The 115,343-nt window shown below is 35.6% G+C and carries 103 protein-coding genes and 2 pseudogenes (1 of these 105 running past the window's edge); 57 read left to right on the top strand and 48 right to left on the bottom strand.

What is annotated here, in order from left to right; genetic code table 11:
• Positions 1-49, top strand: partial view of a T9SS C-terminal target domain-containing protein gene (locus EA412_08820; GenBank protein ID TVR78527.1) — the end only. 1,859 nt of this gene lie to the left of the window's left edge; the window shows 49 of its 1,908 coding nt (coding positions 1,860-1,908); the start codon falls outside the window, past its left edge; the stop codon is at positions 47-49.
• A 132-nt stretch (positions 50-181) separates the two neighbouring features.
• Here EA412_08820 and bshA read toward each other — a convergent pair whose 3' ends face one another.
• Both bshA and EA412_08810 read right to left on the bottom strand, forming a co-directional pair.
• Positions 182-1,330, bottom strand: a complete 1,149-nt coding sequence (gene bshA / locus EA412_08815) for an N-acetyl-alpha-D-glucosaminyl L-malate synthase BshA (protein ID TVR78526.1) — start codon at positions 1,328-1,330, stop codon at positions 182-184.
• Between the two features lie 130 nt (positions 1,331-1,460).
• Positions 1,461-4,418 (bottom strand): glycosyl hydrolase, encoded by a 2,958-nt coding sequence (locus tag EA412_08810; GenBank protein TVR78525.1) that lies wholly within the window; start codon positions 4,416-4,418, stop codon positions 1,461-1,463.
• A gap of 259 nt (positions 4,419-4,677) precedes the next feature.
• On the opposite strand from EA412_08810, the gene EA412_08805 reads away from it, so the two are divergent.
• Positions 4,678-5,880, top strand: coding sequence for an alanine dehydrogenase (locus EA412_08805; protein ID TVR78524.1), 1,203 nt, complete (start codon positions 4,678-4,680; stop codon positions 5,878-5,880).
• A gap of 32 nt (positions 5,881-5,912) precedes the next feature.
• Positions 5,913-6,758: a hypothetical protein gene (locus EA412_08800; GenBank protein TVR78523.1), complete on the top strand. Its 846-nt coding sequence runs from the start codon at positions 5,913-5,915 to the stop codon at positions 6,756-6,758.
• Positions 6,759-6,772: 14 nt separating this feature from the next.
• Here EA412_08800 and EA412_08795 read toward each other — a convergent pair whose 3' ends face one another.
• Positions 6,773-6,964, bottom strand: coding sequence for a hypothetical protein (locus EA412_08795; GenBank protein TVR78522.1), 192 nt, complete (start codon positions 6,962-6,964; stop codon positions 6,773-6,775).
• A 389-nt stretch (positions 6,965-7,353) separates the two neighbouring features.
• Here EA412_08795 and argB point away from each other — a divergent pair, with 389 nt between their 5' ends.
• From argB to argJ, 4 genes are read left to right on the top strand one after another with little or no spacing between them, the layout of a single operon-like run.
• Entirely contained in the window at positions 7,354-8,178 is an 825-nt protein-coding gene (gene argB / locus EA412_08790) for an acetylglutamate kinase (protein TVR78521.1), read from the top strand.
• A gap of 6 nt (positions 8,179-8,184) precedes the next feature.
• Complete coding sequence (locus EA412_08785) at positions 8,185-9,384, top strand: aspartate aminotransferase family protein (protein TVR78520.1); 1,200 nt, start codon at positions 8,185-8,187, stop codon at positions 9,382-9,384.
• A gap of 57 nt (positions 9,385-9,441) precedes the next feature.
• Entirely contained in the window at positions 9,442-10,479 is a 1,038-nt protein-coding gene (locus EA412_08780; protein TVR78519.1) for an N-acetyl-gamma-glutamyl-phosphate reductase, read from the top strand.
• 2 nt (positions 10,480-10,481) lie between these two features.
• Entirely contained in the window at positions 10,482-11,693 is a 1,212-nt protein-coding gene (gene argJ / locus EA412_08775) for a bifunctional glutamate N-acetyltransferase/amino-acid acetyltransferase ArgJ (protein TVR78518.1), read from the top strand.
• Between the two features lie 7 nt (positions 11,694-11,700).
• On the opposite strand, the gene EA412_08770 is transcribed toward argJ, so the two are convergent.
• The 6 genes from EA412_08770 to EA412_08745 all read right to left on the bottom strand — a co-directional run bounded on the left by EA412_08770 (position 11,701) and on the right by EA412_08745 (position 19,040).
• On the bottom strand, positions 11,701-12,372 hold the full coding sequence (locus EA412_08770) for a DUF4159 domain-containing protein (GenBank protein TVR78517.1): 672 nt from the start codon (positions 12,370-12,372) through the stop codon (positions 11,701-11,703).
• 9 nt (positions 12,373-12,381) lie between these two features.
• Positions 12,382-13,098: a 16S rRNA (uracil(1498)-N(3))-methyltransferase gene (locus tag EA412_08765; GenBank protein TVR78516.1), complete on the bottom strand. Its 717-nt coding sequence runs from the start codon at positions 13,096-13,098 to the stop codon at positions 12,382-12,384.
• On the bottom strand, positions 13,091-14,341 hold the full coding sequence (locus EA412_08760) for a 3-deoxy-D-manno-octulosonic acid transferase (protein ID TVR78515.1): 1,251 nt from the start codon (positions 14,339-14,341) through the stop codon (positions 13,091-13,093). Before EA412_08760 ends, EA412_08765 begins: the two co-directional genes overlap by 8 nt.
• Before the next feature lie 15 nt (positions 14,342-14,356).
• Positions 14,357-15,145 (bottom strand): hypothetical protein, encoded by a 789-nt coding sequence (locus tag EA412_08755; GenBank protein TVR78514.1) that lies wholly within the window; start codon positions 15,143-15,145, stop codon positions 14,357-14,359.
• A gap of 247 nt (positions 15,146-15,392) precedes the next feature.
• Entirely contained in the window at positions 15,393-17,660 is a 2,268-nt protein-coding gene (locus EA412_08750) for an aconitate hydratase (GenBank protein ID TVR78513.1), read from the bottom strand.
• 81 nt (positions 17,661-17,741) lie between these two features.
• The gene (locus EA412_08745) at positions 17,742-19,040 is read right to left on the bottom strand and encodes an MFS transporter (GenBank protein ID TVR78512.1); all 1,299 of its coding nucleotides are present in this window, start codon (positions 19,038-19,040) and stop codon (positions 17,742-17,744) included.
• 28 nt (positions 19,041-19,068) lie between these two features.
• Here EA412_08745 and EA412_08740 point away from each other — a divergent pair, with 28 nt between their 5' ends.
• Together EA412_08740 and EA412_08735 are read left to right on the top strand one after the other, a co-directional pair.
• Positions 19,069-19,554, top strand: coding sequence for a RecX family transcriptional regulator (locus tag EA412_08740; protein ID TVR78511.1), 486 nt, complete (start codon positions 19,069-19,071; stop codon positions 19,552-19,554).
• The gene (locus EA412_08735; protein TVR78510.1) at positions 19,551-21,332 is read left to right on the top strand and encodes a hypothetical protein; all 1,782 of its coding nucleotides are present in this window, start codon (positions 19,551-19,553) and stop codon (positions 21,330-21,332) included. The genes EA412_08740 and EA412_08735 overlap by 4 nt, the downstream gene beginning before the upstream one ends.
• Here EA412_08735 and cls read toward each other — a convergent pair.
• Positions 21,324-22,799, bottom strand: a complete 1,476-nt coding sequence (gene cls / locus EA412_08730; GenBank protein ID TVR78566.1) for a cardiolipin synthase — start codon at positions 22,797-22,799, stop codon at positions 21,324-21,326. The two genes, EA412_08735 and cls, sit on opposite strands and share 9 nt — an antisense overlap.
• A 7-nt stretch (positions 22,800-22,806) precedes the next feature.
• Positions 22,807-23,937, bottom strand: a complete 1,131-nt coding sequence (locus tag EA412_08725) for a hypothetical protein (GenBank protein ID TVR78509.1) — start codon at positions 23,935-23,937, stop codon at positions 22,807-22,809.
• A gap of 79 nt (positions 23,938-24,016) precedes the next feature.
• Between EA412_08725 and EA412_08720 the strand changes: the two genes are divergently transcribed.
• The 4 genes and pseudogenes from EA412_08720 (at position 24,017) to EA412_08705 (ending at position 26,451) form a co-directional block, all read left to right on the top strand.
• A complete protein-coding gene (locus EA412_08720) occupies positions 24,017-24,673 on the top strand; it encodes a DUF502 domain-containing protein (GenBank protein ID TVR78508.1) in 657 nt (218 codons plus the stop codon).
• Positions 24,630-25,574: pseudogene (locus EA412_08715) on the top strand (hypothetical protein). Before EA412_08720 ends, EA412_08715 begins: the two are co-directional and overlap by 44 nt.
• A 74-nt stretch (positions 25,575-25,648) precedes the next feature.
• A complete protein-coding gene (locus EA412_08710) occupies positions 25,649-25,870 on the top strand; it encodes a hypothetical protein (GenBank protein ID TVR78507.1) in 222 nt (73 codons plus the stop codon).
• Positions 25,870-26,451, top strand: a complete 582-nt coding sequence (locus EA412_08705) for an HAD-IIIA family hydrolase (protein ID TVR78506.1) — start codon at positions 25,870-25,872, stop codon at positions 26,449-26,451. The genes EA412_08710 and EA412_08705 overlap by 1 nt, the downstream gene beginning before the upstream one ends.
• A 3-nt stretch (positions 26,452-26,454) precedes the next feature.
• Here the strand turns inward: EA412_08705 and EA412_08700 are convergent, their stop codons facing one another.
• The 4 genes from EA412_08700 to EA412_08685 form a co-directional block, all read right to left on the bottom strand.
• Entirely contained in the window at positions 26,455-27,255 is an 801-nt protein-coding gene (locus tag EA412_08700) for a hypothetical protein (GenBank protein TVR78505.1), read from the bottom strand.
• Positions 27,256-27,264: 9 nt separating this feature from the next.
• A complete protein-coding gene (locus EA412_08695; GenBank protein TVR78504.1) occupies positions 27,265-27,771 on the bottom strand; it encodes a DUF4870 domain-containing protein in 507 nt (168 codons plus the stop codon).
• A gap of 8 nt (positions 27,772-27,779) precedes the next feature.
• Positions 27,780-28,364 carry a DUF4389 domain-containing protein gene (locus EA412_08690; GenBank protein ID TVR78503.1) on the bottom strand — a complete coding sequence of 195 codons (585 nt, stop codon included), beginning with the start codon at positions 28,362-28,364 and terminating at the stop codon, positions 27,780-27,782.
• Positions 28,365-28,962: 598 nt separating this feature from the next.
• The gene (locus tag EA412_08685; protein TVR78502.1) at positions 28,963-30,006 is read right to left on the bottom strand and encodes a M42 family peptidase; all 1,044 of its coding nucleotides are present in this window, start codon (positions 30,004-30,006) and stop codon (positions 28,963-28,965) included.
• Between the two features lie 248 nt (positions 30,007-30,254).
• Between EA412_08685 and EA412_08680 the strand changes: the two genes are divergently transcribed.
• Positions 30,255-31,694 (top strand): response regulator, encoded by a 1,440-nt coding sequence (locus EA412_08680; GenBank protein ID TVR78501.1) that lies wholly within the window; start codon positions 30,255-30,257, stop codon positions 31,692-31,694.
• On the opposite strand, the gene EA412_08675 is transcribed toward EA412_08680, so the two are convergent.
• Positions 31,669-32,880 (bottom strand): hypothetical protein, encoded by a 1,212-nt coding sequence (locus EA412_08675; protein TVR78500.1) that lies wholly within the window; start codon positions 32,878-32,880, stop codon positions 31,669-31,671. The two genes, EA412_08680 and EA412_08675, sit on opposite strands and share 26 nt — an antisense overlap.
• A gap of 211 nt (positions 32,881-33,091) precedes the next feature.
• Between EA412_08675 and EA412_08670 the strand changes: the two genes are divergently transcribed.
• From EA412_08670 to EA412_08615, 12 genes are all read left to right on the top strand, one after another.
• Positions 33,092-33,505: a WxcM-like domain-containing protein gene (locus tag EA412_08670; protein ID TVR78499.1), complete on the top strand. Its 414-nt coding sequence runs from the start codon at positions 33,092-33,094 to the stop codon at positions 33,503-33,505.
• Complete coding sequence (locus EA412_08665; protein TVR78498.1) at positions 33,502-33,933, top strand: WxcM-like domain-containing protein; 432 nt, start codon at positions 33,502-33,504, stop codon at positions 33,931-33,933. Before EA412_08670 ends, EA412_08665 begins: the two co-directional genes overlap by 4 nt.
• Positions 33,926-34,600 carry a hypothetical protein gene (locus EA412_08660; protein ID TVR78497.1) on the top strand — a complete coding sequence of 225 codons (675 nt, stop codon included), beginning with the start codon at positions 33,926-33,928 and terminating at the stop codon, positions 34,598-34,600. Before EA412_08665 ends, EA412_08660 begins: the two co-directional genes overlap by 8 nt.
• Positions 34,601-35,722 carry a DegT/DnrJ/EryC1/StrS family aminotransferase gene (locus EA412_08655; protein TVR78496.1) on the top strand — a complete coding sequence of 374 codons (1,122 nt, stop codon included), beginning with the start codon at positions 34,601-34,603 and terminating at the stop codon, positions 35,720-35,722. It abuts the gene before it with no gap.
• Positions 35,719-36,120 (top strand): hypothetical protein, encoded by a 402-nt coding sequence (locus tag EA412_08650; protein TVR78495.1) that lies wholly within the window; start codon positions 35,719-35,721, stop codon positions 36,118-36,120. The genes EA412_08655 and EA412_08650 overlap by 4 nt, the downstream gene beginning before the upstream one ends.
• A complete protein-coding gene (locus tag EA412_08645) occupies positions 36,107-37,051 on the top strand; it encodes a glycosyltransferase (protein TVR78494.1) in 945 nt (314 codons plus the stop codon). The genes EA412_08650 and EA412_08645 overlap by 14 nt, the downstream gene beginning before the upstream one ends.
• A gap of 15 nt (positions 37,052-37,066) precedes the next feature.
• A complete protein-coding gene (locus EA412_08640; protein ID TVR78493.1) occupies positions 37,067-39,058 on the top strand; it encodes a hypothetical protein in 1,992 nt (663 codons plus the stop codon).
• Positions 39,059-39,444: 386 nt separating this feature from the next.
• A complete protein-coding gene (locus tag EA412_08635; protein TVR78492.1) occupies positions 39,445-40,443 on the top strand; it encodes a MoxR family ATPase in 999 nt (332 codons plus the stop codon).
• A gap of 16 nt (positions 40,444-40,459) precedes the next feature.
• On the top strand, positions 40,460-41,335 hold the full coding sequence (locus EA412_08630) for a DUF58 domain-containing protein (protein ID TVR78491.1): 876 nt from the start codon (positions 40,460-40,462) through the stop codon (positions 41,333-41,335).
• A gap of 3 nt (positions 41,336-41,338) precedes the next feature.
• Positions 41,339-42,307, top strand: a complete 969-nt coding sequence (locus EA412_08625) for a hypothetical protein (GenBank protein ID TVR78490.1) — start codon at positions 41,339-41,341, stop codon at positions 42,305-42,307.
• Between the two features lie 24 nt (positions 42,308-42,331).
• Positions 42,332-43,315 (top strand): VWA domain-containing protein, encoded by a 984-nt coding sequence (locus EA412_08620; protein TVR78565.1) that lies wholly within the window; start codon positions 42,332-42,334, stop codon positions 43,313-43,315.
• A 62-nt stretch (positions 43,316-43,377) separates the two neighbouring features.
• Positions 43,378-44,088, top strand: coding sequence for a DUF4197 domain-containing protein (locus EA412_08615; protein ID TVR78489.1), 711 nt, complete (start codon positions 43,378-43,380; stop codon positions 44,086-44,088).
• Between the two features lie 29 nt (positions 44,089-44,117).
• On the opposite strand, the gene EA412_08610 is transcribed toward EA412_08615, so the two are convergent.
• The 3 genes from EA412_08610 to EA412_08600 all read right to left on the bottom strand — a co-directional run bounded on the left by EA412_08610 (position 44,118) and on the right by EA412_08600 (position 46,930).
• A complete protein-coding gene (locus EA412_08610) occupies positions 44,118-45,311 on the bottom strand; it encodes a GTP-binding protein (protein TVR78488.1) in 1,194 nt (397 codons plus the stop codon).
• A gap of 75 nt (positions 45,312-45,386) precedes the next feature.
• Positions 45,387-46,310, bottom strand: a complete 924-nt coding sequence (locus EA412_08605) for a T9SS C-terminal target domain-containing protein (GenBank protein ID TVR78487.1) — start codon at positions 46,308-46,310, stop codon at positions 45,387-45,389.
• Between the two features lie 29 nt (positions 46,311-46,339).
• Complete coding sequence (locus EA412_08600) at positions 46,340-46,930, bottom strand: DUF1826 domain-containing protein (protein TVR78486.1); 591 nt, start codon at positions 46,928-46,930, stop codon at positions 46,340-46,342.
• A gap of 124 nt (positions 46,931-47,054) precedes the next feature.
• On the opposite strand from EA412_08600, the gene EA412_08595 reads away from it, so the two are divergent.
• Both EA412_08595 and EA412_08590 read left to right on the top strand, forming a co-directional pair.
• Entirely contained in the window at positions 47,055-48,125 is a 1,071-nt protein-coding gene (locus EA412_08595; protein ID TVR78485.1) for a DUF368 domain-containing protein, read from the top strand.
• Positions 48,126-48,129: 4 nt separating this feature from the next.
• Positions 48,130-48,885, top strand: coding sequence for a shikimate dehydrogenase (locus EA412_08590; GenBank protein ID TVR78484.1), 756 nt, complete (start codon positions 48,130-48,132; stop codon positions 48,883-48,885).
• On the opposite strand, the gene EA412_08585 is transcribed toward EA412_08590, so the two are convergent.
• Positions 48,880-49,629, bottom strand: coding sequence for a 3-oxo-5-alpha-steroid 4-dehydrogenase (locus tag EA412_08585; protein TVR78483.1), 750 nt, complete (start codon positions 49,627-49,629; stop codon positions 48,880-48,882). The genes EA412_08590 and EA412_08585 overlap by 6 nt on opposite strands.
• A gap of 191 nt (positions 49,630-49,820) precedes the next feature.
• On the opposite strand from EA412_08585, the gene EA412_08580 reads away from it, so the two are divergent.
• Positions 49,821-53,108, top strand: a complete 3,288-nt coding sequence (locus EA412_08580; GenBank protein TVR78482.1) for a hypothetical protein — start codon at positions 49,821-49,823, stop codon at positions 53,106-53,108.
• 59 nt (positions 53,109-53,167) lie between these two features.
• On the opposite strand, the gene EA412_08575 is transcribed toward EA412_08580, so the two are convergent.
• Positions 53,168-54,637, bottom strand: coding sequence for a hypothetical protein (locus EA412_08575; protein ID TVR78481.1), 1,470 nt, complete (start codon positions 54,635-54,637; stop codon positions 53,168-53,170).
• 265 nt (positions 54,638-54,902) lie between these two features.
• Positions 54,903-55,718, bottom strand: a complete 816-nt coding sequence (locus EA412_08570; protein ID TVR78480.1) for a PhzF family phenazine biosynthesis protein — start codon at positions 55,716-55,718, stop codon at positions 54,903-54,905.
• A 156-nt stretch (positions 55,719-55,874) separates the two neighbouring features.
• On the opposite strand from EA412_08570, the gene hisE reads away from it, so the two are divergent.
• Positions 55,875-56,480, top strand: a complete 606-nt coding sequence (hisE, locus tag EA412_08565; GenBank protein TVR78479.1) for a phosphoribosyl-ATP diphosphatase — start codon at positions 55,875-55,877, stop codon at positions 56,478-56,480.
• Here the strand turns inward: hisE and EA412_08560 are convergent.
• The 7 genes from EA412_08560 to EA412_08530 form a co-directional block, all read right to left on the bottom strand.
• Positions 56,477-57,445, bottom strand: coding sequence for a rhomboid family intramembrane serine protease (locus EA412_08560; protein ID TVR78478.1), 969 nt, complete (start codon positions 57,443-57,445; stop codon positions 56,477-56,479). The two genes, hisE and EA412_08560, sit on opposite strands and share 4 nt — an antisense overlap.
• Positions 57,445-58,275, bottom strand: a complete 831-nt coding sequence (locus EA412_08555; GenBank protein TVR78477.1) for a rhomboid family intramembrane serine protease — start codon at positions 58,273-58,275, stop codon at positions 57,445-57,447. The genes EA412_08560 and EA412_08555 overlap by 1 nt, the downstream gene beginning before the upstream one ends.
• A gap of 91 nt (positions 58,276-58,366) precedes the next feature.
• Positions 58,367-60,205, bottom strand: a complete 1,839-nt coding sequence (gene mutL / locus EA412_08550) for a DNA mismatch repair endonuclease MutL (GenBank protein TVR78476.1) — start codon at positions 60,203-60,205, stop codon at positions 58,367-58,369.
• A 15-nt stretch (positions 60,206-60,220) separates the two neighbouring features.
• On the bottom strand, positions 60,221-60,529 hold the full coding sequence (locus EA412_08545; GenBank protein ID TVR78475.1) for a hypothetical protein: 309 nt from the start codon (positions 60,527-60,529) through the stop codon (positions 60,221-60,223).
• A gap of 46 nt (positions 60,530-60,575) precedes the next feature.
• Positions 60,576-62,363 (bottom strand): DUF349 domain-containing protein, encoded by a 1,788-nt coding sequence (locus EA412_08540; GenBank protein ID TVR78474.1) that lies wholly within the window; start codon positions 62,361-62,363, stop codon positions 60,576-60,578.
• 141 nt (positions 62,364-62,504) lie between these two features.
• Positions 62,505-63,308, bottom strand: coding sequence for a phosphosulfolactate synthase (locus EA412_08535; GenBank protein ID TVR78473.1), 804 nt, complete (start codon positions 63,306-63,308; stop codon positions 62,505-62,507).
• Positions 63,309-63,312: 4 nt separating this feature from the next.
• Entirely contained in the window at positions 63,313-64,743 is a 1,431-nt protein-coding gene (locus EA412_08530; protein TVR78472.1) for a tetratricopeptide repeat protein, read from the bottom strand.
• A gap of 224 nt (positions 64,744-64,967) precedes the next feature.
• On the opposite strand from EA412_08530, the gene EA412_08525 reads away from it, so the two are divergent.
• The 5 genes from EA412_08525 (at position 64,968) to uvrA (ending at position 75,497) form a co-directional block, all read left to right on the top strand.
• Positions 64,968-67,955 carry a M1 family peptidase gene (locus EA412_08525; protein TVR78471.1) on the top strand — a complete coding sequence of 996 codons (2,988 nt, stop codon included), beginning with the start codon at positions 64,968-64,970 and terminating at the stop codon, positions 67,953-67,955.
• A gap of 167 nt (positions 67,956-68,122) precedes the next feature.
• The gene (gene guaB / locus EA412_08520) at positions 68,123-69,586 is read left to right on the top strand and encodes an IMP dehydrogenase (protein TVR78470.1); all 1,464 of its coding nucleotides are present in this window, start codon (positions 68,123-68,125) and stop codon (positions 69,584-69,586) included.
• A gap of 12 nt (positions 69,587-69,598) precedes the next feature.
• Entirely contained in the window at positions 69,599-70,633 is a 1,035-nt protein-coding gene (locus EA412_08515; GenBank protein TVR78469.1) for a phenylalanine--tRNA ligase subunit alpha, read from the top strand.
• A 28-nt stretch (positions 70,634-70,661) separates the two neighbouring features.
• Positions 70,662-72,551 carry an amidophosphoribosyltransferase gene (locus tag EA412_08510; GenBank protein ID TVR78468.1) on the top strand — a complete coding sequence of 630 codons (1,890 nt, stop codon included), beginning with the start codon at positions 70,662-70,664 and terminating at the stop codon, positions 72,549-72,551.
• A gap of 156 nt (positions 72,552-72,707) precedes the next feature.
• A complete protein-coding gene (gene uvrA, locus EA412_08505) occupies positions 72,708-75,497 on the top strand; it encodes an excinuclease ABC subunit A (protein ID TVR78467.1) in 2,790 nt (929 codons plus the stop codon).
• 83 nt (positions 75,498-75,580) lie between these two features.
• Here the strand turns inward: uvrA and EA412_08500 are convergent, their stop codons facing one another.
• Positions 75,581-75,766 carry a hypothetical protein gene (locus tag EA412_08500; protein ID TVR78466.1) on the bottom strand — a complete coding sequence of 62 codons (186 nt, stop codon included), beginning with the start codon at positions 75,764-75,766 and terminating at the stop codon, positions 75,581-75,583.
• Positions 75,767-76,230: 464 nt separating this feature from the next.
• On the opposite strand from EA412_08500, the gene EA412_08495 reads away from it, so the two are divergent.
• The 11 genes and pseudogenes from EA412_08495 (at position 76,231) to EA412_08445 (ending at position 84,073) form a co-directional block, all read left to right on the top strand.
• Entirely contained in the window at positions 76,231-76,713 is a 483-nt protein-coding gene (locus tag EA412_08495) for a hypothetical protein (protein TVR78465.1), read from the top strand.
• A 298-nt stretch (positions 76,714-77,011) separates the two neighbouring features.
• Positions 77,012-77,185: pseudogene (locus EA412_08490) on the top strand (DUF4172 domain-containing protein).
• A 62-nt stretch (positions 77,186-77,247) separates the two neighbouring features.
• Complete coding sequence (locus EA412_08485; GenBank protein TVR78464.1) at positions 77,248-77,640, top strand: DUF1428 domain-containing protein; 393 nt, start codon at positions 77,248-77,250, stop codon at positions 77,638-77,640.
• 297 nt (positions 77,641-77,937) lie between these two features.
• On the top strand, positions 77,938-78,537 hold the full coding sequence (locus EA412_08480; protein TVR78463.1) for an alpha/beta hydrolase: 600 nt from the start codon (positions 77,938-77,940) through the stop codon (positions 78,535-78,537).
• A gap of 626 nt (positions 78,538-79,163) precedes the next feature.
• Entirely contained in the window at positions 79,164-79,394 is a 231-nt protein-coding gene (locus tag EA412_08475) for an addiction module component CHP02574 family protein (GenBank protein ID TVR78462.1), read from the top strand.
• Positions 79,395-79,817: 423 nt separating this feature from the next.
• A complete protein-coding gene (locus EA412_08470) occupies positions 79,818-80,051 on the top strand; it encodes a hypothetical protein (GenBank protein TVR78461.1) in 234 nt (77 codons plus the stop codon).
• A 377-nt stretch (positions 80,052-80,428) separates the two neighbouring features.
• On the top strand, positions 80,429-81,241 hold the full coding sequence (locus EA412_08465; protein ID TVR78460.1) for a hypothetical protein: 813 nt from the start codon (positions 80,429-80,431) through the stop codon (positions 81,239-81,241).
• Positions 81,242-81,688: 447 nt separating this feature from the next.
• Positions 81,689-81,916, top strand: a complete 228-nt coding sequence (locus tag EA412_08460) for a hypothetical protein (protein ID TVR78459.1) — start codon at positions 81,689-81,691, stop codon at positions 81,914-81,916.
• Positions 81,903-82,283, top strand: coding sequence for a type II toxin-antitoxin system VapC family toxin (locus EA412_08455; protein TVR78458.1), 381 nt, complete (start codon positions 81,903-81,905; stop codon positions 82,281-82,283). Before EA412_08460 ends, EA412_08455 begins: the two co-directional genes overlap by 14 nt.
• 216 nt (positions 82,284-82,499) lie before the next feature.
• Complete coding sequence (locus EA412_08450; GenBank protein ID TVR78457.1) at positions 82,500-83,099, top strand: HD domain-containing protein; 600 nt, start codon at positions 82,500-82,502, stop codon at positions 83,097-83,099.
• 89 nt (positions 83,100-83,188) lie between these two features.
• Positions 83,189-84,073, top strand: a complete 885-nt coding sequence (locus EA412_08445) for a YitT family protein (GenBank protein TVR78564.1) — start codon at positions 83,189-83,191, stop codon at positions 84,071-84,073.
• Positions 84,074-84,129: 56 nt separating this feature from the next.
• Here the strand turns inward: EA412_08445 and EA412_08440 are convergent, their stop codons facing one another.
• The 4 genes from EA412_08440 to EA412_08425 all read right to left on the bottom strand — a co-directional run bounded on the left by EA412_08440 (position 84,130) and on the right by EA412_08425 (position 88,549).
• Positions 84,130-85,029: a flavin reductase family protein gene (locus EA412_08440; protein TVR78456.1), complete on the bottom strand. Its 900-nt coding sequence runs from the start codon at positions 85,027-85,029 to the stop codon at positions 84,130-84,132.
• A gap of 10 nt (positions 85,030-85,039) precedes the next feature.
• A complete protein-coding gene (locus tag EA412_08435) occupies positions 85,040-86,053 on the bottom strand; it encodes a fumarylacetoacetate hydrolase family protein (GenBank protein TVR78455.1) in 1,014 nt (337 codons plus the stop codon).
• A gap of 60 nt (positions 86,054-86,113) precedes the next feature.
• Positions 86,114-87,301, bottom strand: a complete 1,188-nt coding sequence (gene kbl, locus EA412_08430) for a glycine C-acetyltransferase (protein ID TVR78454.1) — start codon at positions 87,299-87,301, stop codon at positions 86,114-86,116.
• 93 nt (positions 87,302-87,394) lie between these two features.
• Complete coding sequence (locus EA412_08425) at positions 87,395-88,549, bottom strand: DNA polymerase IV (GenBank protein ID TVR78453.1); 1,155 nt, start codon at positions 88,547-88,549, stop codon at positions 87,395-87,397.
• 100 nt (positions 88,550-88,649) lie between these two features.
• Between EA412_08425 and EA412_08420 the strand changes: the two genes are divergently transcribed.
• Positions 88,650-90,299, top strand: coding sequence for a sodium:proton exchanger (locus tag EA412_08420; protein ID TVR78452.1), 1,650 nt, complete (start codon positions 88,650-88,652; stop codon positions 90,297-90,299).
• Between the two features lie 14 nt (positions 90,300-90,313).
• Here the strand turns inward: EA412_08420 and pbpC are convergent, their stop codons facing one another.
• Entirely contained in the window at positions 90,314-92,791 is a 2,478-nt protein-coding gene (pbpC, locus tag EA412_08415) for a penicillin-binding protein 1C (GenBank protein ID TVR78451.1), read from the bottom strand.
• 246 nt (positions 92,792-93,037) lie between these two features.
• On the opposite strand from pbpC, the gene EA412_08410 reads away from it, so the two are divergent.
• The 3 genes from EA412_08410 to EA412_08400 all read left to right on the top strand — a co-directional run bounded on the left by EA412_08410 (position 93,038) and on the right by EA412_08400 (position 94,966).
• A complete protein-coding gene (locus EA412_08410) occupies positions 93,038-93,880 on the top strand; it encodes a hypothetical protein (protein TVR78450.1) in 843 nt (280 codons plus the stop codon).
• Between the two features lies 1 nt (position 93,881).
• Positions 93,882-94,106, top strand: coding sequence for a hypothetical protein (locus EA412_08405; protein ID TVR78449.1), 225 nt, complete (start codon positions 93,882-93,884; stop codon positions 94,104-94,106).
• A gap of 260 nt (positions 94,107-94,366) precedes the next feature.
• Complete coding sequence (locus tag EA412_08400) at positions 94,367-94,966, top strand: hypothetical protein (protein TVR78448.1); 600 nt, start codon at positions 94,367-94,369, stop codon at positions 94,964-94,966.
• 69 nt (positions 94,967-95,035) lie between these two features.
• Here EA412_08400 and rnr read toward each other — a convergent pair whose 3' ends face one another.
• The 13 genes from rnr to EA412_08335 form a co-directional block, all read right to left on the bottom strand.
• Complete coding sequence (gene rnr, locus EA412_08395; GenBank protein TVR78447.1) at positions 95,036-97,225, bottom strand: ribonuclease R; 2,190 nt, start codon at positions 97,223-97,225, stop codon at positions 95,036-95,038.
• Between the two features lie 218 nt (positions 97,226-97,443).
• On the bottom strand, positions 97,444-97,830 hold the full coding sequence (gene apaG, locus EA412_08390) for a Co2+/Mg2+ efflux protein ApaG (protein ID TVR78446.1): 387 nt from the start codon (positions 97,828-97,830) through the stop codon (positions 97,444-97,446).
• 34 nt (positions 97,831-97,864) lie between these two features.
• Complete coding sequence (locus EA412_08385) at positions 97,865-98,440, bottom strand: guanylate kinase (protein ID TVR78445.1); 576 nt, start codon at positions 98,438-98,440, stop codon at positions 97,865-97,867.
• Positions 98,441-98,470: 30 nt separating this feature from the next.
• Positions 98,471-99,757 carry an efflux RND transporter periplasmic adaptor subunit gene (locus EA412_08380; protein TVR78444.1) on the bottom strand — a complete coding sequence of 429 codons (1,287 nt, stop codon included), beginning with the start codon at positions 99,755-99,757 and terminating at the stop codon, positions 98,471-98,473.
• A complete protein-coding gene (locus EA412_08375) occupies positions 99,748-101,193 on the bottom strand; it encodes a TolC family protein (GenBank protein ID TVR78443.1) in 1,446 nt (481 codons plus the stop codon). The genes EA412_08380 and EA412_08375 overlap by 10 nt, the downstream gene beginning before the upstream one ends.
• Positions 101,194-101,334: 141 nt before the next feature.
• Positions 101,335-101,973, bottom strand: coding sequence for an O-methyltransferase (locus EA412_08370; GenBank protein TVR78442.1), 639 nt, complete (start codon positions 101,971-101,973; stop codon positions 101,335-101,337).
• 2 nt (positions 101,974-101,975) lie between these two features.
• The gene (locus EA412_08365) at positions 101,976-102,302 is read right to left on the bottom strand and encodes a pyrophosphatase (protein TVR78441.1); all 327 of its coding nucleotides are present in this window, start codon (positions 102,300-102,302) and stop codon (positions 101,976-101,978) included.
• The gene (locus EA412_08360) at positions 102,302-102,754 is read right to left on the bottom strand and encodes a D-tyrosyl-tRNA(Tyr) deacylase (GenBank protein TVR78440.1); all 453 of its coding nucleotides are present in this window, start codon (positions 102,752-102,754) and stop codon (positions 102,302-102,304) included. Before EA412_08360 ends, EA412_08365 begins: the two co-directional genes overlap by 1 nt.
• Positions 102,755-102,756: 2 nt before the next feature.
• On the bottom strand, positions 102,757-103,680 hold the full coding sequence (gene rsgA, locus EA412_08355; protein TVR78439.1) for a ribosome small subunit-dependent GTPase A: 924 nt from the start codon (positions 103,678-103,680) through the stop codon (positions 102,757-102,759).
• Positions 103,677-104,468 (bottom strand): geranylgeranylglyceryl/heptaprenylglyceryl phosphate synthase, encoded by a 792-nt coding sequence (locus EA412_08350; protein ID TVR78438.1) that lies wholly within the window; start codon positions 104,466-104,468, stop codon positions 103,677-103,679. Before EA412_08350 ends, rsgA begins: the two co-directional genes overlap by 4 nt.
• Positions 104,469-104,625: 157 nt before the next feature.
• On the bottom strand, positions 104,626-105,150 hold the full coding sequence (locus EA412_08345; GenBank protein TVR78437.1) for a hypothetical protein: 525 nt from the start codon (positions 105,148-105,150) through the stop codon (positions 104,626-104,628).
• Between the two features lie 27 nt (positions 105,151-105,177).
• Positions 105,178-105,801 (bottom strand): HAD family phosphatase, encoded by a 624-nt coding sequence (locus tag EA412_08340; protein ID TVR78436.1) that lies wholly within the window; start codon positions 105,799-105,801, stop codon positions 105,178-105,180.
• Between the two features lie 3 nt (positions 105,802-105,804).
• The gene (locus EA412_08335; protein TVR78435.1) at positions 105,805-107,784 is read right to left on the bottom strand and encodes a glycosyltransferase; all 1,980 of its coding nucleotides are present in this window, start codon (positions 107,782-107,784) and stop codon (positions 105,805-105,807) included.
• A 274-nt stretch (positions 107,785-108,058) separates the two neighbouring features.
• Between EA412_08335 and EA412_08330 the strand changes: the two genes are divergently transcribed.
• The 7 genes from EA412_08330 to EA412_08300 form a co-directional block, all read left to right on the top strand.
• Positions 108,059-110,023, top strand: a complete 1,965-nt coding sequence (locus EA412_08330) for a serine/threonine-protein phosphatase (GenBank protein TVR78434.1) — start codon at positions 108,059-108,061, stop codon at positions 110,021-110,023.
• A gap of 46 nt (positions 110,024-110,069) precedes the next feature.
• Positions 110,070-110,414, top strand: a complete 345-nt coding sequence (locus EA412_08325) for an anti-sigma factor antagonist (protein TVR78433.1) — start codon at positions 110,070-110,072, stop codon at positions 110,412-110,414.
• Positions 110,415-110,472: 58 nt separating this feature from the next.
• Positions 110,473-110,910 carry an ATP-binding protein gene (locus EA412_08320; protein TVR78432.1) on the top strand — a complete coding sequence of 146 codons (438 nt, stop codon included), beginning with the start codon at positions 110,473-110,475 and terminating at the stop codon, positions 110,908-110,910.
• Positions 110,911-111,115: 205 nt separating this feature from the next.
• Positions 111,116-112,906 (top strand): SLC13 family permease, encoded by a 1,791-nt coding sequence (locus EA412_08315; GenBank protein TVR78431.1) that lies wholly within the window; start codon positions 111,116-111,118, stop codon positions 112,904-112,906.
• Positions 112,907-112,924: 18 nt separating this feature from the next.
• Positions 112,925-114,292, top strand: a complete 1,368-nt coding sequence (gene mnmE / locus EA412_08310; GenBank protein ID TVR78430.1) for a tRNA uridine-5-carboxymethylaminomethyl(34) synthesis GTPase MnmE — start codon at positions 112,925-112,927, stop codon at positions 114,290-114,292.
• A gap of 236 nt (positions 114,293-114,528) precedes the next feature.
• Positions 114,529-115,083: a DNA-binding protein gene (locus EA412_08305; protein ID TVR78429.1), complete on the top strand. Its 555-nt coding sequence runs from the start codon at positions 114,529-114,531 to the stop codon at positions 115,081-115,083.
• 60 nt (positions 115,084-115,143) lie between these two features.
• A partial coding sequence (locus tag EA412_08300; protein TVR78563.1) for a site-specific integrase occupies positions 115,144-115,343 on the top strand: 200 nt, incomplete at its 3' end.

The raw sequence follows: 115,343 nt of genomic DNA, 5'->3' as shown, positions 1-115,343 counted from the left end.
TAAAGGTGAAGAGTTTAATCATGTAGAAAAAGTGGTGGTAACGCATTAATTCTGGCAGTATCCGTGAACACCACTTCAGGCCACCTCTTTTGAGGTGGCTTTTTTATATCCGTTTGTAAAAGGGTATTTAATTTTCTGATGCTTTTGTCGGATACTTTTAAATATACATGCTTTTAATCGCTTATTTTAAAACTACTTTGGCAGCAGTTTTTTCTATAACTTCTTTATAATAATTTTCATAATGTGGGAGAACTTTTTCAAGACTAAAGTTTTTAGCTCTATCCAGAGCATTTTTTCTAAATTCTAAAAGAAGCTTTTCATCTTTTAACAACTTCAATACTTGTTTTGCCATTGAATCTACATCACCTATAGGACTTAGGAAACCGGTTTCTCCATGAATATTAACCTCAGGGATACCTCCGGCATTAGAAGAAACGACAGGCACATGACACGACATTGCCTCTAAAGCAACCAATCCAAAGCTTTCTTTTTCTGAAGGCAAAAGAAAAACATCACTAATAGCCAATAATTCTTCTATGGCCTCCTGTTTCCCTAAAAACCGAACATGTTCACACGTACCCAGCTCTCTGCATAAGTTTTCAGCTTTACCTCTTTCCGGTCCATCACCGATTAATAATAGTTTTGCAGGTAACTCTTTAGAAACCTGATGGTAAATTCTAATTACATCTAATGTTCTTTTAACTTTTCGAAAATTGGATATATGAATTAATATTTTCTCATTATTAGGGGCAATTGCTTTACGGAAATGATCTTTATTTTCCTTTTTAAATCTGCTAAAATCAATAAAATTCGGGATAACCTTTATTTCATTCTCTATATCAAAAAAACTATGTGTTTCTTCTTTTAAATGTTCAGAAACTGCAGTTACACCATCTGATTTATTTATAGAAAACTCAACAACAGGAGCATAGGTGGCATCTTTCCCGACAAGGGTAATATCAGTGCCGTGTAATGTAGTAATAACCGGAATATTAATCCCGTAAGTAGCTAAAATCTGCTTTGCCATAAAAGCAGCAGAGGCATGAGGTATAGCATAGTGAACATGAAGCAAATCTAACTTTTCAAAACGTACAACATCTACCAATTTACTGGCCAAAACAGTTTCATAAGGCGGATGTTCAAACAATGGATATTCAAGCAACCTTACTTCATGGTAGAAAATATTTGAATGAAAAGTATCAAGTCTTGCCGGCTGTTTATAGGTAATAAAATGCACACTATTTCCTTTATTAGCAAGGGCTTTACCAAGTTCTGTAGCAACAACACCACTACCACCATAAGTTGGATAACATACTATTCCTATTCTCATATATTTTTTTTAGTAAAGACGTAAAGATAAACATTTAAACAGCACGAAAACTAAAGTGTTCAGATTGGCTCAAATTCAACTACCTTTTTGTCTAAATTTTTTTCCTTTTACCATTATTTAAGCTTAGCTTTTATGGTACATTCTGTGAATTTTTTATTGCATCATATGCAACCTGATGAATTCTGGTTCTGATATTTTCTGAAATTAACTTTCGGTTAGTGGCCGATGGATGAATTCTGTTAGAAACAAAAACATAGCTTAAGCCATATTCAGGGTCAGCCCAAACTCCGGTGCCGGTAAAACCGGAATGACCAAAAGTTGAAGGAGAGGCTGATTTAGCTGTTGGCCCGTTGGAAGACGATGTTTCAGGTTTATCAAAACCCAAACCTCTTCTATTACTGCGGCTATGGCGAGAAGTAAAAAACTCTATAGTTTCCTCACTGAGAAACCTTTCGCCACCGTAATGTCCCCCATTTAAGAACATTTGCATAAGTATTGCCAAATCATTTGCCGGTGAAAAAACTCCTGCATGACCACTTACGCCACCAAGCATTGCAGCTCCCTGATCATGCACATTACCATGAATGAGCCCCACCCTGAAGTCTGCACTTACTTCTGTTGGCACAATTTCATTCAAGTCAAAATATCTGAGTGGCTTAAATGCTGTGCGATGCATCCCCATAGGCAGGTAAAAATTCTTTTCAGTAAATTCTTCAAAGGTCATTCCACTGATTTCCTCTACCACATCCTTAAACAGATAAAAACCTAAATCACTATATCTGTATTCCGGCCGTCTGGATAATTCTGATGTATGGATGTTACTATAAATAGTATCCGGAAAGTCATTCCGTAAATATAAATTATTACCCACAGGGATTGTAAAACATCCCATTTGCTCATTACAATAATACTCCTGTAATTTATCCGGTAATGTTTTCTTATAAAAAGGAATCCAGCTTCTCAAACCGGCTTCATGCAAAAGCATTTTACGGACATTTAAGTTTTTTAAATTCGAATTATTCAAATCCGAAAGGTAATCTGAGAGAGAACTTTGCAAAGTAAAAAGTCCTAAATCATATAAATGCATTAGAGACAGTGTGGTAGCAGAAATTTTTGTTATCGACGCCAAATCATAAATATCACTTACTTCTACTTCTTTTGACCCTTCGTCATAAGTATGATTTCCATAAGCTTTATGAAAAAAGACTTTACCATCTTTTGCCAATAAAACCTGACAGCCGGGCATTGCTTTGTTTTTAATAGCTTCCTCCACAATTTTGTCAATTTTCTTAAAATCGGAAGTTCGCAATCCTAAATCTTCAGCTTCTGTATATTTTAAGCGAATTTTTTCTTCCAAAAGAACTCCTGTACCGGCCTTAAAATCATACGATGCTGTGACAGGAAGCAAGCCCGTGGAAGGGATACCCCCGAAAATAACCTGAGGTGCTATATGAAGTGTGACTTCATTTTCTTCATAAAAAACCAGAATATTGGGAATTGACTGAAAATTTTTCAAACTGTAAGGGTTTCCAAAAACAGATAAAATTACACGCGATTTTTCATTCAATTGATTTAAAAAGCGGAGGCTATTCTGACTGATACCAAAATTATTTCTGGAAAAACGACCCATTGACTGCATACTTACCAATACTAAATCATACCCGGATAATTCTTTTAGAACTCCGTCAAATTGAGCCTGAACAGCATTTTTATCTATAGCAAAATGTGTAGCTTTTGAATACAAATCAATCGTCTTCTGATATGGACTTTCCAACTTACCACCTATAGACAAACTCGCAATTTTTAAAGTGTCCAGTTTTCTTACCGGCAACAGATTGTCTTCATTTCTAACTGTTGTTACGGCATGCTCAAAAAGACTTCTTCTCAACCATTTCGCTTCATCAGTATTAAGATCTTCAACCAAATTATTTATTTCAACACGACTGTATTGATTCAGTCCTGCATTGTATTTTGCTTTTAAAATCCTTACTACACTTTCTGTAATATCTGATTCTGATATCTCCCCGGATTTTAATGCCAAGTGAAATTTCTCTACTGCTGCCGGTACATTTTCAGGAAAAAGCAAGATGTCGTTTCCTGCCTGAAAAGCTTTTAAATCCAGTTCACCGGGTTTAAAAAAATCACTTACACCTTTCATATTCAATGCATCTGAAATAATCAGACCTTCGTAACCCAATTCATCCCTTAAAATATCTTTCAATGCATTCTCTGAAAGAGAAACAGCCAGATTGGGTGTTGAATCTATAGCAGGAATATGCATATGAGCACTCATCATTCCGGCGATACCATGATTAGAAAGCAATTGAAATGGATAAAGCTCAATTTCCCTGAGACGTGACATATTATGCCTGATTACGGGCAGTGTATAGTGTGAATCCTTATCCGTATCTCCATGACCCGGAAAATGCTTGGCACAGGCTAAAACACCCTCATTTTGCATACCTGACATATAGGCCAGAGACTTAAGGGCAACATTAAATTTATCTTCTCCAAAAGATCTGTCGTTAATAACCGGATTCAGCGGATTGTTATTTACATCCGCAACCGGGGCCAGATTCATGTGAATGCCTAATCGTCGGCACTGTCTGGCAATCTCTTTCCCCATCTCTCTGATAATTGCCTCATCTTTTATAGCACCTAAAGTAAGTTGACGCGGGAAAACTATAGTAGAGTCAAGCCTCATACTAACACCCCACTCACCATCTATGGCTATCATCAGAGGGTATTTAGACTTCTTTTGAAAATTATTTGTCATCTTGGCCTGCCTCACCGGACCACCCTGAAAAAATAAAACACCACCAATGTGGTAATTTTCAATTAAATGTAAAATTTCATCTTCATGACTTTTAGCACGGTTAGAATATGCCGCAACCATAAACAACTGACCAATTTTTTCGTCAATAGTCATAGATTGCAATACCGAATCAACCCATAGTTTTTTCTTAAGCTCTTCCTGTAGCAGTTTGCTCGGAGTATCTAAATCCGGTCTGTTAACTGTAAATGAATTATTCGAAAATAATATTAAGGTTAATAGAGTTGAAAAAATCAAAATGACTCGCATCTTCATTTAATGTCTGGTTAATGTTTATAGAAAGGTAAAATGCTTACGTGTTAAGTTGTGTATGCATTCTAAACGAAAGTATAAAAAAATGATTGTAAATGAAATAACTTATTCTCAAAATCTAAAAACTGTCTTTAAGCTTCTTTTCCTTAAACTTGAATTTTTTTACAAAACCACAATTCAACTTGTTTATGAAGTTTTTGAAACTCATGTTTTTAAATTGTATTAATTTTGAAGATACTTTAAAATTAATACAAGGTTTAAAATGAAAAAAATTGGAATTCTAAAAGAAGGGAAAATACCACAGGACAGTAGAGTAGCTCTTACACCCAAGCAATGCAAAAGTTTTATTTCAAATTTTCCTGAAACAGAAATTCTGGTTCAATCTTCTGAAACAAGATGTTTTCATGATAACGAATATAGAAAAGAAGGGATAAAAATTGTTGAAGATTTAAGTGATTGTGATATTTTATTAGGGATAAAAGAAGTCCCTCCGGCACAATTAATAGCCGAAAAAACTTATCTTTTTTTTTCTCACACAATTAAAGAGCAAGCTTATAACAGAAAACTATTGCAAACTGTCATAGAAAAAAATATCAGGCTCATAGATTATGAATGTTTGGTAGACAGTAATGGAGAAAGAGTTATCGCTTTTGGTCGTTTTGCCGGTATAGTAGGGGCCCATAACGGATTAATGGCATTTGGCAAAAAAACGAAAAAATTTAACCTCCCAAGAGTTGGCAATTTTAAAGATGAAAAAAAGCTTTTTGAATACTATAAATCCGTAAAAATACCTCCAATCAGGATTGCATTGACGGGAACCGGCAGAGTTGCAAAAGGTGCCGAAGAAGTCTTAAAATCTCTTTCAGTAAAAAATATAAGTCCTCAGGATTTTCTTAATAAGCCCCTGAATGAAGCGGTGTATGCTGTTTTATCAGTTTCTGATTTATACACGCATAAACAAAAAAATATGCTTGAAGAGAAAGATTTCTATAGTAAGCCTGCTGATTATAAATCTACTTTTTTGCCTTACACAAAAAAAACAGACCTGATGATCAATGCAATTTACTGGGATCCTTCAGCCCCTGTATTTTTTACTAAAGAAGATATGCGTAACCGGGACTTTTCAATAAAAGTTATCGCAGACATTACCTGCGACATTGAGGGATCAATACCCGCAACTATAAGGTCATCCACAATTGACGAGCCTGTTTATGGTTACAATCCTTTTTCGGAAAAAGAAACGAAACCCTATCTTGATGACTGTATTGATATAATGGCTGTTGATAATCTTCCCAACGAGTTGCCAAGAGATGCCTCAGAGTCTTTTGGAAAAGTTCTGTCTGAAAAAATATTACCGGCTTTAACCGATGGTGTGAAAAATGAAATAATAGAAAAAGCGGAAATTGCTGTGAATGGAAAACTTACTAACAGATATAATTATCTGGAAAATTTTGTCAAAGGCTAAACTTAAAAACATCATTCACAAGCTTATTTATTATGCAAAACCTACTCAACAACCTCTTTGACTTACTTTTAAGCTATTACCGGGTTTTTTTAGAAAAATTACCTGCATTATTTATCGCAGCTGTGATTTTAGCACTTGCCTACGTATTGGGTGGGATTTTAAAAAGAATTTATGTTAATAGGTTTTCCAATCGTTTTAAAGACTCCTTAGCGGCAAAGTTGGTTGGCCAGGTTTTAAGATGGGTATTCGTTTTTGTAGGTTTGTTTATCTCTTTCCATGTTTTAGGTTTTTCAGGAATTGCATCTAAAATAATAGCAGGTGCCGGTTTAACAGCCATAATTGTTGGCTTTGCCTTTCGGGATATTGCTGAGAATTTTTTGTCCGGAATTTTATTGGCCGGGAGTCGACCTTTTAACATTGGAAACACTATTGAAAGTGCGGGTTTAAGAGGGAAGGTAAGAGGTCTTTCTTTAAGATATACCCACATCAGAACGGCTGACGGGAAAGATATTTACATACCTAATGCTACTATAGTAAAGAATCCTCTAATAAAATTTGCGGGCGACGGATTGATAAGAATTGACAGTCAGATAAGCTTTCATTCAACTGAAAACATCAATGAAATTGTACTAATAATTAGAGGAATTTTGGAAAACCAAAAAGAAGTGTTGAAATTACCGCCTCCTCAAGTACATTTTGATGCCATCGAAGCAAATACTTACAATATTAAGTTTTTTGCATGGATAAATGTTCGAAAAACACCGGTGTCTCCCGCAAGCTTAAAAAGTATTTTGCTTAAAGACATAGCTAAATCCCTTAAGGAAAAGAATATAGATTTACCCGGCTTTTTGATGAAAAATCAAACATCAAAAACTTGAACGTCTTTGGCAAATTACCCTAATCTTAATCTTGAACCCTGATTGAAGGTCTCAACAAGCTGTCTGTGCAACTTTTGTGCTTCACTTAATTTTTGGATGTAATTGCTAATATCGCCTTCCTTCATCAATCTCTTTGCTTCAGTCTTTACTTCCATGTAACGAGACTGTAATTTACTAAACCTTATTTTAATCATTGAATCTAACATAATCAATTTTTTTTAATGGAATTAACAATAGATATTTTCCTATCATAAACAAACCTTGTGCCAAACTGTTTGAAACTATCATTACAAACTTCTAAAGTAATCACTTTTTTTTGATTAAAAAGTTACAATTTACTCATTTACAGCACTTTTCTGTTTTTAGATATAATTATGTGAAAAACTTGTCTTATTTTAACAGCAGTAAAAAAAGAATTTTTAAACTGTCTACTTTATAAAAAATATAGAAAATTATACACTAAACAAACACTATGTTGTTTTTTTGAATACTTCATGACAGCTAAAGTTTTCTAATTTTATTAGCAGTAAATCTTTGTTTCATTTAAAAATATTTATTATTATTCGCTCATATCAATTACAATCAATTTTTCAAAATGGCTGAAAGACAAAGAATACTAATAAAATATGGCGGAAATGCTATGCTGAATGAGGAATTAAAGAGTGAAATAATTGCTAAAATATCACAACTGCAAAATGAAAACTTCGAAATTATTTTAGTGCACGGCGGAGGACCTTTTATAGAAGACATTCTAAAAAGAACAGCTATTGAGTCTGAATTTATAGACGGTCACAGAAAAACTACTAAAGAGGCTTTAAAGTATATTGAGATGGCTTTAAAAGGTGAAGTAAATAGTAGTCTGGTCAACACTTTAAATAAAGCGGGGATTAAGGCGGTAGGCCTGTCCGGTAAAGACGGATCCAGTGTGATTGCCAAAAAACGAATGCATATCAGAGAAGTAGACGGAAAGAAAGAAGAAATCGATTTGGGTCAGGTAGGAGATGTAAGTATAATAAATACCGACTTGATAACATTACTGCTGAAAAACAACTATTTACCGGTTATAACCTGCATAGCCAGTGATGAAGATGGTGTTGATTATAATATTAATGCTGACATGTTTGCCGGCCATTTAGCCGGAGCACTAAAAGCAACAAACTATGTAGTATTAACAGATGTTGAAGGATTAATGGAATCTTTAGATAAACCGGAAAGCCTCATTAAAGAAATTAACTTAGCTGAAATAGAAGGTTTATACGGTAGTATAATTAAAGGAGGAATGATACCAAAAATTGAGTCCTGCAGCATTGCTCTTAAAAGCGGTGCAAAAGAAGCCTGTATATTAAATGGTACTCGTCCGGCAGCGCTTTCAGAAAAGTTTTTGGAAAAAAAATCTATCGGAACCCGTATTTTAAATTAAACACAAATGAACACAAATAACAATAAAAAAATATCCGAAAGAGATGTTAAAAACTATTTACCTACTTTTAAAAGATACCCTTTAGCATTTAAAAAAGGGCTTGGCTCCAGGCTTTGGGATGTAAATGGTAAAGAATATATTGATGCTCTGGCAGGAATAGCTGTGAATAATGTAGGTCATTGTCACCCTCATGTTGTGGAAGCCATCAGAAAACAAGCCGGAGAGTTGATGCATATTTCAAACTTTTTCGTGAGTGAGCCTCAGGTGAATCTGGCTGATAAGTTAATTGCTTTATCGGGAATGGACAGAGCGTTTTTTACTAATAGTGGAGCAGAGTCAGTTGAAGGGGCCATAAAAATTGCCCGTAAATATGCGCATAATAAAGGTCGTGGCGGTCATATTATTTCAATGCAAAACTCATTTCACGGCAGAACATTAGCAACCATAGCTACCGGAAAAAAGCAATATCAAAAAGGATTTGAACCCATACCTGAAGGTTTTGGAATGGTACCCTTTAATGATTTTGAAGCTGTAAAAACAGCGATTACGAAAGAAACAGCAGCCGTATTACTGGAGCCTATACAGGGAGAGGGTGGAATACATCCGGTGCAAAAAGAGTATTTACAAAAACTTCACAAGCTCTGTAGTGAGAATGATGTACTGTTGATTTTTGACGAAATCCAGTGTGGTATTGGACGGACAGGAAAAATGTTTGCTAAGGATTTGTATGGGATTGAGCCGGACATTATAACTTTGGCCAAAGGTTTAGGTGGCGGTTTCCCGATTGGCGCTTTTTTATGTAATGAAAAGGTAGCCTCGGAAATAGATTTTGGCGACCACGGAACAACTTTTGGTGGCAATCCACTTGCTTGTAGTGCTGCATTAGCTACTTTAGAGGTTATTGAAAAAGAAAAACTGCTAAATTCTGCCACTGAAAAAGGAAAACTAATAACAGATTCTTTTAAAAAAATGCAACAGCAATTCCCGGAAATCAAAGAAATAAGAGGTCGCGGCCTTATGATAGGGGTTGAATTTACCTTCGAAACAAAAGAACTGATTAGCGATTTACTGCATGAAGGTATTATTGCAAATGCAACCAGCGGGAATGTACTTAGGTTAGTTCCTCCACTAAACATTTCTAATGAAGATATTCACCAAATAGTAAATACCATTGAAAAACTATTAGCTGAAAAAAAATACCAATAATCAGTTTAAATTTTTAATTTCAATTTTTTCAATAAAAATCAATAAAAAGTTATAGAAATGGAAAAAATAAAAGCTGCAATTATAGGAGCTACAGGATATACCGGCTCTGAATTGGCCCGATTATTATTATTTCACCCGAATGTAGAAATAGTCGCAATCACCTCAGAGAGTCACAGTGGGAAAAAGTTTTCAGATATACATGCACAGTTTACAAACATGCTGGACATGCCTTTGTGCAGTGTTAATGATATTGATGAGCAGAATATTGATGTAGCTTTTTTAGCATTACCGCATGGCGTTTCAATGGACTATGTTAAAAAATTTCGAAACAGTTCCTTTAAAATAATTGATTTTTCGGGAGATTTTCGATTAGAAAATAAATTAGTATTTGAATCCTGGTATAATATGGAGCATAAGTACGAGGTGGGTTTTGAAAGGTTTGTTTACGGATTGCCCGAATTATATAAGGAGGTAATTCAAAAAGCTGACTACGTAGCTAATCCGGGTTGTTTCCCAACAGGCAGTTTATTAGCCCTGTACCCTTTATTAAAAAATAATTTATGTGAAGAAAAAGGGGTAATTATAGATGCAAAAACCGGAACAACAGGTGCGGGAATAAAACCCTCAGCAACTACACTTTTTTCAAATGTAAATGATAATTTTGCAGCTTACGGTCTAAAAAAACACAGACATACTATTGAAATTGAATATCATTTATCAAATTTGACTAACTTAAATATTAATTTACAGTTTACACCACATATTTTACCGGTAGACAGAGGTATTTTAACAAGTTGTTATATTAAAAATGCTCAAAAGGTAACTGAACAAAATTTAAAAGATTTGTACAAAAGTCACTATAAAGAAGATCCCTTTATCCGCATGAGAGAAAACCCTCCCTCATTAAAGGATGTAAGAGGTACAAATTTTTGTGACATTTACCTGACAACTGATGAGCGTACCGGTAATATTATCATCGTTTCTGCAATAGATAATTTAGTAAAAGGTGCTTCAGGTCAGGCTGTTCATAACATGAATATAATGTACGGATTAGAAGAAACAAAAGGCTTAAATCAAATAGCTTTAAAACCATAAAAATGAATCAGAATTTAACAAATGTAAGAGGAATCAAGTGTTGGGGAGCCCATAGCGGGGTAAAATCTATGAGAAGAGATTTGGCAATTATCTATTCTGATGTTCCATGCAATGCTGTTGGAACTTTCACACTAAACAAAGTACAGGCAGAACCCGTAAAACTTTCAATAAGTCATTTAAAAGATAAAAGGGCTCAGGTAATTGTTTGTAATGCAGGCAATGCTAATGCATGTACCGGCAGACAGGGTAAAGAAGGCGCTGAGGCAATGGCATTAGTTACTGCTGAAGCTTTGGGCATAAAAAAGGAAATGGTTATAGTGGCCTCTACAGGACTTATTGGAGAGCCTTTCCCTACAGAAGATATTACCGGAGGAATAAAAGAGATTATTCCGAAACTATCAAATGAATCTAAAGCCGGTTCTTTTGCTGCTAATGCTATTTTAACAACGGATACTTTTGCAAAAGAAGGTTTTCTGGATTTTAAACTGGATAATATCACTGTAAATATAGCCGGCATTGCCAAAGGTTCAGGGATGATACACCCGAATATGGCCACTATGTTGGCATTTATTGTATCTGATGTAAATATTGATAAAGAACTTTTAAGTAAAGCTGTTTCAGCTTCAGTAAAGAATTCTTTCAACATGATAACTGTAGATGGAGATACCTCTACTAATGATATGGTGATAGTGATGGCAAACGGATTAGCAAAAAACAAAAAAATTGAAGATCCGGAATCTCAAGAATTTAAAATCTTTGAGAAAAAACTTAATGAAATGATGATTCACCTAGCAAAATTGATTGTTTCAGATGGTGAGGGCTCTTCAAAATTTATAGAATACAAAGTTAGTGGAGCAAAAAACAAAGACAATGCCCGTAAATTAGTGAAAGCTATTGCCGATTCCACACTTGTAAAGGCTGCTATGTTTGGTCGTGACCCAAACTGGGGACGAATTATTTGTGCATGTGGTAATGCCGGAATACAATTTAATTATAAAAGAGCAGACCTCTATTTAGGTGGCGGTGGTAGTTTGGTAAAAGTGCTGGAAAGAGGAAAACCTTTAGAGTTTGACCGAAATTATATGAAAAAACTACTTCGCGAAGCACATATTAATGTACGTTTAGAAATGGATTATGGTGAGGGAGAAGCTATTGGCTGGGGATCAGATTTAACGACAGACTACGTACTTTTCAATTCTGTATATACCACATAAACCTTTTTTATTCGGTAAAAATATATTCAAGTATATTCGCCCCCATTCTAAGGGCTTTTTGGCGAATTTCTTCGGGATTATTATGCACCATTTGATCTTCCCATCCGTTACCTAAATCACTTTCATAGGTGTAAAATACCAACATTCTGCCCTCATGAAAAAGGCCAAATCCCTGAGGTGGTTTGCCGTCATGCTCATGAATCTTTGGAAGGCCGTCTTCAAAAGTATAGGTTTGATGATAAATCTTGTGATTAAAAGGCAATTCAACCAATTCCTTATTTGGGAAGACCATACCAAGAGCCGGTCGCACAAAAGGATCCATTCCATAGTTGTCATCTATGTGTAAAAAGCCCCCGGCAAGCAAATAGTTTCTTAAATTTTCAGCTTCCTGCCTGTTTAACACTATATTTCCATGCCCGGTCATGTACAAAAAGGGATAATTAAAAATTTCCGGACTGCCAACATCTACTGTTGCCGGATCGGGGTCTATATTCATACGGAGATTTCTGTTCGCAAATTCTATCAGATTCGGAAGGGCAGTTGGGTTTGAATACCAGTCACCGCCTCTATATTTTAGTAATCCTATTTTTACTGAGGTTGCTTCCGACTCGGCTTTGACCAAAAGGGGGTTAACAACCAATGAAAAAACCATTAAAAAAACAAAAATTAATTTTAGCATCTTGTAAATTTATTGCTGTAAATGGATCCCGTTAACAATTGAAATTGCAGCAGTTTCCGTTCTTAAACGATTATTGCTTAGGCTTATTGGGTAAAATCCTGAAGATGATATATGCCTTTCTTCTGATTCAGTAAAATCTCCTTCCGGACCTATCAGAGCAAAGTAATTTTTTTTATTCTTTTCAAAAACTGTTTTTAAAGCAGGGGCTGCCTTATCACAACTACCTGATAAACCTTGTCGCTCATCTTCTTTAAATGTATGAAAAAAATCTGTAAAAGCACTAAGGGGTTTTTCTATTTCTAAAGCCGGCATATAGAACTGTAAGCTTTGTTTCATGGCTGAAATGATTATTTTATTTAACCTTTCTTGCTTATAATGCAACGGCTGTACCCTTTCGGTTTTTAGTAAAAAAATGTTTGTTACATTTAATTCCGTTAATTTTTCCAACATCCATTCCAATCGCTGAGGGTGCGAAGGCATGCCCACCCCTATACTTAATGTATACGCAGGCAAAGGCATTTCTACAATTTCCCGCACCTCTGCTACACATCTGCGGGGAGTTGTTTCAAGCAAGACACCTCTTATTGCATTCCCTTTTCCATCTGTAATCTGAATGGTATCACCGGCTTTTTTACGCAATACTTTATAACAATGGCGTGAATCTTGTTCATCTAGCTCTATATGCTTACTTCCGGAATATTCAGCAAAAAAAAGTTGTTCATTCATGAGCTAATTTTTTATTAAGGTATTTGCAAACTGCTTCCGAGGTATTGCTTTTATTCAAAAAGTAATTTGCGTTATTTTCTAAAATAGCTGTTTTTATAGAGTCATTTTCTTCCTGCAAGTTTATGAGTCTGATAAATTCGTTTTTATCTTCTACTATATAAGCACTTTTCATTGTAGTCAATTCCCGGGCTTCAATAAATTTATCGGTATTTGGCCCGAAAAATACAGGAATACCATAAACAGCTGCTTCTAAAATATTGTGAATACCTTTACCAAAACCTCCTCCTACATAAGCAAAAGATGCATATTTATAAGTGCGGGACAAAAGACCCATTTTATCCATAATCATCAAATTTGATGTTTCTTTTTGTGCCTCTGAATACAATACCGGCTTAAACTCTTTAAATAATTGCATTACAGAAGCGATTCTTTTATTACTAATTTCATGGGGTGCAATTAGAATTTTCATGTCAAATTTTTCAATAAATGCGGGCAAACAGCTTTTTAAAAGCTTTTCATCTTCTTCCCATGTGCTGCCGGCAACTAAAAGTACTTTTTCCCCTTTAAAAGATTCGATTTGTAAATTTCTTTCATTCTTATTTTTTATTTCTAAAACTCTTTCTGCCCTGGGGTCTCCGGTAATTTCTACCTGATTAACTCCTATTTTATTCAAAAGGTTTTTAGAATTCTCATCTTGCACAAAAATCATATCAAAGGAGTGAAGCATCTTTCTAAAAAAAACTCCATAACCCTTAAAAAACACTTGATTTTCTCTGAAAGCAGCACCTGCCAGCACTAAAGAAATATTCCTCTTTTTTATCGAACCAATCGTATTATGCCAAAAATCATACTTAATAAAAACTACAGCTTTTGGCTTTACGATATCCAGAAATGATTCAATATTTTTTTTAAAATCAAAAGGAAGGTAAGCAATATAATCGTCTTTATCTTTAGATTTCACAACTGTGTATGCTGAAGGCGAATAGAAAGTCCATAAAATCCTGTGTCCTGAAAATTTTCTTTTCAAGGTTTCGGCAACCGGCAGCCCCTGTTCATACTCTCCCAAAGACGAAGCATGAAGCCATATAATTGGTTTATTTTCTTTACTCAGGGATTTTAAATCCTCATTTATTCTCTTACGCCCTTGTATCCATTCTTTTCCTTTTGGGTTAAAAAAAGCATAAATCTGGGCAAAAGAATAATATAAACGAAGAAAAAGAGCATATAGAATTGCTGAAATCATGATATTAACAGCATATTAAAAATAGAAATCAAAAGAATCCGCACGTCTGGGATATATAGGCAAAAACCAACCTGCTTTAATTCCAAGAAGCATATCAAATCGCCTGTCTGTTTCCTGAGAATTAGTATCAAAGTTCCACTTTCTCAGATTGTATGTCCAGGCTTGTTTTAATTCAACTCCGGCATAAAAATTCACTAATCTGTCGCTTCCCAGAAAGATATACCCTATAAACTGGCTTAATGCCGGACCTGCCGAAAGCCTGTCATAGCCTTTAACATATTCGCCCATGAGTGGCGGGTATTCATCGTCTTCCAAATCTATATAAATCTTATGAGATAAAAAGCCGGCACCTGCTTTCAGCCAAATTCCGGAATTATCATTAGGCCCGAAGGCAGGAATAACTTTGCCGAGAGATATGCTTGTTGTCCAGCCTCTTTGACCAAGCCTGTAGTCAACATATAAACCGTCTCTACCAATCAACCAACCGTCTTCTGTAAGCAATTCATCAATCACTCCTTCCTCGTTCACAGCTCCGCCTAACCTGAATCGACCGAATATTCCCAAAGTAATATTATTTCTGAACTTATAAGTAAAGCCGGCTCCAATAGCTGAATTGTTGCCAAATCGGTCACTCATGTCAGCAAATGGAATTTGATAAGTATAGCCAAGCTGCACCAACGAAACCGAAACAACAGAATCTTTCGGCGATACCTGAGCCTTTACATCAAAAGAATTGAAACTCAGGATTGCAAAAAAGAATATGCTAAAGAAAATGTAAGAAAAATAAGTATTACTGCCAAACATTATAGGGAGCTATTGGATTAATTTAAATCTTTATTAAGAACAAACTTAATTTTTTTTAATGAAATTGCATAGAAAGTAAAAAATAACCTTTTTGAATCCGGTTTTTAGTTGGTGTATCCGGTTGAAAGGATAAAGACCCAAGAAAGAGAAATGATGTTATGGTGCAAGGCTGCTACTGCTCCATTTATTTAACAAAAAGGTCGCAATAAATTTTTTGCGACCTTTTCAATTTCTATAAACTTATCGTTTATTGCTTGTTTAATATACGAATGAGATTCAAAGCGCTTCCGGCCTTAAACCATTCAATCTGACTTTCATTATAAGTATGCAATACGTTAAAAGTATCTGTAGAACCATCTTTGTGGTTTAAAACTACCTGTAAAGGCTTATTGGGTCTAAAATCTGTAAGACCTAAGATGTCGACTCTGTCATCTTCCTGCACCTTATCATAATCATCAGAATTTTCAAATGTCAACCCAAGCATACCCTGTTTTTTAAGATTGGTTTCATGGATACGGGCAAAAGACTTTACAATAATGGCACGTACATTTAAGTGACGCGGCTCCATTGCTGCATGCTCTCTTGACGAACCTTCTCCATAGTTTTCATCTCCAAAAACTACTGAATAATTTCCTTTTGCTTTGTAATATCTGGCTACATTGGGAACCTCATCATATTCTCCGGTTTCCTGATTTTTTACGTGATTAGACTTTTCATTAAATGCATTAATTGCACCTATAAACATATTATTTGAAATATTGTCTAAGTGACCACGATAGCGTAACCACGGACCTGCCATTGAAATATGATCCGTAGTACATTTCCCTAAAGCTTTTAATAACACATTCATACCTTTCAAGTCTGTGCCTTCCCAGGGCTTGAAACCCTCAAGCGCCTGAAGTCTTTTCGAATCCTCTTTGATAACTACACTTACTTTACTTCCATCTTCAGCAGGTTTTTGATATCCGTTATCTTCAACAGTAAAACCTTTTGGAGGTAATTCTATGCCAACCGGTTCTTCCAGCCTGAACTCCACGCCATCTTTTCCGGTAAGGGTGTCTGTCATAGGGTTAAAATCCAATCTGCCGGCCAATGCAAAAGCAGTTACAACCTCAGGAGAAGCCACAAAAGCATGGGTATTGGGATTTCCGTCATTTCTTTTCGCAAAGTTTCTGTTAAAAGAAGTTATAATTGAATTTTTTCTTTCCGGATCGTCAGAATGTCTTGCCCACTGACCGATACATGGTCCGCAAGCATTTGCCAATACCACACCTCCAAGGTCATCGAAAACATTCAGTAAACCATCTCTTTCTGCGGTAAACCGAACTTGTTCAGAGCCTGGTGTAATGGTGAATTCAGACTTTGCTTTTAGTCCCTTTTTAATTGCATTTTTGGCTACATGCGCAGAACGTGTTAAATCCTCATAAGATGAATTTGTACAAGATCCTATTAAGGCAACATCCAGCTCAACAGGCCAGCCTTTTTCGCTAACTGCTTTTTTAAATTCAGACAAAGGCCATGCTAAATCCGGCGTATAGGGGCCGTTAACATGAGGCTCTAAAGTTGATAAATCAATCTCAACTACCTGATCGTAATATTTTTCCGGAGCAGCCATCACCTCTTCATCTGAGCGCAAATGCTCCCGTATATTTTCTGCTAAATCTCCAATTTCTTTCCGCTCTGTCATTTGAAGATAGGCTTTCATCTTATCATCAAAATTAAATAAGGATGTGGTTGCTCCAATTTCTGCACCCATATTACAAATGGTTCCTTTACCGGTACATGAAATACTATCTGCTCCATCTCCAAAATACTCAAGTATACATCCGGTCCCCCCTTTAACAGTAAGGATTCCGGCTACTTTTAAAATAACATCTTTAGCAGATGCCCATCCACTTAACTTGCCGGTCAGCTTAACACCGATTAAGCGTGGCATTTTTAATTCCCATGGCATACCTGCCATTACATCTACTGCATCAGCTCCACCAACTCCTATAGCTACCATTCCTAATCCACCTGCATTGGGTGTATGACTGTCAGTGCCAATCATCATTCCGCCCGGGAAAGCATAGTTTTCCAAAACAACCTGATGAATAATTCCGGCTCCCGGTTTCCAGAAACCAATACCGTATTTATTAGATACTGAGGATAAAAAATCAAAGACCTCTTTATTGTTAGTCAGGGAATTTTTTAAATCCGTTTTCCCATCTATTTCTGCCTGTATAAGGTGGTCGCAATGAACCGTAGACGGCACTTCAACTTTATCCTTTCCGGCAAGCATAAACTGCAATAAAGCCATTTGGGCTGTTGCATCCTGCATGGCTACTCTATCCGGCTTAAAATCTACATAATCTTTCCCCTTTTCAAAGGCTCTTAAATTATCTTCATTATATAAGTGACTGTATAAAATCTTCTCGGTTAATGTCATTGGTCTGCCTAAAACAGACTTTGCTTTTTTAATTGCCTCCGGCATTTTCTGATAAAGGTCCTTTATCATATCTAAATCGAAAACCATAGTGTACTTTGTTTAAAATTAACGAATTGTAATGTTTTGCAAAAATACAAAATCCTACTCACTTTCACGATTATGAAAAAGCTAAACTTCAATTTTGTTCTTGTTTTTTATAGTAATCAGTTCCAGATTTTTTCTAAAAAATATCAAAGTGGACATACCAATAAAAACAAAAGCGGCAAATAGGGCTATAGCGTAAACTATATTGTTGCTCTCCTGAAAAAATACTGAAGAAAGAAAAAACAAAAAAATCATCCGCATAAATACACTAAATACGTTGAACACACTACCTACTCTTCCTATTAAATCATTTGGGACATTGTTAAACAGGTAGGTCATGCGCATAACTCGTGTGCCGGCATTACTTAAACCCAACAAAGCTGTTAAAATAAAAAATAAGGTAATGTTAACATTGAAAATCCAGATAGTATAAATTAAGACAGTCATGCCACACATCATAATTATAGCCCTTACAGTTGTAGTGCGCCTGAAAATCTTTGTAATTGCCAACCCGGCGATTACGGAGCCCAATGCTGTAAAAATTTCAAAAGAAGCATATACATCTGCGTCAGCATGCAAGTGATTTCTTATGTAAATGGGCATCAGGTAAAAAATATTCAAAAGTATGGTAATGAAAATCGTGTAAGAAGCCAATCCAAAAATCAAAACATACACATTATCTTTCAGATAAGTCACTCCGGAGACTATCCGCTTCAAAACCGGGCTAAGGTCAGGTATTCTTTTACTTACAGACTCATAGCGAATAAAAGATATGATAAATATAGCCAACAAATAAGCTGATGCATTAACTGTAAAAATTTGTTGGAGACTCCAGGCAGTTATCTCAAAATTTACCGGTATTTCAAATCCAAAAAAGCGCATGGTGCCCTGACTGGTTCCGGTAAGTAATATAGCTGCCCCTGCTCCGGCCATTGCTGTAGTTATCTGACCTTGTACTTCAATATAAGAAGTTACTTTACCGTAATCTTTAGGAGCTGATATTTCCTGTGCAAAGGCATATAGGTTGGGATAGTGAATGTTAAAAATAAAAAAAGTAATTACAAAAACCATTGCTGCATACAGATAATGCAAACCGTCTATGCTGCTATGACCTATAATCGAAACCGTGGAAAGGACTATAAAGCCCACGATGGAGTTGATTAAAAATATATTTTTCCGGTTAAATTTATCAATAAGCGAGCCGGCATACAAGCCCCAAAAAAGGGAAACAAAAGTTGCCCCCAGGTAGATATAGCCAAACAAAGAAGCCATTCCAAGCATGTTCGCAAAATACCACGGAATAGCAATCATGCTAATCCCCTGAGCAAAGCCTGAAATAGAATTTGCAGCAAATAATAAATATATAGCTTGTTTATTTTTCAAACTAAGAATAACTTTAACCGTTAAAATTATGCGAAGCTATAAAAAACCCGGAAGCATTTCTGTTCAGGAAGCGCTAAATAAAATACAAAAATATTGTGCCTGGCAAGAAAGGTGTCAATCAGATGTTATTCAAAAACTAAATGAATACGGCTTGGCAGAAAAAGATATAAATACTGTCTTAAAAAGCCTTATTCAGGAAAAATTTGTGAATGACAGCCGCTATGCAGATGCTGTTGTAAGAGGAAAGCACAACCAAAACAACTGGGGAAAAATGAAAATTATTCATTTTTTAAAACAGAAAAACATTGACGAATCCGATATAAACAAAGCTCTGAAATCTATCCCCGAAAAAGCCTATAAAAAAACATTGGAAAGTCTTGCTAAAGCAAAGTATGCATCTTTGAAGGATGAAGATTCCTATATTCGTATAATAAAAACTAAGAAATACCTTTATCAAAAAGGTTATGAAATTGATGATATCGAATCTTCACTGAATAAGATTAATCGTAAATGAAAATAAAATGGTTAAACCTCTTTGCTGCCATCTGTAAATCCGGACTATTTACTTTAGTTATTTTACTTTTTTTAAACTCTTGTAACAGTAGTAAAAGTTTACAGTTGGTGTGGAAAGGCTCATATGAAAAAGCGTTGGAGCGAACTGACAAAAAATTGGACAGAGATCCTTATCATGCTATTTCAAATTATGCCCGTGCCTGGTATTTTTATCTCGAAGCCGGGGATTTAGTGTATTTAGATTCAGCCAATTACTATCTGGACATAACTCTTGAAGTTCTTGCTCAAAATCCAAAGGAAAAAAATGAGCGTATAGGCCTCACTAAAACCCTTATTAATAAGTTAAAAAAAGAAATACATCAAAGTGCCTATTTAATTACAGACTCAATCAATAATCTTAGGGCTTGGAATGTATATTTAGAAAATTTTAGTGACACTCATTTAAAAGAATCTGCTTTCAGAAAAAGAAATCAATTAGCATATTCGGAAGCCAGAAGCAGATACAGCCTGGAAAGCTTCAGGAGTTTTTTAGAAAACTACCCCGATGCAGAACAAAGTGCTGAAGCAATTGCCAGCTATCAATACCTGCTTTTTCAAACGTATCTTGAAAACGGAAATTCAGCTAATATGAAAGATTTTTTACAACGATATCCTGAAAGTCCACATGTTGAAGAAGCACAAAAATATTATGAAAAATTTACTTTCCGGGAAGTTACTCAAAGTGGCAGTTTGGAATCTTTTGAGCAGTTTTTAACTCAATATCCTGAGAATCGATTTGCACCCTTAGCTGAAGACAGCATATACGTTAAAACTACTGCAGGAGGAAGCAAATCTGAATTAGCCGGCTTTTTAGAACGTTATCCGGATAACAGAAACAGAGACACTGCCTGGTTAGAATTATTTGAAGTCTCTACTTATACTTTTGACTTAGAAAAAATTGTCAGTTTCCGGAATCAGTATCCCGGCTTTCCTTTTATGGAAAAACTAAACCGTCGCATTGAGAAAGCCTCAAATATTCCTGTCCCTGACTTTGATGATGATTCAGACCTAATGGGTTTCAGAGATACAATTAACGACAAATGGGTCATCAAACCTAAGTTTGAAGATGTGTTACCTTTTTCAGAAGGTTTTGCTGCCGTTGCAAAAAGTCCTTGTGAAGATGATTGTTTATATGCTTTTATTGATTTGGATGGTGTATTTTTAACCGGTTTTGAATTTTCAGAGGTAGAGTCATTTAATGAAGGGCTCGCCCTCGTCGGGCAAGGAAATTGTGCAGACGATATAGATTGCCGTTACGGATTTATCAACCGGCAGGGAGAACTCATAACGCCTGTATTATTTACAGAAGCCTATCCATTTTCAGAAAATTTGGCATTGGTAAGGAGCATTTCCGGCAAATATGGCTTTATTGATAAAAAAGGCCAAAATAAAATTCCTTTTATTTTTGAAAACGCCGGTACATTCAGTGAAGGTTTGGCCGCGGCATCAAAAGGTTTGGATTGGGGATATATTGATAAAAACGGGAATTGGGTCATTGAACCAACTTTTCATAATGCCGGAGATTTTCAGGAAGGTCTTGCGGCTGTTGAAAACAAAAATAGTCGTTGGGGCTATATAAACCCTTTAGGTGAATGGGTCATCGAAGCTCAATATGGTTATGCCGGGCCATTTAGTGATGGAAAAGCAAAAGTGGGTGTGATAGAAACAAAAACCTCCGCCCAACAAACTGTCATATTGGTTGAAAAAACCATCAATAAGCAAAATGAGGTTTTAAAGTAACGGGCTTAAAATACGGGAAAAAGATTCTTTAACTTTTCTGATTGCCGGTCTTTTTTTGAATTCACTCAGTGAAATATACTTACTATCATTTAAATCCTCGTGAAAGTCTGCTTCCAGCTTTTTGGTTATTTCCTTGTCGTAAATAAGGGCATTAATTTCAAAATTCTGATCAAAACTTCTCACATCCATATTGGCTGTTCCCACTGTTGAAAAAACACTATCCACCATCATTACTTTTCCATGATTCAGGCCTTTTTCATAAAAATAAACTTTCACTCCTGACTCCAGGAGCTTTTCTACATAAGAGTGAGAGCTCCATAGATAGATACCCACATCTGAACGGGAAGGTAAAATTATACGAACATCAACGCCACTCATTGCAGCAGACTTTAAGGCTGTAACTATGCTTTCATTAGGAATAAAATAAGGCGTGGATATGTAAACATGATCTTTTGCAGTTGCAATTGCCGTAAAATATGCCTGCATAATACTTGCCCAGTCAGAATCCGGGCCACTTGCCGCTATTTGCACCAAATGATTTTCTGCAATTTCATGTTTCGGGAAGTAGATGTTTCCCTGCACTATTTTTTTACTGGAAAAAAACCAATCTGTTAAAAAGACTGCTTGCAAACTGTGCACAGCATCACCTTGAAGTTTCAAATGCGTATCTCTCCAAAACCCTATTTTAGGATGCCCTTCAGCATATCGATCTGCTATATTTACCCCTCCTACATATCCGACCTTACCATCTACCACCACAATCTTACGGTGATTTCTATAATTAATTTTACTTGCCAATAATGGAAATTTAACCGGATGAAACGGATAAACCTCTACCCCTGCTTTACGTAAGTCTCTGATGAATTTACGGCTCAACCCCCAGCTTCCAACGGCATCATAGATAAACCTTACCTGTACACCTTTCAACACTTTTCTGATTAAAACCTCTTTGATTCGATTACCTACTTTATCGTCACTATAAATGTAGTATTCCAGATGTATATGTTCCCGCGCATTTTCCATGCTTTCTATTATAGATTCAAATGTAGGCTTGCCATTATTCAAAATTTCTACATGATTATGTTTTGACAGTAATGCCTTGTTGTTATTCAGCAATAAAGTCATAATATTTTTTTTAGCCAGCACATCCGGATCATCAAAAAAGCTGTCATCAGGAAAATACTTTAACTGTACCCGGCTAAACCTTTCTAAACGTCGTAAATCTTTTAATTCCTTTCTTGAAAAGAGTTTTCGCTTTCTATAATCAATTCCAAAAAATAAATATAAAATTATACCCAGCACCGGTAATAAAAGTAAAACCAATATCCATGAGATAGTCTTAACCGGCAGTCTGTTTTCAAGAATGATTAAAACAATCATGAAAAATATGGTAATCAAATACAATATGCTTGCCAATGCAGTCAGCCAATTATATAAAGACTCCGATATGTTTAAAAAGCTTTCCATGTCAAAATTAAAATTGCCAACCGGCACCAAACTCTACAAAATCAGCTACAGCCTGATGAGACTTGAGGTAGGTTCCGATAAAAAATCCTTTAGCCGGTATATTTACATCAACAAATGGATAGTATTGCAGTCCAATTTTTGTGAAAATCTTATTTGTAAATTCATCAGATTTTAAAACATAAAAACCCAAACTCTTATAAATACCCAGCTTACCCAATAGCAGTTCATTTCCAATGATAACACTCCCAAAAATTGAGTTTAAAACAGCCTCATTACCGCTTTCAATTTCCTGCATTATCAAAAATTCTCTTTTGGCTATATCGTAAGTTGCATCTACCCCTACAAACAATCGGCTCACAGGAGAAAAGGAGTAGCCACCGGCCAGTGACGTTGTATATACCGGATATTTAGGTCCTCCGGGAAGTCCACCTTCGTGCATACCAAATCCTGCTCTCACAAAAAAGTTAAACGCATTAAATGTTTCTGTTAAAGGACTTTGTTCAGTTTGAACTTCTTGAAACTCATATTGTAAACCTGCAAAAACTACCGGGACATTAATACCAAGATTTGCTTTTTGATAATTACCATTTGAAAAATGATGATATGATACACCGCTTATTAATCGCCATTGGTTGATTAACCGCCAATTTGCAGAAAAGCTAAATGCAGTATAATTATTTAATTTTGAACCAATTACATTATTATCAAAGTTATCTACCGGATGATATTGTCTGTCTATAAATGCTAAACCGGTGGATAATGTAAAATATATATCAACAAACGAACGTCTGAGCATACAAAAGGAGACGTTCCCACTGAATCCGTATATCCTGCCAAAAACTTCTCTGTCCCCAAAATCACCGGCTATTAAGGAAATGCCTAAGCGGGGATAATTTAAATATTCATGCCAAAAGAAACTTCCGTCAGTTTGTTTTTCATAATTAAAGGAAACTAAATTTGTAGGGCCTTTAACTTCAGGTCGGAAGTACTCTCTATGTTTCAAAATTTTACCGTAATGATAGGACGCACCAATACCGTCTCCGGGCAGTTCTGTGATATCCGGTTTTTCAGCATAGCTATTGTAAGAAAAAAGCATAATCACAAAAAAACATATACAACTTAATTGTAAGTGAGGCATTATAGTTTTGTTAACGTCTATTAAAATTCTATCGAAATTAATAAAATTCGCTTCCTGTATTGTAATTTTAACATCAAAAATGGACGAAGAAACTAAATATCTGTTAAGAAAAACACTTTCTTATTTACTTCAGGGGCTTTTGTTATTGGCACCGCTGATAATAACACTCTATGTTGTAGTAGCTCTATTTAACTTTCTGGACAATGTTTCGAACAATATGCTGGAAGCAATTTTCAATGTTAGACTAAGAGGTCTTGGAATATTAATTCTGCTGGCATTTATAACCTTAATCGGCTACATTAGCTCAAATTTTCTTTTCAATACTCTTTTCAATCAATTGGAAGTGATATTAGGGAGAACTCCTTTGGTAAAGCTAATTTACACCTCCATAAAAGATTTATTAGCAGCTTTCGTTAGTGATAAAAAGAAGTTTGATAAACCGGTAATGGTGAAGTTAAATGAAGAAAATAAAATCTGGAGAATGGGTTTTTTGACACAGGAGAATATGGCAAAAGTGGGCTATCCGGAAATGGTTGGTGTTTACTTACCCCACTCTTATAATTTTTCGGGCAACTTTTATGTAGTTCATAAAGATAATGTAAAACCGCTGAACATGAGCCCGACAGATACTATGAAATTTATTGTTTCCGGTGGTGTTACCGAAACTGAAAATATAGAAAATACAGAAAAAAATGATAGTACAAAAGAAAATAAAGGGACTGATATTCATTATTAGTTTTATTTGCTGTAGCCTGTTAATAGTAAAAGATGTTTCCGGCTGGGGCTTTTGGGCACATAAACGCGTTAGTCGATTAGCTGTTTTTACATTGCCTCCCGAAATGTTAGTGTTTTTTAAACCGCATTTGGAATACGTAACTGAAAATTCCATTAACCCGGATAAAAGACGATATGCCGTCCCTGATGAAGCGCCCCGGCATTATATAGACATTGATTATTATGGTGAATATCCTTTTGATGAATTGCCCAGAGATTGGGATGATGCTGTTGAAAAATTTTCCATAGACACCATCTTAAAATACGGCACCATTCCCTGGCATATGGAAAGAGTTATGGGGTGGTTGACCTCTGCTTTCAGGGATAAAGATGAAGAAAGAATTTTAAGAATAGGAACTGATTTTAGTCATTATATAGGAGATGCTCATGTTCCCTTACACACTACACTGAATTATAACGGTCAGTTGACCAATCAAAGAGGTATTCATGGTTTTTGGGAATCCCGATTGCCGGAACTCTTTGGTGACACCTACAATTACTTTGTTGGAAGGGCTGAATACATAGAAGATGTTTCTCAATACTTTTGGGATATAATTCTGGATACGCATCTAAAAGTTGACTCCGTACTCACGATTGAAAGAGAGTTAGATAAATCATTTCCCGAGCATAGAAAATTCAGCTTTGAAACAAGAGGGCAAACAACCGTGAGGGTTTACTCTGAAGAATATTCAAAAGCTTATCATGAAGCATTAAACGGAATGGTAGAAAGACAAATGAGAAAAACAATAAAAAGTATTGGAGACCTTTGGTATACTGCCTGGGTAAATGCAGGTCAACCTGACTTGAGGGGTATTTCAACTAAAGAGCTTTCACAGGAAGAGCTGGAGCGAATTGAAGAAGAAAGAGACGCTATCCAAAGAGGTGTCCCCTATGGCAGGCCACATCCGAATACCGGCACAGAGGCACTTGACTAAATATGAAAAATATGAAAAAATTTGAATTTAAAGCAGTAGGTTTGCATTGTAATAACTGTGTAAAAAGGGTACATGCTATATTATCTGAACATTATGGAGAAAATGAAACAATGGTTCAGCTTTCACCCCCAAAAGTAACAATATCTTCTATGGAAAAGCCGCAAGTAAACGATTTAAATAAATTACTTTCTGATTATGGTGACTATCAACTTGAATCTATCTGATGGCCTCTGTTAAACGTCAGTCACTTAAGCAAAAAATCATCTTTTTAGATCGTGACGGGACTATAATTTCAGAAAATAAAGATGATTTCAGGTTGCGTTCGGCAGAGGATGTAGATTTATTTCCTAATGTTGGAGAAACCTTGCACTATCTTCAAAGTGAACTAAAGTATAAATTGGTCTTAGTCAGTAATCAGGATGGCCTGGGCTCTGAAGATTATCCTGTTGAAACTTTTGAGTTAGTTCAATCGACTTTGGAAAAAAAATTGAAACAATTTGATGTGAGTTTTGACAGCATACATATTGATAATCATTTTGCTTTTGAAAATCACCCGAACCGGAAGCCTGCCATTGGCATGTTAAAAAAGTATTTCAAAGAAAGTCCGAATTTGGATGAATGCTACGTAATAGGTGATTCTCTGGTAGACATGAAACTAAGTCAAAACCTGAAGGTGAAAGGAATTTATTTTCATGCACAAACCGATGAGCGTGACCAAATGTCAGAAAGTTTGAAAAAACAAATTGTACTTTATACAAAAAACTGGAAGAATATTTTAGATTTTTTCAAATCAAAAAACATTTGAAACCTATTGTTTATTCTTTTTTATAGATGACCTAACCTCATCCCAATCAAGGGCAATTGGCATTTCTTCAAAGTCCTCTTTAGTTTCATATTCCACTGCCATTTTTATTCTGGATTGGTTATGCGGATGAGTCATTAAAAACTCAATATTTTTGTCGAAACCACCGTACTCTCTTTCCACCCGCATAAAAAATGATGCGAGAGACTTAGGGTTGATATTGGATTTTTCCAACAACTCCAATGCAAACTCATCTGCTTCCCTTTCCATTCTTCTGTCAAAAACAGTAGAAGTAGCTGTTCGAGACACTTCACTTAGTAAAATCAAATCTCCTCCTAAAATTGAAAACAATACCGTTACGCCCATTTCTTTAATCAGTTTGGAAATTACATGCCGGTGCTCAACATGCCCCATTTCGTGAGCAAGAACGGATGCCACCTCTTCCGGGCTTTCAGCAAATTCCAAAAGACCCGTGAAGATGACAATATTTCCTCCCAAAGTAGCAAATGCGTTCACTTGCGGACTTTCTACAACATAAATCTGATAGTTGAAGTCAGTATATTCAAGTCCTTCCATTAAATGTTGATGAATCACATAAACTGCAGAATCTGCTAAACGATTTTCTGTCAAATCTACATTTGATAAAAAGGCATCCATTACTAAATCTCCCAGCTTCTCTTCATTTTCCATAGAAATTTCAATGCGTATATCAGGACTTAAAACACCTGATTTACTTACAAAGAGAAAAGCAATCCAAAGAACTGCAAATACAATAACTAAAATCAAAAAATCCCGAAAAAGCTTCATTTGAGTTATTTACATTTTTGGTGGTACATTCACCTTCTCCAGCAATCCACCTTCATCATCGGGTCTTACTTTATAAACCTGATGATATGAAAGTCGGCCAAAAAACAGAAAGTAATAAAAATAACCTTTTCTGGCTTTCACTGCGGCAATTATACTAAAGATAAAATAAAGAATATTGGCAGTAATCAACATGAGAATATACCCTTTAAAGAAATCGGTGTAATACATATTTGAATTGAAAAGAATTCTAAAGAACCAAACAACCCCTATACCATTCAAAATAGTTATTGGCATTTGTGAAACAACCGACTGAAATGAATGAAATCGTACAAAACGGCTCTTGGATTTATTGATATAATAATAGATAACGGCTGCCAGTAAATTGATGAAAGGCAATGGTAAGCCGGCTCCAATTGAAGCAAACATCATCAAATATGCGCCCATGGCATCTTCTTTTTCCCGGATATCAATTTCATCCGGCTGTGGAATAGGATGATACTTTGAAGTTTCTATCATATTAATTTTTAAGGTTTGCCTGAAAAACGAGGATATTCATCTGTTAAAAAGCCCAAATACATGCTTACACGAATGCTCCAACGAATGGTGCCCACATTAAATTCATGCAATGACTGTGGATATCTGCCCGTAAACAAAACTACCCAAAAGGCAACAAATGAAAAAATTGCAGATAGTATATTTCGGAAAAACAGTACAAAATAATGTGGAAATGCACAATAGATCGCGCCAAAAAAGGCTCTTACCAATAAATGCCCGCGACTTAATCTTTCCGGATAGGTAACATCTAATTTGGTTTCTTCTTCCTCTACATCCAGGCCAAAAGGAGGAAATCCGTCTGAAAGATGACTTAGACGAGCCTGCACACGCAAACTCCATCGAATAACTTTTACCTGAAACTCAAAAAAACTTTGGGGATAACGACCGGTAAATAAGACTACCCAAAAAGCAATAAAAGTCAATATACTACTCCAAATATTTAAGAAAAATAATATAAAATAGTGTGGAATAGCAATGTAAATGAAGCCAAAAAATGCTCTGAGCAACAATTCTCCTCTGGAATAAGATTCCTGATACTTTACATTTAAGTTCATAATGTTGGTTTAAATTAAAAATTTTGACAAGTATAACAATAATGTATAAATATTTTAATAGTCATTGAGTAATTTATCTAAAATATTATATTATGTAAATGAGATCTTAAGAGATTTTATAAAAAAAATAGGGTTGCCTTTTCCGGAGACAACCCTATAAACCGTGTATAACAAAAGATTTACATCCTCATAGTTGTATGTTCTTACGCCTTACAAAATATACAGTTTCAAATTTGCTTTGCCAATAGTTTATTATTAAAGGTGAAAAAAGAAAATCTATTTTCCTTAAGAAAAGGCTCATATGTCTCTATATCAGTTAGTTAAGGTTAAATAAACGGAAGTTTGAAAAAGGAAAATTTGTGTTTTAGAGTACTAATCTTTTCTGAACATTAGTGTCCAAATCTCTTTTTTATACTTTCTTAAATACCTTTCACCACAAGACGCATAGCTCAGAGAGATTGCATATAGGAATTCCTTGTGGATTTCTATATTTTCTATACTTGCATGCATCGAAGCTAATCAGAAGTGACGAAGTGGCAATTTCGTGATTTTAGATTAATCCACATGCATTAACGCAATGAAAAAAAATCGCATTTTATTATGCAGAAAAATCAAAAGTATGCAGATCTGAAACACAATGTTTCAACAAATCAATTGAAGCTCTTACATCATCTTTATCTGCCATTTCAATATGCTGATGAATATGTCTGGTCGGGATAGAAACAGCACCGGCTATTGTACCATGCTTAGCCATTCTTTGCATTGCAGCTGTATCTGTACCTCCACCTGTCAAAATCTCAGCCTGCCATTTAATTTTATGTTTTTTTGCGGTAGCTTTCATATAATTCACCATGCGATAATCACTAATTGCTGAAGTATCCATAATTTTAATAGCCGTGCCCTCACCCAGACTTGTGATTTTTTCATCCGGCTTTGCTCCCGGAACATCATAAGCAATAGTAGTATCCAATCCAAAAGAGAAATCAGGTTCTATGCTATGTGCCGCTACAGTTGCGCCTCTTAGTCCAACTTCCTCCTGAACGGTAAATACTCCGTAAACATCATACTCGGGATTTTTTAACTCCCTTAACATTTCAATCAATATAAAAACTGAAATTCGATTATCCAATGACTTTGAGTTAATGCAATTTCCCATTTCAATTAAATCACTAAAACGCGTAACCGGAGTGCCAATTTCAACATATTTTTCCACTTCTTTCTTTGAAAGGCCTAAATCAATAAAGTAATCTGTGATTTTTGCATTCTTCTGTCTTTCTTCGGGGCTCATAACATGTATAGGCTTACTTCCCATAACACCTATTAAATCTTTTTTCCCATGTACGATTACTCGCTGAGCTGTAAGTGTCTTGGGATCAAATCCTCCCACCGGCATAAATTTCAAAAATCCGTTGTCATCTATGTGCTTCACCATAAATCCGATTTCGTCCATATGGGCCGCTATCATCACTTTTTTACTTTGCTTACCTTTTTTTAGTGCAATTAAATTACCCATATTATCGGTATACACTTCGTCAACAAGCTTTGTAACTTCTTTCTTTACAAAATCTCTTATCTTTTTTTCATATCCGGGTATACCGGGCAATTCACATATTTCTTTTAGTAATTTAGTATTAATGCTCATAAAAAGTTTTTAATTTTAAAAATAAAGAGCAAATTTAATTTTTTTTAGCCAAAGAACCATTTAGTTAATTGTTTTTTTTAATGTAGCTTTAAAAATGAGTGAATTAAATACGGAATAAGTGTTAAAATGGAATTGCCTTTAAGAAGTTTTATTAATTAGAATGACATGAAACAAAAATATATTTTCAGAATTGCGTTAAAAAAATATTAGCGCTATTCGATCACTCCTTACAATTCATAACATTGAATATGACGAAATTGAAAAGTAAAAGATTATTGTTGATTGATGATGATGAAGATGATTTCTTTATTACAAAAAGTTATATAGATGACATCACAACCTATCAATATTCGCTGGATTGGGAGCCTGACCCTAATAAAGCGATAAAAAAAATTAAAACGTCTGATTATGACCTTTGTTTGCTGGATTTTCGATTGGGTCCGGTTAATGGACTGGAAGTTTTGGAAAAAATAAAAAAAGTTGATGACAGATTACCGGTGATAATGCTAACCGGAAAGGGTAACGCAGAAATTGACGTAAAATCTATGGAAATGGGAGCGGTAGATTTTTTAATAAAATCAAACTTGAATGCAACTTTGCTGGAAAGAAGCATGCGATATGCCATTGAGAGAAGTATACATATAGAAGCCATTAAATCAAGCCACTCCAAATACAGAGATGTTTTTCTTAACTCCGGAGACCCTATACTGATACTGAACCTTGAAGGTGAAATTATTGATTTTAACCCATCTTCAGCTGAGCTTTTTGGTAAAAAAATCAATGACATGTCCGGTCTGAAAATAAAAGAACGTTTTGTTAACATTCCTCTTTTTGAAGAAAAATTTAATGCCTGTAAAAAAGGGAAAGATACATCTCAGTTAGAAATGGAGTTAATGAATGAGGGGCAGAAACTCACTGTACTTTGCAGTATGAAACTTCAGGAAAACCAAAATACTGATGACCATATTCAAATGTTGCTAAATAATATCAGTAAAAGAAAAACTGCCGAAAAGCTAATCAGACAAGCAGAAAACTTATCTCTTACCGGCAGACTGGCACGCACTATTGCCCATGAAATCAGAAACCCACTTACCAATATTGAGCTCAGCATTGAACAGCTTAAATCTGAAGTCCCCAAAAGTGAGGAAACGGAAATGTTTTTTGGGTTAATTGAGCGTAATAGCCGCAGAATTCAGGATTTAATAACTGATTTGCTGAACTCATCTAAACCTTCCGAGCTTAAATACACTAAATGTTTGATAGAGGAATTGCTGGATGAAATGCTTTTATTTGCTGAGGACCGACTGACTCTAAACAAAATCAAATTAGTGAAGGACTTTACAGCCTGTGATGCAATGATACTGGCAGACAAAGAAAAATTAAAGATAGCCCTTCTAAATATAGTCATCAATGCCATAGAAGCTATGGAAAATGAAAAAGGTATACTAAAAATCAGTTGTAAGGAAAAGGGAGGGTATGTTTTTATTGATATAAGCGATAATGGCATAGGTATGGATCAGGATGAGCTCACCCACTTATTTGACCCTTTTTACAGCAAAAAACTAAAGGGTACAGGACTGGGACTAACGGCTGTTTATAATATTGTCACTAACCACGGAGGCACTATAGAAGTTGAAAGTGAAAAAGGGAAAGGTACCTGCTTTACTTTGTGTTTTGATAAGGAGTAGGTTTTTTCAGTTCATTTATCAGAAAAGCATGCTCATCTGTATCCAGATAATCTATGACTGTTTTCCCAAAAATATCCTTTGCATAAACATCACTTCCTTTATCAATCAGAAATCTTATCAATTCCAGGTTTTTCGTCTTTAATGCATTTTCTTTGGCATACATAAAAGGAGTTGTAAGATTGAGGTTTGTTTTGTGAAGTTCGGCACCTGCTTCAAGTAGTATTTTAACAGATTCTAAAGAGCCGTTGTAACAAGCAATAATTAAAGGTGTCCACGCATTTTTATCACTTTCATTCAAATCCTCTATAAAAGGGAGCACCCTTTCCAAGCTTGTTGTATCGTTGTTTTTTACAGCTGAAATAAGCTCATCATAATAATCTCTCACCAAATCTACATCAAAATCTATAGTTGCAATACGAATAGCTTCCATTTCGTCAGACAGCACGGTTCCGGGTTTGGCAACAGATTTTGAAGGAAGTATGTTTACTTTTCGAATAGCTTTTCCTTTGAATGTCGGCATTTGATATTCTCTAAAAGCAAAGGCATTTACTGTATTTTTAATTTGAAAGGCTGTTTGAAAGGCTTTTATTTCCTTTTGATCAAAACTGAGTGATTTACGACTGAAATAAGTGGAGTTATTTGTGTCCTGAACTTTAGGGATAAAATCTCCGGAGATAATTGCTTTAAACTGTTTTCTAATTAGTTCTACTCCGGTTTTAATATAACTGTAATACAAGTCCCGGCAAGTCATCTCCCTGCTAATGTCTATTTTTTCACTAAAGATTATATCTCCGGTGTCTATACCTGCATCTATATTATGAAAGGTAACTCCGGTTTGGTTTTTACCATGCAAAATTGGCAAGAGTGAAGTATAGCAACCCTTATATTCCGGTAATAAGGAAAAATGCAAATTGTAAATCTTATTGGTTGCAAATTTTGAAGGCGCGATTATTTTATCAAACTCAAGAGAAAGAAATATCAAATCTTTTACCGGATAAACATCCTCTAAACCAACAATCTTAACACCCTCTTTTTCTGCAAAAAAGCCAAGAGATTTTTGCCATTTATTCTTTTTATCGTCTTCCTGATTTAAAATTACTACAATATCTTCTTTATTGAAAAATTCCAATGCTATGTAAAGGCTTTCAACAGCAATATTGTTTTTCCCGGCAATACAAAGTTTCATTCCAAAGGGTAAGGTTAATTAAATTGATATGCAAACTGCTTAAATGCTTTATAATGCCAAAAATAGAGATATTTAAGCGTTTAACAAATCAAGTTTAGGTATTTGTTATTAGTTTCATCAAAATTGTAAAAGAATAAAGCGGAATATATCATCAATTTATTAAATTGCTTTAGATTTGCAGTTGTATCAGGCAGCTAAAACTATACATAGAATGAATGATAAAAGCGCTACATTAATTGAACTTCCGGCGATAAAAGACCCGAGAGGCAATTTAACTTTTTTGGAAAATATAACTCATTTTCCTTTTACAATTAAAAGAGCTTACTGGATATATGATGTTCCCGGAGGCCAAAAGAGAGGCGGGCATGCGTTCAAAGAACAAAAAGAAGTGATTATTGCTCTTTCCGGAAGTTTTGACATAGTTGTAAACGACGGGCAATCTGAACAAGTTTTTCAAATGAACCGCTCTTATTACGGACTTTATGTTCCCAACGGATACTGGAGACATATAGAAAATTTCAGCACCAACTCTGTAGCCTTGGTTTTATCCTCTACTTTTTACAATCAAGATGATTACATAAGAGATTTTAAACAGTTTACAGACTCAAAAAAACAGGACAGATGAACGAATTAAGCAACAAAAAGAAAAATGTTTATGATTGTGCTGTTATTGAATTGAACCGGATCGAAAATGAAGCCGGAAATATAACTCCGGTAGAAAACAACATACACATTCCCTTTGAGATTAAAAGAATATTTTACATCTATGATATTCCGGGAGGAAAGGACAGAGGTGCCCATGCGCATAAAGAATGTCATCAGTTTTTAGTAGCTGCCAGCGGAAGTTTTGAAGTAGAGTTAGACGATGGCATTAACAAAAGAACAGTACGCTTAAGCCGGCCTTATTTCGGGTTACATATTCCTCCGGGCATATGGGCAGCCGAAAAAAGCTTTTCCTCCGGTGCCATTTGCCTGGTTTTAGCATCACATGCATATGAAGAAAGTGACTATATTAGAGATTACAGTGTGTTTAAAGAATTAATGAATGACTAAGTTTGGGAAAAACGTAAACATAAATAATAACGTTGAATTTGGAAAAAACGTAACGATTGGGAATAATGTTACTATATACCCGAATGTAAAAATCGGCGATGATGTTTTTATTTGGGATAATTGTATTATCGGAAGAAAACCAATGAGCGTACAATCAAACAAAAGGATGATTGAATATAACGAAGAAACCATTATTGAAAGTGGAAGTATTTTGGGCTGTAACAGTGTTATATATTCAGGAGCTCACATTGGCATAAATAACATTATTGGCGATAATGCAATAATACGAGAAAACGTCATTTTTGAAAGAGATGTAGTTATCGGATTTAACACATCTATCCAATACAATGTTTTAATAGGTGAAAAATCCAGAGTATTACAACAGGCTTGCGTTTCTTCTTTCACACAAATCGGAACTAATAATTTTATTAGCCCCGGATTTAATTGTGTCAGTGATCGTTCATTTGGAGAAAAAGGATATGAAAAAGATAAAGTAAGAGGTCCTGTAATAGGGAATTTTAACAATATTGGGCCGGGTGTTACTATGGTAAGTAATATTAAAATTGGAAACAACAATATTATAGGTGCACATGCATTATTAACAAAAAATGTAGAGGACAACGGTATTTACTTTGGCGTTCCGGCAGTTCGTGTTAAAAATAGATAAATGATAAAGTTTTTAGATTTAAAAAAGATAAATAGCCTCCACAGAGAGGAAATTCTGAAAGCAACTACTGAGGTCTTTGACTCAGGTTGGTATCTTTTGGGAGAAAGATTAAAAACATTTGAAAGTCAATTGGCTGAATACATAGGTGCAAATCATGCTATCGGTGTAGGAAACGGTTTAGATGCTTTAAGATTAATTATAAAGGCCTATAAAGAAATGGGAGCGATGCAGGATGGAGATGAAATTATAGTACCGGCAAACACATATATAGCATCTATATTAGCAATAACCGACAATCATTTAAAACCAATATTGGTAGAACCTGATGAAAATACCTATAATCTTGATATTTCGAAAATTGAAGAAAAAATAACTAACCGAACAAAAGGGATTTTAATAGTTCACTTATACGGAAATGTCTGCTGGAGTAATGATTTAAAATCATTAGCACAAAAACATCAATTAAAAATTATAGAAGATAATGCTCAGGCAATAGGAGCTGAATGGGAAGGTGTAAAAACAGGAGCATTAGGCGATGCAGCAGGTTTTAGTTTTTATCCCGGGAAAAATCTTGGGGCACTTGGTGATGCAGGAGCAGTTACAACAAATGATTCAGAATTAGCTAAAGTAGTTAGAACTGTAGCAAATTATGGAAGTCAAAAGAAATATTATAACGAATTTAAAGGTTTAAACAGCAGGTTAGACGAAATTCATGCTGCTGTTTTATCCATAAAACTTTCCTTTTTAGATTCTGAAAATCAAGACAGAAGAAGAATTGCTGATATTTATTCTAATAAAATTGAAAATCAATTAGTGAAGCTGCCTAACATACAGGAAGGTAATTCTATTTTAGAATGTAAAAGTCACGTTTGGCATTTATTTGTAGTTCGTACAAAAGAAAGAGAGAAGCTTCAGGAATACCTGACAGAAAATGATATTCAAACTTTAATTCATTATCCCATACCTCCGCACAAACAGATTGCTTATAAAGAATTTAACGACATTAACCTGCCGTTGACCGAAAACATTCATAAAGAAGTTTTATCCCTTCCAATTAGTCAGGTAATGAGTGAAAAGGACGCTTTAAAAGTTTCTGAAGTATTAAATTCTTTCACAGGATGATTTTAATTAAAAACTTTGACCTTATAAAGAAAAAATTTGCAGGCTTTTCTAAGGTTGGGATTTTTGTAACCATTCTGTCTTTACTCTTAAGCTTTTTCTTTTTAGAAATTTTAAAAACACCTTTAATTCCAACATATATAGCCTTGTATCTTACAATGATTTCTCTTTCTTTTTACCTAAATTCAACTTATGTTTTTAAAAGAAAGTTTAACTTTAAGACTTTTCTTTACTATTACATAGCTTACGGCATTACAATGCTTTTAGGAGTTTTACTGCTAAGTATTTTTAAAAAGACCATACCTTTGAGCAATTGGATGTTAGCTTATTTGGTTATTCCATTCACTATGACATCAAATTTTATTATGTTAAATATAGTTTTTAAACATGGAAGAAAATAAAAAATTGCTGTCTTTGGTTCTTTTATCATACTATAGTGCGGATAAAATACATGATGTTTATTCAAAAGTTGTTGATGTAATGGAAAAAGAATCAATCCCTTTTGAATTCATTATTATGGATGATGGTTCAAAGGATGATTCTTATAAAATTGGATTAGATTTAGAAAAAAAAGACCCTAGAGTCAGAGCCTACAAGCTGAGCAGAAATTATACAAGCCACTATTCCAGATTAGCGGCATTCTCAATTTCAAAAGGAGCTTGCGCAACAAGTATTCCCGATGATTTACAATTACCATTAGACATAGTTGTAAAAATGTACCGCCTTTGGGAGTCCGGAGAAAAGGTAGTTATTCCGTTTAGAGCATACAGAAAAGATGGAGTAATCAAAGACTTTTTCTCAAACAGTTATTACAACATTATGAATGCTATTTCTGATGTTTCCTTCCCTAAAGGAGGTGCTGATGGCTTTTTGGTTGACAGGGAAATCATTGACATACTGAATAACAAGATAAGACCTATCAACACTTCAACAATAATTGAAGTTCTAAGATTGGGATTTGACCCTGTCTTTATTCCATACAGAAGACCAACTGTAAACGAAAAGTCACGATGGACTGCCTCAAAAAAAATCAAACTCGCGATGGACACCATTTTGGCCTCCTCTTCTTTTCCTATAAAAATGATTACTCTTTTGGGCGTTTCCTCTATATTTATTTCTTTTCTTTTTATCGTCTTATCAGTAGTCATAAAATTCACTACCGATTCGAGATTACTTGGATTTTCAATTCCGGGCTGGACAACCAACTTTATTCTGATTTCCTTCTTCTCCGGAATGATACTCTTTTCCCTCGGCATTATTGCTGAATATATATGGAGAATTCATGAAGAGGTGAAAGACAGACCGGGATTTATAATCAGAAAAAAAGAATAAATTACCCTTTAGCTGATGGAACTTTTAGATTTTTATTCTTTTATAGCTGTTTTTATCAGCATTCTTGTAACATACGTCACCGGAAATGCATTATTCATGATTTTTCATGAAAAAAAACCTGAAAGAGATGCTTTTTTTAGCTGTTTTTCAAAGCTTATATACGGACTGATAGCCCTGATTTTTGTTCTTTCTGTGTTTTATACCGGCGGAAATACCATCCACTTGCTTTTTATACCCCTTTTTTTACTTGCTGTCTATCAAAAAACAAACGGCTTTAGTAAAAAACCGGCTATTAATTTTGAAAGCTTTCTGCCTAAAAATAAATTGGGCAATACCGATTTCAAAACACCGGGATATTTGTTTTTGGTTGTTTTGTTTATCTGGACTGTGCAAGCATTATCGTTTTACAATACACCTTTGAATAATTTTCCGCATGGTGACTACATGCACTACGCTTTATATGTAAATAACCTGATTAGTCCGGGCATAGAAACAACCACCAACTTGCTGAACCCCATGCTTCCTGAGGAGCAAATGAATACTGTTCCATATCATTATTTTGAACTTTGGTTAGCCGTTCCCGGAATTGTTTATTTTGGAATCCCCGCTTTGGAATCCATGTATATTTACAGTCACAGTATTTTAGCAATAGTCTTAGCAGTAGGTCTTATTGCAATAGTTAGAACACTGAAAGGCCATTTGTTTTTTCAGATTGTTGCACCCTTATTCATTTTCGCTCATGGTTTTCCGCTAACCTTTATTGTTCCGCAAATTGAAGCTTTCGTTTATGGAATGGGTTTCAATATTAAAGCCTTAACAACTTCATTGTTCTTTCTTTGGTTTGTATTACTGGCGCTGAATTCCAGTCGATTTATTTATCTTCCATTGTTAATGCTGCCAATCATCAACATTGCGAATATGCCGGCAGTTTTCTCTGCAATGGTTTTAACGGGTTTGTTCTATTTTTTGAGAAAAAAACGTCAAAATACCGCCATTTTAATATTTACACCTTTTATACTTTTTTTAATCTTAGTTGGTTTTTATTATTTGAATGCCCAAACACAGGCTACCGGGGGCTTTGATGTTAACACAATACTTACGGGTTTAATTGAACAGCCCACCCGAATTTTAAAAATTATAATCGGAGCAATCTTTTGCATATTTGTATTGTATATCCTTTATCTGGTTCCGGCAGTCACTATGTTTTTTAATAAAAGTGCCTTTAAAAAAATCCTTTCCATTCCTGCTCAGCATGGCTTTATAATTGTTTTCTATTCCTTTCTTTTTTTCACCGGATTACTTTTTTGGTCACTTGTAAATGTAATTCCGGATTCCATTCAATTTTTTTATATGCCCGCAGTCATGTTACTAAACATTTTGCTGTTAGTCTTTTTAGTATCTGTCGATAAAAATAATTTTCTTTTTTTCAAAAATCCACTTCTCAGGCATAGCACCCGTATTTTTGTCGTAATTTTTATAATACTTTCTGTAATTGTATTTGACAGAAACCATTCACTTCGACTGGCAGATGCAAATGAGCGTTTTTCTGCGGAATATGTACATGGGATAATAGATGTTTTAAATGAAAATCCGGAGCACAATCCAATATTTGGGGTTATTGTAAATCGGCAAAATGCAGTTGGATTCTGGTCGCAAATCGGGGGCAGAGGTGCTGTTAACCATTTAGCACTTTATAAAACCGGTTATTTTAGAGTTGTACTCAATAATCCCTATGAAATAAATGAAGTAGGGTTAACTGAATTAGAAAGGAATCGAATAGAAACAATTAATCAACGGGGTCCCTTCGCACGGTTTTTAAATGAGCAAACAGTAGAGTTTAAAAAAGATGATTTAGCAGACTATCAAATGCAGTTTATAAAGGTAAAGAATATTGACTTTTTACTTATAGACCGTGGAATAGAAATTGATAATTCCTTTCAGCCATATATAGATAATGTTTTGACAGACAAAGTCTCCGGCCAGCAATTTCTGCACTTAAAATATTGATAAGATATATAGTCCGGCCTTTGGAGTTCGCGTTTTAACTTACATACTCACTTTTTTTAATTTTCTTAAGCGATTTCACCACATAGGCATATAGCTTTCAAATACTAGTTTTATACTTTAAGACTTATATTTCTATACAGTGTAAAACTTTTTAAAATTTCATAAAAAACCGAAAAACACAAACAAGAAAATTTCATTTAGACTAAGACTGAAAAAACAATTTTTCAAAGGAATACCAAAAGTGTATAAAAACATCTTAGCTTAGTGGCTTTAAGTATCAAATTTTTCTAAAAAAATCGCTATAACCCTTGAAAACATACAATATGCGTATATTTTTTTTAGTTTACCTTTAGTAAATTTGCAAAGCCTAAAAAAATACATAGAATATGGAGCAGCAAAGTATTGATATCAATGAGTTAAATGATAAAATCAGAGTAGAAAGCGAATTTATTAAACTACTACAAATTGAACTGGAAAAAGCAATTGTAGGTCAACGATTTATGCTCGACCGCCTGTTGATAGCATTGCTTACAAATGGACACATTTTATTGGAAGGCGTTCCGGGGCTTGCAAAAACCCTGGCAATTAAATCACTTGCAGCAGCTACTGATGTAAGTTTTAAGCGCTTGCAGTTCACACCCGATTTGTTGCCGGCAGACCTTACCGGTACCATGATTTACAGTAGAAAAAATGAAACTTTTGAAGTGAAAAAAGGGCCCGTTTTTGCAAACTTCATCTTAGCTGATGAAATTAACAGGGCACCGGCAAAAGTTCAAAGTGCTCTTCTTGAGGCCATGCAGGAAAAACAGGTAACTATAGGTGACGAAACATTTCCATTGGAAGAACCTTTTTTGGTAATGGCCACTCAAAACCCGATAGAACAGGAGGGTACATATCCTTTACCGGAGGCACAAGTGGATAGATTTATGCTAAAAGTGAAAATAGACTACCCGGACAGAGAATCTGAAAGAAAGGTGATGAAACGAAATGTATCGGAAGGTTTTCTGCCTATAAATCCGGTTGTTAAGCCGGAAGTAATTTTAAAAGCAAGAGAAACCGTGCGACATGTTTATATGGATGAAAAAATCGAAAACTACATCCTGGATATTGTCAATGCGACAAGACGACCAAAAGATTTTCACTTAAACGATCTTGAAAATTTAATCCAAACCGGTTGTTCTCCAAGAGCAACTATTAGTTTGGCTATGGCTGCCAAAGGGCATGCCTTTATAAAAACCCGCGGATATGTAATTCCGGAAGATGTGCGGGCGATTGCTTATGATGTTTTGCGTCACAGAATTGGGCTAACTTATGAAGCAGAAGCTGAAAACATAGATTCCGATAAAATCATTACAGAAATATTGAACAGGGTAGAAGTTCCTTAATTAAAAAACTACGGGAATGGACACAAGTGAATTATTAAAAAAAGTCAGAAAAATAGAAATAAAGACCAGAGGTCTTTCCAATCAGGTTTTTGCCGGAGAGTATCATAGTGCCTTTAAGGGAAAAGGTATGTCTTTTAGCGAGATAAGAGAATATCAGTACGGGGATGACATCCGAAACATCGACTGGAACGTAACGGCAAGACTCGATCAGGTTTTTGTAAAAGTTTACGAAGAAGAGAGAGAGCTAAATGTATTTTTTCTGATCGATTTAAGTGCCTCTAATTTATTTGGCACAACCACTTTAACCAAAAAAGAAATTATCACAGAACTCTTTGCTACGCTTTCTTTTTCAGCTTCACAAAATAATGACAAAGTGGGTGCAGCATTTTTTTCAAAAGATATAGATTTATTTGTACCTCCAAAAAAAGGCAGAAAACATATACTCCGCTTAATCAGAGAAATGCTTTACTTACAGGCAAAATCTGAAGAAACAGCTATTAAAAATGCTTTGCAACATACCGCAAACTGGATGAAAAAAAGAAGCATAATTTTTATTATCTCCGACTTTTTTGACAAAGGTTATGAAGACCCGCTTCGTATTGCATCCTTAAAGCACGATGTTGTAGGCATAAAAGTCAATGATTCTTTTGAATATGATTTGCCCAATGCCGGTTTACTGCCAATGAGAGATTTAGAAAGCGGCAAATATTTTTGGTTTGATACAGCTTCTGAAAAAGCTCGTAAAAAAGTTAAAGCAGCCTTTTTGGAACATCAGGATAAAACTAGAAGCCTTTTTAGAAAAAGCGGTGCCGGGCTTATAGAAATAAATACCGGGCAGTCTTATATAACTGCTCTGCATGCATTTTTTAAAAACAGGGACAGGACCAGATAAAGTATGAAAAAATTACTTCCCTTATTCATATTTATTTTTAGCCTTTCCGTTTCAGAGGCAAAACAAAGCGTCCGTCTGCACATAGATAGTGCAAAAATTGAAATTGGAGAAGCCGTAGATTTACATTTTGAAAAAACACTGCCAAAGGGAAACAGCTTATCTACTCCTTATTGGGATACTTTATTTTTACCGCTTGAATTGCTAAATCATGAATCTGGACAAAAAAATAAAGGAGCTGACTCTGTAATTTTTTCACATAAACTACAGTTGATAGCTTTTGATACAGGGCATCACATAATTTTACCGGTAGATTTTTATGTTTATGATAATAATAACCGCATTTCAGACACTATAAAGTCAGAAGCAGGTTTAGTCAGTGTTTACTTAGCAGAAATTGAGCTTGAAGATGGTCACCGGCCAATAAAAGATATTTTAAACATCTCATGGGCTATTTGGGATATTTTGTTTTTCTTAATTGGGCTTCTAATAATTCTCCTGGCATTAGGCTTTTTAGTATATTATTTACAAAACAGGAAAAGAAAACCGGTTAAAAAAGTGGAACCAATAATTCCACAAAAGCCTCCTTACGAAGAAGCTATTGAAATGCTTACGGCCTTGCGGCTTAAAGATTATCCGGCTAAAGGGTCCTTTAAACTATATTTTTCTGAGTTGTCTTATATTACGAGAAACTATCTGGAAAAAAGATTTGAAATAGATGCGCTTGAGTTAACAACACCGGAGATAATTAGCAGCTTTCAAAGAGTAACAGATGAAGAAAAGTTGCAACTCAGTCTGGCATCTTTGTTAAGAACGGCTGATTTCGTAAAATTTGCAAAGGGAATACCCTCTGTTAATGATTGCGATAAAGTTATGGATCAGGCATTTTATATAGTTGAAAACACAAAGCCCAAAGAGAAAAAGACAGATAAGAAAGGTGAAGAAAATCAAAACCAAAAAGAAAAAAACAGTTAGCAAATGAATATTCCATTTACAAATTTGGAATGGGCAAACCCTGAAGTTTTATGGCTGGGAATACTTCCTTGCATATGGCTGCTTTTATACTTTTTATTTTTAAGCAAAAAGAAAGCTTTTTTCAATGTTTCTAATATTCCCTCAATTTCTCAACATGGGAAAAGCATTAGAGTAAGGCTATTACATTTTCCGGTTATTTTACGCTTTTTGGGTCTTTTATTGCTCATAACTGCTTTGGCAAGACCACAAAGTTTATTAGAAGAAAGAAATGTATCCACAGAGGTCGTTGACATCGTAATTTCACTGGATATCTCAGGTAGTATGCTTGCTGAAGACTTTGAGCCGAATCGATTGGAAGCGGCTAAGAATCTGGCTTATGAGTTTATTGATTTAAGAAAAGGAGACCGGATTGGGCTGGTGATTTTTGCCGGAGAAGCTTTCACCCAGGTTCCTTTAACAACTGACCATGCTTATTTAAAAGAAATGTTCGATAAAGTGGATATTGGCTTTCTCAGGGATGGAACAGCAATAGGAGATGGTTTAGCTACTTCCGTAAACAGACTTAAAAACAGTAGTGCAAAGTCAAAAGTCGTGGTTCTGCTGACTGATGGTGTTAATAACAGAGGATTTATTGACCCGCTTACTGCAGCAGAAATTGCTGCCAGCAAAGGAATTCGGGTATATACAATTGGTGTCGGCTCGGAAGGGACTGCTCCCTTCCCTTTCCAAACTCCCATGGGTGTTCAATACAGAGACGTACCGGTTGAAATCGATGAAGAACTCTGTAAACAAATAGCTCAAATGACGGGAGGAAAATATTTCCGTGCTATTGATGAAGAGTCTATGTCAGAAATATATGAAGAAATTGACAGAATGGAAAGAACAACAATAGATGTTCAGATTATACGCTCAACTTCCGAGGAATTTTTTCCTTTTTTACTGATTGCTTTAGGCTTTTTAGTTTTGGACTGGTTCTTGCGTCACAGCTTACTCAGAACAGCTGTGTAAATTAAAATCCTCTTGTTGGATATTTTTAATAGCTTTGATAAAATAACCTTAATTACTGCATTATGAGAATTATACGCCTTTCAGCTTTTAGTATTCTACTTATGTTTTTGTTTTCGTCTTGTGAAAGCGGATTGTCTCTGACTGATTTTTCGGGTGATAACCGCAGCAACCGGCTGACGAATCAGGAAATTATAGCCGGTCTGAAAGAAGCATTAACAGTCGGTACTAATAACTCGGTAGATGTTGCATCAGCAAGAGATGGTTTTTTTAAACATCCCGTAATTGCAATTCCATTCCCTCCGGAAGCAAAGCATGTAGAAACTCAACTAAGGGCTATTGGCTTTAATCAGGCTGTAGATCGTTGTATAGAAGCTTTTAACCGAGCAGCGGAAGAAGCCTCAAAGGAAGCCGGACAAATCTTTATTGCGGCTGTCAGAGGCATGACCATACAAGATGGCATGAGTATATTAAGGGGAGGCGATAATGCAGCCACGAATTTTTTAAGAAACACAACTTCCGATCAGCTTTATGCGCGATTTAATCCTATAGTTGTTCAGGCTACTGATAAAGTATTGCTTACCAGATACTGGGCTGAGGTAATGGACAGATATAACAAAATTCCATTCATGCAGCCGGCAAATGTAGATATTAACGACTACACAACCAATAAGGCTATAGATGGCATTTTTCATCTGATTAGCGAAGAAGAAGCAAAAATCCGAAATAACCCCGCAGCAAGAGTTACCGAACTATTGAGAAGAGTTTTTGCCTGATAGAATAGTTTTAATTCAAACTTTTTTTCTTACACTTGCGGAAACGGATCTGCCGGAGCTTGCCCATCCATAAAAGCTCTGTACTCTGATTCGCTAGCCAAACATTTGTCCAGACTTGCTTTAAGCTGCTCTTTATCCAGGTCCTGCCCTATGAAAACTAATTCCTGTATGCGGTCCTCCCAGTAAGGGTGCCATCTTTCTTTTATTACTTCTTCATTTTGTAAATAAGCCGGATTTTGCAATCGGTCATCTTCAGGTATTGATGCCCACCATACACCTGCTTTTTGAATTCTTGAGGATCCTCCGGCCTGATTAAAGTCAATCGCTATGTCCGGTCTTGTCAACATCCAAAGCAAACCTTTACCACGAATAATATTAGGAGGATATTCTTTCTGAATAAACTGCCAAAGTCTTCCGGGGTGAAAAGGACGCTGATTTCTATACACCATTGAGCTGATTCCATACTCTTCTGTTTCCGGGACATGCTCATTTTCTAACTCATGAATCCAACCGGCTGACTGACTCGCTTCTTCAAAATCAAAAAGACCGGTATCCAGTATCATTTTAATATCTATTTTCCCAAATTCTGAGTAGACAATTTCTGCGTATGGATTTAGTTTTTTTATTATATTTTTCAGAAAATTCATTTTTTCTTCATCCACTAAATCTGTTTTGTTCAGGACTATAACATTTGCAAACTCAATTTGGTCTGTAAGTAAATCCACTATAGTGCGACTATCCCCTTCCTGATCGGTCAAAGACCTGTCTGTTAAGTAATCATTACTTCCAAAATCTTTCAGAAAATTAAAACAATCAACAACCGTAACCATAGTATCCACATAGCTAAATCTGCTTAAGTCTATGTTTAAATTAGGGTCTATATAAGAAAAAGTTTGTGCAACAGGAATGGGCTCGGAAATTCCAGTACTCTCAATCAGTAAATAATCAAAACGATTCTCTTTTGCCAAATTCTCAACAGCTTCAATCAAATCCTCCCGTAAGGTGCAGCAGATACAGCCATTGCTCATTTCAACCAGTTTTTCTTCTGTTCTGGAGAGCACTTCCTGATTTTCAACCATTTTAGCATCAATATTGACCTCACTCATATCATTAACTATAACTGCGACCTTTAGTCCTTCTTTGTTATGCAAAATATGGTTTAATAAGGTTGTTTTTCCGGCACCTAAGAATCCGCTTAATACCGTTACGGGTAATTTTTTCATAAATTTTTGATTATAGTCTAAATAAAAAGTTCCCGGAAGCGTAAAGCTAAACCGGGAACTAAACAGCGCATGAATTTATTTTTTTACAAACTGATAGCCTTTGCTGGAAGAATCAGTATGAACTACTAAAATATAGTTGCCCGCAGCATATTCGCTAATGTTTATATTGTACTCAGTAGCATCAAGTTGTTTTTCTCCACGGTACATAACTTTGCCCTGTAAGTCTAAAATTTCAAAACGAAAACTTTGAGGAACTTCATTTTCAAATTTAACATTTATCCTTTCTGTTGCCGGTGAGGGATAAAGATTAATATTGAATGATGTTTGGTCAATGTCAGAAACAAATGTGGTTGCTTCCTCTACCATAATTACCGGAAAAAGGGCAAAATGTACAGATGGTTGATAGGTTTGAAAGTTTTCTGTTCTGTAATCCTTCCAGTCTGCACCGCCATGTCCATGCCACCTAATCACATTTCTTCCATAAACGACATGGTCATCTTCATCTCTGCTTCCATCAGGAGTATGCATCACCGCTACTCTTTTATCATGTAAAAAACCATGAGAATAATCTCCCAAATCAAAAATCACAAAAAAGGAATCTGTGATATTAATGGCATTATCTAAATTGACTAAAAAAGCTGATTCATCAACAGGAATATCCTGAACCGGAATCATTACCGAAGCAATTTCCTGACCGGGTAATCCATCAGAGCCGACTTCAGTAATCCTGTAATGTGCGTTTCTGTTTGCTGAACCTTCAATGCCGGTGTGGTGAGCTATTATAGCAACCAACTCTTCTGTGTCTTCAAAAAAGTATTTTTCACCAAAAGCCTCATCTCCATAATCATTATGTCCGGTAAAAAAACCGGTAGTATTGTCGTAAGTCTCAGCCTCTAAAGTTGTCTGAGAAGGATCGTAGTTTTTAATTATCTCCGGTGTGGTTGCGACACCCTGAAAAGAAAAAATCAGTAATAAAATTAGTAAAGGTAAATGTTTCATTGTATTGAGTTTTTATGAATAAAAAATATTTATTTATACCATTTTGAGATAGTGTTCGTATCTATTTTAAGTAAAAGCCGGTATGAGTCTTCATCGCTCACCTCCGGTGATTTGTGATATACAGGAGTTAAGTCCCCTTCTGCCAAAGCGCCTGCAAAAATCATAACATCGCCCTGATTAGCATACCTAATTATGTCAGGCGAAGGGTTTTCAATTTGACTTTCTGTAATCATATTTTCAGGATCAAGATAAATTGTAGCAGGACCTTTGTAAGTGCAAAGCATGCGGTAGTCTGTTATATCTGTATGGAATTTTTTACACTTATTGTTTTTTACAATTTGCAGTCTTAAATTAAAATTTTCTGCGGATGTGAGATGAGAAAAAACTAACAGTTGTTGACAAATATCATCCGTTAACAATGGAAAAGCAGAGAAAACAGTCTGAGAATTTAAAACAGACAAGATTTCTTCTATATTACCGGAAAAATTAAAATCTGTGTCCGGATTCTTTTTCATGAACTCCTGAACTTCTAATTTAAAGATTGTATCTAATTCACGGTTTTGAATGAATAATCCGTGCTCTCCAAAAAAGCTTAAATTTAATTTTTTTGCCAATTTCATATCTGCAACTTTATTGCAAATATACAAGCTTTTTTATAAAATGCAACATTGTTGCATTTATATTTTTCTGAATTTTTACCTCCTATTTGTGAAAACATAAATTTTAAAGCAAAGCTTCGTTTAATTGCTTTGTGGTATTTATCCGTTTCATTTAAAAGAAAGGATTCTGTTTTTTATTTCTAAATTTGCCAAAAACAAATACATGCAGGGAATTTTGAAACATTTCTTTATTTTTTTGAGAGGAATGGGAATGGGTACAGCCGATATAATCCCGGGGGTTTCCGGAGGTACAATTGCTTTTATTACGGGGATTTATGATAAATTAGTAGAGACCGTAAACCGCTTTGATCATAGGGCAGTGAAGCTTTTTTTTAGAGGTCAGTTCAGCTCTTTTTTCAAGCACATAAACTGGAAATTTTTATTACCGCTGCTTTTAGGTGTTGCTACAGCCATTATCACACTTGCCAGTATTATATCCTCATTATTAGATACTCACCGCATATATCTTTGGGGTTTTTTCTTTGGCCTTATAGCCGCTTCAGCATTAGTTATAATGCAGCAAATAAAAAGCTGGCATCTATTCAGGTTTGCTCTACTGTTTGCGGGTGTATTATTTGCTTTTTTAATTACAACCTATAATTTATTTACTCTTCCCGAAGGCAATTTTTATTTGTTCGTAAGTGGTTTATTTGCAATAGTAGCAATGATTCTACCGGGGGTTTCCGGCTCCTATATTCTTTTATTAATGGGAAAATATGAAGAAGTTATAGGAATAGTTTCATCACTCAGTGACAGTTTAAAAGAGATTCTCTCCGGGCTCAGAAGATTTGACTTTTTACATATAGCTCAATCTTTTGGTTCCATCCCCTGGGTGCAATTAATCCTCTTTGCATCCGGTTGCATTATCGGGCTTATTTCCTTTGCTAAAATGCTCAACTGGCTGCTAAAAAAGTTTTATTATTCTACCATGTCTGTGCTAACAGGCTTTCTGATTGGTTCTCTAAATTTAGTTTGGCCATGGAAACATACAATTTCGTGGCGCGAATCTTCTGACGGAAGTTTAAAGCCTTTGCAAGAATCAAATATTCTCCCGAACACCCTAAATCTTGAGACGCTCTATGTCTTTTTACTGGCGCTTGTCGGGTTCCTGTTGGTTTATTTTATAAACCGCATCGCAGGTAGCAAAAAAATATAATGATATGGCTGTACAAGAACAGATTATTTATGGATTAATAGGGTTTCCTCTCGAACACAGCTTTTCTCCTCAGTATTTTGCTGAAAAATTTAAAAAAGAAAAGCTCCCAAATCACCATTACCAACTGTTTGAAGTTGAAAGCCTTACTGAAGTTAAGCAGATTTTTGAAACAAAAGGATTGAAAGGGCTGAATGTAACTATTCCATATAAGAAAGAAATCATTCCATATCTCGATGGGCTTTCTGTAGCTGCTCAAAAAACTCAGGCTGTAAATGTCATAAATATTGTCAAAGGGAAGTTTATAGGTCACAATACTGACTACATTGGTTTTCAGAAAAGTCTAAAATACTTTTTATCCGGTGCTAAAATCGAAAATGCTTTAATTTTAGGTAGTGGTGGGTCATCCTCTGCTGTAGAATTAGCTTTGAATAATTTAAATATAAACACTACAATTGTTTCCAGAAAAGCCGGAACTAACAATTTAACTTATAATGAGCTGGATCGGTCTGTTATAGAAAGTAATCGTTTAATAATTAACACTACTCCGCTGGGGATGTACCCCCAAATAAATAAAAAACCCGACATACCATTAGATTTTATCTCTAAAAATCATTTCATTTTTGATTTAATTTACAATCCTGAAAAAACATTATTCTTAAAATCTGCTGAAGATAAAGGTGCAAAAATTAAAAACGGACTGGAAATGCTTTACTTACAGGCTGAAGAAGCCTGGAAAATCTGGAATAATACAAACTCATAAAAGATAGGGAATAATGGCCTTTCTTTCCTTTGGATAGTTTTCAAATTTTTCTTTATACCACTTGTGGTGGTCCAATGCCCGTGGAAGTAAATTTGCCCATGTCCAAATACAGAAAGAAAGTGTAGCCGGACCCCACGCCATTAAAGCCCATCCTGTCCATTGTATACATTCACCTAATAAATTAGGACAGGAAACTTTATCAAAAAGTCCGCCTTTTGGAATCTTGTAGCCTGTTTCTCCGGGTTTTCTCAGTGAAATTAATTTGTTATCGGCCCAAATATTTATGGCTGCCCCACTCAGAAACAGTAATAACGCAGGATAAAACAAATAAAGTTGCCATGAAACATCAAATGTGGCCAATTGACCTAAGAAATAGCCATTTATCGTTCCATTAATTACATTAAACAAAAGTGCGGAAAACATTATTAATAAAGGCATTTTCTTATTTCCAGAACGAATTCTAAAAGGCCATATAAAAGACCGGTTTATATAATGCGCATTGAATAAACTAAATAACACCCAATGAAATATTGTTTTCTCAACATCTCCATAGAAAAAGAAAAAAGTAAAAAAAAGCGGCGAGGCGGCTTCCATTATCACCCAACCCCATTTATTCTGAATGGTAGTTTTGAATTGTCCTGCAAAATGTCTTCCGTATGGGGCTTTTACAAATAAAGCAATAGGAAAAACCAGCAAAGCGACAGCTATCCAGATATAGACTAAATTATCAAAAATATTTTCCACAATTCCTTTTGATCAAAATTAGCATTTCAGGCCTAAAACTCTATTATAATTAATTAAATATCTTCTTATTCCTTGTAAATCAAGCATATCCTCTTTGAAAGTTAATTTATTATTTATAGCTTTATATATTCTGTATAGCTTTTTAAAGCTTTAAATTTTTATCAGTTAACTGTATAAACATTAATATAATAATGACTTTACGTGCTTATGTAATAACTCTACTACTTCAGATACCTTTATTTTTTTATGGTCAAACGAACCAGCAAGTAGATTTACCGAAATACCTGACTCAGGATGAAGTAAACATGATTCAACAAGGATTTAGTACTCAATCTCAGGGTCAGCCAGTTACCTTTGGGGGACCCAATAGTTGTATTGGAAATTGCGGAGATCAGGCACCCGGAGGATGTTGGTGTGATGCAAATTGCGTAACCTACGGCGATTGTTGTGCTGATTACCAAACTGAATGTGCAGGTGGTTCCGGAGGAAGCAATTGGCCTTTACCTTCTTCATTTACGGTGCCGGGAGAGTTTGAGGAGGTACAGGCAGTTCTAATTCGATGGGGATGGAATACAAACCAAACAAAGCTGTATGTAGACTTATCGGATGCAATTCAACAGGAAGCAGAAGTATGGATTTTAGTTGGGTCGGCTGCTGACACGAATACCATACACAATCATATGGCAAGCTATGGAAAGAGTCTGACAAATCATAAATTTTTGATAGCTCCCACCAATTCAATTTGGGTTAGAGATTACGGCCCCTGGGGTTTTTACCATGGCTCAAACGATTCATTGGCTATGGTTGATATGCAGTATTACGCTTCCAGGCCATTTGACAATGCAATACCACAGTTTATAGCTGATTATATGGATATCCCAATTCACACATCTTCTATTTATCAGGAAGGTGGAAATTTAATGGTAGATGGTTTCGGGCATGCATACCATAGCAGCGGATCCTATGACAGAAATCCCGGCTGGACTCAGCAGGCAGTCAGAGACACTCTGGAACGTATTCTGGATTTACATGGACAGACTGTTGTAGACAGATTGCTGTGTGACGGCGGCACCGGCCATATTGATATGTATGCAAAACTGCTGGATGACTACAGAATACTTGTAACTGAATACCCCTCTGTTGTAACAGCTTCTGACAGACAAAGAATTGAGGATAATGTTGCCGTTTTTGAATCACAAATTACCACTTACAATGAAAATCTGAAAGTAGAAAGAATCGGAATGCCCAGAAGAAATGACGGAACCTATTCAACCTCCTGTAATCAAATAAATAATGATGCAAGAGGCTTTGTCAATGGTTTGTTTGTTAACAACACTTATATAATGCCTGCCTATTCAAGTGCTTTCTCCGGAGATGTAGCCGGTGACTCTGCCGCAGTGCAAAGATATAGAGAGCTGCTGCCGGGATACAATATCGTGCCAATAGATGCAAGACCACTTACAACACAAGGTGGAGCAATTCACTGCATTACTATGCAAATACCCGCAGAAAATCCCGTTCGATTCTGGCACCCGCCAATAACAGATATGCAAGCTTTTTTACCGGAATTTAATATACTTTCACAAATTACAAATAGAAGTGGCATAGAAACAGCCACTTGCTACTGGCGGATTAAAGGCTCCTCAAGTTGGAACACTATTCCATTAACAGATAGTGCAGGTTATTTTACAGCAACAATACAGAACAACTTTACTGTTAATGACACGATTGAGTATTATTTATTTGCCAGAAGTAACAACCAAAAAGAAATGACCAGACCGATAACTGCTCCGGATGGCTTTTATACTTTTTACTTTGATGATAATATAGTCTATGAATACGATGCAGCCGTAACAGAAATCATAGAACCCTCTACAGCCGTTTGTAATGATGTAATTAATCCAATTATTGAAATTACTAATTATGGTAACAGATTATTAGACTCTGTGCAAATTGTATATGGTATAGCTGGAAGTACTCAACAAATGACCTGGTATGGAAATCTTATGCCCGGAAGTTCCACAAGTGTAAACCTTTCACAAGTGAATTTACCTGCCGTCGGTGATTATACTTTCACTGCTTACACCAGTTTGCCAAATGGTGAAATAGATGAAAATACTTCAAATGATACGATGCATCTCGAATTTTTTAAAGGCCTGACTGTTGATTTAACAGTAATTACAGATTGCTGGGGCGATGAAGTTACCTGGAATTTTGAAGACAGTTTACAGCAGATTGTCTTTAGCGGTGGTGTTTATCCCAATCTTGCCGGAGGTGGAACTTATCTTCATAGTATTTGCCTAAGAGCAGGTTGTTATACTTTCAATATTTTTGATGGATACGGAGATGGAATGCACGGCAGTCAATACGGGAGTTGTAATGTAGACGGAGATTACTACCTTCTGGATAATAACGGTGATTTACTTTTTGAAATGACCGCCCCAAATGCTGATTATGGATACGGAACCAGTCATTCCTTTTGTATAGAAGATAGTGATTGTTCTCCAAGCATTTACCGTACAGTTAGTAGTGGCGCCTGGAGCAATGAGTTGAATTGGGAAAGCTCTTGTGACGGGATTAATTTCTATCCGGCTACAGCAGCCCCTTCAAGTGATGAACAAGTAACAGTTATCATACAAAATAACCATCAAATAACATTAGATGTTTTATACAACACGGCTAGTGAGAATGAGATTTTTATAGAGTCTGATGCAAGTCTTAGCATGGCAGATGCCTTATCTGATTTTCACTTCAGCACATTAGATATATCCGGGGAAATGACAATGAATCATTTAAATTTTCTTCCAACCGGAGATATTACTGTCCAAAATGAAGGTATTTATGAGCATGCTGTTGATGGAAATTCAATCCCTGCAATAAGCTGGGAAGCCGGTAGCGTTTTTCTGCTAAGTGGTATTGTAAATAACAGCTCCACATTAAATGGAATAAATCAGCAATTTTCTAATTTTATTATAAATTGCAACCTCGACTCTGGATTTGACTTTTATCTTGACGGCACTAACACAGAGGTGCTTCAAACTCTAACCTTAGCCGGTAGTGGAAATGGACGTATCATTCAACAAAGTCAGGAACTTCAGACCGGTTCTGTTCATCTTATAGATGGCATTTATGAAAAAGCCAATAATGAAAATATTTTGTTTGTAAGAGAAGACTGGATAACTGAAAATGCTTTATTTATACCTGCAAACGGAGAAGTTATCTTCAATGGTTCGTATAGTTCAAACATCATTTCTGTTTATGGAGAAACCCTAAATTTCAACAAGTTGGTATTAGAAAAGGACGGAAACTCTTATAACTTAATTGTTACAGCAGATATAGATATATTGGAAATGCTTTTGATAGAAAGTGGTAAAATGTATTTTGAACAAAGTGAGAGCAAAGCCGGAAATGTAAATATAATCAGCTCGGATAGTGAGCTTATTCTTGAAAATGGCTCCGTACTGGAGGTTTCAAATTAGTTTTTGGGTAAAAGGAGTTAGAATTCCCTTTTAAAAAATACAAGATTAAAATTCGAAAACTATAAAGTTTTAACTTTTGCAGCTGTATGATTTTCAATCATTTCTTCCAAATAGTCAGAAAAGCTAAAGCTAATTACATTAAAATGCATCTTATCCGTAAAAGGCAATTCATTAAAACTTTTCTTCCATTTTTCCAAAACTTCAATTTGTTCTGAAGTATCATACGCTTGTATATACTGTCTGGTATATTTTACCATATAATTATAAGGTTCAGAGGTCATCTCGTAACCGGCCATTTGTCTTTTAATTGACAATTGTAAGCTCTCTAAAATTCTGTAATTACCTAATCTGAAATGAACCCAGTAACTGATTACTCTGGCACCAAGCAATTTATAAGGTTGTTCATGTTTTTTACAAAATCTAAAAACTTTCTCTAACCAATCCAAAGCAGTTTCAAAATCTCCTTTTTTCATAAATAATAATGCAAAGTTCATCAATAGCATTGTTCTGAAATCCGTGCCTAACAATCTTTGTTTCTTCAAAAACAATTCTGTATTTGAATCCAGCTCACTAAAATCGTTACTAGACATCATTTGTAAATTCTTTACTTGCATTAAAGCGGCAAGCGCATCGAAGTTAGTCTCCGACAATTCCGCTAACTCTTCTATTATCTTTTCCCCTTCCTGTTCAAGTAAATCTTTTCTTTTAAAATTATTTAAGGAAACTATAATGTTCCTTAACAAAAGAGTCTTCATATCTGAATAAAATTCAGCAGTCGGAAACTCATTTAAGAGGCCAATCGCTTCATAAGCACTTTTCAGGCTTTTATCTATATCAGCTATCATCAGAAAATACAGAGATAAGATATTATGGCGCTTAATTTTTATCAAATTACTTTCAGTGCTGTTTGTTTCAGTCATTACCGGATCTTGTAAAAGACTTTCTACTTCACCCCGCACTTTCTTATTTTCCTTCAATGTTGTAATCCTAAAATTGATGTCTTTTATATAATAATAGATATAATCCAAGCGATAGTTTACCAGATTATCTTCAAAACATTGTTTGTAGTCAACAAAAACCTTTGGATCAATGTCCATTTTAAGCGACCCTAATTTATAATCCATCTCATAAATAGCCGGCATAATGTGAAAAAGTCCCTTTTCTATTACAAAAGCCTTCACTGTTTGGAGTGTATTAGTCGCTTCATCATAAAGCCCCTTTAAGATTAATACTTTTATCTCTGATAACTGCTTTAATACATTTATTTCTACATTATCATTATTATAATCTATTAATGATTGAATAATTTCTGTTTTCAGGTAAGATTTTAACTTATGTAAAGGCTGTTTACATCCCGCTTTTTCCAATTCCTTAATAAGTCTTTTTTGGTCAAAAATATTCTTCTTTTTGACAAGGGTATACAGATTAAAGTAGAATGTGTTTTTTCTGGCAGATTTTACAAAAAACTTCTCCTCCTTTTCAGTCATTGACTGAAGAATTTTAAACACTACATCTTGCCGTATATCCATCTTTATTACATTTATTTTTGAGCTTATCTAAATTATAGAAATAATTTTTTGACCCCATTTTTTTAAGTGACAATTTTATACACTAAAAACCTCCAATTTACTCAAAAAGTAATTTTACTATTTATTTTATTTACAAATGTGTATGAGGTGTGACAGATAAGTAATCAAACAATCAGGCTTTGTTTCTCTTTATTCAGATTGATCTTTTAAATAATCTTAAAAAATTATGCAAAGCTATAAACAACAAATAGTATAGTATTGTTTATCAGTTGCTTAAAAAATATTCTCCCTGAGCAATGATTTTAAAATCACCTTTTATCAAAATAGATTTAGAATTTTTTATATGCCCTTTCAGGTAACCACCTCTTGGACTCAATTGAATAGCTTCTAATTCTTGTTTTTTTAATTTTTCACTCCAGTACGGGAAAAGAATTGCATGTGAAGAGCCGGTTGCATGATCCTCTAACTGTTGCACATGAGGAACTATTGTTCGGCTTACAAAATCAGCTTTAGTAGATTGTGCAGTAACGGTATAGCCAAAAACAGAAGATGTTCTCAGTAAATCAAAATTCACTTTCATTTTTCGCAAACTTTCTTCATCCTTTACTAACACCATGTCTTTATTCGACGTTTTATGGTATTTTAACACTTCTACCCCCAATGCTTTCTGAACGACATCCGGCACCGGTATTTCTTTATCAATTTTGATTTTATCAATTTCCATGCCGCAACTATTTCCCTCAAAATCATGCAAAACAATAGTTTGTTCGTCTTTTTTAAGATAGTAGTTAGCAATGGTATTATTTTCTTCAAACAAAAAAGCGGCCGCAGCTACTGACCCATGCCCGCATAAACCAATTTCCCCGTCAGGAGCAAACCATAAAACCCTAAAAGTATCTTCTCTATCTGTTTTTACCAAAAAAGTAGTTGCCGGCTGGTTTAAATCATTAGCAATTCCCTGCATTTCATCTTTTGAAAGCTGATTTTTTTCACACTTTATGACAGCAGAAATATTACCTTTAAGTCCGGCACTTTGCTTCGTAAAAACAGAAATCATAGTGTAATGCAACTTCATTTCCATTAAATTTAAAAAAACTAAAGAGATAGAATCTTTTAACTCTTATCATTATAACACAAATAACTTAATTTTCTATGTTTTTGATTAGTTATTTTGAAGAACTTGACTATTATTTTTTTTAAAAAACCTGTATTTGCAATTATTAATATATTACTTTCGATGAAAATTCCTTCTATGGATAAAAATAAAATACCGAATACCATTCAGGGTTTATGGCCTGTTATAATACAAGATTATTCCTCCGGAAAAGTAATTGGCTATGAACATTTAGACAATGATGCTTTTCAAAAGTGCATAAAAAAGAATAAGCTTTATTTTTTAAAAAATAGCAAAATTACTACCCCTCCTATTTTATCCGGAAAGTTTAAACTGAAATCTTTTGTGCCTGCCAAAGACAAGCAAGTTTTTGTAGCAAGCATTAAAACAGATGAGTCGGTAGTTAAGCTATTTAATGATTACAAATTACAAAAGACTCAAACTAAAAAGCATTTTATAGATACAGCAATGCAACACTTTATCATTTCAAAAAATGAAGTATCTAAGTCACCAAGCGGCACCATGCAACGGGGTCTTAATAAATTAGCTCAAAAATTTGGGGAAGAAGCTTTTGAATTAGTCATTGAGGCGAAAGAAAATAATTCACCGGCCTTTCGTGCAGAGGCAGCCGATGTTTTATATTATTTTTTGGCCCTAGTAGCTGAAAAAAAGGAAACCCTCGAAGATATTTTTGAAGACCTCAAAAGAAAAATAGAAGCAAAAAGCTAATCCTCTTCGTTGGACACTCTAAATAAAAATTCTTTTTCTTCTTTTGATAGGCTGTCATAGCCGGAAAGAGAGATTTTATCCAAAATTTGATCAATTCTACCTTGCTTATCAATATCTGCCTGAGAAGCGTTTGATTGATTTTGCTTGGTCCCTTTTTGACTACGGTTTACGTTTTGCGTTTCGTAACGTACATTTTTATTTTTGTAGGCAACTTTAGGACCTTTTTTTCTCACTTTAAACAAAGACTTTACAACATTAACGGCTATGTCAAAGCCATTGGTAATGTCGTACCCACGGTTTAAATTTCGTATATAAAAGAAGCCGAAAATTGCTCCGCCGAGATGCGCAATATGTCCGCCGGTATTTCCACCCGGAATACTTATAAAATCAAGTATCACCACGAAAATTGCAATATATTTTATCCTAACAGGCCCTAAAAACAACATGTATATAGTATAATTAGGCGCCATAGTTGCTGTAGAAACTACCACTGCCAAAACACCTGCTGAAGCACCCAGAGCCATAACATTGGCAACATTGGAGCTTAGACCGGGAAATAAATTATACGACAAAATCATTAGAAAAGCACCTGCAAATCCACCAAAGAGGTAAACCGGCAATAATTTTCTTTCACTTAAAAATTCCCTGAAAATTCTTCCGAACCAATAGAGCCAAAGCATATTAAAAAGGATATGAAAAAAGCCTACATGCAAAAACATGTGAGTGACCAAAGTCCACGGACGTTTAACCAAATCTAATAAAGAAGCCGGTAAAGTAAACCACTGCAATAAATTATTAAAGGTTTGATCAACAAGACTCCCGTCAGCTACAAAAAGATGAAGAAAAACACGCACAGTATGGACAGTTAAGAATACACCCAAATTGATTAATATCAATTTTATGAGCATACTTCCATTACTGAATTGCCATTTTAAATCATCTAATATGGAGTTGTTTCCTGTCATCAAAAGAAATTTCTACTACTTTTATTCCAATATTTAATTAATATAAACCCAAAAAGCATGCCACCTAAATGTGCGAAGTGAGCTATATTACTCCCTCCTGAAAACGAACTAAAGCCGGCATAAAGTTCAAATAGTCCATAAAATATAACGAAATATTTTGCCTTTATTGGTATAGGAGGGAACAAAAGAAAGAGCCGAGTGTTCGGAAAAAGCATACCAAATCCTAATAATATTCCGAAAACAGCGCCGGAAGCCCCAACTGTAGGGATATTAACATTTGCACTATAAAGTTCCTGAGCTAAAGAAACAGACCGTTGTATATAAGCCGTATTATCCGGTTGCATACTCCAGTTTGCTAAAAACTGATTAACCGAACCTCTCATCATGCCCGTTGAATGGCTTTGAACAAGCTCCCTGAAAGCTAAAAAAGAAGGATCCTGTATATACATCTCCACCGCATTCTGCAAACTGTAAAGAGAATAAGCCGTTACTCCCATGTGAAGTGCTGCTGCACCGAGTCCGGTAAAAAAGTAAAAAAACAAAAATCGCTTTGGCCCCCAGACATTTTCCAGTGTACTGCCAAACATCCAGAGCGCAAACATATTAGAAAAAATATGAAGCATCCCGCCATGCATAAACATATGCGTCACGAGCTGGAATGGTTGAAAAAATTCAGACTCAAAAAAGTGTAAGCCCAAAATTCTGATTAAACTTATTCCAAAATTACTTTCAAATACAAAGGTTCCTAAAAAAAGCAAACCATTGATTATTAATAAATTTTTAACTACAGGAGGCAATATGCTGAAACCACCCGGGCCTATTCTGTTCATCATAAAATTGTATTTATAAATTGATTGAAGCGAATTTAGTCAAAAACACAGGAACCTAACTTATGTTTTCGTCCAAATGTCTGCTGTCAAATCAATGATTAAATCGGTTTTCTAATTCATCACTATCTAAACATATGTAAGTCTTCTTTCTTTCCGGAGAAATCCCGGGTTCCTTACAGGCAAAAAGCTCGTCTATTAATTTTTGCATTTCTTCCTCTTTGAGTTTTCTGCCGGCTTTTATTCCAAGTTGCTTTGATAAACACCTTGCCAGTAAAATATATTTTTCCTGTTTCTTGCCTGAAGCACTGATTTTATACAATTCCAGCAATTCATGTATCAGGTTACTTCCTTCTGTGCTTCTGATTTCAGATGGCACTCCATGTAAAATTAAGGTGTTTTTGCCAAACTTTTCAATATCAAAGCCCAGTGTATTTAAATCTTCCAACAAATCTTCTATCAAAGAATAATCCCCGGCACTCAGTTCAATATTTTCCGGAAAAACTAATCTTTGTGAGCTAGTTTGATTCAAATCAAAACGCTCTATATATTTTTCAAATAAAATCCTTTGGTGCGCATATTCCTGATTAATAATTATCAATCCTGAGGAAATAGAGGATATAACATACTTTTTATGGAGCTGAAAAGTCTTAGGCATCTCTATAGATTCAACGGGTCGGCTCTCATGACCTGTCTGCTCATTCCGGGTTTCAAAAGATAAACTGCTGGATATAATCTTTGAAGCTTCATTTTCCGTATCCGTGTTTAAGTCCCGGTAGGCAGTTGCCCAATTCCTGATATTTTCCTTTTCCTGAGGAGTTTTTTTAGGAAAAGCAGATATATTTTGTTGTGATCCGGCATCACTTGATTTCGGGCTTTGATTCTGAAATCCCGGCAAGTGACGAAAGCGGCTGTCCACATCAAAATCAAGGCTTGGCATAGCTCCAAACTGGGTCAGGGATTTTCTTATGGATGCGTTTATAATCTGATAAATAACTCTTTCATCTTCAAACTTAATTTCTTGTTTTGTGGGATGTACATTCACATCAATTTTTGAAGGATCTAACTCCAAAAACAAACAAAAAAAGGAAAAACTCCCCTCCGGAATGAGTTTATCATAAGCCGTTTGTATAGCATGGTTGATATAGCCGCTTTTGATAAATCTGTTATTTACAAAAATAAACTGCTCCCCCCTTGTTTTTTTAACAAAGTCCGGTTTGCCGATGTAACCGTTTATTTTTAAAATTTCGGTATCCTCCTGAACAGGAAAAATCTTTTCCCGGTAATTTTTTCCGAAAATATTAACAATTCGTTGTTTTAGATTGCCCTTTGGTAATGAAAAAACATCTTTTTCATTATGTGTCATTTGAAACTGTATATTGGGATAAGCCAAAGCAATCCGCTGAAACTCATCAATTATATGTCTGGTTTCTACCGGATCTGATTTTAAAAAATTTCTGCGGGCAGGGATATTATAAAATAAATTTTTTACACTAAAAGTAGTCCCGTGTTTGCATTGACAAGATTCATGAGCTGAAATTTCAGAGCCTTCAACTCTTAGAAGAGTTCCCAACTCCTCATCTTGCAATCTGGTTTTAATTTCTACTTTTGAAATAGCAACTATAGAAGCCAAAGCCTCCCCTCTGAATCCCATAGTGCGTATAGAAAAAAGGTCTTCTGCCTTTCTGATTTTTGATGTTGCATGGCGACTAAGTGCAAGTCTTGCGTCAGTATGAGACATACCGCTTCCATCATCAATTAACTGAATTAAGGTTTTTCCGGCATCTCTTATATTTAGTTTTATCTCGCTACAGCCTGCATCAATGGCGTTTTCCATTAACTCTTTAACTACAGATGCAGGTCTTTGTATCACTTCTCCGGCAGCTATCTGATTAGCAATAGCATCCGGTAATAATTTAACTATATCAGACATGAAGTTGTTCTTGCATTAGGTAAGTATCCAATAACAAAGATACAATAGAATACCCAGGATTATAAAAAAACGAAGTCTGGATTGATTTAATGATCGGCTAATGGAAGGTCGGCTGTTTGTTCTGGCCTTTTTAAAATTTTGAGCTATTCTGATTTTTAAAAGCTCTTCTTCAGTTGTAGCTTCCTGCTCTTCTTCGGGACGGTTAAGTTTTGCTAATCGGACTCTTTTTTCCAAATCTTCCTTTTCCGGGTCGTAGTAACGCGGGTCGTAATTAAACCGATTATGTTCAGGTATTTTGAAAAATACTGATCTTATCTTAAACATCTTGCTTCAGGTATTTTAAATCTCAATATACTTCAAACGCACTTTTTTAACTTTCCTTATCTTTTTCCTCGTTTTCTTCCGATTCCTTTACACTTTCCTCTTCTTCAACGATTTTGGTTGTTTTCAAAACAATAGATTTTTCCTTGAACAAGTCTCTTCTCTTTTTTGCGTTTTCCAGCTTTTTTTCTGCTTCAACCAGCAATGGGGAGCTATTGTTTTTTCCACTAAAGGTAAAGAGAGCCATCGAGTCTTCAAGCTTAACCAACTCATCTTCTGCTTCCCTAAGCTTATTTTTTACAAAGCGCTTTTCCCGCTCAATTAAATCTTTTCCATTTTCAGATTTCAGAAAACGCTTTAACTTTTGGCGGAAGCTGAACATATCCTTTTCATCATCATGAATATCAAGTTTTGACTGATGCTTTCTGACGATATCATTAAATTGTTGACTCAACTTTTTTTCGGAAATGAAATTTGCACTACCGGCCTTTAACCATTTATCCTGCCACTGACTGAGCAAATCTAATGCCTCCTCTTTATCATCCGGCATTTCAACTTTTTCAAATTCAGTTAACAGCTGTCTCTTTTCTTCTTTAATTTCAGATTTAACTTCCTGCATGCTTTCAAAATGCTGCTTCTTTTTTTCAAAAAAGCTATCTGAAACTTCTCTTAATTTTGCCCAAAGCTTATCTTCTTCATTGGAGCGTAATCTTCCGGACTGCTTCCAGTCTTGCTGTAATTTCTTAACCTCATCGGTAGATTGATTCCAGTCTCCGGGTTCTTTTGCCAATTCTGCAATTCTATCAATTATAGCTACTTTCCGATCTTTTATCTCTTTCCTCTTCTCGCGCAATTCATTGAAAAAAGTTCTTTTCCCGTTAAAAAACACATCTAATTCATTGTTAAAAGTATCCCAGATTTCTTTATTCTTCTTTCGGGAAACAAATCCTGTTTTGCGCCACTCTTTAATTACTTCAGAAACTTTATCGCTTTGTTCATTCCACTCTTTTATGAGTGTGCTTTTAATTTTATTTAACTCCCGGATTCTTTCAATCAGCAATTCCTTTTGCTTGACAATAACTTCCTGTTCTTCATCCTTTTTTCGGAAAAAGTCTTCAATTTTGTCTGCAATTTTTCTGTAAGATTCCCAAAATTCATTTTTCAAATTTTCAAAATCTTCCTTTCTGACCATTCCGCTGTCTTCCCACTCCTTACGATACATTTTTAGGAAAGCATCTGTTTTCCATATTTCTGCTTCGCTGTCTAACTGCCTGACTTTTTCAATTATTTCTTCCCGCTGCTCTTTATTTTTCTTAAAGTGCATATCGCGGAATTCCTTATCAATTTCTATTTCATGATAAAACTTTTGCACTTCCGCATTAAACTGATTTTTAAGATCTCTGTAGGCTTCTTTTTTCAGGCTGCCTAATTTATTCCATTCCTCACGGATACTATTGAACAAATCGTACTTATCCTTTATAGAAATGGCTTTATCGGTTTGATTTATGAATTCAAGGCGTTTTAACAACTCCTTCTTTTTCTCAAGTATTTCATTGATTATTTCATCCTTTTTCTCTTTCCAAACCTTATCTTTCTCTTTGAATTTTTCTGCCAGTGCTTTAAACTCTTTATTGAGTTCTATGGATTTTTGAATCTCTTCCGGTGTCTTTTGATTTTTATCATCACCTTCGAGCTTACTCAGCTTGGCTTCGTGAAACTCCTGTTCCATATACTCTCTGAAGACATCCGACAAGCTGCGAATTTCATCTCTTAACTCAGCATTGTAATCAAGTTTATCAATTTCCTGTAATCTCTCCAGAATCTCTGCTTTATTCATACCCCAGATCTTTAATTTAAATTATAAACAAAAATAATAGAATGTATTATACTATTGAGTGTTTTTACAAAAAATAAAATTCAAGTTACCGAATTTTCATACGCAACTTGAATTAAAAAGTTTAATTATGTGAAAAATAAGCTATCTAAGCTTATCAAAACTATATGGTTTATCCGGCTTTTCATCACCCAAAAAATGCTCAAAGGTATCCCCTCTTAAGCCAAGTCGTAATGTTTCCAACGGAAGTACATCATTTGGCGCTATATTTCCCAGATTTACATTGCTGCCCAAAAGTTTAATAAACCAAACTTGCTGGTCCTTTTGCGGAGCTTCCCATAATATCTTTTCACTCTTTATTTTGCTTAAAATTTCTTGTACCAGACCTGAACGCACCTCTCCGGTACCCCTGTAAATACCTACTGTTCCGGCTTCACGTGCTTCGGCAATCACCTTTTCAGCTCCGGCTTCCAGTTCAGCTTCCATTAATTGAAGCCAAATGTAAGGCGGGATAATTTTTTCTGCGTCTTTGCTGCCCACTTCTGACAAAACGGTGCAATAGTTAGACAACTCCTTTATATACTCACACTTTTTATCGTGGCTTATTTCCAGTGAGCCGTCAGAAACCTCTACATATTCCAGTTTATATTTTTTCACTACCTCGATATAGTCTTTGAACTGACCTCTTGCAATAAAAGCTTCAAACAAGGTTCCTCCAAAATAAACAGGTATCCCACAGGATTTGTAAACTGCTATTTTTTCACTAAGATTTTGAGTAACATAGGCCGTTCCAAATCCAAATTTTACTATATCGGTATAGGGTTCGGCTATTGATAAAAAGTTTTCAATCTCAGGAATACTTAAGCCTTTGTCCATGACCATTGTCCAACCGTTAGAACGGGGCTTTGCAGTCCTTTCCGGTATGTTTTTAAGAAGTATTTCTCCCATTTTTTTAATTTGTTTTATAGATGTCCATCAAGCGGATAATTTCGCTATCATCAAACATAGAAGGGTAAATTTGAAATGCTTTAAAATAAGCGTTATAATCTTTAGAGCAGGCAATTTCAAAACAGTCAATCGCTGAATTTCTGCGACCGTTTTCATATAAAAAAGCTGCTTTTATGAATAAAAGTGCACTTTCATCCGGGAAATGTTTAATCGCTTCATCAATACGTGACACTGCCAGAGAAAGCTCATCTGTTTTATAAGTAGAAAGCACATAAGACTTCCAGGTTGAAACATCATTCGGATTTACCGATAGTGCCTGTCCGTAATGTTTGGCAGATGCTGTAAAGTCAGAACACTTGGATAGTGCTTTTGCCAGTGCTTTCAGGTATTTAGTATTTTGATCGTTTACTTTTACTGCTCTTTCAAATGAGTGAATGGCATTATCATATTTCCCCTCTTTTGCATAAGTTTTACCGATTTGAAAAAAGGCTTCATGCATATAAGGATCAAGCTTTGTAGCTTTTCTGAAGTAATATCTCGCCCTGTTCAGGTCGTTTAATTTTTTATTACACAAGCCCAGCTTAAAGTAAATTTCTTTTTGTGAAAGCTCTCTGTTCGTTTGATTCAAAATTGCAGCCTCCTGAAAATATTCGGCAGCTTTTTTATAATCTTTAAGCTTAAACAAAACTTCAGCACAGTCACGGAAAGCATAATGATGCTTTTCATTGATTGCAATAGCAAACTCAAAGTATTCAATTGCTTTTTCGAAGAAACCCAATCCTGAATATGCATTTGCCAGATTGTACCAGGCTTGATAAGAATAAGGCTTTCTGTCTATCAGTTTAGTGTGAAAATCTATACTCTCTTCATAGTTTTCTAAAATTTCAACACAAAACCACATTCTTTCCAATGCTTCGTAATTTTCGGGATCTATTTCGAGTGTTTTTTCTAAATTGATAAATACCTCTGAATATTTTTCCCAGTCTTCAAATACATCTGCTTTTTCCAGATACAAATCGGGGTATTCTTCTTCATCTGCATGACTGAAAGCTTTTTGAACTTCTTCAAGAGCATTTTCGTGCATACCGTTCCAAAGAAAGATGTCTGCTCTTAATAAATATATCGAAATGTCTGAGGGTGAGAATATTTCTGCTTTTTCCAATACTTCCAGTGCTTCGTCATTATTACGCTCATCGAAAAAAATCTGCGCTTTTTTAATGAGGAAAAAAGAAGAAAAAGGATACTGCTCAGTAGCAAATCCTATTGCATCCAAAACTTTTTTATGGTCGCCCATTTCTTCGTAATACTCAACAATTTGTTCGAGGGCACTTTCTTCAAAGAACCCTACGTCTCTATTGTCGAGCATTTTTTCAAAACGCTCTACCAATTCAAAGAACTCCGGATTTATATAGTCGTCAAAATTTTTTTCAAACATACGTTCTTAACAGGATTTTAGACAAGGTAAAAAGTTTTAAGCTAAAAATCAAATAAGCTTTACTGCAAATCAAGATATTTTTTCGAACTTTCCGAACTGAAATCTAAAACTTAGCAATTTTTTAAAACCCTGCTCTTTCTATTTAAATTTTTGCAAATATACATAGCCTTTTTTAACTAAAAAAATTTAACATGCATTACCGATTAACGTATTTATTTTCCCTTATGATATTCGCGTTTTCAATTAATGCTGAAAATCAACAAAAAGTAGACTATCAAATCCGGGTAAATCTGGATGATAAAAATCATTTTTTGCATGCCCAAATTCAATTTGATTATTATCATAATTTTGAAGAAAGCCTCGATTATATTTACATTCACCTATGGCCAAATGCTTACAGCTCAAAAAATACTGCCTTTGCCAAACAGCAGGTAGAAAATGGACAAACTGATTTTTTATTTGCCTCAACAGATGAGCTGGGTTATATAGACAGCCTTGATTTTAAAGTAAACTCTGTAAAAGCAAAATGGGAGCTTGACAGTATACACCCTGACATAGCAAAAATTTACCTTGCTGCCCCTTTGGAAAAGGGACAACATATTACAGTAAGCAGTCCGTTTCGGGTTAAAATACCTAAAAGTTTTTCTCGCTTAGGCAGATCCGGTAATAGTTATCAAATTACTCAATGGTATCCAAAGCCGGCAGTTTATGATGAAAGAGGCTGGCATCCAATGCCTTACTTAAACCAAGGCGAATTTTACAGTTCTTTTGGAAGTTTTAATGTTGAAATTACCTTGCCGGAAAACTATGTGGTTGGTGCTTCGGGTGATTTGCAAAATGAATCTGAGAAAAAATGGTTAAAAGAAATAGACAGCCTAACCCGCAGCATTACAGCTTTTGAGTCTGATACAGATTTTCCGGAAAGTACAAGTCAAACAAAAACTCTTTTGTACACCCTTGATAATGCGCATGATTTTGCCTGGTTCGCTGATAAGCGATTTCATGTATTATTTGAAGAAATTGAAGTTCCAAACAGAGAGGAAAAGGTAGAAGTGTATGCTATGTTCACAAATTTTGAAGCAGACTTGTGGCTAAAAGTTCCGGACTACATGGAGACTGTATTACAAAATATGTCAGAATGGGTTGGCCCTTACCCTTACAATCATTTTACTGCTGTGGAAGGTGCATTAAGTGCCGGAGCCGGCATGGAGTACCCGGCAATAACCATAATTGGTGAATCCCGCACACCCAGAGCATTGGAAACTGTTTTAGTTCACGAAGCAATACACAATTGGTTTTATGGCATTTTTGGATTTAATGAGCGCGCATACCCCTGGCTGGACGAATCATTTACCTCTTATTATGAGAAAAGATATTTTGAAGAAAATTATACGCAGCCCGGAATATTTGGTGACGGCATCAAAGAAAGTTTCTTGGGCCGTCTTTTTGATTTACAAGATTTACCTTTACATTATCAAAACCAGTTATTTTACCTGTACCAATGCAGACAAAACAAAGATCAGGCTTTAAACCTGCCGTCAGAGGATTATACTTTTATAAATTATGCTGCCATGATTTATGGAAAAGGGCCTTTGGTTATAGATTTTTTAGCTCATTATCTGGGTAAAGAAGAGTTTGACAAAGTCATGCAGGGATTTTATGCTGAATGGGCATTTAGGCATCCTTGGCCGGAAGATGTAAGAAACTCTTTTGAAAGAGAAACCACTCAAAATTTAAGTTGGTTTTTTGATGACCTAATTGGGACAACCGGAAGAATGAAATATAATATTCGGCGGGTAAAAAACAGCAAAACGGATACAGCACATGTTTACCTTACAAACAGAGGGGATCTTGCCACACCTTTGGAATTAAAATTACAGAATAAAGAAAAAGATGAAAAAACACTTTGGATACCTCCCTTTGAAAAGGATACTATAGTAAAGCTTTCTTCTGATTGGACAAGCAGCATAAGCCTGGATCCTGAATGGAGAGCTCCTTTTTATAATCGGGTGCGAAATACCTATAATCAAAACAAACTCTTTAAAAAAAGTCGTCCCCTTAGGTTACAGTTTTTAATGAGCCTTGAAAATCCACAAAAAAATCACCTTTATTTCACTCCGGCTTTTGCCTGGAATAAATATGACGGGATTATGGCAGGAATTACTTTTTACAACAGAGTGATACCCGCCAAAAAATTTGAATTTGCTCTTTCTCCATTTTATGCTTTTGGATCAAATGACTTTTCCGGAACAGGCTTTATGCGATACAATTTGCATGTTTGCCGGGATTGTGTCATACAAAACTTACGTTTCGGCGTCTCAGGAAAAAGATTTCACTACTACGATTTACCTTATACTCAGTTTAAGCCTTTTACTGAAATTCATTTCAAACCACCTCACCCCAGAAGCCCTTTTAGTAGTAAACTCACTTTTGAACACTTCAATATTCACTTACCCTACTATGTAGGAGCATTCTTTACCCAGGACGCAAGTCAAAATAAAGTAGTCTCAAACTACTATGTAAACCGCTTGAGTTATTCGTGGAAAAACAAAAGAGTGCTTTATCCATTTTCAGGAAACCTCTATCTTGAACAAGGCAACGGATTTTATAAAGCCGGATTGGAAAAGCGATTTCAATTAACATACTTACCCAACAAAAAAGGTTTAAACATCCGCTTCTTTGCCGGAAAATTATGGGATAATAAAGATGATTTTTTACCCGACAACAGGCTAAAGATGAGCTTAGGAACCGGTAATCGTCATGTACAGGCAGATTATACCTTTGAGAAATACTATTTAGGCAGAAGTGAAAGTTCCGGATTTTTAAGAAATCAGGTTCATACAGATACCGAGGGTGGTTTTCGCACGGTAACATCTGTTGGCCGCTCTTCAGAATGGCTGATGGCTTTTAATGTAGATGCCGAATTGCCCTTTTTAATTCCTGTCAGGCCTTACTTTGATTTTGGAATTTATCCATCTTCTGTTTTTAATCCTGTTGCGGGCCAATCAGAAGTTGAAATCAAAACTATGTTCAGCACCGGAGTAACGATTAGCGTAGCCAGAGATTTGCTGGAGATAAACATACCGCTCTTTGAATCGGATAACATCAAAGACAATCACACTGTGCAAGGAAGAGACAATTTACCAAAGAGAATAACTTTTGTATTTCAACTTCACCGCATAAACCCATTTGACCGCTTAGACAGCCTTTAAAAAGCTAAATTATGCCTAAAATCACATAGAGTGCAATTCAAAATGAAAGCTAAAAAGTAATTTTTTAGTAGGAATTAGCTTCTATAAGTAATTTTCGCACTATTGAAATTTTTCTTCGGTACTTAATTCCTGCTGGTATTTTCCGTAACTTTGCAAAAAGTTAGATTATGTTGCCAATTGAAAAATTCGTTCAAGAAGCTATCACATTTGATGATATATTATTGGTTCCCGCATACTCAGAAGTTTTACCGCGACAGGTAGATGTGAGTTCATATATTACCCCGCAAATAAAACTCAATATACCCATAGTTTCCGCTGCCATGGATACAGTTACTGAGCATAAGCTGGCTATTGCCATTGCCCGTCAGGGTGGCCTCGGCTTCCTTCATAAAAATATGAGTATTGATAAGCAGGCTGAGCAAGTCAGAAAAGTAAAACGTTCTGAAAGCGGTTTAATAAAAGACCCCATTACTCTTCGTCAGGATGCTACCATTCAGGAAGCATTGAGAATTATGAGGGAAAATAAAATCGGGGGTATTCCCATAGTGGATGATAAAAACCGGCTTACCGGAATTTTAACCAACCGGGATTTGCGTTTTGAACTGGATGTTAAGATGCCTGTATCAAAGCTCATGACAAAAAATCTAATTACAGCCCCGGAGGGAACCAACCTGCAACAAGCAGAAAAGATTCTTCAAAAACACCGGATAGAGAAGTTGCCTGTAATCGATAAAGATGGCATTCTAATCGGCTTAATTACTTATAAAGATATTTTAAAACTTTACAGTCACCCCAATTCTTGTAAAGACGAGTTTGGAAGACTTAGAGTTGGCGCTGCTGTCGGAGTCACTCATGATGTAAAAGAAAGAGTTCAGGCTTTGATAAATGTTGGGGTGGATGTTATTACGATTGACACTGCACATGGACATAGCAAAGGCGTTTTAGAATGTATTTCAGAAATCAAACGACTATTCCCTGATTTGCCATTGGTAGCAGGAAATATTGGTACCGCGGAAGGTGCTTTAGCAGTTGCAAAAGCAGGAGCTGACGGCATAAAAGTTGGAATTGGTCCGGGCTCTATATGCACCACAAGAATCGTTACCGGAGTTGGTGTTCCACAAATAACAGCCGTTTACAACGCCTCTCAGGCCGTTAAAGATTATCCGGTAAAAATTATTGCTGACGGAGGGATTCGTTATACAGGAGATTTTGTAAAAGCCATAGCTGCAGGTGCCGATTGCGTAATGGCAGGTTCTCTTTTTGCCGGAACTGAAGAATCTCCGGGTGAAACTATCATTTTTGAAGGTCGGAAATTTAAATCATACAGAGGAATGGGCTCGCTGGAAGCTATGTCAGCAGGCTCTAAAGACAGATATTTTCAAGATGTGGAAGACGACTTAAAGAAACTGGTCCCGGAAGGCATCGTCGGCAGAACGCCATTCAAAGGCTCGCTGGAAGAAGTAATGAATCAGTTTATCGGAGGTCTGAAAGCCGGAATGGGATATTGCGGAGCTGCAAATATAGAAAGCCTCAAAAAAGCTAAATTTGTTAAAATGACAGGTGCCGGCATTAGTGAAAGTCATCCACATAGCGTTGCAATTACTAAAGAAGCTCCTAATTACAGCCGTTAAATTCAATACATTATGAGTACTGATAATCAAATATTTCAAGAAGCAGAAAAGTTGTTGGAAGAAGTAAAACAATCTAAACCCACCAATAAAGAAGAACTTGAGCGCTTCCGTATTCGGTTTTTGGGATCTAAAAACATACTCAAAAACTACTTTCCGAAAATTAAAGACATTTCCAACGAAAGAAAAAAAGAATATGGTCAGCTTCTCAATGCCATAAAAATTACTGCCGAAGAAGTTATTAAAAATACTACTTTTTCATCTTCGGCTTCAAATAATCCGTTCGCAGATATAGACTTTAGTCTCCCCGGAGACCCGGTTCCTGCCGGCAGCAGACACCCGGTTAGATTGGTTTGGAACAGGATTACCGATATCTTTTCAAAAATAGGATTTGATATTTCCAAAGGTCCTGAAATTGAAGATGATTATCACAATTTCTCCGCATTAAATTTTGCGGAAGATCATCCTGCCAGAGACATGCAGGACACTTTTTTTCTAAATAAAAATCCGGATTGGGTACTCAGAACGCATACTTCCAGTGTTCAGGTTCGGGTTATGGAAAACAATCAACCTCCAATCAGAACCATTTCTCCCGGCAGAGTTTACCGTAATGAAACTATTTCTGCCCGTTCACATTGCTTCTTTCATCAGATTGAAGGCTTGGTTATTGATAAAAATATATCTATGGCTGATTTAAAACAATGCCTTTTATATTTTGCTAAAGAAATGTTTGGAGAAGACAGTAAAATTCGTCTTCGCCCTTCCTATTTCCCCTTTACTGAGCCATCAGCCGAAATGGATGTCAGTTGCTTTATTTGCAATGGAAAGGGATGTAATATTTGTAAACACACCGGTTGGGTAGAAATTTTAGGATGCGGCATGGTTGACCCCAATGTTTTGAAAAACTGTGATATTGACCCGGAAGTTTACTCTGGCTATGCCTTTGGAATGGGCGTTGAACGTATCGCCATGTTGAAATATAAGATAAATGACATTCGCCTTTTCACCGACCATGACATCCGTTTTTTAAAACAGTTCAGTTGGCAGTAAAAAACTAATAAAAAAGAGAACACACAGAATGAGTGACCAGATTAAACATGAATGCGGAATTGCTTTTATCCGATTAAAAAAAAATTTAGATTTTTACCTGGATAAATACGGGACAGCATTATACGGACTAAACAAGCTGTATTTACTCATGGAAAAGCAGCATAACAGAGGGCAGGATGGCGCAGGTCTTGCTACCATTAAGCTGGATATGCCTCCCGGCAGTCGTTATATAAGCAGAAAGAGATCCGTAAATAATCAGCCCATACTGGATATCTTTGAATATATTTTCAATAAATTTCAGGAAGTAGAAGAGAAAAACCCTGAAAAACTCAAGGATGTAAAGTGGTTAAAACAACAGAGTTTCACCGGAGAAGTGCTTTTAGGTCACTTGCGATATGGCACTCATGGAAAAAATCAAATCGAAAACTGCCATCCCTTTTTACGCCAAAACAACTGGATGACCAGAAATCTTGTTTTAGCCGGAAATTTCAACATGACAAATGTAGACGAACTCTTTGGGCAATTGGTTGAAATTGGTCAGCACCCTAAAGAACAATCTGATACCGTTACTGTATTGGAAAAAATCGGACACTTTCTGGATGTTGAAAATCAAAGGCTTTTTGATAAATTTAAAACAGAAAACTATTCCAATAAAAAAATCACTGAACTGATTTCAACGCATTTGAGTGTTGAAAACATTATTAAACGTTCTTTATCAGATTTTGACGGCGGATATTTAATGGCCGGACTGATTGGCCATGGAGATGCTTTTGTTGTGAGAGATCCGGCGGGTATAAGACCGGGATACTTTTATGAAGACGATGAAGTAGTGGTAGCGGCCTCAGAAAGACCGGCAATTCAAACTGCTTTTAAAGTACATCATTCAAAGATTGAAGAAATTCCACCGGCTCACGTTTTAATTGTTAAAAAAGACGGAAGGACGAGTCTTGTTAAAGCCTGTGAACCTACTGAAAAGAAACCCTGTAGTTTTGAGCGAATTTATTTCTCCCGGGGCTCGGATAAAGAAATCTATAAAGAACGGAAAATGCTGGGCGAGCTGCTCACCGATCAGATTCTGAAAGCTGTTGATTATGACTTTGACAATACGATTTTCAGTTTTGTTCCCAATACAGCCGAAACTGCTTTTTATGGAATGCTCAAAGGAGTGGAAACAGAGCTCAACAAAAGGAAATATGATAAAGTAAAATCAGCCGCCACTAAAGAGGAATTGATTTACATACTGAATCAGCGACCAAGAGTGGAAAAGCTAATCATCAAGGATGCCAAGTTGAGGACTTTTATTTCTCAGGATAGCGGTAGAGATGAACTGGTCAGCCATGTTTATGATGTCACCTATGGAATTGTAAACGAAAATGTAGATAAGCTGGTAGTCATCGACGACAGCATAGTTAGGGGGACAACTCTGCAAAAAAGTATTATTAAAAACTTAGACCGGCTTAACCCTAAAGAAATAATAATTGTTTCCTCTGCTCCACAAATCAGATATCCGGATTGCTACGGAATAGATATGAGTAAAATGAATGATTTCATTGCCTTTCGGGCAGCATTAGAGCTATTAAAAGAAAGCAATAAAGAGAGCATCCTCGATGATATTCTAAAAGCATGCAAAAGAGATGCAAACATAAAGAATACTTATGTAGAAAATCATGTAAAAGCATTATACAAACCTTTTACCGTTGATGAGATAAATGCAAAAATTGCAGAAATGGTCAGAACCCCTGAAATTAAAGCGGAAATAAAAATCATCTATCAAACAATAGAGCATTTACACGAAGCTTGTCCGGGACACAAGGGAGATTGGTACTTTACCGGCAACTATCCCACCAGTGGTGGAAACAAAGTTGCTAACCGTGCTTATATAAACTTTATGGAAGGAATAGACGAAAGAGCATATTAAACTGAAAAACGGATTTACAAAAAAAGGTTTTTTAAGAAATTCAAAACTTTTCACTTTTAAAGTGTTTAGAAGATATAAAAATGAATTCCTATACAGGAAAATTCAGTTGTTCATTATTAAAAGATTATTTTTGCATTTCGTTTCGAAAAACATTGAATGAAAAACCATCCGTCTGCCAATACTATTCATATAAAAGGTGCCAGAGTTCATAATCTTCAAAATATTGAAGTTTTTATACCCAAAGGTCAACTGGTTGTAATAACCGGTGTATCCGGCTCAGGCAAATCCTCCCTTTTAATGGATACCTTATTTGCAGAAGGCCAAAGAAGATATGTAGAAAGCCTTTCATCATACGCCCGGCAGTTTTTAAACCGCATGAACAAACCGGATGTGGATTTCATAAAAGGCCTTTGCCCTGCCATTTCCATTGAACAAAGACAGGGTAGCAGAAACTCCCGCTCTACAGTAGGTACACTCACAGAATTATATGATTATTTGCGTTTACTTTATGCCAGAATCGGCAAAACTTATTCCCCGGTAAGCGGAAAGGAAGTCCTCAAAGATGATGTGAAAAGTGTAATGAGTTTGGTTGAAAGTTTTGAAGAAGGCAAGCGTTTTTATATTGCTATTCAGTTCAATCCACCGGGTGGAAAAAAGCCGGAAATAGAAAAAACGCTTCAACTCCTCAAAGAAAAGGGATTTAACAGGATTCTCATAAATAATGAGGTCATAAAAATCGAAGACTGGTATGCGTTTTCGAAGAAAAACAAACAACTTAAAGACGCCTTTCTGATAGTTGACCGACTTAGCTGGTCTAAAGAAGATACAGATAATATTAACCGGGTAAAAGACTCTGTGGAAAATGCCTTTTTTGAAGGAAATGGCGAAATGTGGATCATAGATACAGAGGAAGAGAAAAATTATTTTTCAAATCGCTTTGAAGCTGACGGAATCATTTTTGAAGAACCAAACCCTCACTTTTTTAATTTTAACAGTCCTTACGGAGCTTGCAAAACTTGTGAAGGCTTTGGGACAACAGTCGGCATTGATGAAAATTTAATTTTTCCGGACAAAAACATGTCAGTATATGAAGGTGCAATCGCTCCCTGGAGAGGTGAAAAAATGCAGTATTACAATAATCTTTTAGTAAGAAATGCAATTCATTTTGACTTTCCGGTTCACCGGTCATACAAACATCTTACAGACGAAGAAAAGCAAGTCCTTTGGGAAGGAAATGATTATTTTACCGGATTAACTGCTTTTTTTAAAGACCTGGAAAACAGCGCATATAAGATTCAAAATCGGGTAATGTTATCCCGCTATCGTGGCAGAAAAGCATGTCCTGACTGTTTAGGAACCAGACTGAGAAAAGATGCTTCTTATGTAAAAATCGATAAAAAGTCTATCATAGATGTTTTATTAATGCCTTTGGACATCTTGCATGATTTTTTTCAAAATATCCAATTAGATTCGCGTAGTCAGGAAATCGGGAATCGGATTTTGCTGGAAGTAAAAAACAGGCTGAGCTTTATGGTTAAGCTTGGTCTCGGCTACCTGAACTTAAACCGAATGGCAGGCTCTCTTTCGGGAGGAGAAATTCAGCGCATACAGTTGACAAGAGCGCTTGGCAGTAATCTTACAAACTCACTTTATATTTTAGACGAGCCCAGTATTGGACTACATCCGAAAGACACTTTTCAGCTTATAGGGGTGCTGAATGAATTAAAACAACTGGGCAATACGGTAGTAGTCGTTGAGCATGAAGAAGAAATTATACGGCATGCCGATTACGTAATTGATATGGGGCCACTGGCTGCCCAGCATGGTGGTAAGGTAGTCTTTTCCGGTACTTTTCCGGAATTAATGGATAAAGGGAAAAGCCTGACAGCCGAATATTTCCGTGGGGAACAAAAAATAGAAATCCCGGCAAACAGGAGAAAATCCATTGGAAAAATTTCTATAAAGGGTGCTGCACAATTCAATCTGAAAGAAATAGATGCCGAATTTCCTTTAAATACTCTAACCGTAGTTACCGGTGTAAGCGGATCGGGGAAAACCACATTAGTGAAGAAAATTCTTTATCCCTGGATATTTTATAAACTGGGTGGATATGGCATTGACAAACCGGGTACTTTTGATGAAATCAGTGGCGATGTAAATCAAATCAAACAAGTTGAGCTGATAGACCAAAAACCTCTGGGAAAATCGTCTCGCTCAAATCCGGTTACATACCTGAAAGCCTTTGATCACATACGTGATTTGTATGCCAAACAGAAGCTTGCCGCCATTAGAAACTACAAACCCAAGCATTTTTCATTCAATGTTCAGGGGGGTAGATGTGATGCCTGTAACGGAGAAGGAGAAGTAACTATAGAAATGCAGTTTTTAGCTGACATTCATTTGCCTTGCGAAGTGTGTGGCGGAAAACGTTTTAAAGAAGAAGTTCTCGAGGTTAAATATGAAGACAAAAACATTTTTGATGTGCTGGAAATGACGGTTGATGAAGCGCTTCTCTTTTTTGAAAAAAAGCCTTCCATTTATGAAAGCATTTTGCCGCTTCAGGATGTCGGTTTGGGCTATGTAAAATTAGGTCAGTCTTCCAGTACTTTGAGTGGTGGTGAAGCGCAGCGGGTGAAACTAGCTTCGTTTTTAGGAAAAGGCAATCCGGGTGGGCATGTTATGTTCATTTTTGACGAACCAACGACCGGTTTACATTTTCACGATGTAAAAAAACTGTTAAAAGCCTTTGATGCGCTGATTGACAACGGGCATACCGTAATCGTTGTAGAACACAATATGGATGTGATAAAAACGGCTGATTGGATAATTGACTTAGGCCCTGAAGGAGGCGACAAAGGAGGAAGATTATTGTATCAGGGTCCACCGGAAGGCCTCCTAAAAATCAAAGAATCCTATACCGGAAAATTTCTACAGGAAAAGTTTTAGGGATATTTTAATGTAACCCTGTAGAGACGCAATGATTTGCGTCTTTATTTTATGTATCTATTTTATGTATTTATTTTATGTCTTTATTTTGTGTCTCTATTTTTCAAAAAAACAAAAATATACCCCAATCCAATCAAGAAACCGGTAACGGAAGTAACAATTAACAAAACCGAAAAATCCTTATTCCAAAGAATAATAATAAAAACGAGGACAGAACCTAAAAGATACATTCCGCTTGTAATCAATCCGAAAATTTTTTCCCAATACATTTTTTTCACAATACCACTAATTAGTTATATTGGTCCTGTAATTACAATATCAGCCCGGGGTATCAAAACTTTTAGCAAATCAGTCTGAGAAAAGATAGAACCCTCCCCCCAGGTGTATAATCCACCGACAATAGCAAAAATACCGGTTAAAAGAAATAAGACTCCAAAAAAATTATTCACTCCTGAAAATTATTTGTTTTGTCTTGTTTTGATTATTTAGACGCGATAAATCGCGTCTCTACAGATTATCAATAAACGGTACAAATAGGGTACAATTTCTATCAAAAACCACCAAATAATGATAATTGCAGACGCCGTATATTTCCCTAATTTGATTAAACAATACAAAATTGTTTAATATTTTTGAAAATAAAAATTAACCTTTGCCATAGAAAGTTGTCGACTGTAGATAGTTATTTGTGGGGGGGTGTGAAATAATTGTCAAAAATTGAAAAACCAACCGGATGAAATTTCTTATTAATAAAAAGTACATCATAAGACATAATATTTTAAAGCTGCTGAGTGATAAATTAGATTCTTTACCAAGTAATCCGCAATTACCAAAAGATACTTACATACATACAAATGAACTCTTTCAAGAATTAAGACCACATTCAAATGAACGTGTTTGGCAAAACTTAGAATACTTAACTGACATAAAGGAAATAGGATGCAATGAAAAAGATAAGGATTCCCATTTCTATATCTTATCAACTGGCCGAATTGCATACTTTGATGAAAAGTATCTAACAAAGGGAGAGAACGAAGGTATAGCATGGGTCTATGATAGGGTTAAGACAGTTTCAATAATTGTACTTTTAATAATTTCCATATATTCATGTGTTAAAAACACATCCGAAATAAATCAATACCAATCACAACAAATAGAATTAGAACTAAAATTGGAAAAGCTACAACAACAAGTAGAACTATTAAATAATCAATAAAACACCCCGCTATTCATAGTATAATTTCAAAAGATAGTAGCTGTCCGTAGTTTTTTTAACTACGGTCTTGGGTAATTGGTAAGCTTGTTGACAATCCTGAAGATTATAGTTATTCCATAGCAAGAAATTATACCGGATTGTAAAGCATAACTCGTAGGAATAGGTTATTATAAATGAGTTGTCTGCAAGCAAAGAAAAGAATTTGAAACGAATAATCTGCCTAAACGTTGCTTAATTTGCATCGATTACTATTTAATGCGGCGAATATTTGTAATGTTTGATGCAAATAACGCAACAAATGAAAACATTTATTCACCAAAATGACAACTGGCCTAATTTCACATGGGAAAGTGATGAAATAATTAATTTATTAAGCGAGGCGAGAAATCTACAGGGAAGACTTTTTGGAAAGATGGAATCATTAGGATTCGACCTGAGAAATGTAGCTCTACTCGATACTTTAACTCTTGATGAATTAACGCCGGCAGCCAACAGCTGAAAACTAATAAAGAATTGAATAAAATAATTAATGATATGGCAAATTACATAGACGGATTTGTATTTCCAATTCCACGAATTCACCTGAATGAATACAAGAGTGTGGCAGAAAAAGTAGCTGAAATTTGGAAAGAATATGGAGCACTTGCATATTTTGAGTATGTCGGAGAAGATTTGAAATTGGAAGGTACTCGTTCTTTCATTGATGTGGTAGATTTGAAAGAAGATGAAGTAATTATTTTTGGTTGGGTTGTTTTCCCTTCTAAAGAGATTCGTGATTCCGCAAATAAGCAAGTTTCCACTGATTCAAGAATGGCAGAATTAATCACCCCCTTAACCCATCCCAAAAGATTAATTTTTGATGCCGAAAGAATGGTTTATGGAGGATTCCAAGCGCTTGTTCAGTCGAATACAACTGAATCCGGATAGACTATAAATTATAACGGTTCTCAAAACTGAACGAGAGTAATTTTTACTTTCACCTTGAAAACGAGCGTAAATTTTTAGCATTTTTACCTTTGTATCTCACCCTGTCCTTAGTTCCCTCACTCAGACAAACTTAACAAGCAATTTACATTAATCAATTTTACACCCTGTTTAACGATATCACCAACCACATTAAATGCCCTTTCGATGATTTGTAAAAAAAACTATATTTGGTGTGTATAATTCTTAGAAAAGATTGATGAATTTTTCTAATTCCCTATTTTTAATCGTAAGTAAACCATGGTCAAATTTATTTTTATTCCAGGTTTTATCAATTCAGTAGAATTAGCCACAGCTCCTTCTGACCTTGAAATTGTGGGCTTTAATCAGTTACTTAGAGATAATAATCCTGCATTGGATCAGAAACTAACTTTTGATGACCAATATGATTATTTGGAAAAGCAGCTAAACAGGTCAAATAGGTATATCGCTTTTGGTGATTCAATGGGCGCTACATTTGCCACATATTTAGCTTTTCAGAATCCCAAAAACATTATCGGTCTTGTGTTTGGCGATTATGTGCCAAGATATCAGAAACTGACCACCCGGTGGGTTGATCAGATGATGCAAATTGAGCAGAAATCAGTGGACAATACTGTTATTAAAGGACTAGCAAGAGACTCCAAAGAAATCGACTTTACAGAGATTTTACTTTCGCTACACTGCCCAATTATGATCTTAAAAGGTGAAAAATCCAGGTTTAGCTTTGAACAACTTCCTAAAAGACTTCGAGCAGACTGCAGGATTATACCAAATGCAGGACATGATATCTTTCAGCCCCAACCTGACATTGTTTGGAAACACATCTCCGATTTTGCCCGAAAGATTTCTCCGCTATAGTTGGCCCCTGTCCTTATTGCCCTCACGGACAAGACAACCTAATTGAACCGTTTATGTGTTTTTTTCAGACTAACTTTTTCTGATGCGGTTTTTATTTTTGCAATTTGCTTGTAATCCCGGATTACACTTTCGGATTGCAAATTTGAAAGAGCTGGTTAAGGGAAGATTATTGTTCTAATGTAGAGACGCGATTAATCGCGTCTCTACATTAGAACAATACATAGAATGATAAAGCACATGTAAATTAACAGTAGAATTTAGTTGCTTTTGAAAACATAGAAGAATTTTTTTGCAATTTTAGTGTCGGAACTATTTATTCCCGGAGCATAATCAGCGTATTCACTCGCAGTATACCAGCGAATGTAAGGACACACTTTCGGATTACAAATCTGAAAGAGCGGTGAAAATATACAAAGCTTCCATTTTCATCCCTGTCAGTCATCTGAAAAGAAATTATGTATATTCTTAAATAGTTTTGGTTGTTAGTGAAATAATACCAAACTCCGTGGGGATAATCATTGCGTTTTATTAGTAAGCATACTTCATTTGCTTTAGTTTTTTTCAACTTTTTACTTAAAGGTGAAATTAGTTAACTTTGGTTATCGTTTAGAATAAAAACTTTCATTATGCATGTACAGTACATTTCAGACAGTAAAGGCGTTACAACAGGAGTTTTTATTCCAATTGAGGAGTGGAATAAACTAAAAACAAAGTTCAAAGGCATAGAAGCAGAGGAAAAAGAAGTGCCGGATTGGCAAAAGAATGAAGTCCGTGAAAGAATAGCTGAATACAAGCAAAACCCGGATAATGCAGAGGACTTTGATGAAGCAATGAATGATATTGAAAGAGATTTTTAAAAGTTATACGAGAAAAAACAGTTTAGATAAAATCTAATCCTGAAGTGTGTAGTATTCGCTATCAAAATGTAAGAACGATTCCGCTAAATAATTTCCCATTTATGATTCATTACTTTATTAATCAAAAGAAAAATTAAATTATCATAACCGCAGTCTTTCATACATCCATTAATCCTCAAAAATGGCAAATGCGAAAATAAAGAAGTGTTTAATATAGTTTTCTACGTATAACAGACAGCTGCTATTAGAGCTTGTAACTACATATTTTATCAAACCGATTTACAACAAACCGGATGTTGGTGAAAAAACCAAAAACTCTGAAAATTTTGAACAAAAAATTGCTTCTTTATTTATTTTAGTTTTTTAATTGGAAACCTTATTATTACTTAAGCCGTTAATTTGCTACATAAAAGATTTAAAATCATGCCTGTTTACGATCTCAAAAAAGACTTAAAGTCTCTGATAGACAAGGAAGAAAGCCTGACAGTTCTCAGGGCGATTAAAATTTTACTGGAGAAGCATCAACCTGATTGGTGGGAAGAAATAAGCGATGAAGAACGGTCAGAAATTAAAGAAAGCATAGAAGAAGCCAATCGTGGTGAGGTGATTCCTCATGATGAGGTAATGAAAAATCCGAAAAAATGGCTTTCGAAATAGTATGGACCATTAGGGCAGCTAAAGGTTATAGCCGTATCATCGAATATCTTGAAAAAAACTGGACAGATTAAGAAATTGCCACTTTTCAATCAGAGCTAACTGAATTTTTTGAACACCTAAAACATCACCCTGAATTATTAAAAGCAAGTAAGCAGTTCAAGAACATCCGACGAGGGCCGATAAATAGATATACAGTTATTACTTACCAAATTAAAGTGCGAAAAAAACAAATACAAGTACTTAATTTAATCAGTTCACGAGAAAAAAGATAGATTAAAAAACTAAGACAGCCAAAAATAGATATGAAAAAACTTTTTGCTACCCTAACGATATTGTTTTTCTTAATGTCGAACACCTCTTTGTGTCAATTAATCCAATTGTCACCAGATAATTATCTATTTGAAGATGCTAATGATACAGCAATTTTATCATTTGATTCTGCACGCTTTTCTACTAATGGTCATTATGCATTAATTCTAAAAGGGAAAAGGTTAAATGGAATTAAAATTTGTTATTGGAATTTATATGAAAGTGGAAATAACGAAGCAATATTAGATTATATCGTCATTATACAAGAAAAAGTGTTTGTGATTACTTATTTGAAAAATGAAAGAATAGGCACCTTAACCTATAAACAGAATAGTCATAGATTTCAATGGAACTACAAGCAAATTTATAATCTGGATGACTTTTTACAAGAGTTTGATTTATTCAATGTTCCATCTGATGATACTGAAAATTTAATCGTGAAATTTGATACAATTCAAACATCAAGAAAAATTCCTGATGAAAGAAGTTTAAATAAAATTGGCGATTCAATTAGTCATATAGCTTATAAAATAAATGCTAAATTCCATTATAATGATAGCTTGTTTTACACAAGAGAAATACTTTTTTTACCCGACCCCTCAGAAAATATGATATTCAATTTTGGTGCTGAGAATAATATTTATGATTACTTAAATTTAATTGAAAATCAAGTGTTGGATAAAAAGCATTCCGGTAATCAGTTTGGCAGGTTATTACTTGTGTTAGAAGATGCGTATTTTTTAAACTTCGATATTGATTCCATTATATTTTCCGGTTATGAAATAATAAATGTTGAAGGTGAATACAATGTAAGATCAATAGGAGGACGAGACCCTAATTCCAAAATCACTTTGTTAAATAAATTTAATTTTACGGAATAAAAGTTGAAAAGATCAGCATTTGCTATTTTTTCGTTTACGAGTTTTACAAAACCTGTATGTAATTTAGGTGGTTGGTGATAACACACAACCACGGCGGGTATCTACGCTTAGCATATTCTTCGCGCACCTTGCGGAATGTTTCCTTTTGAATGAAAGGAAAAAGTTTTTGTCTTGTTCATTTTGACACTTCAATACCAATCACTGTCGGAGCACCCTCACGTACAAAGCATAGTGATGTTTAGTTTGCTGCTTATGTCTCAACATAATTGTCAGTAAAAAGGTATCTTAGAAAATAGATTAAAAAATTTGTTAGATTTGTCTTGTGTAATGTATTACAGTGAAGCAGTGTAAATGAAGTTTTTTATTAAACCATCTTCATTTTTTGAAATTAGTTTTATAACTGAAGCGTTGTAATTATTGCATTATTTTTTTACTAAACATAGCATCATGAAGTCAATTTCAATTAATATAGAAAATCCGAAAGACTATCAATTGATTATTCAGTTGCTCAAAAGGCTTGGCATAAAAATACAGTCCATTGATAAAGAAAAGGAGCAGCATAAATCAATGCAAGCTCTTTATGACTTGCTTGACAGCGTAAAGGAAAATGAATTATTCAATGACATTGAAGATCCTTCTCAGTGGCAAAGGGATATAAGAAATGAGTGGAACTAAATTGTTGTTTGACAGTAATATTATTATCTATTTATCCAAAAAGCTTTTGGATGCAAGGGCTTTTACTAAGATTGAAGATGTTCCTTGCATTTCTGTCATTACTTATATGGAAGTTATGGGGTACAGATTTAAATATAAATCTGAAAAAGAATTTATTGAAAACTTTTGCACTATAGCTCATTTAATTGAATTAGATAAAAGTATCGTTACTAGAGTTGTTAAATTAAGATCTGAAAATAACATAAAGCTACCCGATGCAATAATAGCAGCAACAGCATTAGAAGCAAATATGACTTTGATTACACACAATGCATCCGACTTTAAAGGTATATCTGGTTTAAATCTTCTTGACCCTTTAAAAAAGTGAATACATGTTATTCGTAATAACACCTAAGCACGCTTTTAATACATACCCCTACACATAGCAGCCTTAGCGAATTCTTTGCACACCTTGCGGTTAAATACTACTTCCTGTCTCACACCCAACAACTCCTCACTTCACACTACATATAATTTATATTTATTTTTGTACCTTAGGGCGTTTTTAGTACTATTGTGATGATTTTCAGTTTAATTTAAAACCATTATCTCCTTGAATATTGGCAAGCTAAAGTCTTTTATTACTTCTAAGTTAGAAAAAGAATTACCTGAATATATCAGCTACCATGATGTGCAACATACGATAGATGTATTAAACACATGTAATGCCTATATCAGAAGAATGAAAATTGCAGAAAAAGATGCTTTTCTGCTCAGAACTGCCGCTTTATTGCATGATACAGGCTTTTTGTGGGGCTTTGAAAATCACGAAGAAAAAGGAATGGCATATACAAGAAAAATCCTGCCGGATTGGGGATATTCAAATCGTGATATTGACATTGTCTGTAAACTGATAAAAGCTACAGCCATACCGCAAAAACCTCAAAACACACTCGAAGAAATACTTTGTGATGCCGATCTGGATTACCTCGGCACAGATAAGTTTTATAAAATAGGGGAAAAGCTATACAGAGAGTTTATGCATTTTCAAATTGTAAAAAACAGGGAAGATTGGGATCGCTTACAGGTTAAATTCCTGCAATCGCATAGCTACTTTACAGCTTTTGCTAAAAAACACAGAGAACCGGTTAAACAAAAATATATAAATGAGATCATCCTGAAACATGGATGGAATTCACTATAAAGGGCTTCGGCAGTTTAGATTATTTTTATTTTAAAGCTATTTTTTCCTGTGCAAAATGCAACAGGCAAAACATTAAATCTGAGAATAAAATGACAGTATCAGAAAAGGTAAACTGGAACGATATTTTTTCTTTTAAATCCATTGCATTTACTGTGCTTGGGGTTTTGTGTGCACTCGTTGCCCTGAAAGGATTTATGATTCCCAATAATTTTTTGGATGGAGGCGTGACCGGGATTTCGATTTTAGTCTATAAAATTTTTGGAATTAATATCGGAATTGTTCTGTTTGTGCTGAACCTTCCTTTTCTGTTCATGGGCTATAAAAAAATGGGGAAAACCTTTGCCGTACAAGGGTTGATTGCCATTACCCTGCTGTGTATTTTGTTGGAAGTGGTAGAAGTACCCACAGTGACCAATGAAAAAATCCTCATCTCCATTTTCGGTGGCTTTTTGATTGGTTTGGGTATTGGTTTTATTATTAAAATCGGTGGAGTGATTGACGGTTTGGAAGTGATTGCTGAATACACTAATAAGAAATCCGGCTTTCAAACCACTGAAGTCATCATGCTGGTAAATTCCATCATCTTTCTTACAGCAGCATTCTATTTTGGCATAGAACCCGCCATGTATTCGATTCTTACTTACTTTACTGCCACAAAAACTGCTGACTATGTCGTGGATGGCTTTGAGTCTTATACGGCACTCACAATTATTTCAAAAGAACATGATGCCATTAAGTCAATCATTGTAAAAGATTTTAAAAAGGCCATTACCGTCTATAAAGGTGAGCGGGGATATCTGTATAACTCCTTTGACACCAAGCACGATTGCGATATTATTGTAACGGTAGTCACCAGGCTTGAGATTCACCGGATTAAGCAAGCAATTTTAGCAAAAGATCCTAAAGCCTTTTTCTATGTAGAAAATATCAAAGAAGTTGGCGGAGGTGTTGTAAAGCAAACCAAAAAACATTAGTTTGCTGTTTTTAAATAGATTTTGGACTAGGGAAAGTCATCAACACTTTACACTTCTTACTTAAAAGGATCAATTAAAAGAACTTTCCAGGCAGCTTCAATCTGATTATTTTTTATCAGCTCCTTCGCATATTTATGCAGGTGAAAACTTAGGGTTTCCGGATCATTTTTCAGTCTTTCAAAAGCATCTCTTAAGTAATCATCTGTTTGTATTTCATCAGAAGTAAGAGGTGTGGGTATTTTTTCAACATTTCCCAATTGGCCCAAGTCATTTCCGGATAAGATATGGCTATTTCTTATTTGCTCGGGAAGCATGTCTATACCAACCCCTAACTTGCTAAGGGGCTTCGGCACCTCAAATAAAGAGCTGCCATAAGCTTTGGTATAAAAATTTCCCCCCATTCTACCTACCAGATTTATTTTTTGAGGGTCTAACTGATGGTTTTCATTTAAAACTGATTCTGCCAAATGAATTTTTATGATTTCACAAATTACTAAGTTGCCTGCTCCGCCTTCTTTTCCAAGGTGAATCACATCCTTTACTTTGCATTCAAACTGTACCGGAGATTCTTTAACGCGGGGAGGTTTAATACGCTCTGACTCCAAAGGGGTGAAACCGGCTTTCACAAACTCATTTGTGCCCTTAGGATACTCCGTACTCGCCAATGATGTTTGATGAACCATGTCATAAGTAACAACATTTATACAAGCCTCCGGCACTTCCAAAACGTTTTCAAGCGTATGTTTGGTTGTATTGTCACGGACTCTTCTGGCCGGAGAAAAGATTAATGTGGGAGGATTAGCACTGAATCCGTTGAAAAAGCTGTAAGGCGACAAATTGATTTTACCATTTTTGTCAATGGTACTTACAAATGCTATTGGTCTTGGTGCAACAGCTCCAAGCATGTATGCATGTACTTTTGCAACGGATTCTTCTTCCGGATTAATGCTAATCATTTTCTTAAGTTTAAACGTTCTTTTTTCTGGCTAAAATAGAGAAATCATCTGCATCTTTTTTGATGGTATTTTTTAAAATTCCCAAACCATCAATTTCAAGTTCAACCTCATCTCCATCTTCCAACCACTGAGGTTTAAAGTTTTTATCTAAACGCAAGCCGGTTCCGTTTAATTCAAGAAAGCAGCCTGTGCCAACAGTTCCTGAACCTATAACATCTCCGGGTAGTATGTCAACACCATAAGAGACTCTTTCTATAATTTCTGCAAAAGTCCAGTCCATATCTTTCAGGTTGCCTTCAGAAACCTGTTTTCCATTTACACGACACTTCATGCCAAGCTTTAAGGCCAATCCTGTATGTCCTTTTTTAGGAGATGTTTTAAAGTCTTCCAGCTCGTCAGGAGTTACTAACCAGGGTCCTATGACAGTTGAAAAGTCTTTTCCTTTTGCAGGGCCTAAGTTTAGTTTCATTTCCTCCATTTGCAATAAACGGGCACTCATATCATTCATAATGGTAAACCCGGCAATGTATTGGTCTGCATCTTCAGCTCTTACATTTCTCCCTCTTTTTCCTATTACAATTGCTGCTTCAAGCTCAAAATCAAGTTTGTGAAAGTGATCTTCCATACAAACAATTTCTCCCGGACCTTCAATTGCATTATGATTGGTAAAGTAAAATACCGGATACTGATCATATTCGGGTATCATATCAACGCCTCTGTTTTTTCTGGCAGAAGCTACATGCTGACGAAAGGCATAAGCATCCCTGCAAGATGTAGGGTTAGGAACCGGAGATAATAATTTTAACTCTTTTATATTTCTGGGAGTTATATTTTTAATTTCTCCGGACTTAATTTTTTTATCATATTCTTTTGCTTTTTCCATTAACGGTTCTTCTCCGTTAAGAAACTCTGCCATAGTAGCAGGAAATGAATTGTCTAGTTGATCCAAATCATATACATCATCATCTACTAATATGGCTATCTGTGGCTTGTTCACTGAATTTTGGTAAGAGATTAATTTCATTATTTATAGTTTTTGGTTTTATGAATATACTTCTATTAACAGTATTAAATTCTTTGAGTTCTAAATTACATTTAAATCTTTGCCTACTTTAATAAAAGCACGAATGGATTTATCTAAATGCTCTTTTGTGTGAGCTGCTGAAATCTGAACTCTGATTCTTGCCTGTTCTTTCGGAACAACCGGATAGTAAAACCCGATAGCATAAACGCCTTCTTCTAAAAGTTTATCGGCAAATTTTTGGGAAAGCGGGGCATCGTACAACATGATTGGAACAATGGGGTGCTCGCCCGGCTTAACATCAAATCCGGCTTTTGAAATCTCACTTCTAAAGTATTTGGTATTAGATTCAAGGGTGTCTCTCAAAGCGGTGCTTTCATTAAGCAAATCAAGTACTTTTAAAGAGGCTCCGGTAATAGTTGGTGCCAATGTGTTTGAAAAAAGATAAGGCCTGGAGCGCTGTCTGAGGATATCAATGATTTCTTTTCTACCACTGGTAAAGCCTCCGCTTGCACCTCCAAGTGCTTTTCCCAGAGTGCTGGTAATAATATCTATTTTGCCCATAACATTCCGAAACTCATGGGTTCCCTTTCCGGTTTTACCTAAAAAGCCTGTTGCATGACATTCGTCTATCATTACAATAGCATCATATTTTTCTGCCAGAGCAACTATGCCTTCCAGATCGGCAATCGTTCCGTCCATACTAAAAACACCGTCGGTAACAATTATTCTGTTTCGCTGGCTCTGAGCTTTTTTTAATTGCTCTTCCAGGTCATTCATGTCATTGTTCTTGTATCTGTAACGCTGTGCTTTACACAGGCGGACACCGTCAATGATAGAGGCATGATTCAATTCATCGGAAATTATGGCATCTTCAGCCGTAAAAAGGGGTTCAAAAACACCTCCGTTAGCATCAAAAGCAGCGGCATAAAGTATAGTGTCTTCCGTGCCGAGAAACTCAGAGATTTTCTTTTCAAGCTGTTTATGAATATCCTGCGTTCCGCAAATGAACCGAACAGATGACATTCCAAAACCATGACTATTCAGGGTGTCTTTAGCTGCCTTAATAACCTCCGGGTGAGAGGATAAACCCAAATAATTATTAGCACACATATTTATCACTGAACTACCGTCCTGTAGTTTAATTTCAGCGCTTTGCGGTGAGTGAATAACTCTTTCTTTTTTGTATAGTCCGGCAGCCTCTATTTCTCTAATTTCTTCCTGCAGCCTTTGTTGAAGATTTTTGTACATAAGTCTTTAATTCGTTTAAAATGCTGCTAAATTACGGTTTTCGATATACAATAACAATTTTTATAGATAAGGGGTTGAGAAATACTTCAAATTTTACTTTTTGTGAAAGGCAGAAGCTTTTGTGATGGTGCTTTCCCCATACTTTTCACGGATTTTATCCATGCTTTTTGTTAAGTTGTCATACTGTGTTGTATTGTTTTGCTCATCAAAAAGACCCAATTGAACCGCATTATTATTTAAATCCCCTAGTCTTACTCCAATTAATCGGATTAATGACTTTTTATCGTAAAGCATATAAAAAAGCTTTTTTGCTAAAGGCGTTAGTGACCTTTCATCAATCAGTCTGTCAATTTTAGTTTGCTTGGAAAATGTTGAAAAATCAGCATAGCGCACTTTAACCGTTAAGGTTTCAGGATAAAGACCCTTTTTTCGTAAACGATAACAGAGTTTCAAAACCATAGCGGTAAGATATACCTCCATTTTTTTTAAATCTCTGCTGTCTTCTTCAAAAGTAGATTCCGTTGAAATAGATTTTCTTTCATTGTGTTGAATAACCGGACTATTATCTTCTCCTCTGGCTTTTTTCAGTAAAAAATAACCCTGATTACCAAAATGGTTCACCAAAAGTGATTCGGGTGTGTTTCTCAAGTCTTTTATTGTAAAAATATCAAGTGCATTTAAAGCAAAAGTTGTTTTTTCACCTATGCCGGGGATTTTTTTAACGACTAATGGGTCTAAAAAGTCCTGTACGTCAGCTCTTTCAACATGTTTTTGACCGTTGGGCTTTGCAAAGCCGGTGGTGATTTTAGCCACCATTTTATTAATTGACATACCAAAAGAAATTGGTAGTCCTGTTTTTTTAATAATTTCTTTTCTCAATTCCGTCGCCCATTTATAGGCTCCAATAACTTTGTCCATGCCCGTTAAGTCCAGATAAAATTCATCAATTGAAGATTTTTGATACAATGGAGCTTTTTCATCTATAATTTCAGTAATCACATTTGAATAATAGCTGTAATCAGAACTATTCCCCGACACTAAAATTGCCTCGGGGCATAAGCTGACAGCTCTTTGAACAGGCATGGCAGAGTGAACCCCAAACTTGCGGGCTTCATAACTACAGGAAGCAACAACGCCCCTTTTTCCGCCACCCACTATAACCGGTTTATTGTTTAAGCCCGGATCTTTTAAACGCTCAACAGACACAAAAAAAGCATCTAAATCAATATGAACAATTGTTCTTTCCATATACCAAAGCTAAATATTTTAGTAATAAAACAAAAATTATAGTAAACATCTTTTCGTTTAATTCTGTTACAAAAAGTATCTTTGTGGGAACCAATTATATATGGAAGCAATTTTAGAAACATCTTTTTTCGAATTTGCAATAATTTTAATCTTTGCTGCTGTTCTCGGAGGCATTGGTCAAATGTTAAGGCAGCCTTTGATTGTAATGTTCATTTTGCTGGGTATTTTATTAGGTCCATCTGTTTTAGATTTAATAAAATCAGAAGAGGAAATTAATTTACTGGCGGAAATGGGTATTGCCGTGTTGTTGTTTGTAGTGGGTTTAAAACTGGATTTAAAACTCATAAAGTCTACCGGTAAAATTGCATTATTAACAGGCTTGGGGCAGGTGTTTTTTACCTCATTTTTCGGTTTTTTTATTGGACAGTTACTCGGCTATTCTGTTATTGCTTCAACCTATATAGCAATTGCATTAACCTTTTCAAGCACGATTATCATTGTAAAGCTTTTATCTGATAAAAAAGAAATTGATGCTCTGCACGGTCAAATTGCCCTTGGTTTTCTCATTGTTCAGGACATAGTGGTTGTATTATTAATGATAGTGCTCTCAGCTATGGGTAAAACCGGTGAAGGGCATGTGGCCTGGGATGTGGTTTTAGTCGTTTTAAAAGGCTTGGGGCTACTTGGCGGGATTGGTTTATTGATGAAGTTTGTCTTGCCGTATTTGGTTATGAAACTGGCAAAATCTACTGAACTTTTGCTTTTATTTGCTATTTCATGGGCTATTGGCTTAGCTGCTTTCAGTGATTATATTGGTTTTAGCAGTGAAGTAGGGGCATTTTTAGGTGGGATTTCCTTAGCATCAACACCATTTAGAGAAAACTTAAGCAACCGCTTAGTCAGTATCAGAGATTTTTTACTTTTATTCTTCTTTATACATTTAGGCTCCGGTTTGGATTTATCCCTATTGGGAGATCAGGTTCTGCCGGCTACCTTATTTTCGGTTTTTGTTTTAGTTGGTAATCCCCTGATTGTAATGATTATAATGGGCTATATGGGTTATAGGCGTAGGACATCTTTTTTGGCCGGATTGACCGTTGCTCAAATCAGTGAATTCTCTTTAATATTTGCTGCCTTAGGCATGAGCTTGGGGCATATAGATGAGCAAATAACCGGTTTGATAACTATGGTTGGGTTAATTACTATAGGTATTTCTACATACCTGATTTTATATTCACATCAAATTTTTGAAAAAATATCGCCCGTATTGAAAATTTTTGAAAGGAAAAAACCATATCGTGAGAATAACCTAAAAGACATAGAGAAAGAGAGCTTTGATGTGATTTTGTTTGGCCTGGGAAGATATGGCAGTCAAATTTTACAGCATTTGAAAAGTGAGGGATATAAAGTTTTGGGGATAGATTTTGACCCGGAAATCTCAAAACAAAAAAATGACAAAGGTAGCACTATGATATATGGTGACATTGAAGATCCTGAAATATTGGAAAGCATTCCAACTGATGGGGTAAAGTTTATGATTAGCAGCATAAATGACCAATACAGTTCTGCTTGCTTAGCAAAATGTGCGCAGAAAAAAGGATTTAAAGGCAAGCTTATTGCAACAGCTTACCGGAGGGCAGAAGTTGAGCCTTTGAAGGAAAGGGGGTTTGATATGGTTTTGGTTCCCTTTACCGATTCGGCTCTGTCTGTTCATGATAAACTTCAGGATTTAGAGAAAGCAAACTCTTAAGTCTTTGATGAAAATTAATATTGAAAATTTGGTAGAATTTCAAATGACTGACTGATTTGATAACCCTTTTCGTCTATTAAAGTAAGATTGTGTTTACCGGGTTTTGGTTGTAAAGACATTTTGTGAAAATGTTTAGTAGTACCAAGGAATTCATTATTTAAATGCCAGTAAATATTTACCCCTGCTAACTGATGTGTTGCTTCAAAAATCACGGACTCCTGATTTCCATCTACCTCCAAAGGAATTAAAATATTGGGCCGATGTCTCGGGTAAATAAGGCCTATCATTTTTTCAGATTCAGAAGAATGGCGACAATCCTGATGTAGTGGAGGAAGCGGTTTGTAAGAAGCATTAGACATCCTGAAATAATGTGCCATAGCAGGAGGCAAAACAAACCAGGACTTTTGAATTATTTCATTTATATCTTTGCAGCCGGCATTTATCTGCCAATTTTCATCCATATCGGTATGCACAATTCTGTGATAGGGACAAACAGAACTTTTACGTCCTCCCGGAGGCACTAACGTCTTTTCATACGACTCACAAGCCATGCCCGCTTTAAAGCCGCTTTTTGTGCAGACATTCATTTCAATTAAGTCATCATGAGGAGTTCTGAACCAGGAATTACCTGAACCTAATAAATGAAACACATTAAACATAAGAGGTGCAGCAGCTTCAATGCCTATAATCCCGGGCCGCCCTTCTCCATCGGCATTTCCAACCCACACAGCCACAACATATTCCGGAGTGATTCCCACGGACCAGGCATCTCTGAAACCAAAACTGGTACCGGTTTTCCAGGCGATTTTTTGATTCGGTTTGGTAAAAAGCCAGCCCGTTTCACTTTGAGGTCTTTCCACATGCAGCAAAGCTTCCATAGTGTGCCATACAGCCCCGGCTTCTAACACAGAAGTATTGCTATATGTATTGCTTTTTGAATCTTCAAAAGTATAGCTGAGTGGCCGGAACAGGTTTTCTGAATACTTGCCGGAGTGGGGATGGTACTCATTCAGCAATCTACTCATCCCGGTATAAATTGAAGCTACATCCTCAAGAGTTCCTTCTGCACCACCGAGAGCTAAGGTCAATCCGTAGTGCCCCGGCGGTTGATCGAGTGAAAGAAATCCGGTTTCTTCCAAAACAGCATAAAATTTTTCTACTCCAAAAGCTCTTAACATTCGCACAGCCGGAACGTTCAGGGATCTTGCCAAGGCCTTATAAGCCGGCACGGCTCCTTCATATTCAAGATTAAAATTTTGAGGTGAATAGCTGCCTATTTGAGTAGGGATATCAGCAATCAGACTTTCCGGAAGTATGTCTCCCTCGGTTAACATAGCCGCATACAAAACCGGCTTTAAAACGCTTCCGGTACTTCTTTTCGCACGGACTAAATCAAGCTGATTTCCTGAAACAAGCTGATTGGCTTCGGGAACATTGCCGGTATACGCTAAATACTGTCCGGTGTTTACATCAGCAACAACCACTGCTAAATGCTTAATGTGATTGTGTTTTAATTTGCCGGCATGCACTTTTGCTAAATTGTTCACTTTTGATTGTAAGTCAAAATCAATGGTTGTTCTCAGGCGGTATTGTTTTTTCCCAAACTCTGACTTAGCTCTGTGTAAAAGCTGAGGGCTTATTTGGGGAAGGCTTTTCGGTTTTTCCGGAAGAGGTTCTTCTATAAATAAAGAATAACTTAATGAATCAAAATGCTCTTTTTTATAAAGCCTGTAAAGAAGACTATTCCGCTTATTTTTCAAATGCGCTCTGTTTCTCCCGGGATGTATAACCGATGGGTTATTTGGCAAAACGGCAAGCGTTGCTGCTTCTGCCCAGCTCAGGTCTTCAGGAGGCCTTCCAAAATAACGCCACGAAGCAGCTTCAAGACCAACTACATTTCCGCCAAAAGGAGCATGAGTAGCATAAAGGTTGAGAATTTCTGATTTTGAGTACCTTAATTCTATGCGTAATGCCAGTAATGTTTCTATGGATTTATCCCAAACTGTACGACCGGGTGACTTCCTGGACAGTCTTGCCAGTTGCATACTGATAGTGCTCCCTCCACTGACGATTTTCTTATTTTTTACATTCTCTCTTACTGCCCTTACAATTGCAATTGGGTCAATTCCAAAGTGGTAATAAAAACGTTTATCTTCAAACTCAATCAGTGCATGTAAAAACTTATCCGGAATGTTTTCAGGTGGAGGAAACCGCCATTGTTCATCAGATGCAATTAGTGCCCCCATTAAATTTCCTTCTCTGCTTTCCAGTATAAAAGAGTATTCTTTTTCAAACAGATTTTCAGGCAGAGAAAACCACCACCATCCTAAAAAGAGGACTACAGAGCTTAGGCCTAAAAGTTTTACAAGTTTATATTTCCCGAAAATTTTCATAAATAAAAAATCAGTATAAAGATAAATCTTCGAAGGTACACATTCTCTATTTTGCGGTGAAATGATGTAAATACATAGCTGGAAAAGCACTATAAGCATTCACTATATAAAAAGCCTTGATGGAATGCATCTTATTATGTGACGACTTGCACACAAAACAGTGAGTTTTTTTTTGGAAATGTTGTGGATAGGAAAATGAATTTGTTAATTGACAAACCGATTGATGGTGGCTTATGATCGGCGATTTAATTTGTACAACGATGGAAACGATGACGGACACATCGACGCATCGTAGAGACGCGATTAATCGCGTCTCTACTTTTTACAACACCTAACTACTAATCTATGAGAGGACTCTTGAAATATTACGGAATTGAACGCATTTATATTCTTGGAGCAGGATTTTCTCGACCAGCAGGACTACCGTTAACCTGCGACTTAATTAAGGAAGTCCATAAAAAATCTGGAACTAAACCGTGGCTCTTAGGTAACAATAAATCAGCAGAGTGGGGTCAGGCTGATTGGCTTATTGATGAACTAAGGTATTACTATCCAACTACTCGAATCAATCATAAAAGAATATTAGAAAACAAGCTACCTATAGACATTGAAGAGTTTCTATCATATGTTGCAGCGTCTTCAGCTTTCATTGAAAACACTAATGAAAGATGGAGTGACCATGGAAGCAAATTCCAAAGTTTTATCAAACAGTGGTTAGCTGAAGTTATCTATGATCATCAGGTTCAAATTGAACCCAAACAGCAAGAGCTATACAATCAGTTTGCCAAGAATCTTAAAAAGTCTTTAATTATTACTTTTAACTGGGATACTATACTTGAAGATACATTAAGAGAACTAGAAATCCCATTTGCTTATGATTTGAACACAGCTATTGAAACTGAATGTTTAGCTTTGATTAAGATGCATGGATCGATAGACTGTTTTAAACCAAGAGATTATAATTATAGAAATCTTGGGAAACAAAAATTCTTGCCTTTATCTAAAAGTATTTCAAATATGTATAGGTATGAAGGTGATATACAAGACTGCTTTAATAATCATATGACTCCTTACATAATCACTCCCAACTTTGACAAACTTAGCCAACTAAAGAATTTTTGGAGACTTATGGAGCATGCCTTGGATATATCTACAGGACGAATTGGAAGTAGTAATAATTGGGTTTAGCATGAGAAAAGATGATTTTCATACTAGAGCTTTTATTTATCCACAGTTAGTAAATGGTACAAGAAAAAATGACATAAAAATTAAGGTAATTGACTTAGGACAGAATGTGAAACAGCAAAAAAGAATTCAAAAAAATTATAAAGGAATGAAGAATGTAGAATTCTCTTTTGATGGATTTAACATAGATAGTTTGAAATGGCTAAAAAATGATATAGATGTTAACTAATTTTGTGAGAGAAAGGTTCTATAGGTCAAGAAAATCATTGGTGCTTAGAATAATACTTTTAGCACATATCCGTATCATCGTAGAGACGCGATTAATCGCGTCTCTACTACAATCAGGGAAATAAATTTCAGGATTTCGAAAAATTAGAAGAAATTGCATTGAAAGAAGCAAATGAAAAATATTAAATTCAGGTATAATTTTCTTTTGTGAAATACGAAAGCAGTTGCATTCATTTTTTAGTTACGATAACTTTAATTTCCATGAAAAAAACGAAATATTTATTTTTCATATTGGGTTTAGTTTGTTCGATAACCAGCTTTAATAATGTTTTTAGCCAATCCATAATCGATGAGTTTTTTTCAGAAAGCTCTAAAGCTATCATAGAGGAGTACACTCAAAAAGCAAAAAACAGCTTGACTGTTAAAGAAGTTGATACAATTGTTTTCCCGGGTTTTATTCAAGACACTTTTGATATTGATACAACACAATTTATTTTTTTACCAATAATAAATACCCATATCATTTACAATGCATTTTCCGAAATAAAAGTGAGCAAAATTAATGAGCTTGTATTATCAGAGGTTCTACTACTTTCTAAAAAGTCGAATAAAATAGTAGGGTCTAGCAGATTCTGTAAAAGTGGTAACATTTCACATGTTTTTTTTAATAGCAGGTATGGAATAAGTACACTTCCATGTAGGTCAGACAATCGATTATCTTATGTTCAGCAACATTGTTTTCGTAAATTCGCTAATCATTTTTCAAAAAATGGGTACGGATTTTATTTTAAGGTTTATGAAACCGGAAGCTTATATTATGTTAAAAATAGTAATGAGTTCCCTATACTAATTTGTAATTAGCAACTAGCTGTATAAGTCATAACCAAACCCTCATCTTAAGACATCTCTCAAGATATGTAACCTTCATCGTTATTCATCCATCAACCATTCAAAATCAATTCTGCGTTTTTTTAGCGAGGTGTCAATTAATTTTACTCTGACATCATCTCCAAGCCTTAGCTTTTGGCCGGTTGAAGGAGAAGTTAAACTATAATCATCCGTATCAAAAACGAAATCTTGCTGAAGGCTGTCAATATCTACAAAGCCCTCACATTTGTTTTCAGCTAATTCTACAAAAAATCCTCTGGCAATAACTCCTGATATTACTCCATCAAAGCTTTCGCCTATTTTATTCATCATAAACTGAACTTGCTTATATTTTATGGATTCCCATTCAGCCTGCATGGCATTTCGTTCTTTGAATGAGGAGTGTTTACAAATATCTTCCAGCAGGGACTGCTCATAATATGCTTCTTTTTTAGTCAGAAAGTGGTCAATAATACGATGCACAACCAAATCCGGATAACGTCGAATCGGAGAAGTGAAATGGGTGTAAAAATCAAAGGCTAAGCCATAATGACCAATATTTTTAGTGGTATATGCAGCTTTTGCCATTGACCGAATGGCTAATTGTTCAAGTATATTTTGCTCTTTTCGACCTTTAATTTTTCCAAGGAGGATGTTCAGTGAAGCAGAGATTTGCTCAGGGTTAGAGAATTTTACATGATGCCCAAATTTGGCCGCCATTGCTGAGAATGTTTCAAGTTTTCCTAAATCCGGCGCATCGTGTATGCGGTAGACAAAGGGTATTGGAGATTTTCCGGCTACTAATTTAGACATATAGCGGGCGGTGGTTTTATTTGCCAAAAGCATAAAGTCTTCTACAAGTAAATGCGCATCTTTTCTTTCTTTTGTTTTGACACCAATTGGAAAGTTATCTTCATTTAACTCAAACTGCACTTCCGGCTTATCAAAATTTATAGACCCTTCATTAAATCTATTTTTTCTTAGTAATTGAGCGATTTCATTCAACAGGTTTAATTCAGGGGCAAATTTTCCTTTCTTCTTTTCGATAATTTCCTGAGCATCTTCATAGGTAAATCTTTTGTCCGAATGAATAATTGTTTTGCTAATTTGAAAGTTTTTGACTTCTGCCTTTGTCGTAATTTCAAAAATCACAGAAAAAGCCATTCTGTCTTCGTTGGGACGTAAAGAGCATAGATGATTGGAAATGCGTTCAGGCAGCATAGGACAAACCCTGCCTACTAAATATACAGATGTTGAACGCTCCAGAGCTTCATCATCTAATTTGGTGCCTGACTGCACAAAGTGGCTGACATCGGCAATGTGAACCCCGATTTCGTAATTTCCGTTTTTCAGCTTTTGAACCGAAAGGGCATCGTCAAAATCTTTGGCATCTGCCGGGTCAATCGTAAAAGTCAATGGTTTTCTGTAATCTAATCTTTTTGAAATTTCTGATTCCGGTATATAATCCGGAAAATCATCAGCCTCTTTCATTACTTCTTTTGAAAATTGCAGGTTAAAGCCTTTTTCAATTAAAATAGTTTTCATTTCTACTTCATCGGCTCCGGCCTTACCCATACTTTCCACCACTATACCTATAGGGCTGCTGTCCAGACTGCCCCAATCTTCTATTTTAACTATTACTTTCTCCCCATTTTTGGCGTCATTTAAATTCTTTTTAGGAATAAAAATATCAAAATTAATCCTCGGGTCATCGATGATTAAAAACGCATAGTGATCATGCTTTTGGATTGTACCAAAAAATTGAGTTCTGAATCTTTGGGTTATCTCAATAACTTTACCTTCGGCTCTCCCTCTTTTATTTACTTTGGTAATAGCAACAAGCACCTCATCATTATCCATGGCTCTGTTGAGGTTTTCTGTCCGGATGTAAATGTCGTTTTCTGTGTCCTCCGATATAATAAAAGCATGACCGTGTTGAGTCATATCAACCTTTCCCTTTATCAAATTATCTGATGTTGTTTTTTTCGTTTGGCTTTGATTTTGGTTTTTATTTTTCTCAACAAGTCTGAACTTCTTAGCCGATAATTTTTCTATTTTATTGTTTTTATCTAAAACTTTTACTGCCAAATCAATTTCATCAAGTGTGTAAGGCGGGATAAATTTATCATATAGCTGCTTGATTGAATATTTTTTCTTTTTTCTTTGGATGATAAACTCCCAAATTACATTTTCAGGTGTTTTTTTCTTCTTTTTTCCCATATTTGTTTTTTTGTCAACCTGTTTTACAGGCATCTTTTTTAAAGATATGATTTTAAATAGATTTTTATTGATATACTATTATTCACTTCATAATGAATGAAGTTATGCTTTTTACAGCGTTTAAAAAATGTTTTTTGATTAATCTGTTGTTAAAAAATGTGACTCCGGCCTTTCTTTTATGTAAGCGGATTTTAAAAATGCAGGTTTTTAAATCATTACATGGGCGAAGTTGAATTTAAGCTAAAAAGCAGTTAGTTTAATTTATAAGGGCAAATTAATTTAAACTGTGGAACGATTACGTTGAATTGTTTCCCGTCAGATAATTTTTCCATAAGATAGAGGCCACTGATGCTTCCAATTTCACTATTAAGGTTACAGCCCGAAACATAACGGTGAGATTGCCCCGGTTCTATAATTGGTTGTCTGCCTACTACACCTTCGCCTTTTACTTCTCTTACAACGGAACCTGAATCGAAAATTATCCAGTGTCTTTTTAACAGCTTAATGGTATAGTTGCTAAGGTTTTCGATGGTTACATGGTATGTAAAAAGATACTCGCCTTCCTGAATGTTAGACAAGTCTTCTTTAAAGCGAGAGATAACGCTTACTTTTATACCTTCTGTAATTTGAACTACCATGATACCATAAAATTACAACGATTTCGTTAAAACATCAACTTTTTTTTAAAAAGTCAGATATGATTTTTTCTGCTTCCGTTCTCGCAGTTTTAAGCTCATCATTTAACAAATCATGGTCAAATTTAGTTTCAAAACTCATTTCATATTTCATTCTGGCAACTCTTTTTTCAATAGAAGATATGTCTTCTGTTTGCCTGTTGGTAAGTCTTTTTATCAGAATTTCCAATGAAGGAGGTTTGACAAAAAGAACAAAAGCCTCTTCTCCGTAATGACTTTTAATATTCATTGCGCCATGCACATCCACATCAAATAGAGTTATTTTTCCGGAGTCGCAGTTTTTAATAACCTCACTTTTTAAAGAACCGTAAAAGAGACCTTCATAAACTTCTTCCCATTCCAGAAACTCATTGTTTTTTATTTTCTCCAAAAAAACTTCTTTTGGAAGAAAGTGATAATCTTTACCATTTATTTCACCTTCACGAGGGGCTCTCGTAGTTGCTGATACAGAGAAGGTCAAAGCCGGAAACTTGTTTAGCAAATATTTAATAATAGTTGTTTTACCTGCCCCTGAAGGAGCAGTTACGGCTATAACTCTACATTTTTTTTGCATAATTTGCTGCTCTTTATTAAAGCTGTGTGTTTATTTTTCAGAGGAATGCTCTATTTCTGTGCCTTCTTCCAATATTCTGGATACAGCTCTGAACGGACCGCTTATTATTACTTCACCCTCATTCAGTCCTTCTTTAATTTCAATATACCGGTCGTCTTGTATACCGGTTTTTACCATTCTGATTTTTGCTTTGTTATTTTCTGATACAAAAACAACCTCAGTTTCTTTTTCATCATTTTCTATAGTTCTAAGCGTAACAGACTGAATCGGAACCGAAATTACATCCTGTACTTTTGCTGTCCGGATTTCAACTGCAGCAGACATACCCGGCCTGAAAGGGAATTTACTTTTAACTCTGTCCATAACATGAAGGTAAGACTCCGGTACTAATCGGATATACACCATAAAATTGGTAGCCTGATCCGTCATTAGCTGCATATCGCTGCCGGCAGAAGACTGTGCAACGCGTGTAACTACGCCTGTGAAAACTTCATTAAGATATGCATCTACCTCTACATCTGCTGAATCTCCGACTCCGACTCTCAAAATGTCCGATTCGCTTACTTCAACCCGAACTTCCATAATGTCAAAATCAGCCACCCTCATAATTTCTGTTCCCAGCATTTGGGCTGTTCCCACCACTCTTTCACCGGGTTCAGCAGAAAGCTTGGAAACGATACCGTTTATTGGAGAGCGTATACTGGTTCTGGCAAGATTATCCCGGGCTTCATTGACCGTTGCCTGCGCACTTTTAATATTAAACTCCGCGGCTAAAACAGCTTGCTCTGCTGCGTCAACTTCTGATTGGGATGTTGTATAAGCAACTTGAGCCGATTCAAACTCACTTTCTGAAATAACTCTTTCTTCAAAAAGTTTTTTACTACGGTTAAAAGTCAATTCAGCATTTAAAAACTGAGCTTCTGCTTGTATTTTTCTGGCTTTTGAAGAGGCTAAGTTTGCCCTGCTTTGATTTAGCGTGGCCTCCGCCCTTTCCAGCATTGACTTGTAAATGTCGGGATTGATTTCGAGTAAAAGCTGTCCTCTCTCCACAGAGTCACCTTCAGCTATTAAGATAGCGGTAATTTCACCGGATACTTCTGATGAAATTTTCACTTCCGTTTCCGGAAATATTTTACCACTGGCAGCTACTCTTTCAGCAATATCTCTTCTTTCCGCTTTTTCGGTTTGAACTTCAACGGCAGCAGAAGTTCCTAAAAAGCCAAGCCTGTTACCGGAAAAGATTACCAGAATTAGCAGTAAAGTTATGCCTGCGAGATAATATAGTACTTTTTTTGTGTTCACAATTATTAATTTAATTCTAAAGGCTTTCCTTCATAAAAGTCAAGTATCTTCAATTGAAAAATATATTCAAACTTTGCATTCAGGAGCTCTGTTTCTGCTATTTGAAGATTGTTTCGGGAGGTATTAAAATCAACAGCGTTTAACATCCCAAGGTTAAATCTTTGTTCTGCGTTTCGATAAGCGTTTTGAGCAGCTGAAAGGTTTGCCTCCGAAGAGCGGTATCTGAGTCCTGCAGCTCTGGCAGAGACATAGGCTTGTTGTATGTCATTTCTCAACTGATTTCTGACCTGTGTATCGCCCAAAAGAGCTGATTGGTGTTCCAAAGTTGCTCTTTGTATATTTGTTTTCACTTGCCAGCCATTAAATATAGGCACTGTCAAATTGAGGCCTATGGCATAATTGAAATTTTCATCTAATTGTTCGCCAAAAGGTATTTTTTCGGAAATGATATCGATTTCCGGCCTTACGACTGGAGTCAGGTCTGAAGATAAAAATCCGAGCGTATCAATACCACCGGTAGGGACAAAGTCTGTAAATTGCTCTCTTCCATCTGAGTAGTTTGTTCTGAATGCAGCAAAAAAGTTTAAAGAGGGGTATCTACCGGAGCGGGCAACTTGTATGCCTTTTTCTGCACTTTGGATTTTATATGCAGCACTTTGAATCTTAGGTTGCAGCTGAAGTGCTGTTGCATAAATTGCCTGAGGGTTTCTTTGTTCAATCTCACTTATGTCCGGGACATCCAGCTCCGGACGAAAAATCCTGATGTCTTTATCCGGATCAGCCTGCATTAAAATTTTCAAATTCAGATAGGCCAGCTCCAGATTATTTTCAGCTACTATACTGTTTAATTCATCCCGTGCCTGCTGAGCTTGAATTTCCATTAAAGCATTGTCTGCCAGAGCTCCACTTTCTACCATTCTCCGGGTTTGTTCAACCTGCTGACTTATTACCTCCAGTTGTTCCTGAGCAAGTCTTGCCTGAGATTCACTTAGCAGAATCTGTAAATATGCAGAAGAAATATTCAGGGCAACATCATTAGCAGATTGGGCCAAATCAGCTTCAGCAGAAGAAAGATTTAGTCGGTTTTGGCGAATGGTATTCCACTTTCTAAAGCCGTTAAATAAGGTTAAATTTGAACTTAAAGTCGCAGAGCCCAACGTGATAGTTTGGGTGCGAAACTCATATGTCGTTGGATCTACATTACGCCCATAGTTTAAACTGGAATTTAAATCTGCATTTATTGAAGGAAATATATCGGCATAAGTTTGGCTTAATACAGCTTCCTGCAACTGCAAATTGATTTCCTGTTGTTTCAGCTGTACACTGTTTTCCAGGGCATAGTCAATACACATTTGCAAGTCCCATAACTCAGCACTATCCTCAGCATTGGCAAATTGCGCCGGTAAAATGAGTAACAAGCTTAAAGTAAAAGTATATAAGTGTTTTAGCAAAGTCGTCAGTTTGTATAATTTAGATACACGTAAAAACAAATTTCAAAGAAAAAGTTTAAACGCTACAAATTTAAAACTATAATAATTGAAAAAACAATAAATGAAAAAATTAATAGAAAAACCGTTTTTGAATAAAAATAGCTAAGCAAGTTTTCTTAAAATCATGATACCGTCTCTGATTGGCAGTAAAAAGTTTTCAACTCGTTTATCGTGATGTACAAACTCATTAAATTCATGTATGGCAGTAGTGTCTTTATCTTTTTTCTCATTTAGCACTTTCCCGCTCCACCAAACATTGTCAACTAAAATAAAGCCGCCCGGTCTGAGTTTATCAATAATCATTTTATAGTAATTCAGATAGTTTTTTTTGTCTGCATCAATAAAAACCAGATCCGGTTGGATATCCAATTCCGGGATTATATCAAGTGCATTTCCCAGCTTATAGTCAATTTTTCTTTCAAGACCGGATTCTTTGAAATAGCCTCTTACCATATTTTCCAGCTCATCATTTATATCTATGGTAATTAACCGGCCATTTTCACTAAGTCCTTTGGCAAGGCAAATGCCTGAATATCCGGTGTAGGTGCCAATCTCAAGTATGCATTTGGGTTGTAATGCTGTGCTGAACATTTTTAAAAATATACCCTGCAAATGTCCGGAAAGCATTCTCGGCATAGGAACTTTCAGATGTGTTTCCCGATTAATTTTCTTTAAAAGTTCGTCTTCATCCGTGGAATAATTTTCTGCATATTCCTGAAAGTTTTTATTTAAGTAGTCCATAGTTATTTGAGTTTAGGATTTTCGGAATGTCTGTTTTGATCTCTGTTTGTTTTTTTCTCTAAATTTTTCTTTAAGGCTGCCGATAAGTCAACTCCTGTTTGATTGGCCAGGCAGATTACAACAAAAAGAACATCCGCCAATTCATCATCTATGCTTTCGGTTTCTTCCCCTTTTTTAAAGGATTGTTCTCCGTATTTTCTGGCTATTATTCTGGCAAGCTCTCCTACTTCTTCTGATAAAATAGCCATATTTGTCAATTCATTAAAATAGCGAACGCCATATTTTTTTATCCAGTTGTCAACTGTTTCCTGTGCTTGTTTTAATTCCATCAGATTTTATTTTTGCTATCCATAAAGATGGTTACCGGGCCATCGTTAATTAATTTTACTTCCATATAGGCACCAAATTCTCCTGTTTCAAAATGTCCGTTTACCAAAGGTTTTATTTTTTTACAAAAAGACTCGTAGAGCGGGATGGAAATTTCCGGTTTCGCCGATTTTATAAAAGAAGGTCGGTTCCCTTTTTTTGTAAGTGCGTGAAGGGTGAATTGACTCACTAACAATAAATCGCCATTGCAATCATTTAATGAAAGATTCATTTTTTCTTCAGTATCTTCAAAAATTCTCATGTTCACTATCTTTTTACACAGCCAGTCTATATCTTCTTCCCCGTCAGCTTCTTCTATTCCCAGCAGGACCACAAGTCCGTTACTGATTTTTCTTTTCTCCTGTTTGTTTATAATCACAGCTGCTTTTTGTACTCTTTGAAGAATAACGCGCATAATTAATACAAGTTTTTTAGTTGTAATTCGCTTAACATGCTTAGGTAGCTTTCATATCTGTTGAAATCTATTTGCCCGTCTGATACGGCATCTTTTACTGCGCAATCGGGTTCGTTAACATGATTACAATTGTTAAATTTACAATATTGCAGGTAGGGCACCATTTCGGGAAAATGATGACTCAGAGTTCGCGGATCAATTTCCGGCAAAGCAAATTCTTTAGTACCCGGAGTGTCTATCAGGTATCCGCCAAAAGGCATTTGATGCATTTCAGCATAAGTAGTTGTATGTTTTCCCTTTCCGGTTTGTTTGGAAATTTCAGCCGTTTTTATGTTGAGTTCGGGATAGATAGCATTTATAATAGTTGATTTTCCAACACCGGAATATCCGCTAATCAGGCAAATTTTCCCTTTGATGATTTTTTTCACTTCATCGATGCCGGTATTTTTTGCGGCTGAGGTTTTCAGGCAAGGATATCCGCAATTTGAATATCTTTCAATGATTTCGTCTAACTTTTTATGTTCTTTTTCTTTCAATAAATCTATTTTATTAAAGACAATAGTAACGGGAACTGAAAATTCTTCCGCTACAACGAGATATCTGTCAATAAAACCGGTTGATGTTCTTGGCTTGCTGATAGTTACGAGTAGAATAGCCATGTCAATATTAGCAGCAATGACATGTTTCATATGTTTATGACGCGGTGACAAACGGACCATTTGATTTTTCCTGTCGTAAACCTCTTTAATTACATAATCTGCCGATTCGCTTTTTTCAAGAGTTACCATATCCCCTACTACAACCGGATTTGTAGAATGGTAGCCTTTTAATCTCAGTTTTCCTTTCAGTCTACATTCAATTTTTTGGTTGTCATGACTAATAACTGTGTACCAGCTGCCTGTAGATCGTATAACTAAAGCTTTCAAATCTTAGATTTTAGGCTTCCGGAAATGATTAAATTCTGTATATATTCTTTCATTGATTTTATTTCATCAAGCTTTTCTTCAAACAAAGTTCCAATAACAATAACATCTGCGCCGGAAGAAACTAAAGATTTCATTTGATGAATGTTTCTGATTCCCCCACCTACAAAAACCGGTAAATCAGTTTCTTTTTTTACAGCTTCTACCATTTGAGGGCTTACTGAATTTTGTGCTCCGCTGCCGGCATCCAAATAAATAAATTGCATTCCCATCTGCTTGGCAGCTAAAGCTGTTACCGCAGCAATTCCGGGTTTGTCAGCAGGAATGGGCAAACTTTGGGTAATATAATTTGCAGAGCTTAAGGAGCCACCGTCAATCAGCATATAAGCTGTTGGCAAAACTTCCATGCCGGAGGCTTTAATTTTTGGAGCAGCCAAGACCTGTTGACCGATTAGATAGTCAGAATTTCTGCCGGAGACTAAGGATAGCATTAATATTCCATCAGCTTTTGAAGAAACCTGATAGTGGCTTCCGGGAAATAAAATCAAGGGTATTTGGGGAAACAAGCTTTTTAAGTCTTCAACTGTCTCGTCAAACAGAGATTGCTCCATCACACTGCCACCAACTAAAAAAATATCAGGAGTAAAATCATGTATTTTTCCTGCAAGTTGTTTGAGGTGTTTTTGCGAGGCTTTATCAGGGTCTATGAGCATAGCCAATAATGGCTTCTGTGTGTTTTTGCTTATAAAATTTTTCAGCTTGAAATTTTCTTTCATAACAGTTTTGTTCATAAAAAAACAATTGTTTTTAACAGTAAGTGTTAATTTAAAAACCGCTATTATTTGCCTGATAACTCACTGTCAATTAATGTAAAGTTAAGTCTGTTTTATGCAATTTTCAAATAATAAATGTAATCTTCGGGCGAGCTTCAGGTGGTTTTAATATCTCTTATAAATCGTTTTGCATATTTTCCAGGCTTTTAAGCATGTCATTTCTTTGTTTAGACACCATCACTTTTCCCATGAGTTTCATGATTGGGTTTTTACCCCAGTTTGATTCGTGTGTCCATACGATTCGGGTTTTTCCGGAAACCGGTTCCAGTGCAATTTCACCGGTAGAAATCTGAGGAGCCTGAACAGATGAAATATCATACCGGACCATTAAACCCTGCCTGGTTTCGGTAATAGATATTGTCAGTGCTTCTTTTTGATCATATAAGTAGACTATTTTGGCACCAACTCCTTGATCCGGACCTTCTTTTCTCATTCGAAATGAAGTGGCAGAAGGAGTTATAGGGCTCCATTTTGGCCATGTTGAAGGGTTAGAAATCAAATCGTAAACTTCAGAGTGACCGGCATCTACTTCTCCGGAAATTTCAACCTCTGTGGTAGGGCTAATTACGAAACCTATGGCATAAATCAGAAAAACAACAGATGCCAAGATGAGTATGATATTTTGTGTTTTTTTATTCATGATTTTGCTTTTTATAAAACCACCCGGCTAAGAAATTAAATTCATTTCTTTCAATATTAAAATGGCAGGCCTGCTTTTGCTTACCTGTTCGGTATGTATACCAAGCTTTTTAGCAGCCTCAATATTGGCAGGGTTATCATCCAAAAAAAGAGTTTCGGCAGCGGATAGTTTATTTTCAGTAAGCACAAAGTTAAAAATTTCCATATCAGGCTTTCTCATTCCAATTAAATGAGAGTAATATTCTTTTTCTAAAAAACCGGCTAAGTCAGGGAAGTTATACGTTTTTAGTAAATACTTTTCCAAAGAAGCCAGGTGCAATTCATTGGTATTGCTTAAAAGAAAGCTTCTGTATTTTGTTTTAACATCAGTGAGCATTTGAAGGTTTTCTTCGGGCAAATCTTCCAGCATGGCATTCCAGGCATCATCTAACTCCTCGTCTGTAGATTTGCAGTTTAATAAGGCTTTTAAGTTACTTCGAAAATCTGCTGCTGTAATCTGCCCTCTTTCAAATTCATGAAAAAAGGTTTGGTTTAAGCTAACTCCCTGAGTGAGGGTCTCTTTATCAGCTAAGGCTTCAAGTGCTTTGATTGTTTTATCGGGGTCTACATTTACTATGACTTCACCATAGTCAAATATTATATTTTTTATCATTTACTAAGCTGTTTTCCTTCCTATTTTTGAAAATCCTTTTCTAATAATTTCTATATCATTATAAACTTTATAATCTCTTGCATATAGCAGATTGAGTCTTTTAATATTGACCTTATCTAAATTGAGCGCCTGATAAGTATCAGCAGGAGATAACACGCCGGACTTAATATTGGGTAAATTGCTTGTCGTAGAATCTGTTTCTTTTATATATCCTACAAAAGAAAGTTTACCGCCGATGATTAAAAATAGATTTTTCCAAAGAGCTGACTTTTCTTTAAGGAATAACAGAACTATCGGTGAAAAAACCAATAAAAACAAGGCCAGAAAAGTGTCCATCAATCGTTTGTTTCTCTTTTGAGAGGGTTGGGTAATTGAAAGATTAATATCTACAGCGTAAAGGTCTCCGGCGGCATTTTTTGAATTGCTGCCAACGATACTCTGATTTCCGGGGCTTACGATTTTAAAGTCAACTTCCTGACCCATGCTTTCCATCCAGGAAATTATGTGGTTATAAGGCATATCGGCAGAACAAAAGATAATTTCCTCAATATTTAAAAGTCCGCTGATGCTTTCTAATTGAGAATAGGAGCCGACAATTTGCTCATTATCACCATTTTTTAAGTTTTCATCCGGTACTACAAAACCGGAAAAATTCTTTTCCACACCAAACTGACTAAGTAAAGAAAGGACTCTTTTCCCTTCATTTAAATTTCCGGCTATCAGTATTTTTTTCTGATTATTGAAATCAATTTTCAGGCGCTTATGGCTAATGATTTTAAAAAATATACGGGAAAAAACGGTAACCGCAATTGTCCATACGCCGCCTAAAATTATCAGAGCTCTGGAGTAGCGAAGCGATTCGTCTAAAAAGGCATAAATGCTTGAAATAATAATGGTGCCGATAATTCCTCCTCTGACGAGTTTGTATATTTTTAAAGGTTTGTCATATCCCCCGGAAAAGAATATTGATAATACCCAAACTAAAATATAAGCCGGTATTATAGCTTCCAGATAAAGGTTTGGATAGTATGCTTCTGCTTCTTTAACGTTTTTAGACCAAAAGTCTATCAGAAAAAACATTCCGAAAAATATGAGAAGGGCATCAAAAAGAGGGAGAAAAATGCCTCCGGCTATCCTTTTAGATAATTCAAAAAAAGCTTTAAAATAGATGGCAATGCGTATAATAGCATGATAGAAACGGGCTCCGGCAACGGTAAAATGTTTTTTTGCATAAATATCCATCGCCTGGTAAAAGACTTTTACATAGTTGAGGCTGCCCCTCTTAGTGCTTTCTCCTTTATAATGAATAATCGAAGTTTCAGCCAAATAGAAGTTTTTAAAGCCTGCTTTCAAAAAGCGATAAGATAAGTCAATATCTTCTCCGTACATAAAAAAATCTTCGTCCAGCAGGCCTGTTTTGTCTAAGGCTGTTTTTCTCATAAACATATAAGCTCCGGCAAGGACTTCAATTTCATGGTTTTTATTTTCATCCAGATGTCCCAGATAATATTTTGCAAAAAGTTTACTTTTGGGAAAGAGGGTCGTCAATCCGGAGAGCTTACAAAAAGAAACCCATGGAGTGGGTAAACCTCTTTTTGATTCCGGCAGGTAACGTCCTTTTCCGTCCAACATTTTGACTCCCAGACAACCGGCATCCGGATGGTCATCCATGAAAGCGATGCTTTTTTTGAAGGTATCTTCAGACACAACCGTATCAGGATTTAAAAGCAATACATATTCTCCTTTTGCCAGTCGAATCGCCTGATTATTCGCTTTTGAAAACCCAAGATTTTCTTTATTTTCAATACAAATAACATCCGGAAATTTTGATTTCAGCATTTTAACCGATTCATCAGAAGAGGCATTGTCAACTACAAATATTTCACTACTAATATCATTACAAGCCCGCTCCAAAGAGTGCAGCAACTGCTCCAGGAAGTATTTAACATTGTAGTTAACAATAATTACGGAAAGCTTTATCATACTGGCAAATGTTTAGAGATAGCTGCTGTGGCTATTTGTGCCGGAACGCAAAGTTAAGGAATTGAATATATTTTTAGCACTTTAACATCTATTAGAAAAATAAAACAGGGAGATGGTATTCTTCACTGCATTTAAATTGGCAATTTTTAAATTTTATTAAACGTATATTTATAGTAAATTAGCTACTTTATAAGAAAAACATAAAAAATTGAAGTTTCAAAAAGGCTTTATTTACGTATTTATTTTTATATGTGGCTTGGTGGCTTCCATTGGAATGTTACTGTATGGGAATGAAATAGTTTCATTTTTTGATTTGGGAAGAAACGGACACAGTTTTTTGGAGGCCATAGCTAATATGTTCTTTTTTGCCGGTGTTTTGCTGACCGGAAATTACTATTTCAGAAAAATACACTTTTTTAATTTAGAAGCTCTTTTACAGAATATACTTGTTTGGGGCCTAATATTGATGCTTCTGTTTCAGTTGCCGCCAACACTGGAAAACTTTCCTTTCTATCAGGAAATGAATACAGACTATATCAGTGTTTTTCTAACCTTTTCGATGGTGATTTATCTGGTGTATGTTCTCTCTATGTTTGGTACGCTCGCTTTAATTAATCATGAGGAGAAAAGAATTTACTGGAGACTTTTTTTAAGCTTGATTTTGCTGTCTGTTTTTCTGGCTTTTATTCCATTTAGCCTTCCTTTTCCGGTTTATTTAACTTACTATGTTTTAATCGTTTGCTCTTCTATATACTTTAGCTTTCATTATAAATGGCTGAACTATCTGGATTATGATGCCATGAAAATGGTTTTTTTACTTTTTATACCATTAAATATAGTAAATGCAGGTATTCTTTATTTTTATATTGTTGGTAGTGATTTAGTTGTGCTTGAAAGCGCTTTTCACCCTAATTTTTTCATATACGGAACTGCTACTTTTGGTTGTCTTTATGGGATTTTTTCATTTTTGGCAGTGCTTTTTTATTTTCCAATTCAAAAAAGTGAACGTAAGAAAGCAAAGGATATAGATAATTTGTTTGCAATTCAGGAGCGGGTATTGAAAAAGGAAGAAACCTATGATTTGTTTGGGTTTTTATTCAATTCATCTTTTGAAGCTTGTAAGGCAAAGGCAGGTTGGATTAGATATCTTCGACATAATGATACGAAAATGATAACCCGTAATGTAAACCTTGCAGTAATAGAAAAGTTAAGTGCTTTTATTGAAGGTTATCATAAAAAAAAGCAAACAGATTCTTGGGTGATATTTGATTTACAACAACAGTCAGCCATTCGTAAAGAAAAAATTCCCTACACTTCAATGATATATTGCAAGCTTGAAAATGAGGGGAAAATGATTATGGAAATTGTATTGGTAAGTGAAGAGAAAACCAGATTTGATCAGTATAGTTTTCAAATGATGAATACCTATTTTAATCAGGCAAAGTTAGCTTATGAAAATGCAGAACTACTGAATGAACGATTAAAAGGGGAAGTTTTGCAAAATGAATTAAAAATCGCACAGGAAATTCAGATTTCACTTATACCTGAAAAGCCACCGGAATATAAATATATAGACTTTCATGCTGTAGTAAAACAGGCCAATGAGGTAGGTGGAGATTTTTATGATTACCATATAAACAGTAAAAATGAGCTGTATATAATCATAGGAGATGTGACCGGCAAAGGGCTTCCGGCTGCCATACATATGGCTGAAGCAAAAGGAATAATTCAGTCACTGCTTCAGTTTGATTTGCCAATGGAAGAGTTTATGCTGCATTTAAACAGAGGAATCGGAATATGTTTTCAAAAAAATATGTTTTTGACCTTAAGTATAATTAAAATAAACCCTTCAAAAAAGAAATTTCAATACATACGGGCAGGGCATTGTCCGGCATTATATTATGAAAATATTTCTGAGGTGAACCGTTTTTTAGATGAAAAGGGTTTGGGAGCAGGAATTATTCGAAATGATGACTATAAAAACTATTTTAAAGTTTACGAACAGCATTATTCTGCCGGTGATGTGATTTTACTGTTTACGGATGGTTTTGCGGAAACCAATAATCCGGCTAATGGAGAGGAGTTTGGCTATGAAAGAATTGAAAAATCTTTTTTAAATTCAGACAAAAGTGAAGCAAAAAAGATAACAACAAAGCTTGATCAGAATCTTGAAAATTTTGCTCAGGAAAATTATCTGAAGGATGACTTATTGGTCATTGCTATTAAATTTAAAGAATAATTGCTTATACTTGTTAAGTAAATCACTAATCATGAATCCTTAACTAATGGAACTTGTTTTAGAAGAAGATGGAAATATTTTTTTTATCAATATTATTGGAAGTCTTGACGCCTCCTCATCCATTGACTTAGATAATTTATTTGTGAAGTGTCTGGATGAGAAAAAGTGCCGTATTATAGTGAATTGCGAAAAGCTCGAATATATTTCTTCAGCCGGCTTAGGAGTGTTTATTTCTCATTTTGAAGACATCAAAGAAAAGGGTGGCTTTATCGTTTTTTGTAATTTGAATAATTCCGTTCAAAGTGTGTTTGAGATTTTGGGATTGGATCAGGTATTTAGAATAAGCCCTGACATTCCTGTTGCTAAAAGTTATATAAAAGAAAACTTTTAAAAAATTCCTACGTAAAAAAGCCTGAATAAAATAACCTTTTTTGCCTTAGCAATTTTTGATGAAAGCACACATAACTACAATCTGCTCAACAGCAACTCAATCAGAGGTCAGGGATTTGTTAAAGAAATTCATTTCAGACCTGCCCATAGATGAATCTCAGCAAAATCAAATTGTTTTGGCTGTAGATGAAGCTTTGGCAAATGCAATTATTCACGGAAACCATCAGGACCCCCGTCAAAATGTTCAAATCGATATTTTATACCTGAAAGATAAAATAAGAATCGAAATGATAAATTGTGGTTATTTTGATATTCATGAGGATGATAAAAAAGAAAAAGCCCTTTCAGATATAATTGTTGAAAAACAAAAAGGCGGTTTGGGCTTGAAATTGATCTACTCTATCATGGATGTTGTCAGCTTCTACATTAAAGATAATAAAACCCGCTGCGTGATGACAAAATTGATACCCCGCCAAAAGGATGAAAGTAAAGCCTGATAGTCATTTAAATGAATGGACTCAAATTTTTCACTTTTCTGATTTCGCAATACTTTATTTATAATCTAAAAGAGTTTTAAACCTTTAGAATGCATGTTTTGCGTTAAAATGAATAAATGAAGTAAAGAGATATTTAAAACAACTTGGGTTGAATATAAAATAATTAACGGCTTGTTTGTACTTTTAGCTTTTAAGAAAGCCATATATGACTTTTGAGATTGCCATAGTCCTTATTATTTTAATTCTTGCCATTATACTATTTGCTTCTGAAAAGTTGCCTATAGATTTGGTTGCAATATTAATTATGGCTACCTTGATACTTACCGGTATCATTAGTCCGGAGCAAGGAGTGTCGGGTTTTAGCAATACGGCAACCATTACAGTTGCTGCCATGTTTATTTTAGCTGCGGGGCTCTTTAAGACGGGAGCCGTCAGCAATTTGGGTGTTATGCTCAGTAAACTTTTCCTGAAGAATTTCTGGTTTGCCCTATTGGTCATGATGATTACGGTAGGGGTTATTTCGGCATTTATAAATAATACACCTGTAGTTGCAATATTCATCCCTTTAGTGATTACGGCAGCAAAAAAATCAGGCATCAGCAGCTCTAAATTTTTAATTCCATTATCCTTTGCTTCTATTTTTGGTGGTGTTTGCACATTAATCGGAACATCTACAAACATATTGGTTAGCGGAATTGCTGTACAATACGGGGAGCAGCCTTTTAGTATGTTCCAAATGGCTCCCATGGGGATCATTTTTTTTATCATCGGTCTTATATATATGGTATTTGTAGGGGTAAAGTTAATTCCGGACAGGCAAGCGGATGAAGACCTTACAGACAAATTCGGTTTAGGGGAATATCTTACCGAAATAGTTATACTCGAAGGTGCGCCTTCCATAGGCAAACCAATTTATTTATCCCCTCTGATGAAAGATCTGGATATAGAAGTGCTGGAGTTAGAAAGAAATAAAGGCAAGCACACCTTTCCTTCGCCTGTATTTATTTTGCAGGAAGGGGATATTTTAAAAATCAAATGCAATGTCGATGAATTGAAAAAAATTCAAAAACGTGAGCATATAGCCTTAAAAACAGATATTAAATTTGGAGATAAGGAATTAAGAAGTGATGAGCTGACACTTTTGGAAGCGATATTGCCACCGAATTCTGAGTTGGTTGGATCCACACTTAAAAAAAGTGACTTTAGAAATAGATACGGAGCTACTGCACTGGCTATTCGAAACCGGGGAGAAATTGTAAGAGAAAATCTCGGAAACCTTGAATTAAAGAGTGGAGATACGCTTTTGTTGGAAGTGCAAAAAGAAAGATTACTTGGGTTTAAAGATTTTGTGGTTACCCGTGGCAGACCTTTTTTGATTTTGTCAGAGGAAGATGTACCTACCTACAACCCTAAAAAAGTGTTTTTTGCGGTATCCATTATTGCCGGAGTGGTCATTTCCGCTACTTTGGGAATGAATATTATGGTTAGCGCTATTGTAGGTTGCCTGTTGTTGATTTTATCATCTTGTATAAGTGTCACTCAGGCTTATCAGTCTATTGAGTGGAAAGTAATTTTTCTCTTAGCCGGAGCACTGAGTTTGGGCGTTGCCATGCAGGAATCCGGAACGGCAAAATTTCTGGCAGATGGAATAGTAAGTCATGTTGGGGATTTGGGGCCAATTTTTGTATTGTCTGCTATTTATTTGCTAACAAGTTTGTTAACTGAGGCTATGTCAAACAATGCAAGTGCTGTGTTGATAGCCCCGATAGCAATTGCTATATCATATGAGTTTGGAGTTAGTCCGGTGCCCTTTTTAATGGCGGTTGCTTTTGCTGCATCAGCAAGTTTTATGACGCCTGTGGGCTATCAGACAAATACTATGGTTTACGGAGCAGGGAACTACAAATTTTTTGATTTCATGAAAGTAGGAGTCCCTTTGGCATTGATTTACTGGATAGTAGCCACGATTATGCTGCCGATTTTATTTCCTTTTTAAATTTTAAATAAAAAAAGCTTGGACAATACAGACACCATAGCAGCACCAATTACTCCGGAAGGAACCGGTGCGGTAGGAGTTATTCGAATTTCGGGAGCAGATACTTTTCGTATAGTGGATGAAATTTTTAGCGGAAAAAAACCCACTGAAGCAAAAAGCCACAGCATTTTATTTGGATTGATAAAAGATGGAAAAGAAATAATAGATGAGGTATTAGTCAGTATTTTTAAAAATCCGGCCTCTTATACCGGCGAAGATATTGCAGAAATTAGTTGTCATGGTTCGCCATACATTATGAAGCGATTATTGGAGCTGATAGTCAGAAAAGGGGCTCGAATTGCACAACCGGGAGAATTTACTTTTCGTGCTTTTATGAATGGCAAAATGGACCTCGCCCAATCAGAGGCAGTTGCTGACCTGATAGCTTCTCAGTCCGGTGCTTCTCATAAAATTGCATTGCAACAGCTGAGAGGTGACTTTTCAAATCAAATTACCCAACTCCGTGAAGAGCTCATAAAGTTTGCTTCTTTGTTGGAGTTGGAATTAGACTTTAGTGAGGAAGATGTTGAGTTTGCCGACCGGGATCAGTTGGTGAAGCTATTGAGGGAAATAAAAGAAATTATTCTTAGCCTGATGGCTTCTTTTGAATATGGGAATGCCATTAAAAATGGAGTAGCTACCGTTATTGCCGGCAGGCCTAATGCCGGGAAATCCACTCTTTTAAATGCCATTTTACAGGAAGAAAGAGCAATTGTTTCTGAAATTGCCGGAACTACCCGCGACACGATTGAGGAACAGATAAATATCAAAGGTATTTTGTTTCGTTTTGTGGATACGGCAGGTATCAGAGACACCACTGACAAAATCGAAAAGCAGGGAGTTGAGCGTGCCCTTAAAAAAGTAGAACTGGCAAACATTTGTATTTATCTTTTTGATTTATCGACCTCCACGGAGGAGGATGTTTTAAAAGACATCAGTTTGTTGAAAAAAAATACGGAAACGCCATTGATTTTAGTTGGAAGCAAAAAAGATTTAGTTGCTGATAACAAGCTATTAAAGCCAAAAGTCAGTCATGAAGTATTATATATTTCAAAAACTGAAAAAGAAAGTGTCGAGGCCTTAAAAGAACATCTCTATCAGCAGGTCGCTGCGATGAAGAGAGAAGCCGGCAGCCATATACTTTCCAATGTACGCCATTATGAAGCCCTTGCTAAAGCCGGAGAAGCTATAGACGCATCTATAGAAGGTTTGCTTGAGGATCGTTCCGGAGAATTAGTAGCTTTTGATATTAAAAGCGCCCTCAATAATTTGGGAGAGATAACCGGCAGTGTATCAACAGACGACCTGCTTGAGAATATTTTTAGGAATTTTTGCATTGGAAAGTAACCGCTACAAAACAACCAAAGAACAAACAATTAATAAACTTACTAAAAGCCTTTAATTAAGGGCTTTTTTTATTGCTTTTAATTATCTGTTTATTTTGTATTAATATGTGTTTATTGGGTACAAATTTGTACCTTTGTTGTACCCGATTAGTTGAGGTACAAAAATCAGCTATTTTTTGGTGAAATTATGGCACTTAATTACACTTATTTTATACTAATGATACTTAAAGCTACTTAATGAGTTCTAATATTAAGATACAGCGTATTTGTCAGCATTGCGGAACGGAATTTACAGCCCGTACCACCGTTACAAAGTATTGTTCTAAGCGTTGCGGAACATTAGTGAGTAAAGCCCGGATAAGAGCAGAAAAGGTACAAAAGTCAAATGCTGAAACTATCAAAATAAAAACCCGTCCTATTACAGAATTGAAAGAAAAAGAAATTCTAACGGTAAAGGACGTTTCAATTTTAATAGGCTGCTCAATAAGAACAGCTTACCGGCTAATTAATAATGGCACTCTAAAAGCAGTAAATCTTTCAGAGAGATTGACAAGGGTTAAGAAAAACGAATTAATGAAACTACTGGAACAGCCAAAGCCTAAACCCATAAAAAAGCCAAAGCCGGTACTTTATGAAATTTCAGATTGTTTAAATCTTTCTGAAGTACAGAACGAATACGGCATTTCAGAAAAAGCACTTTACGAATTGATTAAAAGGAACAGCATACCTAAAATAAAAAAAGGTAAATACGCCTATGTTCCAAAACCGATTATTGAAAAACTATTAACGTAAAAAATAAGATTGTTTCAGAGAGTAACAAAAGTAACTTTAGTAACTAAATTATAAATGACAATGGCAGTTAAAGTAACATTAAGACATAAGAAAATAAGCAAAGGACGGCAAAGCCTGTATTTAGATTTTTACCCGGCTATTCCACACCCCGAAACAGGCGAACCCACACGCAGGGAATTTTTAGGGCTTTACATTTTTGAGAAACCTAAAAGCCCAATTGACAAAAAACATAAAACTGAAACGCTAAAGATTGCAGACAG

This window comes from Chitinophagaceae bacterium (assembly GCA_007695095.1).
Classification (GTDB): Bacteria; Bacteroidota; Bacteroidia; order Chitinophagales; family REEL01; genus REEL01.
This window is presented reverse-complemented; position numbering and strand designations above follow the sequence as displayed.

Bases quoted from the DNA above. Each gene is read 5' to 3' on its own strand.
- bshA (TVR78526.1), bottom strand. From the start codon at position 1,330: ATGAGAATAGGAATAGTATGTTATCCAACTTATGGTGGTAGTGGTGTT.
- EA412_08810 (TVR78525.1), bottom strand. From the start codon at position 4,418: ATGAAGATGCGAGTCATTTTGATTTTTTCAACTCTATTAACCTTAATA.
- EA412_08805 (TVR78524.1), top strand. From the start codon at position 4,678: ATGAAAAAAATTGGAATTCTAAAAGAAGGGAAAATACCACAGGACAGT.
- EA412_08800 (TVR78523.1), top strand. From the start codon at position 5,913: ATGCAAAACCTACTCAACAACCTCTTTGACTTACTTTTAAGCTATTAC.
- EA412_08795 (TVR78522.1), bottom strand. From the start codon at position 6,964: ATGTTAGATTCAATGATTAAAATAAGGTTTAGTAAATTACAGTCTCGT.
- argB (TVR78521.1), top strand. From the start codon at position 7,354: ATGGCTGAAAGACAAAGAATACTAATAAAATATGGCGGAAATGCTATG.
- EA412_08785 (TVR78520.1), top strand. From the start codon at position 8,185: ATGAACACAAATAACAATAAAAAAATATCCGAAAGAGATGTTAAAAAC.
- EA412_08780 (TVR78519.1), top strand. From the start codon at position 9,442: ATGGAAAAAATAAAAGCTGCAATTATAGGAGCTACAGGATATACCGGC.
- argJ (TVR78518.1), top strand. From the start codon at position 10,482: ATGAATCAGAATTTAACAAATGTAAGAGGAATCAAGTGTTGGGGAGCC.
- EA412_08770 (TVR78517.1), bottom strand. From the start codon at position 12,372: ATGCTAAAATTAATTTTTGTTTTTTTAATGGTTTTTTCATTGGTTGTT.
- EA412_08765 (TVR78516.1), bottom strand. From the start codon at position 13,098: ATGAATGAACAACTTTTTTTTGCTGAATATTCCGGAAGTAAGCATATA.
- EA412_08760 (TVR78515.1), bottom strand. From the start codon at position 14,341: ATGATTTCAGCAATTCTATATGCTCTTTTTCTTCGTTTATATTATTCT.
- EA412_08755 (TVR78514.1), bottom strand. From the start codon at position 15,145: ATGTTTGGCAGTAATACTTATTTTTCTTACATTTTCTTTAGCATATTC.
- EA412_08750 (TVR78513.1), bottom strand. From the start codon at position 17,660: ATGGTTTTCGATTTAGATATGATAAAGGACCTTTATCAGAAAATGCCG.
- EA412_08740 (TVR78511.1), top strand. From the start codon at position 19,069: ATGCGAAGCTATAAAAAACCCGGAAGCATTTCTGTTCAGGAAGCGCTA.
- EA412_08735 (TVR78510.1), top strand. From the start codon at position 19,551: ATGAAAATAAAATGGTTAAACCTCTTTGCTGCCATCTGTAAATCCGGA.
- cls (TVR78566.1), bottom strand. From the start codon at position 22,799: ATGGAAAGCTTTTTAAACATATCGGAGTCTTTATATAATTGGCTGACT.
- EA412_08725 (TVR78509.1), bottom strand. From the start codon at position 23,937: ATGCCTCACTTACAATTAAGTTGTATATGTTTTTTTGTGATTATGCTT.
- EA412_08720 (TVR78508.1), top strand. From the start codon at position 24,017: ATGGACGAAGAAACTAAATATCTGTTAAGAAAAACACTTTCTTATTTA.
- EA412_08710 (TVR78507.1), top strand. From the start codon at position 25,649: ATGAAAAATATGAAAAAATTTGAATTTAAAGCAGTAGGTTTGCATTGT.
- EA412_08705 (TVR78506.1), top strand. From the start codon at position 25,870: ATGGCCTCTGTTAAACGTCAGTCACTTAAGCAAAAAATCATCTTTTTA.
- EA412_08700 (TVR78505.1), bottom strand. From the start codon at position 27,255: ATGAAGCTTTTTCGGGATTTTTTGATTTTAGTTATTGTATTTGCAGTT.
- EA412_08695 (TVR78504.1), bottom strand. From the start codon at position 27,771: ATGATAGAAACTTCAAAGTATCATCCTATTCCACAGCCGGATGAAATT.
- EA412_08690 (TVR78503.1), bottom strand. From the start codon at position 28,364: ATGAACTTAAATGTAAAGTATCAGGAATCTTATTCCAGAGGAGAATTG.
- EA412_08685 (TVR78502.1), bottom strand. From the start codon at position 30,006: ATGAGCATTAATACTAAATTACTAAAAGAAATATGTGAATTGCCCGGT.
- EA412_08680 (TVR78501.1), top strand. From the start codon at position 30,255: ATGACGAAATTGAAAAGTAAAAGATTATTGTTGATTGATGATGATGAA.
- EA412_08675 (TVR78500.1), bottom strand. From the start codon at position 32,880: ATGAAACTTTGTATTGCCGGGAAAAACAATATTGCTGTTGAAAGCCTT.
- EA412_08670 (TVR78499.1), top strand. From the start codon at position 33,092: ATGAATGATAAAAGCGCTACATTAATTGAACTTCCGGCGATAAAAGAC.
- EA412_08665 (TVR78498.1), top strand. From the start codon at position 33,502: ATGAACGAATTAAGCAACAAAAAGAAAAATGTTTATGATTGTGCTGTT.
- EA412_08660 (TVR78497.1), top strand. From the start codon at position 33,926: ATGACTAAGTTTGGGAAAAACGTAAACATAAATAATAACGTTGAATTT.
- EA412_08655 (TVR78496.1), top strand. From the start codon at position 34,601: ATGATAAAGTTTTTAGATTTAAAAAAGATAAATAGCCTCCACAGAGAG.
- EA412_08650 (TVR78495.1), top strand. From the start codon at position 35,719: ATGATTTTAATTAAAAACTTTGACCTTATAAAGAAAAAATTTGCAGGC.
- EA412_08645 (TVR78494.1), top strand. From the start codon at position 36,107: ATGGAAGAAAATAAAAAATTGCTGTCTTTGGTTCTTTTATCATACTAT.
- EA412_08640 (TVR78493.1), top strand. From the start codon at position 37,067: ATGGAACTTTTAGATTTTTATTCTTTTATAGCTGTTTTTATCAGCATT.
- EA412_08635 (TVR78492.1), top strand. From the start codon at position 39,445: ATGGAGCAGCAAAGTATTGATATCAATGAGTTAAATGATAAAATCAGA.
- EA412_08630 (TVR78491.1), top strand. From the start codon at position 40,460: ATGGACACAAGTGAATTATTAAAAAAAGTCAGAAAAATAGAAATAAAG.
- EA412_08625 (TVR78490.1), top strand. From the start codon at position 41,339: ATGAAAAAATTACTTCCCTTATTCATATTTATTTTTAGCCTTTCCGTT.
- EA412_08615 (TVR78489.1), top strand. From the start codon at position 43,378: ATGAGAATTATACGCCTTTCAGCTTTTAGTATTCTACTTATGTTTTTG.
- EA412_08610 (TVR78488.1), bottom strand. From the start codon at position 45,311: ATGAAAAAATTACCCGTAACGGTATTAAGCGGATTCTTAGGTGCCGGA.
- EA412_08605 (TVR78487.1), bottom strand. From the start codon at position 46,310: ATGAAACATTTACCTTTACTAATTTTATTACTGATTTTTTCTTTTCAG.
- EA412_08600 (TVR78486.1), bottom strand. From the start codon at position 46,930: ATGAAATTGGCAAAAAAATTAAATTTAAGCTTTTTTGGAGAGCACGGA.
- EA412_08590 (TVR78484.1), top strand. From the start codon at position 48,130: ATGGCTGTACAAGAACAGATTATTTATGGATTAATAGGGTTTCCTCTC.
- EA412_08580 (TVR78482.1), top strand. From the start codon at position 49,821: ATGACTTTACGTGCTTATGTAATAACTCTACTACTTCAGATACCTTTA.
- EA412_08575 (TVR78481.1), bottom strand. From the start codon at position 54,637: ATGGATATACGGCAAGATGTAGTGTTTAAAATTCTTCAGTCAATGACT.
- EA412_08570 (TVR78480.1), bottom strand. From the start codon at position 55,718: ATGGAAATGAAGTTGCATTACACTATGATTTCTGTTTTTACGAAGCAA.
- hisE (TVR78479.1), top strand. From the start codon at position 55,875: ATGAAAATTCCTTCTATGGATAAAAATAAAATACCGAATACCATTCAG.
- EA412_08560 (TVR78478.1), bottom strand. From the start codon at position 57,445: ATGACAGGAAACAACTCCATATTAGATGATTTAAAATGGCAATTCAGT.
- EA412_08555 (TVR78477.1), bottom strand. From the start codon at position 58,275: ATGAACAGAATAGGCCCGGGTGGTTTCAGCATATTGCCTCCTGTAGTT.
- mutL (TVR78476.1), bottom strand. From the start codon at position 60,205: ATGTCTGATATAGTTAAATTATTACCGGATGCTATTGCTAATCAGATA.
- EA412_08545 (TVR78475.1), bottom strand. From the start codon at position 60,529: ATGTTTAAGATAAGATCAGTATTTTTCAAAATACCTGAACATAATCGG.
- EA412_08540 (TVR78474.1), bottom strand. From the start codon at position 62,363: ATGAATAAAGCAGAGATTCTGGAGAGATTACAGGAAATTGATAAACTT.
- EA412_08535 (TVR78473.1), bottom strand. From the start codon at position 63,308: ATGGGAGAAATACTTCTTAAAAACATACCGGAAAGGACTGCAAAGCCC.
- EA412_08530 (TVR78472.1), bottom strand. From the start codon at position 64,743: ATGTTTGAAAAAAATTTTGACGACTATATAAATCCGGAGTTCTTTGAA.
- EA412_08525 (TVR78471.1), top strand. From the start codon at position 64,968: ATGATATTCGCGTTTTCAATTAATGCTGAAAATCAACAAAAAGTAGAC.
- guaB (TVR78470.1), top strand. From the start codon at position 68,123: ATGTTGCCAATTGAAAAATTCGTTCAAGAAGCTATCACATTTGATGAT.
- EA412_08515 (TVR78469.1), top strand. From the start codon at position 69,599: ATGAGTACTGATAATCAAATATTTCAAGAAGCAGAAAAGTTGTTGGAA.
- EA412_08510 (TVR78468.1), top strand. From the start codon at position 70,662: ATGAGTGACCAGATTAAACATGAATGCGGAATTGCTTTTATCCGATTA.
- uvrA (TVR78467.1), top strand. From the start codon at position 72,708: ATGAAAAACCATCCGTCTGCCAATACTATTCATATAAAAGGTGCCAGA.
- EA412_08500 (TVR78466.1), bottom strand. From the start codon at position 75,766: ATGTATTGGGAAAAAATTTTCGGATTGATTACAAGCGGAATGTATCTT.
- EA412_08495 (TVR78465.1), top strand. From the start codon at position 76,231: ATGAAATTTCTTATTAATAAAAAGTACATCATAAGACATAATATTTTA.
- EA412_08485 (TVR78464.1), top strand. From the start codon at position 77,248: ATGGCAAATTACATAGACGGATTTGTATTTCCAATTCCACGAATTCAC.
- EA412_08480 (TVR78463.1), top strand. From the start codon at position 77,938: ATGGTCAAATTTATTTTTATTCCAGGTTTTATCAATTCAGTAGAATTA.
- EA412_08475 (TVR78462.1), top strand. From the start codon at position 79,164: ATGCATGTACAGTACATTTCAGACAGTAAAGGCGTTACAACAGGAGTT.
- EA412_08470 (TVR78461.1), top strand. From the start codon at position 79,818: ATGCCTGTTTACGATCTCAAAAAAGACTTAAAGTCTCTGATAGACAAG.
- EA412_08460 (TVR78459.1), top strand. From the start codon at position 81,689: ATGAAGTCAATTTCAATTAATATAGAAAATCCGAAAGACTATCAATTG.
- EA412_08455 (TVR78458.1), top strand. From the start codon at position 81,903: ATGAGTGGAACTAAATTGTTGTTTGACAGTAATATTATTATCTATTTA.
- EA412_08445 (TVR78564.1), top strand. From the start codon at position 83,189: ATGACAGTATCAGAAAAGGTAAACTGGAACGATATTTTTTCTTTTAAA.
- EA412_08440 (TVR78456.1), bottom strand. From the start codon at position 85,029: ATGATTAGCATTAATCCGGAAGAAGAATCCGTTGCAAAAGTACATGCA.
- EA412_08435 (TVR78455.1), bottom strand. From the start codon at position 86,053: ATGAAATTAATCTCTTACCAAAATTCAGTGAACAAGCCACAGATAGCC.
- kbl (TVR78454.1), bottom strand. From the start codon at position 87,301: ATGTACAAAAATCTTCAACAAAGGCTGCAGGAAGAAATTAGAGAAATA.
- EA412_08425 (TVR78453.1), bottom strand. From the start codon at position 88,549: ATGGAAAGAACAATTGTTCATATTGATTTAGATGCTTTTTTTGTGTCT.
- EA412_08420 (TVR78452.1), top strand. From the start codon at position 88,650: ATGGAAGCAATTTTAGAAACATCTTTTTTCGAATTTGCAATAATTTTA.
- pbpC (TVR78451.1), bottom strand. From the start codon at position 92,791: ATGCTTATAGTGCTTTTCCAGCTATGTATTTACATCATTTCACCGCAA.
- EA412_08410 (TVR78450.1), top strand. From the start codon at position 93,038: ATGAGAGGACTCTTGAAATATTACGGAATTGAACGCATTTATATTCTT.
- EA412_08405 (TVR78449.1), top strand. From the start codon at position 93,882: ATGAGAAAAGATGATTTTCATACTAGAGCTTTTATTTATCCACAGTTA.
- EA412_08400 (TVR78448.1), top strand. From the start codon at position 94,367: ATGAAAAAAACGAAATATTTATTTTTCATATTGGGTTTAGTTTGTTCG.
- rnr (TVR78447.1), bottom strand. From the start codon at position 97,225: ATGCCTGTAAAACAGGTTGACAAAAAAACAAATATGGGAAAAAAGAAG.
- apaG (TVR78446.1), bottom strand. From the start codon at position 97,830: ATGGTAGTTCAAATTACAGAAGGTATAAAAGTAAGCGTTATCTCTCGC.
- EA412_08385 (TVR78445.1), bottom strand. From the start codon at position 98,440: ATGCAAAAAAAATGTAGAGTTATAGCCGTAACTGCTCCTTCAGGGGCA.
- EA412_08370 (TVR78442.1), bottom strand. From the start codon at position 101,973: ATGGACTACTTAAATAAAAACTTTCAGGAATATGCAGAAAATTATTCC.
- EA412_08365 (TVR78441.1), bottom strand. From the start codon at position 102,302: ATGGAATTAAAACAAGCACAGGAAACAGTTGACAACTGGATAAAAAAA.
- EA412_08360 (TVR78440.1), bottom strand. From the start codon at position 102,754: ATGCGCGTTATTCTTCAAAGAGTACAAAAAGCAGCTGTGATTATAAAC.
- EA412_08350 (TVR78438.1), bottom strand. From the start codon at position 104,468: ATGAACAAAACTGTTATGAAAGAAAATTTCAAGCTGAAAAATTTTATA.
- EA412_08345 (TVR78437.1), bottom strand. From the start codon at position 105,150: ATGAATAAAAAAACACAAAATATCATACTCATCTTGGCATCTGTTGTT.
- EA412_08340 (TVR78436.1), bottom strand. From the start codon at position 105,801: ATGATAAAAAATATAATATTTGACTATGGTGAAGTCATAGTAAATGTA.
- EA412_08335 (TVR78435.1), bottom strand. From the start codon at position 107,784: ATGATAAAGCTTTCCGTAATTATTGTTAACTACAATGTTAAATACTTC.
- EA412_08330 (TVR78434.1), top strand. From the start codon at position 108,059: ATGTTACTGTATGGGAATGAAATAGTTTCATTTTTTGATTTGGGAAGA.
- EA412_08325 (TVR78433.1), top strand. From the start codon at position 110,070: ATGGAACTTGTTTTAGAAGAAGATGGAAATATTTTTTTTATCAATATT.
- EA412_08320 (TVR78432.1), top strand. From the start codon at position 110,473: ATGAAAGCACACATAACTACAATCTGCTCAACAGCAACTCAATCAGAG.
- EA412_08315 (TVR78431.1), top strand. From the start codon at position 111,116: ATGACTTTTGAGATTGCCATAGTCCTTATTATTTTAATTCTTGCCATT.
- EA412_08305 (TVR78429.1), top strand. From the start codon at position 114,529: ATGAGTTCTAATATTAAGATACAGCGTATTTGTCAGCATTGCGGAACG.